Origin of the sequence: Paenalcaligenes hominis, from assembly GCF_041359055.1 — a bacterium.
Lineage (GTDB): Bacteria > Pseudomonadota > Gammaproteobacteria > Burkholderiales > Burkholderiaceae_B > Paenalcaligenes > Paenalcaligenes hominis_A.
This window is the reverse complement of the sequence record NZ_JBGJKZ010000004.1, coordinates 57672-173014: the sequence shown is the minus strand read 5'-3', so window position 1 is coordinate 173014 and position 115343 is coordinate 57672. Positions and strand designations below refer to the sequence as shown.

Annotated in this window: 110 protein-coding genes and 3 tRNA genes (2 of these 113 cut by a window edge); 60 read left to right on the top strand and 53 right to left on the bottom strand. The window is 46.5% G+C overall.

Features of this window, described 5'->3' with window-relative positions; translation table 11 throughout:
• Together ACBP46_RS10710 and ACBP46_RS10705 are read left to right on the top strand one after the other, a co-directional pair.
• Positions 1-264, top strand: the 3' portion of a protein-coding gene (locus ACBP46_RS10710; protein WP_371016733.1) for a sensor histidine kinase. It extends 783 nt beyond the left edge of the window; the window shows 264 of its 1047 coding nt (coding positions 784-1047); its start codon lies off the left edge, out of view; its stop codon occupies positions 262-264.
• A gap of 3 nt (positions 265-267) precedes the next feature.
• Complete coding sequence (locus ACBP46_RS10705) at positions 268-888, top strand: response regulator transcription factor (RefSeq protein WP_371016732.1); 621 nt, start codon at positions 268-270, stop codon at positions 886-888.
• Here ACBP46_RS10705 and ACBP46_RS10700 read toward each other — a convergent pair whose 3' ends face one another.
• Complete coding sequence (locus ACBP46_RS10700; RefSeq protein ID WP_371016731.1) at positions 889-1905, bottom strand: LLM class flavin-dependent oxidoreductase; 1017 nt, start codon at positions 1903-1905, stop codon at positions 889-891.
• A gap of 136 nt (positions 1906-2041) precedes the next feature.
• Between ACBP46_RS10700 and ACBP46_RS10695 the strand changes: the two genes are divergently transcribed.
• Positions 2042-2866 carry a mechanosensitive ion channel family protein gene (locus ACBP46_RS10695; protein ID WP_371016730.1) on the top strand — a complete coding sequence of 275 codons (825 nt, stop codon included), beginning with the start codon at positions 2042-2044 and terminating at the stop codon, positions 2864-2866.
• 80 nt (positions 2867-2946) lie between these two features.
• On the opposite strand, the gene ACBP46_RS10690 is transcribed toward ACBP46_RS10695, so the two are convergent.
• From ACBP46_RS10690 to ACBP46_RS10680, 3 genes are all read right to left on the bottom strand, one after another.
• Positions 2947-3711, bottom strand: coding sequence for an IclR family transcriptional regulator (locus tag ACBP46_RS10690; protein ID WP_371016729.1), 765 nt, complete (start codon positions 3709-3711; stop codon positions 2947-2949).
• A 5-nt stretch (positions 3712-3716) separates the two neighbouring features.
• Complete coding sequence (cysE, locus tag ACBP46_RS10685) at positions 3717-4577, bottom strand: serine O-acetyltransferase (protein WP_371016728.1); 861 nt, start codon at positions 4575-4577, stop codon at positions 3717-3719.
• Between the two features lie 67 nt (positions 4578-4644).
• Positions 4645-5436 (bottom strand): RNA methyltransferase, encoded by a 792-nt coding sequence (locus ACBP46_RS10680; RefSeq protein WP_371016727.1) that lies wholly within the window; start codon positions 5434-5436, stop codon positions 4645-4647.
• Between the two features lie 79 nt (positions 5437-5515).
• Here ACBP46_RS10680 and ACBP46_RS10675 point away from each other — a divergent pair, with 79 nt between their 5' ends.
• The 3 genes from ACBP46_RS10675 (at position 5516) to ACBP46_RS10665 (ending at position 8822) form a co-directional block, all read left to right on the top strand.
• Complete coding sequence (locus tag ACBP46_RS10675; protein ID WP_371016726.1) at positions 5516-6310, top strand: inositol monophosphatase family protein; 795 nt, start codon at positions 5516-5518, stop codon at positions 6308-6310.
• Positions 6311-6376: 66 nt separating this feature from the next.
• The gene (locus ACBP46_RS10670) at positions 6377-7966 is read left to right on the top strand and encodes a TerC family protein (RefSeq protein ID WP_371016725.1); all 1590 of its coding nucleotides are present in this window, start codon (positions 6377-6379) and stop codon (positions 7964-7966) included.
• Between the two features lies 1 nt (position 7967).
• Entirely contained in the window at positions 7968-8822 is an 855-nt protein-coding gene (locus ACBP46_RS10665) for an undecaprenyl-diphosphate phosphatase (protein ID WP_371016724.1), read from the top strand.
• On the opposite strand, the gene ACBP46_RS10660 is transcribed toward ACBP46_RS10665, so the two are convergent.
• The 4 genes from ACBP46_RS10660 to ACBP46_RS10645 all read right to left on the bottom strand — a co-directional run bounded on the left by ACBP46_RS10660 (position 8819) and on the right by ACBP46_RS10645 (position 12909).
• On the bottom strand, positions 8819-9874 hold the full coding sequence (locus ACBP46_RS10660; RefSeq protein WP_371016723.1) for an AbrB family transcriptional regulator: 1056 nt from the start codon (positions 9872-9874) through the stop codon (positions 8819-8821). The two genes, ACBP46_RS10665 and ACBP46_RS10660, sit on opposite strands and share 4 nt — an antisense overlap.
• Positions 9875-9886: 12 nt before the next feature.
• Positions 9887-11398, bottom strand: coding sequence for a tripartite tricarboxylate transporter permease (locus ACBP46_RS10655; RefSeq protein WP_371016722.1), 1512 nt, complete (start codon positions 11396-11398; stop codon positions 9887-9889).
• Positions 11399-11845: a tripartite tricarboxylate transporter TctB family protein gene (locus ACBP46_RS10650; protein ID WP_371016721.1), complete on the bottom strand. Its 447-nt coding sequence runs from the start codon at positions 11843-11845 to the stop codon at positions 11399-11401. It abuts the gene before it with no gap.
• 65 nt (positions 11846-11910) lie between these two features.
• Complete coding sequence (locus ACBP46_RS10645) at positions 11911-12909, bottom strand: tripartite tricarboxylate transporter substrate-binding protein (protein ID WP_371016720.1); 999 nt, start codon at positions 12907-12909, stop codon at positions 11911-11913.
• A gap of 177 nt (positions 12910-13086) precedes the next feature.
• On the opposite strand from ACBP46_RS10645, the gene ACBP46_RS10640 reads away from it, so the two are divergent.
• Together ACBP46_RS10640 and prpB are read left to right on the top strand one after the other, a co-directional pair.
• Positions 13087-13788 (top strand): GntR family transcriptional regulator, encoded by a 702-nt coding sequence (locus ACBP46_RS10640; RefSeq protein ID WP_371016719.1) that lies wholly within the window; start codon positions 13087-13089, stop codon positions 13786-13788.
• A 25-nt stretch (positions 13789-13813) separates the two neighbouring features.
• Complete coding sequence (gene prpB / locus ACBP46_RS10635; protein ID WP_371016718.1) at positions 13814-14740, top strand: methylisocitrate lyase; 927 nt, start codon at positions 13814-13816, stop codon at positions 14738-14740.
• On the opposite strand, the gene ACBP46_RS10630 is transcribed toward prpB, so the two are convergent.
• From ACBP46_RS10630 to ACBP46_RS10620, 3 genes are all read right to left on the bottom strand, one after another.
• On the bottom strand, positions 14737-15543 hold the full coding sequence (locus tag ACBP46_RS10630; protein ID WP_371016717.1) for a UDP-2,3-diacylglucosamine diphosphatase: 807 nt from the start codon (positions 15541-15543) through the stop codon (positions 14737-14739). The genes prpB and ACBP46_RS10630 overlap by 4 nt on opposite strands.
• Positions 15536-16045 carry a peptidylprolyl isomerase gene (locus ACBP46_RS10625; RefSeq protein WP_371016716.1) on the bottom strand — a complete coding sequence of 170 codons (510 nt, stop codon included), beginning with the start codon at positions 16043-16045 and terminating at the stop codon, positions 15536-15538. Before ACBP46_RS10625 ends, ACBP46_RS10630 begins: the two co-directional genes overlap by 8 nt.
• Before the next feature lie 151 nt (positions 16046-16196).
• A complete protein-coding gene (locus ACBP46_RS10620; RefSeq protein ID WP_371016715.1) occupies positions 16197-16826 on the bottom strand; it encodes a tetratricopeptide repeat protein in 630 nt (209 codons plus the stop codon).
• Positions 16827-16951: 125 nt separating this feature from the next.
• Here ACBP46_RS10620 and cysS point away from each other — a divergent pair, with 125 nt between their 5' ends.
• The 6 genes from cysS to ACBP46_RS10590 all read left to right on the top strand — a co-directional run bounded on the left by cysS (position 16952) and on the right by ACBP46_RS10590 (position 22529).
• Positions 16952-18400 (top strand): cysteine--tRNA ligase, encoded by a 1449-nt coding sequence (gene cysS, locus ACBP46_RS10615; protein WP_371016714.1) that lies wholly within the window; start codon positions 16952-16954, stop codon positions 18398-18400.
• A 4-nt stretch (positions 18401-18404) separates the two neighbouring features.
• Positions 18405-19037, top strand: a complete 633-nt coding sequence (locus tag ACBP46_RS10610) for a DNA-3-methyladenine glycosylase family protein (RefSeq protein WP_371016713.1) — start codon at positions 18405-18407, stop codon at positions 19035-19037.
• A gap of 17 nt (positions 19038-19054) precedes the next feature.
• On the top strand, positions 19055-20020 hold the full coding sequence (locus ACBP46_RS10605) for an acetyl-CoA carboxylase carboxyltransferase subunit alpha (protein ID WP_371016712.1): 966 nt from the start codon (positions 19055-19057) through the stop codon (positions 20018-20020).
• Positions 20013-21071: a tRNA lysidine(34) synthetase TilS gene (gene tilS / locus ACBP46_RS10600; protein WP_371016711.1), complete on the top strand. Its 1059-nt coding sequence runs from the start codon at positions 20013-20015 to the stop codon at positions 21069-21071. The genes ACBP46_RS10605 and tilS overlap by 8 nt, the downstream gene beginning before the upstream one ends.
• 53 nt (positions 21072-21124) lie before the next feature.
• Positions 21125-22381 (top strand): aspartate kinase, encoded by a 1257-nt coding sequence (locus ACBP46_RS10595; RefSeq protein WP_371016710.1) that lies wholly within the window; start codon positions 21125-21127, stop codon positions 22379-22381.
• A gap of 55 nt (positions 22382-22436) precedes the next feature.
• Positions 22437-22529 (top strand) — tRNA-Ser (locus tag ACBP46_RS10590).
• Between the two features lie 422 nt (positions 22530-22951).
• On the opposite strand, the gene ACBP46_RS10585 is transcribed toward ACBP46_RS10590, so the two are convergent.
• Positions 22952-23986 carry a Gfo/Idh/MocA family protein gene (locus ACBP46_RS10585; protein WP_371016709.1) on the bottom strand — a complete coding sequence of 345 codons (1035 nt, stop codon included), beginning with the start codon at positions 23984-23986 and terminating at the stop codon, positions 22952-22954.
• A gap of 167 nt (positions 23987-24153) precedes the next feature.
• Between ACBP46_RS10585 and ACBP46_RS10580 the strand changes: the two genes are divergently transcribed.
• Positions 24154-24915: an IclR family transcriptional regulator gene (locus ACBP46_RS10580; protein ID WP_371016708.1), complete on the top strand. Its 762-nt coding sequence runs from the start codon at positions 24154-24156 to the stop codon at positions 24913-24915.
• 40 nt (positions 24916-24955) lie between these two features.
• On the opposite strand, the gene ACBP46_RS10575 is transcribed toward ACBP46_RS10580, so the two are convergent.
• From ACBP46_RS10575 to ACBP46_RS10560, 4 genes are all read right to left on the bottom strand, one after another.
• The gene (locus ACBP46_RS10575; protein WP_371016707.1) at positions 24956-26446 is read right to left on the bottom strand and encodes a tripartite tricarboxylate transporter permease; all 1491 of its coding nucleotides are present in this window, start codon (positions 26444-26446) and stop codon (positions 24956-24958) included.
• Positions 26443-26934, bottom strand: coding sequence for a tripartite tricarboxylate transporter TctB family protein (locus ACBP46_RS10570; protein WP_371016706.1), 492 nt, complete (start codon positions 26932-26934; stop codon positions 26443-26445). The genes ACBP46_RS10575 and ACBP46_RS10570 overlap by 4 nt, the downstream gene beginning before the upstream one ends.
• Positions 26935-26991: 57 nt before the next feature.
• Positions 26992-28008: a Bug family tripartite tricarboxylate transporter substrate binding protein gene (locus ACBP46_RS10565; RefSeq protein WP_371016705.1), complete on the bottom strand. Its 1017-nt coding sequence runs from the start codon at positions 28006-28008 to the stop codon at positions 26992-26994.
• 156 nt (positions 28009-28164) lie between these two features.
• Positions 28165-28950, bottom strand: a complete 786-nt coding sequence (locus ACBP46_RS10560) for an IclR family transcriptional regulator domain-containing protein (RefSeq protein WP_371016704.1) — start codon at positions 28948-28950, stop codon at positions 28165-28167.
• 205 nt (positions 28951-29155) lie between these two features.
• Between ACBP46_RS10560 and ACBP46_RS10555 the strand changes: the two genes are divergently transcribed.
• The 9 genes from ACBP46_RS10555 (at position 29156) to ACBP46_RS10515 (ending at position 38709) form a co-directional block, all read left to right on the top strand.
• Positions 29156-29956, top strand: coding sequence for a shikimate dehydrogenase family protein (locus tag ACBP46_RS10555; protein ID WP_371016703.1), 801 nt, complete (start codon positions 29156-29158; stop codon positions 29954-29956).
• Positions 29957-30769 carry a sugar phosphate isomerase/epimerase family protein gene (locus ACBP46_RS10550; protein ID WP_371016702.1) on the top strand — a complete coding sequence of 271 codons (813 nt, stop codon included), beginning with the start codon at positions 29957-29959 and terminating at the stop codon, positions 30767-30769.
• 2 nt (positions 30770-30771) lie between these two features.
• A complete protein-coding gene (locus ACBP46_RS10545) occupies positions 30772-32514 on the top strand; it encodes an FAD-dependent oxidoreductase (protein WP_371016701.1) in 1743 nt (580 codons plus the stop codon).
• Positions 32511-34199, top strand: coding sequence for an FAD-dependent oxidoreductase (locus ACBP46_RS10540; RefSeq protein WP_371016700.1), 1689 nt, complete (start codon positions 32511-32513; stop codon positions 34197-34199). Before ACBP46_RS10545 ends, ACBP46_RS10540 begins: the two co-directional genes overlap by 4 nt.
• Before the next feature lie 13 nt (positions 34200-34212).
• A complete protein-coding gene (locus ACBP46_RS10535; protein WP_371016699.1) occupies positions 34213-34827 on the top strand; it encodes an NIPSNAP family protein in 615 nt (204 codons plus the stop codon).
• Positions 34828-35163: 336 nt separating this feature from the next.
• Entirely contained in the window at positions 35164-36159 is a 996-nt protein-coding gene (locus ACBP46_RS10530) for a glutathione S-transferase family protein (RefSeq protein WP_371016698.1), read from the top strand.
• A gap of 123 nt (positions 36160-36282) precedes the next feature.
• A complete protein-coding gene (locus ACBP46_RS10525; protein WP_371016697.1) occupies positions 36283-36486 on the top strand; it encodes a hypothetical protein in 204 nt (67 codons plus the stop codon).
• Between the two features lie 68 nt (positions 36487-36554).
• On the top strand, positions 36555-37964 hold the full coding sequence (gene rmuC / locus ACBP46_RS10520; protein WP_371016696.1) for a DNA recombination protein RmuC: 1410 nt from the start codon (positions 36555-36557) through the stop codon (positions 37962-37964).
• A 19-nt stretch (positions 37965-37983) separates the two neighbouring features.
• A complete protein-coding gene (locus ACBP46_RS10515) occupies positions 37984-38709 on the top strand; it encodes a type 1 glutamine amidotransferase (protein WP_371016695.1) in 726 nt (241 codons plus the stop codon).
• A gap of 8 nt (positions 38710-38717) precedes the next feature.
• Here ACBP46_RS10515 and ACBP46_RS10510 read toward each other — a convergent pair whose 3' ends face one another.
• Positions 38718-39128, bottom strand: a complete 411-nt coding sequence (locus ACBP46_RS10510; RefSeq protein WP_371016694.1) for a hypothetical protein — start codon at positions 39126-39128, stop codon at positions 38718-38720.
• A gap of 212 nt (positions 39129-39340) precedes the next feature.
• Entirely contained in the window at positions 39341-39718 is a 378-nt protein-coding gene (locus ACBP46_RS10505; RefSeq protein ID WP_371016693.1) for a hypothetical protein, read from the bottom strand.
• Positions 39719-39849: 131 nt separating this feature from the next.
• Between ACBP46_RS10505 and ACBP46_RS10500 the strand changes: the two genes are divergently transcribed.
• The gene (locus ACBP46_RS10500; RefSeq protein ID WP_371016692.1) at positions 39850-40449 is read left to right on the top strand and encodes a phenylacetic acid degradation protein PaaY; all 600 of its coding nucleotides are present in this window, start codon (positions 39850-39852) and stop codon (positions 40447-40449) included.
• Between the two features lie 62 nt (positions 40450-40511).
• Positions 40512-40646, top strand: coding sequence for a hypothetical protein (locus ACBP46_RS10495; RefSeq protein WP_371016691.1), 135 nt, complete (start codon positions 40512-40514; stop codon positions 40644-40646).
• 861 nt (positions 40647-41507) lie between these two features.
• Here the strand turns inward: ACBP46_RS10495 and ACBP46_RS10490 are convergent.
• Complete coding sequence (locus ACBP46_RS10490) at positions 41508-42167, bottom strand: hypothetical protein (RefSeq protein WP_371016690.1); 660 nt, start codon at positions 42165-42167, stop codon at positions 41508-41510.
• 249 nt (positions 42168-42416) lie between these two features.
• Between ACBP46_RS10490 and ACBP46_RS10485 the strand changes: the two genes are divergently transcribed.
• Entirely contained in the window at positions 42417-43553 is a 1137-nt protein-coding gene (locus ACBP46_RS10485) for a sigma-54 interaction domain-containing protein (protein WP_371016689.1), read from the top strand.
• 18 nt (positions 43554-43571) lie between these two features.
• Here ACBP46_RS10485 and ACBP46_RS10480 read toward each other — a convergent pair whose 3' ends face one another.
• Genes ACBP46_RS10480 through ACBP46_RS10470 form a run of 3 tightly spaced genes read right to left on the bottom strand, consistent with a single transcriptional unit; the run spans position 43572 to position 45713 of the window.
• A complete protein-coding gene (locus ACBP46_RS10480; RefSeq protein ID WP_371016688.1) occupies positions 43572-43847 on the bottom strand; it encodes a hypothetical protein in 276 nt (91 codons plus the stop codon).
• 19 nt (positions 43848-43866) lie between these two features.
• Entirely contained in the window at positions 43867-44622 is a 756-nt protein-coding gene (locus tag ACBP46_RS10475; protein WP_371016687.1) for an alpha/beta hydrolase family protein, read from the bottom strand.
• Positions 44619-45713, bottom strand: a complete 1095-nt coding sequence (locus ACBP46_RS10470; RefSeq protein WP_371016686.1) for a DUF3182 family protein — start codon at positions 45711-45713, stop codon at positions 44619-44621. Before ACBP46_RS10470 ends, ACBP46_RS10475 begins: the two co-directional genes overlap by 4 nt.
• Positions 45714-45840: 127 nt before the next feature.
• Here ACBP46_RS10470 and ACBP46_RS10465 point away from each other — a divergent pair, with 127 nt between their 5' ends.
• The gene (locus ACBP46_RS10465; protein ID WP_371016685.1) at positions 45841-46167 is read left to right on the top strand and encodes a BON domain-containing protein; all 327 of its coding nucleotides are present in this window, start codon (positions 45841-45843) and stop codon (positions 46165-46167) included.
• On the opposite strand, the gene otsB is transcribed toward ACBP46_RS10465, so the two are convergent.
• From otsB to ACBP46_RS10450, 3 genes are all read right to left on the bottom strand, one after another.
• Positions 46153-46893: a trehalose-phosphatase gene (otsB, locus tag ACBP46_RS10460; RefSeq protein ID WP_371016684.1), complete on the bottom strand. Its 741-nt coding sequence runs from the start codon at positions 46891-46893 to the stop codon at positions 46153-46155. The two genes, ACBP46_RS10465 and otsB, sit on opposite strands and share 15 nt — an antisense overlap.
• Positions 46893-47864, bottom strand: a complete 972-nt coding sequence (locus tag ACBP46_RS10455) for an SDR family oxidoreductase (protein WP_371016683.1) — start codon at positions 47862-47864, stop codon at positions 46893-46895. The genes otsB and ACBP46_RS10455 overlap by 1 nt, the downstream gene beginning before the upstream one ends.
• A 102-nt stretch (positions 47865-47966) precedes the next feature.
• Complete coding sequence (locus tag ACBP46_RS10450; RefSeq protein WP_371016682.1) at positions 47967-48269, bottom strand: KGG domain-containing protein; 303 nt, start codon at positions 48267-48269, stop codon at positions 47967-47969.
• 142 nt (positions 48270-48411) lie between these two features.
• Here ACBP46_RS10450 and ACBP46_RS10445 point away from each other — a divergent pair, with 142 nt between their 5' ends.
• On the top strand, positions 48412-49485 hold the full coding sequence (locus ACBP46_RS10445) for a mechanosensitive ion channel family protein (protein WP_371016681.1): 1074 nt from the start codon (positions 48412-48414) through the stop codon (positions 49483-49485).
• On the opposite strand, the gene ACBP46_RS10440 is transcribed toward ACBP46_RS10445, so the two are convergent.
• Both ACBP46_RS10440 and rpoN read right to left on the bottom strand, forming a co-directional pair.
• Entirely contained in the window at positions 49433-50833 is a 1401-nt protein-coding gene (locus ACBP46_RS10440; protein WP_371016680.1) for an alpha,alpha-trehalose-phosphate synthase (UDP-forming), read from the bottom strand. The genes ACBP46_RS10445 and ACBP46_RS10440 overlap by 53 nt on opposite strands.
• Positions 50834-50910: 77 nt before the next feature.
• Complete coding sequence (rpoN, locus tag ACBP46_RS10435) at positions 50911-52263, bottom strand: RNA polymerase factor sigma-54 (protein ID WP_371016679.1); 1353 nt, start codon at positions 52261-52263, stop codon at positions 50911-50913.
• Between the two features lie 331 nt (positions 52264-52594).
• Here rpoN and ACBP46_RS10430 point away from each other — a divergent pair, with 331 nt between their 5' ends.
• Complete coding sequence (locus ACBP46_RS10430) at positions 52595-53128, top strand: DUF4142 domain-containing protein (protein WP_371016678.1); 534 nt, start codon at positions 52595-52597, stop codon at positions 53126-53128.
• A 75-nt stretch (positions 53129-53203) separates the two neighbouring features.
• Here the strand turns inward: ACBP46_RS10430 and ACBP46_RS10425 are convergent, their stop codons facing one another.
• Together ACBP46_RS10425 and ACBP46_RS10420 are read right to left on the bottom strand one after the other, a co-directional pair.
• The gene (locus ACBP46_RS10425; RefSeq protein WP_371016677.1) at positions 53204-53713 is read right to left on the bottom strand and encodes a hypothetical protein; all 510 of its coding nucleotides are present in this window, start codon (positions 53711-53713) and stop codon (positions 53204-53206) included.
• Positions 53714-53983: 270 nt separating this feature from the next.
• Positions 53984-54060: transfer RNA gene (locus ACBP46_RS10420), tRNA-Arg, on the bottom strand.
• A 186-nt stretch (positions 54061-54246) separates the two neighbouring features.
• On the opposite strand from ACBP46_RS10420, the gene ACBP46_RS10415 reads away from it, so the two are divergent.
• A complete protein-coding gene (locus ACBP46_RS10415) occupies positions 54247-55407 on the top strand; it encodes an alpha-hydroxy acid oxidase (RefSeq protein ID WP_371016676.1) in 1161 nt (386 codons plus the stop codon).
• A gap of 95 nt (positions 55408-55502) precedes the next feature.
• Here ACBP46_RS10415 and wrbA read toward each other — a convergent pair whose 3' ends face one another.
• Together wrbA and ACBP46_RS10405 are read right to left on the bottom strand one after the other, a co-directional pair.
• Positions 55503-56102: an NAD(P)H:quinone oxidoreductase gene (wrbA, locus tag ACBP46_RS10410; protein WP_371016675.1), complete on the bottom strand. Its 600-nt coding sequence runs from the start codon at positions 56100-56102 to the stop codon at positions 55503-55505.
• A gap of 68 nt (positions 56103-56170) precedes the next feature.
• Positions 56171-56566 carry a DUF423 domain-containing protein gene (locus ACBP46_RS10405; protein WP_371016674.1) on the bottom strand — a complete coding sequence of 132 codons (396 nt, stop codon included), beginning with the start codon at positions 56564-56566 and terminating at the stop codon, positions 56171-56173.
• A 114-nt stretch (positions 56567-56680) separates the two neighbouring features.
• Between ACBP46_RS10405 and ACBP46_RS10400 the strand changes: the two genes are divergently transcribed.
• The 6 genes from ACBP46_RS10400 to ACBP46_RS10375 are packed head-to-tail and all read left to right on the top strand — an operon-like array spanning position 56681 to position 64000.
• Positions 56681-57361 carry a thermonuclease family protein gene (locus tag ACBP46_RS10400; RefSeq protein WP_371016673.1) on the top strand — a complete coding sequence of 227 codons (681 nt, stop codon included), beginning with the start codon at positions 56681-56683 and terminating at the stop codon, positions 57359-57361.
• On the top strand, positions 57334-59529 hold the full coding sequence (locus ACBP46_RS10395; protein ID WP_371016672.1) for an ABC transporter substrate-binding protein: 2196 nt from the start codon (positions 57334-57336) through the stop codon (positions 59527-59529). The genes ACBP46_RS10400 and ACBP46_RS10395 overlap by 28 nt, the downstream gene beginning before the upstream one ends.
• Positions 59529-60506 (top strand): ABC transporter permease, encoded by a 978-nt coding sequence (locus tag ACBP46_RS10390; RefSeq protein WP_371016671.1) that lies wholly within the window; start codon positions 59529-59531, stop codon positions 60504-60506. Before ACBP46_RS10395 ends, ACBP46_RS10390 begins: the two co-directional genes overlap by 1 nt.
• Positions 60507-60511: 5 nt before the next feature.
• Positions 60512-61894 carry an ABC transporter permease gene (locus tag ACBP46_RS10385; protein ID WP_371016670.1) on the top strand — a complete coding sequence of 461 codons (1383 nt, stop codon included), beginning with the start codon at positions 60512-60514 and terminating at the stop codon, positions 61892-61894.
• The gene (locus tag ACBP46_RS10380) at positions 61887-63521 is read left to right on the top strand and encodes an ABC transporter ATP-binding protein (RefSeq protein ID WP_371016669.1); all 1635 of its coding nucleotides are present in this window, start codon (positions 61887-61889) and stop codon (positions 63519-63521) included. The genes ACBP46_RS10385 and ACBP46_RS10380 overlap by 8 nt, the downstream gene beginning before the upstream one ends.
• 5 nt (positions 63522-63526) lie before the next feature.
• Positions 63527-64000, top strand: coding sequence for a DUF1178 family protein (locus ACBP46_RS10375; protein ID WP_371016668.1), 474 nt, complete (start codon positions 63527-63529; stop codon positions 63998-64000).
• A gap of 59 nt (positions 64001-64059) precedes the next feature.
• On the opposite strand, the gene efp is transcribed toward ACBP46_RS10375, so the two are convergent.
• The 7 genes from efp to ACBP46_RS10340 all read right to left on the bottom strand — a co-directional run bounded on the left by efp (position 64060) and on the right by ACBP46_RS10340 (position 72351).
• Positions 64060-64617: an elongation factor P gene (efp, locus tag ACBP46_RS10370; protein WP_371016667.1), complete on the bottom strand. Its 558-nt coding sequence runs from the start codon at positions 64615-64617 to the stop codon at positions 64060-64062.
• Between the two features lie 110 nt (positions 64618-64727).
• Complete coding sequence (gene earP, locus ACBP46_RS10365; RefSeq protein ID WP_371016666.1) at positions 64728-65777, bottom strand: elongation factor P maturation arginine rhamnosyltransferase EarP; 1050 nt, start codon at positions 65775-65777, stop codon at positions 64728-64730.
• A gap of 8 nt (positions 65778-65785) precedes the next feature.
• Positions 65786-66982 carry a DUF2863 family protein gene (locus tag ACBP46_RS10360; protein WP_371016665.1) on the bottom strand — a complete coding sequence of 399 codons (1197 nt, stop codon included), beginning with the start codon at positions 66980-66982 and terminating at the stop codon, positions 65786-65788.
• Positions 66983-67097: 115 nt separating this feature from the next.
• The gene (gene acnB / locus ACBP46_RS10355; protein WP_371016664.1) at positions 67098-69680 is read right to left on the bottom strand and encodes a bifunctional aconitate hydratase 2/2-methylisocitrate dehydratase; all 2583 of its coding nucleotides are present in this window, start codon (positions 69678-69680) and stop codon (positions 67098-67100) included.
• 113 nt (positions 69681-69793) lie between these two features.
• Entirely contained in the window at positions 69794-70072 is a 279-nt protein-coding gene (locus ACBP46_RS10350; protein WP_371016663.1) for a GNAT family N-acetyltransferase, read from the bottom strand.
• Between the two features lie 45 nt (positions 70073-70117).
• The gene (gene prpC, locus ACBP46_RS10345) at positions 70118-71266 is read right to left on the bottom strand and encodes a bifunctional 2-methylcitrate synthase/citrate synthase (RefSeq protein ID WP_371016662.1); all 1149 of its coding nucleotides are present in this window, start codon (positions 71264-71266) and stop codon (positions 70118-70120) included.
• 95 nt (positions 71267-71361) lie between these two features.
• A complete protein-coding gene (locus tag ACBP46_RS10340; RefSeq protein WP_371016661.1) occupies positions 71362-72351 on the bottom strand; it encodes a malate dehydrogenase in 990 nt (329 codons plus the stop codon).
• 223 nt (positions 72352-72574) lie between these two features.
• On the opposite strand from ACBP46_RS10340, the gene ACBP46_RS10335 reads away from it, so the two are divergent.
• From ACBP46_RS10335 to ACBP46_RS10305, 7 genes are all read left to right on the top strand, one after another.
• Positions 72575-73333, top strand: coding sequence for a GntR family transcriptional regulator (locus ACBP46_RS10335; protein ID WP_371016660.1), 759 nt, complete (start codon positions 72575-72577; stop codon positions 73331-73333).
• Positions 73334-73437: 104 nt separating this feature from the next.
• Complete coding sequence (gene sdhC, locus ACBP46_RS10330) at positions 73438-73851, top strand: succinate dehydrogenase, cytochrome b556 subunit (protein ID WP_371016659.1); 414 nt, start codon at positions 73438-73440, stop codon at positions 73849-73851.
• Positions 73851-74234 carry a succinate dehydrogenase, hydrophobic membrane anchor protein gene (gene sdhD / locus ACBP46_RS10325; protein ID WP_371016658.1) on the top strand — a complete coding sequence of 128 codons (384 nt, stop codon included), beginning with the start codon at positions 73851-73853 and terminating at the stop codon, positions 74232-74234. The genes sdhC and sdhD overlap by 1 nt, the downstream gene beginning before the upstream one ends.
• A gap of 2 nt (positions 74235-74236) precedes the next feature.
• Positions 74237-76018, top strand: coding sequence for a succinate dehydrogenase flavoprotein subunit (gene sdhA / locus ACBP46_RS10320; protein WP_371016657.1), 1782 nt, complete (start codon positions 74237-74239; stop codon positions 76016-76018).
• A 12-nt stretch (positions 76019-76030) separates the two neighbouring features.
• Entirely contained in the window at positions 76031-76744 is a 714-nt protein-coding gene (locus tag ACBP46_RS10315; protein WP_371016656.1) for a succinate dehydrogenase iron-sulfur subunit, read from the top strand.
• 9 nt (positions 76745-76753) lie between these two features.
• Complete coding sequence (locus ACBP46_RS10310; RefSeq protein WP_077734787.1) at positions 76754-77014, top strand: FAD assembly factor SdhE; 261 nt, start codon at positions 76754-76756, stop codon at positions 77012-77014.
• A 17-nt stretch (positions 77015-77031) separates the two neighbouring features.
• Positions 77032-78324, top strand: coding sequence for a citrate synthase (locus ACBP46_RS10305; protein WP_371016655.1), 1293 nt, complete (start codon positions 77032-77034; stop codon positions 78322-78324).
• A gap of 57 nt (positions 78325-78381) precedes the next feature.
• Here the strand turns inward: ACBP46_RS10305 and ACBP46_RS10300 are convergent, their stop codons facing one another.
• Positions 78382-80682: an NADP-dependent malic enzyme gene (locus tag ACBP46_RS10300; protein WP_371016654.1), complete on the bottom strand. Its 2301-nt coding sequence runs from the start codon at positions 80680-80682 to the stop codon at positions 78382-78384.
• A gap of 340 nt (positions 80683-81022) precedes the next feature.
• On the opposite strand from ACBP46_RS10300, the gene ACBP46_RS10295 reads away from it, so the two are divergent.
• The 5 genes from ACBP46_RS10295 (at position 81023) to ACBP46_RS10275 (ending at position 89096) form a co-directional block, all read left to right on the top strand.
• The gene (locus ACBP46_RS10295) at positions 81023-83893 is read left to right on the top strand and encodes a 2-oxoglutarate dehydrogenase E1 component (protein ID WP_371016653.1); all 2871 of its coding nucleotides are present in this window, start codon (positions 81023-81025) and stop codon (positions 83891-83893) included.
• A gap of 46 nt (positions 83894-83939) precedes the next feature.
• A complete protein-coding gene (odhB, locus tag ACBP46_RS10290) occupies positions 83940-85145 on the top strand; it encodes a 2-oxoglutarate dehydrogenase complex dihydrolipoyllysine-residue succinyltransferase (protein ID WP_371016652.1) in 1206 nt (401 codons plus the stop codon).
• 14 nt (positions 85146-85159) lie between these two features.
• Positions 85160-86584, top strand: coding sequence for a dihydrolipoyl dehydrogenase (lpdA, locus tag ACBP46_RS10285; RefSeq protein ID WP_371016651.1), 1425 nt, complete (start codon positions 85160-85162; stop codon positions 86582-86584).
• Between the two features lie 71 nt (positions 86585-86655).
• On the top strand, positions 86656-87747 hold the full coding sequence (gene zapE, locus ACBP46_RS10280; protein WP_371016650.1) for a cell division protein ZapE: 1092 nt from the start codon (positions 86656-86658) through the stop codon (positions 87745-87747).
• Positions 87748-87788: 41 nt separating this feature from the next.
• Positions 87789-89096, top strand: coding sequence for a tryptophan--tRNA ligase (locus ACBP46_RS10275; RefSeq protein ID WP_371016793.1), 1308 nt, complete (start codon positions 87789-87791; stop codon positions 89094-89096).
• A gap of 24 nt (positions 89097-89120) precedes the next feature.
• Here ACBP46_RS10275 and ACBP46_RS10270 read toward each other — a convergent pair whose 3' ends face one another.
• From ACBP46_RS10270 to ACBP46_RS10245, 6 genes are read right to left on the bottom strand one after another with little or no spacing between them, the layout of a single operon-like run.
• Positions 89121-90260, bottom strand: coding sequence for a M20 family metallopeptidase (locus ACBP46_RS10270; protein WP_371016649.1), 1140 nt, complete (start codon positions 90258-90260; stop codon positions 89121-89123).
• Between the two features lie 21 nt (positions 90261-90281).
• Positions 90282-91271 carry an ABC transporter ATP-binding protein gene (locus ACBP46_RS10265; protein WP_371016648.1) on the bottom strand — a complete coding sequence of 330 codons (990 nt, stop codon included), beginning with the start codon at positions 91269-91271 and terminating at the stop codon, positions 90282-90284.
• Positions 91268-92254 (bottom strand): ABC transporter ATP-binding protein, encoded by a 987-nt coding sequence (locus ACBP46_RS10260; RefSeq protein ID WP_371016647.1) that lies wholly within the window; start codon positions 92252-92254, stop codon positions 91268-91270. Before ACBP46_RS10260 ends, ACBP46_RS10265 begins: the two co-directional genes overlap by 4 nt.
• Positions 92254-93186, bottom strand: a complete 933-nt coding sequence (locus ACBP46_RS10255) for an ABC transporter permease (RefSeq protein ID WP_371016646.1) — start codon at positions 93184-93186, stop codon at positions 92254-92256. The genes ACBP46_RS10260 and ACBP46_RS10255 overlap by 1 nt, the downstream gene beginning before the upstream one ends.
• The gene (locus ACBP46_RS10250; RefSeq protein ID WP_371016645.1) at positions 93186-94163 is read right to left on the bottom strand and encodes an ABC transporter permease; all 978 of its coding nucleotides are present in this window, start codon (positions 94161-94163) and stop codon (positions 93186-93188) included. The genes ACBP46_RS10255 and ACBP46_RS10250 overlap by 1 nt, the downstream gene beginning before the upstream one ends.
• 35 nt (positions 94164-94198) lie before the next feature.
• A complete protein-coding gene (locus ACBP46_RS10245) occupies positions 94199-95812 on the bottom strand; it encodes an ABC transporter substrate-binding protein (RefSeq protein ID WP_371016644.1) in 1614 nt (537 codons plus the stop codon).
• Between the two features lie 181 nt (positions 95813-95993).
• Between ACBP46_RS10245 and ACBP46_RS10240 the strand changes: the two genes are divergently transcribed.
• Positions 95994-96905, top strand: a complete 912-nt coding sequence (locus ACBP46_RS10240; RefSeq protein ID WP_371016643.1) for a LysR family transcriptional regulator — start codon at positions 95994-95996, stop codon at positions 96903-96905.
• A 32-nt stretch (positions 96906-96937) separates the two neighbouring features.
• On the opposite strand, the gene ACBP46_RS10235 is transcribed toward ACBP46_RS10240, so the two are convergent.
• From ACBP46_RS10235 to ACBP46_RS10225, 3 genes are read right to left on the bottom strand one after another with little or no spacing between them, the layout of a single operon-like run.
• Positions 96938-97912: a Bug family tripartite tricarboxylate transporter substrate binding protein gene (locus tag ACBP46_RS10235; RefSeq protein ID WP_371016642.1), complete on the bottom strand. Its 975-nt coding sequence runs from the start codon at positions 97910-97912 to the stop codon at positions 96938-96940.
• Positions 97905-98771 (bottom strand): prephenate dehydrogenase, encoded by an 867-nt coding sequence (locus ACBP46_RS10230; RefSeq protein ID WP_371016641.1) that lies wholly within the window; start codon positions 98769-98771, stop codon positions 97905-97907. The genes ACBP46_RS10235 and ACBP46_RS10230 overlap by 8 nt, the downstream gene beginning before the upstream one ends.
• An 11-nt stretch (positions 98772-98782) precedes the next feature.
• Positions 98783-101125 (bottom strand): Tex family protein, encoded by a 2343-nt coding sequence (locus ACBP46_RS10225; RefSeq protein ID WP_371016640.1) that lies wholly within the window; start codon positions 101123-101125, stop codon positions 98783-98785.
• A 132-nt stretch (positions 101126-101257) separates the two neighbouring features.
• Between ACBP46_RS10225 and ACBP46_RS10220 the strand changes: the two genes are divergently transcribed.
• Complete coding sequence (locus ACBP46_RS10220; RefSeq protein ID WP_371016639.1) at positions 101258-103273, top strand: ATP-dependent DNA helicase; 2016 nt, start codon at positions 101258-101260, stop codon at positions 103271-103273.
• Positions 103274-103334: 61 nt separating this feature from the next.
• Here ACBP46_RS10220 and ACBP46_RS10215 read toward each other — a convergent pair whose 3' ends face one another.
• On the bottom strand, positions 103335-104114 hold the full coding sequence (locus ACBP46_RS10215) for an outer membrane protein assembly factor BamD (protein WP_371016792.1): 780 nt from the start codon (positions 104112-104114) through the stop codon (positions 103335-103337).
• Positions 104115-104341: 227 nt separating this feature from the next.
• On the opposite strand from ACBP46_RS10215, the gene ACBP46_RS10210 reads away from it, so the two are divergent.
• The 6 genes from ACBP46_RS10210 (at position 104342) to ACBP46_RS10185 (ending at position 109454) form a co-directional block, all read left to right on the top strand.
• Complete coding sequence (locus ACBP46_RS10210; protein WP_371016638.1) at positions 104342-105295, top strand: RluA family pseudouridine synthase; 954 nt, start codon at positions 104342-104344, stop codon at positions 105293-105295.
• Entirely contained in the window at positions 105283-106050 is a 768-nt protein-coding gene (gene pgeF / locus ACBP46_RS10205) for a peptidoglycan editing factor PgeF (protein WP_371016637.1), read from the top strand. The genes ACBP46_RS10210 and pgeF overlap by 13 nt, the downstream gene beginning before the upstream one ends.
• A gap of 97 nt (positions 106051-106147) precedes the next feature.
• A complete protein-coding gene (locus ACBP46_RS10200) occupies positions 106148-107782 on the top strand; it encodes a PHA/PHB synthase family protein (RefSeq protein WP_371016636.1) in 1635 nt (544 codons plus the stop codon).
• 81 nt (positions 107783-107863) lie between these two features.
• On the top strand, positions 107864-108601 hold the full coding sequence (locus tag ACBP46_RS10195) for a beta-ketoacyl-ACP reductase (protein WP_371016635.1): 738 nt from the start codon (positions 107864-107866) through the stop codon (positions 108599-108601).
• Positions 108602-108644: 43 nt separating this feature from the next.
• The gene (phaR, locus tag ACBP46_RS10190; protein ID WP_371016634.1) at positions 108645-109211 is read left to right on the top strand and encodes a polyhydroxyalkanoate synthesis repressor PhaR; all 567 of its coding nucleotides are present in this window, start codon (positions 108645-108647) and stop codon (positions 109209-109211) included.
• A gap of 15 nt (positions 109212-109226) precedes the next feature.
• Positions 109227-109454 carry a VF530 family DNA-binding protein gene (locus tag ACBP46_RS10185; protein WP_371016633.1) on the top strand — a complete coding sequence of 76 codons (228 nt, stop codon included), beginning with the start codon at positions 109227-109229 and terminating at the stop codon, positions 109452-109454.
• 405 nt (positions 109455-109859) lie between these two features.
• On the opposite strand, the gene ACBP46_RS10180 is transcribed toward ACBP46_RS10185, so the two are convergent.
• The 4 genes from ACBP46_RS10180 to ACBP46_RS10165 all read right to left on the bottom strand — a co-directional run bounded on the left by ACBP46_RS10180 (position 109860) and on the right by ACBP46_RS10165 (position 113176).
• Positions 109860-109936: transfer RNA gene (locus ACBP46_RS10180), tRNA-Met, on the bottom strand.
• A 209-nt stretch (positions 109937-110145) separates the two neighbouring features.
• The gene (dctM, locus tag ACBP46_RS10175; protein ID WP_371016632.1) at positions 110146-111426 is read right to left on the bottom strand and encodes a C4-dicarboxylate TRAP transporter large permease protein DctM; all 1281 of its coding nucleotides are present in this window, start codon (positions 111424-111426) and stop codon (positions 110146-110148) included.
• A gap of 9 nt (positions 111427-111435) precedes the next feature.
• A complete protein-coding gene (locus ACBP46_RS10170; protein ID WP_371016631.1) occupies positions 111436-112065 on the bottom strand; it encodes a TRAP transporter small permease in 630 nt (209 codons plus the stop codon).
• A 118-nt stretch (positions 112066-112183) separates the two neighbouring features.
• Positions 112184-113176: a TRAP transporter substrate-binding protein gene (locus tag ACBP46_RS10165; RefSeq protein WP_371016630.1), complete on the bottom strand. Its 993-nt coding sequence runs from the start codon at positions 113174-113176 to the stop codon at positions 112184-112186.
• Between the two features lie 294 nt (positions 113177-113470).
• On the opposite strand from ACBP46_RS10165, the gene ACBP46_RS10160 reads away from it, so the two are divergent.
• The 3 genes from ACBP46_RS10160 to ACBP46_RS10150 form a co-directional block, all read left to right on the top strand.
• Positions 113471-113743, top strand: coding sequence for an amidase family protein (locus ACBP46_RS10160; RefSeq protein ID WP_371016629.1), 273 nt, complete (start codon positions 113471-113473; stop codon positions 113741-113743).
• A 189-nt stretch (positions 113744-113932) separates the two neighbouring features.
• Entirely contained in the window at positions 113933-115222 is a 1290-nt protein-coding gene (locus tag ACBP46_RS10155; RefSeq protein ID WP_371016628.1) for an SLC13 family permease, read from the top strand.
• Positions 115222-115343, top strand: the 5' portion of a protein-coding gene (locus ACBP46_RS10150; RefSeq protein WP_371016627.1) for an amidohydrolase family protein. It continues 688 nt past the right edge of the window; 122 of the gene's 810 nt are visible here — the first part of the coding sequence; its start codon is at positions 115222-115224; the stop codon falls past the right edge of the window. The genes ACBP46_RS10155 and ACBP46_RS10150 overlap by 1 nt, the downstream gene beginning before the upstream one ends.

The following is a 115343-nucleotide window of genomic DNA, read 5'->3' as shown; positions in this document are numbered from 1 at the left end:
ATAAAAAAGCTAGTTTTGCGTACACGGGCACAAAAAAATGCGATTCAAGTAGAGATCTATGATACGGGGCCAGGAATCGATCAGCCTGAAGCCATTTTTGAAGCATTTTGGACCACTAAGGATCAAGGGGTAGGAGTTGGGCTCAGTATGAGTCGATCTATTGTAGAAAGTAATGGGGGCACTATTTGGGTGCATGATCCTGATCATAGTGGCGCGTGCGTGTGTTTTACCGTGCCCCAACTGCGTACTGAATCATTAAGGTGAAGGATGACACAAACACAATGGGTTTATGTGGTAGATGACGATGAATCAGTACGGCTAGCAATCGAGGATTTATTGGCCTCGGTAGGTTTAGCGGTGCAGGGGTTTGCCTCCGTTCACAGTTTTCTACAGCATTCGCGCCCGGCTGTTCCTAGCTGCTTATTGTTAGATGTACGTATGCCAGGTCAAAGTGGTATGGATTTTCATCGTCAAATGCAAGAGTTGGGTATAGCATTGCCTGTGATTTTTATGACGGGGCATGGCGATATAGAAATGGGTGTTCAAGCCATGAAACAGGGGGCCGTAGATTTTTTCACCAAACCATTTCGAGATCATGATGTGCTAGAGGCCATCTATCAGGCGCTTGAGCATGATGCCATTCGCTTAAAGCAAGAGCATGAGCGTGATCAGTTAGTGCAGCGTTGGCAAAGCCTAACAGTGGCCGAGCAGTATGTGTTGCGTCAAGTCGTTGCAGGCCTATTAAATAAGCAAATTGCTGCTGAATTAGGATTAAGTGAAATAACAGTCAAGGTGCGCCGAGCCAGTGCCATGCGTAAACTGAATTTAAACCATATAGTGGATTTAGTTCAGTTTATGCACGCTCTGGATAATGAAGCTAAGCCATAATTAAAAGGTTGGGTTAGCAGGTTTAAGATGAGGGTGAGCCTGCGCTATTAGTGCATAGGACTCGAGTCGGGCCGCATGGTCGTACATATTGCTGGTGATCATCAGTTCGTCTGCCCCCGTTTTATCAATAAATGCTTGAGTTTGCTTAGTGATAGTTTCTAGCGAACCAATAGCAGCGCAATTTAACGCATGATCCATAACAGCTTGTCCGAGCGGCCCACTACGTTCTATGTAGTTCGCTACAGGGGGTGGTAACTGAATGGGTTTGCCTTGGCGCAAACTAACAAATGATTGCTGCCAAGACGAAGCTAAGTACTGGGCTTTGCTATCGGTTTCGGCTGCAAATACATTAAAACCAAGCATCACATACGGTTTTTCTAAGTAGGAAGAAGGCTTGAAGTGGGCACGGTACACCGCAATGGCGTCCATCATCTGAGCCGGCGCAAAATGCGAGGCAAACGCATAGGGCAAGCCTAGCATTGCTGCTAATTGAGCCCCAAATAAACTGGATCCGAGAATCCATACTGGCACATTACTGCCGCGGCCTGGTACAGCAGGAATGGGTTGTTCTGGTTGGTCAGATAAGTAGTCAAGCAGCTCGAGTACATCGCGCGGGAATTCATTAGGGTCTGAGCTAAGGTTGCGACGTAGCGCCTGTGCTGTGCGTTGATCGGAACCGGGGGCACGACCTAAGCCTAAATCGATACGTTTAGGGAAAAGCGCCTCTAGTGTGCCAAATTGCTCTGCAATAACTAAGGGGGAGTGATTTGGTAGCATAATCCCCCCTGCACCGACGCGAATGCGTTGTGTGTGGTTAGCAAGGTGGGCAATCAACACAGAAGTCGCTGCGCTAGCAATACCCACCATGCCATGATGTTCGGCAAGCCAGTAGCGTGTGAATTGCGCCTGATCGGCTTGTTGAGCCAGGCTGACACTATTTTTAAATGACTCAGAGGCCGTGCTGCCTTGGGTAATTGGTGCTAAGTCCAAAACAGATAAGGGGTACAACGTAGACATAAAACGCATCCTTTGGCGAGTAGACGAAAAAAGGGATGGCCCTGTAATCAATTAAGGTTAACAAAAAAGGGGAAGGCTGCGAACTCTTTTTAAAATCGTTATTATGTGGGAGTTCATTTTAACTAGGAGAGAAAATATGGAAACCCAAACTGCTTTTGTGGCAGGCTTGCCGTGGCTGGAATCCATTGCATTAAACCTATTGTTAGCCATTACGATCTTAATTATTGGTTGGTGGTTCTCCAATTTTTTAGGTAATTGGATCCGAAAAATAGCGCAGCGCTCTCCCCACATTGATTTCACTGTGGTGCCAATGGCTCAAGCCGTGGTGGTGTGGACTATACGTATTTTCGTAGTGATTGCCGTATTGGCTCGTTTTGGTGTGCAAACGGCCAGTATTATTGCCGTGCTTGGGGCAGCCGGGGTGGCAATTGGTCTTGCATTGCAAAACACGCTACAAAATATTGCCTCAGGTATTATGCTTTTGGTGTTGCGTCCTATTCGTACTGGTGAGTTCGTATCTATTGTAGGCAAAGGGGATGGTACCGTCCTAGAGGTAGGCTTATTTATGAGCCAGTTCCAACAAGCGGATGGGGTGAAGTTTTGTTTACCCAACAACTTGATTTGGGGTAATCCAATTATTAATTACAGTCGCAATGAAACACGCCGTATGGATATTCCCTTAGGTGTACGTTATGGGGATGACCTAGATAAAGCCATTCAAGTGCTGACTCAACTTGTTGATGAACATCCCGCTGTGCTTAAAGATCCAGCGCCCTCAGTGTTTGTCAGCGACTACAAGGAAAGCACCGTAGTAGTCAATTTACGCGCTTGGACCAACAGTGCAGATTTTTGGGATTTACGATTTGAGTTAAACCGAGTGGCGTTGCAACGATTACAGCAGGCTGGGTTAAGTCACCCTGTACCTGTGCGGGCAATGTTGCCAGAAGAGAAGGTGGCTTAACGGGGTTTTTATGCAGCCACCCTCATACTGGGTGGCGCTTCACTAAGCCCGTCTGCTGCCCCAAGCCCTAAGACACTAGATTATATTTTTTCTGCTATTTGCTCGAGTGTTTGATGAATCAAGCGGGCAATTTCTTTTTGACGACGGGCAGGCATACGCTCGGTAATGGCGGTAACGCTTAAAGCAAATAATGGGTAGCCTTGGCTACTGCACAACGCACAGCCAACGCCTAATGCACCGCGAACTGCATAGTTGCCCACCACAGAATAGCCGCGTGTGCGTGTGTTATCGATTAGTTGGCGCATTTCGCGTTGTGTCATACCACCGTAATGGTCTAAGGCGTTGCTGTTGCTTTCAATGATTTGGCTTATGGTGTCGTCATCCAGTTGCGCCAATAACGCCATGCCAGCCGATCCTACGCCTAATGGCTGACGTTTATTCACGTATGTGCCTAATATTTGCACGGGATAAGGCCCAATTTCACGCCATAATGTTAGGGAATTGTTGTTCTCTCGAATAATAAGAAATACGGCATCACCCACTTTGAAAGCGAGTTCTCGCATAAAGGGTTTGGCGATTTCAACCAAATGGTGTTCGGTTTCGGTTGGGGCTAACACTTGTTTGGTGGCGGCATAACGCCGAGTTTTACCTACAGTCTGGACAAAATCGCATTCAGTTAAGGCTGCTAAAAGACGGTAAATGGTTGGACGCTGTAAACCGGTTAAGCGCGACAGCTCGGTCACACTAAGGCCATTTTCATCATGGGATTGGAGTGTTTGCAGTATATGCAACCCCCGTCTAAGGGTTCTAGGCCCAGCACTGTTATCGGTATTAGCGGTTGTCATTTGACTCACTCCATCATTTTATTGAGACGTTCTACATCCAGCGGTTGCTGGCCATTTTCAACTTTTTTACCTAAGTCTTCGAGCGCATGACAAAGCTGACTGATGCGTTGCTCTTGTTGAGCCGAGTGATTAATGAGCTCGTGTAAGACTTGAACTAAGGGATCGTTATTGGTGCTATCGACGGCGTAGGCACTAAATGCATCGGAGGCAGAAAAGGCGTCAGTGTTCGAGGCATTGCGGGAGCTACGCTCTAAGAGTTCCTTTAGGGGTTTGCCAGTCCATTCGGATTGACAGGGTGACGGAGGTAGAGGGGGAGTAGCTGCTTCATCGGCTTTTTTCTGGGCGCGGTCTTCGGCAGTGATAATACGGGCAGGGTTACCCACGGCTGTGGCATGAGCAGGCACGGGTTTAACCACTACGGCATTGGAGCCAATTTTTGCGTGAGCCCCCACGGTAAAGCCGCCTAAAATTTGCGCCCCAGCCCCAACTACGACACCATTTTCAAGAGTAGGGTGACGTTTTGTGCCCTTGTAGAGACTGGTGCCACCTAGTGTGACACCTTGATAAATCGTACAGTCATCCCCAATCACGGCGGTTTCGCCAATAACAATACCCAGACCGTGATCAAAAAAAACCCGTTTACCGATTTGTGCGCCAGGGTGAATTTCAATACCAGTAAAGATACGAGTGAGATGAGATGAAAAACGAGCTAGCCACAAAAAGCCTTTGTTCCAAAGTCGATGTGATAAGCGATGGAATAAAATAGCATGTAAGCCTGGGTAACAAGTGAGGATCTCCCATCGGCTGCGGGCAGCAGGATCTCGTTCGTAAATACAGGCGATATCTTCGCGTAATTGTTTAAGCATAATGCGTGATTAGAGATTGCTTTAAGGGCAAAAGGGTAACACCAGCCTGAAAATAAATAGGCCGTATCTAGGTTATTTTACGTGCAGTTTTAATCATTGCGGTGCATACCCCTCTAAGCATAGCGACTTCCGCTTGAGTTAACTGGCTGCGAGTAAAAAGTTGTTGCATACGCAATTGCAGTTTTTTTGGGTGTTGTGGATCTAAAAAATCGACTTCTATAAGCGCCTGCTCCCAGTGCTCAAGAAAAGCGTGAATATGGTCTTGGGTAGCAGGTAAATCCGCCTCTAATTGCTTGCCTGGTGTGCGCAGTTCGAGGTGCTGGTCTTGAAGCTCCAGTAACGCATAACGTAATTCCCACGCCGCAAGCTGTAGTGCTTGCGCTACATTTAGAGAGCTGTATTCGGGGTTGGCGGGGATATAACAAACATATTGGCATTGATTAATAGCACTATTTTCTAGTCCAGTACGCTCAGTACCTAATACAATAGCAATCTTTGTCGATGAATGTGTTTGTATGTGTTGGGCGCTTAAATGGGCGCTTTCACGTATGGTTTTTGCTGGCGGTCCGATATAGCGTGGTCTTGAGGTTAAAGCAAAAGCCAGACTGACAGGGGCTAATGCCTGATCTAGACGATCAAAAACACGTGTGTTTTCTAACACATCGGTAGCCCCACTGGCCATGGCAATGGCTTGCTCATGCGTTATGATGGTGGGCAATTTAGGATTAACCAGACAAAGTTGGTTAAATCCCATCGTTTTGATGGCTCTGGCGGCAGCACCAACGTTGCCTGGGTGGCTGGGTTCAACCATAATAAAACGAATTTGGTTGAATAAAGGCTCATTGTGGGTCGGAGTCATTTAAAATACTAAAACTGTTGTTAGCCTTGTAAATAAAGTGGTTTATTTTAGGGCTTATTTTTAAGAATTACGGAAATCTATGCACCCGATGCTATTTACCGCTATTAAAGCGGCTCGCCGAGCAGGCGACATTATTACCCGTGCTAGTCGTGATCTGGAGCGTGTTCAGATTGCGCGCAAAGGGCCAAATGACTATGTTACCGAAGTGGATCAGGCAGTAGAAGAAGCCATTATAGAAGTTTTATCCGAAGCCTACCCAGATCATGCGTTTTTGGGTGAAGAGCTTGGCGAACGTTTGCCCGAGGCAGATAAGGTCGGTAAAGACGGGGTAGAGTACCAATGGGTAATTGACCCACTCGATGGCACCACTAACTTTATTCATGGCTTTCCCCACTATGCGGTTTCTATCGCGGCATTACATCGTGGTCAAGCCGTTCACGCGGTTATTTTTGATCCTAGCAACAACGAGATTTTTGCCGCTAGCCGAGGCAGTGGTGCATTTTTAGATGATCGTCGCATTCGTGTGTCGGATCAGCGACGCTACCACGATGCTTTAATTGGTGCGCATGTGGCAGGCTCTGGCGGGGCGCTGACAACCACCTCGCCGTTTACAGCCTTGTTAACCGAGTGTGCGGCAGTACGTCGTACCGGTTCAACCGTGCTTGATTTGGCTTATGTGGCGTGTGGTCGCTTAGACGGGTTTTGCGCTGTGAACCTAAAGCCTTGGGATATGGCAGCGGGCGCGTTAATTGCCCAAGAGGCCGGAGCGTTAGTGGGCGACCTAGAGGGCGAGCAAAGCTGGTATAAAACAGGTCAGATTATGGCGGCTACGCCAAAGATATTCCCACAAATGATTATGCATTTACAAGATTAATAATGCATTTAAGCCACTGCTTGGGCGGTGGCTTTTTTTTCTTAATTGCTACATGGAGCCCCTTAAATGGAGTGGATGGCAGACCCGACGGCTTGGGCCGGGTTATTAACGCTGGTTATTCTTGAGATTGTTCTAGGTATAGACAACCTCATTTTTATCGCGATCTTGGTGGACAAGCTACCACCAAAAAGTCGTGATAGAGCACGTATTATTGGCTTGTCTTTGGCTTTACTGATGCGCTTGGGTTTATTAACGATTATGTCGTGGCTAATTACCCTAACAGCACCCTGGTTTAGCTTGTTTGGTCACGAATTTTCTGGCCGCGATGCCATCTTAATCGTCGGAGGTTTGTTTTTGCTCTTTAAGGGTACCTTAGAGTTGCATGAACGCTTAGACCCTCGTACTCAGCATGCTTCAGGCTCACGCATGTATGCCAGTTTTTGGGTCATTATTACCCAAATTGTGATTCTAGATGCTGTGTTTTCCATCGATGCTGTTATTACCGCAGTGGGTATGGTTGAGCACTTATCGGTCATGATGATTGCGGTGATTATTGCCATTGGCATTATGATTGTGGCCTCTAAGCCATTAACTCAGTTTGTAAACCAGCACCCGACTGTTGTTATTTTGTGTTTGGGCTTTTTGCTCATGATCGGGTTCTCTTTGTTGGCTGAAGGGTATGGCTTTCATGTACCTAAAGGGTATTTGTACGCTGCAATTAGCTTTTCTGTATTAATTGAGGTCTTTAACCAAATCGCTCGTCGTAATCAACGCAAAGCCGAAGCCAGACGTCCTATGCGCGAGCGTACAGCAGAAACGGTATTACGTATGCTTGGAAAGCGCCCTGTTGCCATCAGCGATAGTGGTGCCGAGATGGATACATATACGCCTCAGGATCCCGCACTGGTGTTTGGTGACGAGGAACGTAATATGGTGAGTGGGGTGTTAACTCTCTCCGAGCGTAATGTGCGCTCAATTATGACGCCCCGTAATAGCGTAGCGTGGATTGATTTAACAGATACACCCGACACCATCCGAGCCGAGCTAGAGTCAGAGCCACATAGTTATTTGCCAGTGTGTCGTGGCAGTTTAGATGAGGTGATTGGCTTAGGTCAGGCCAAAGAAATGATGGCTGATCTCATCACCACAGGCCAAGTCAACGTTAAAAAGTTGCGTGAGTCTTTAATCGTGCACGAATCCATCGGTATTTTGCAGCTCATGGATTTGTTCAAGGAAACGCGTGGTCAGTTAGCCCTGGTTACAGATGAATTTGGTGCTATCGAGGGTGTGGTCACCCCTATTGATATTTTTGAGGCTATTGCAGGTGAGTTTCCTGACGAGGACGAGCTGCCTGATATTGTGGCAGCCAGTGAAAATCAGTGGTTAGTAGACGGTGCGGCTGATCTCCATCATCTGGAACAAGTATTAGGGGTGGACGGGCTGGTTGATGAGGACGAGGAATACTCCACCTTGGCAGGCTATTTACTAGAACGTTTTGGTGCTTTGCCGCAACCCGCTGATCATTGCAGCTTGAAGTGGGGCAATGATGTATTTACTTTCACTGTCAATGAGCTAGATGGTCGTCGTATTGCACGGGTAGCCATTCGTAAAGAAACACAAGACCCACATCCTGAATTAAGCATAGAACACGATTAACATGGACTATTACTGGTATTTATTAAAAGCCCTTTTTCTTGGTGTGATAGAGGGGTTTACTGAGTTTATTCCTGTCTCAAGCACAGCCCATTTGTTGTTATTGGTCGAATGGATCTCCTTTCCCTCAGACGCTAATAAGGTCTTTGAGGTGGTGATTCAGTTTGGTTCAATTATGGCGGTTATTTGGCTTTTTAGAGCGCGTATTGTGCAGTTAGTAAAAGGAGTGATTAACGGTGATCGCACAGAGCGTGTGTTTATGCGTAATCTAGTGATTGCGTTTTTACCTGCTGCTGTGATTGGTGCTTTAACCATCAAATACATCAAAATGCTCTTTCATAGCCCCATGGTTTTTGTCTTTACCTTGATCGGGGGCGGGTTGGTAATGTTGTGGGTTGAGCGTAAGCCTGCCTATGCCAAACAACGTGATCAAAGCGCTGTTACTGCTACGACGGCACGGGCTACGGCACATCAGATAGAGCAAATTACATGGCGTCAAGCTTTGGTGGTGGGTTTTGCACAGTGTTTGGCTATGGTGCCAGGCACGTCACGATCGGGGGCGACCATTATTGGTGGCATGCTTTCGGGCATTGACCGCAAAGCAGCCACTGAGTTTTCATTCTTTTTGGCTATGCCTACTATGCTTGCAGCTACCGTCTACGATGTATACCGAAATGGGGCCGCTTTAAGCATAGAGCAAACGTGGGCGATAGTAGTGGGTTTTATTGCCGCATTTTTTAGTGCGCTTGTACTAGTAAAAGCCGTTTTGCATTTTGTATCCAAACATACGTATAGACCTTTTGCTTGGTACAGAATTGGTCTGGGGCTAGTGGTGCTTTTGTGGTTAAGCCTTGGCTAAGGCTTAGTAGGAAGGTAGCGGCTAAGCACCCAGCTGATGCCGCCTACTAAGGCTAATAAGCGCAGCATATGGTGGCTTGCCACCATAGCGGGGTCTATGTCTAATGCTAAGGCCATGACCCCAACCTCGGGAGCACCACCCGGTAGAAATACTAACAACAGCGGCGCGAAATCGAGGTCAAACACATAGCTTAAAATTAACGCTGCACTCATGGCTAACAAAGCAAGCAGTATGCCTATTATTATAGAGATCCAGCCATCATGAAAAATATCTCGCCATCTATACCCCACGAAACGAATGCCAATCGACGTGCCTAAAATAGTCTGCGCTATAGCGGCTACAACTAAGGGGACTTGGGTAGTGATAAGCCCTGAAGCATGAGCTAAAGCAGATAAAACAATCGGAAATAGCAATACGCCAGTAGGAAAACGGCATAGGTGCGCTAAAAACAAACCCGCTGCAGCACAAAAAATGAGGACTATATAACCTAGTAGTGACTCGCTATCTACTTCAATAGCAAAGCTAGGAATAGTGCTTTTAGGGATGTCGTGCTGCCCAATAAATTTAAGAATAACGGGCACTAAAATTAATAAAGCCACCAAGCGGGCCGAGTGGCTGAGAGCAATACGACGGGTATCTGCTTGATACATCTCTGAAATAGCGCTGACGATGGCTAAACCACCCGGCACAGCAGAAAACATAGCCGTTAAGCGGCTCATGTTCGACCAGCGCGACAAAATCTGATAGCTAACGAGCAAATAACACACCGTCATCAGCAACATAAAACCAATGCTAATGCTCCAGCTAGGTAGAGCATGTACCGTATCTACATCAAAACTTCCGCCTAAGATGGTCCCAATCGTAGCTAAAGCGCAGGAACGCCATAATGAGGGAATCTTTAATTGATAACCACATAATGACACAGCGGCACAAGCGCTCATGCTACCTAAAACCCAAGGCAAAGACATGCCAAGTGAAATAAAAATTAAGGCACCGCTCGCCCCTATAATCAGAGCGAGCAGGCCTTTAGAATACGGCGTAAGTGAGGACATGGGTGGTACTGTTTAGATAGGAGCTTGAGTTTTTTTCTCTTTTTGTTTGCGTAGTATGGGCATAACAATAGCAGATAGGATGAAAAGAGCGAGCAAAACAATAGCAATTGGCCGCTCTGCAAAATAGGTTAGAGGGTTGCCTGCTGAAATTTGTAATGTGCGCACCATTTCGCCCTCCGCCATTTTTCCTAACAACAAACCAATTACCGTTGCAGCCACAGGGTATGCATGGCGACGCATCAGCCAACCTAGACAGGCAAAAACCATGACCGTCACCGGGCCGGCTATTGTGCCTGTAATACCAAAACCACCCCATGCGCATAAAGCAAGAACGGAAGGCACCAAATAGGTAAGGGGAATGCGTACTACCAAACCTAAAATCGGTAAGATCATGAGCGCCACAAATGCGAGCAAGACCACTTGACCAAAGTTGCCGATAATTATGGAGTATACGAGATCACGCTGGTCACGAATAAAAGCAGGCCCACCGACTAGGTTATGAAAGGAAAAGGCTGCCAATAAAACCGCTGTGGCTGCACCGCCTGGAATACCTAAAGCCAAGAGTGCAGTCATTGAGCCACCCTCAGAGCTGGAGTTTGAGGATTCGGCGGCAATCAAGCCTTGGGGTGCGCCTTTACCAAACTCGTCTTGATTTTTAGCGCTGCGACGAATTTCGCCATAGGCTACTAGGTTGGCAACAGAGGAGCCCACCCCTGGTACAGCCCCAATCAACGCACCAATAAAGCTACCTTTAAGTAAAATTTTAGGGTATTTGAATACATCAAAAAAGCCAGAGAGAATTTTTTTAAAGGATATTTTACGTGAGGATTCTTCTTGGACTAAGAAGGCATTGCTGCGGATGCGTAATAATTCCGATGCGGCAAACAAACCAATCATGGCTGGTACAACGGCAATGCCATCAATCAAATACGGGTTACCAATAGTGGTGCGCATAACCCCAGTAGAGGACATGCCGATTTGGCTTAGTAGCAATCCAAGCACCCCAGCCAATAAACCTTTAGCTACAGTACTGTCATTGAGAGTGGCGATTAGGGCCAAGCCCCAAAGAACAATCATCACCATTTCGAGTGGACCTAAACGCAATACCATACCGGCCAACGGCTGAATAAGTAGCATTAGCAATAGGTAGCCAATAAACGTGCCTACTACGGATGCACCTAAGCCTAAGCCTAGAGCCTCATTGTGTTTACCCTTTTGTGCCATGGGGTAGCCATCAAATGCGGTTGCAACACTGGAGGAAGACCCGGGTATATTCATCAAAATAGCGGTTACGCCACCCCCATAAGCGCCGCCTGTAAAAATGGCTGTTAAAAACAGCATAGCTTGTAAAAAGTCCATCATCCAAGTGACGGGTAGAAATACAGCCATGGCCATGGAAATTTGCAGGCCTGGCACGGCACCAAAAATCAGACCGATTATTAAACCTGGTATGACGTATAACCAAGGTGATAGATCGGAAAAAAGGAGATTGATGGCTTGAGAGAAAGCGAAGGTATCAATCATTTAAAACACCAACAGAGGCATAGGAAAAGGAAATAAAGCACCAAAGCCTTTAATTAAAGCTAAGGTAAATATTGCAGAGAATAGGGGAGGTACGACCCAGTTTTTTTCACCGCCTAATAGAATGCCAAACCAAACAAATAAAAAAGTGGCAACATCAAAACCGATAGTGGTTAGGCAAAAGCAAAAGATGGCAAATAACGCTAATAAGGTTAAATCACCTATCAGGGCGCGTTGTTGTGATTTTTTTTGGTTCTCATCGTCTGTGCTTTGCTCTTTGCTTTTAATAAAAATAAAAGCAGCTAATGCCAGAACGAGAATGCCGCTGGGCACCATAATAATTAGATTAAAGAGCGTAGCGGATGCACGAACAGCGCTCCAGTTCAGATACAGAGCAGTGACGCTAATTAAAACTAAAAAAATAAGATGGCTGGTAGATATACGTCGCATGACGTGCTATTTCCTAGTAATTAAAACGTGCAAGACGGTAAAACCGTCTTGCTGTGTGAGACGAGTTAAATTTGGTCTTGGAAGCGTTCTAGGATTTTGTAGTTTTGCTCAATGATTGCAGTGGTTTTATCTGGACCTAGCCAGTCTGAACCAATCATTTGTTCTTTAAGCTGTTTCTTAAAGTCGGGATCACTCAACACTTTTTCATATGCGGTGGCGAATTTCTCAAAACGCTCTGGGTATTTTTCTTTAAACTCTGCATGTGCAGCTAGACCACGCATAGAGCCAACCAATGGAGTAACGGGCTCGGCACCACGCGCTGTAAGCACCTCATTTAATGTAGGGGTGTCCCATTCCTCTAGGCGCTCTTCAGAGGCTACCGCTAACGGGCGAATGAATTCTTTAATCGAGATACTGCCATCTGCGGCCAGAACCGTCATATCCACTTGACCGCCAGCGGCTGCAGTACGGGCAGCACCACCAGACTCATAGGTCACAATATTTACCGCATCTGGCTTCAGACCGTAAGCTTCAAGTAATAAAATGGTGTTGATGTGCCCAGTAGAGCCTGGTACTACGCTGACTCGGTATTTGCCTGGTTCTTTTGCAACGGCCTCCATGAATTCATCCAAGGTTTGGAAAGGAAGCTTGGCATTTAAAGCAAATAAATCTGAATCTGTCCACTGACCATTAATAAAAGCGAAATCGTCTAATTGGTAGGTGGCATCTTTACCTAAAATCGCACTACTAATGTAAGGGTGGATAGAGGTAAAGAGGAAAAAACTGCCGTCTTTGGGCATATTCATAAAGTAAGTATGTCCTACGTGACCGCCACCCCCTTGTTGGTTAATAGCACGAATGGGCACACCTAGCTCTTCTTGCATACGTTGTGCAACTAGACGTGCGGTACGATCTGCTGAACCACCGGGGCCAAGTGCAATAACAAAAGTTAGTTGTTTATTAGGCCAGTTGTCGGCGGCATGAGCCGTGGTGGCAGTGGCACCAATTAATGAGGCACCAAGTAAAAGACCTGCTGCCCAAGATTTAATTTTTAATAATGACATACGTACTCCTAAGACTTGTTGTGCCAGATTGTTAACATTCTGGTGTTTTACGTTCCTATTTGATAGGTATAACAGGTATGGCGGCAATAAGGGTTTACCCATGCTCATGGTTATTTTGTCAACAATAATGATATATTTCAGCCATAAGCTAGGTTTTATCCAGACAGAGGGACTAAATTGTTTACAAAGTATGATTCTCTAGAGCCAGAGCATGGTAGCTCGTCAGCGCAAATTGTTAACAATCTCTACGAGCGCATTATTTCAGGGCAAATGGAGTCAGGAACCAAGCTAATAGAAACCGTGTTAGCTGATTCATTTAAGGTCAGCCGAGGCCCTGTACGCGAGGCATTGCGTCATTTAGCCAGTTTGGGCTTGGTAACGTTTGCGCCTAATCGGGGTGCCAGTGTACGCGTCATCAGCCTTGCCGAGGCCAAGGCGCTTTATGAGTATCGGACTGCCCTAGAGGCAGAGGCTGCTTATTTAGCAGCTCAACGTATTCAAGCCGACGGAGAGCAGCAGCTGCGCTTACTTTTAGAGGACCATACCTCTTTGGTAGCAGCTAGCCCAGAAGGGGCGTATGTGGTGAAAAATCGTGATGGTGATTTTCATAGTTTGGTGGCCTTACTGAGCCGCAGTGACTACATTATTCAGGCTCTTACCAAAACGCTATATCCGCAACTGGTGCTTTTACGACGCCAGCACAAAAATGTGCAAGGACGCGGTCAGGTTGCTTTAAAAGAACATAAACGTATTGCAGAGGCTATACAGCAAGGTGATGCGCAGCTTGCTAGTTTGTTAATGCGACGCCATTTGCAATGCAGTTGGGTATCCCTAGAGGGCCAATTGCTAAATCAGGAAAAATGTAATCAAAGTCATTGACTACTGGACTTACAGGAGAAATTTGATGAATCAAGAGGAACGCATGGCCGTGTGGCTAGAGCAAGCTAGCCCTACCGGTTTGGGCGCGCAGCTTGCACAAAAGTGGGCGAATAAGGAGTTTGTATCCATTGCGGGGGCTTATGACCCGATTGGAGCCTTGTTGGCGCGTCAAGCGGGTTTTGACGCTTTGTATTTATCTGGGGGAGCCTTAACGGCCTCGCTAGGTTTGCCGGATTTGGGCTTGATTACGATGGAAGAGCTAGTAGATCGCGCTCGAGCCATTGTACGTGCTGCACGTGTGCCACTAGTGGTAGATGGTGATACCGGATTTGGTGAAGCTCTTAACGTTATGCGTCTGGTGCGAGAGCTAGAAGACGTTGGTGTGGCTGCAGTTCAACTAGAGGATCAGGTGCTTCCTAAAAAATGTGGTCATTTAAATGGCAAACAGCTTGTGACGCCCCAAGAAATGGCTTTGAAAATTGCTGCAGCGGCGCGAGCTCGTCGTGATTTGCGTATTATTGCACGTACTGATGCTGTAGCTACCGAAGGTCTAGAGGCGGCTATTGAGCGTGCCCGTTTATATGTAGAGGCTGGGGCCGATGCTATTTTCCCGGAAGCCTTAACGGATGCAGATCAGTTCCAAGCATTTGCTCAGGCTATTGATGTGCCATTATTAGCCAACATGACCGAATTTGGCCGTACCCCCCAAACATCTGCCCAGCAATTCGAGCAGATGGGTTATGCCATGGCAATTTGGCCTGTATCCAGCTTGCGTATTGCAGCCAAAGCCATGCAGTTGTTTTATGAAGAGTTAAAACAAACTGGCACAGCAGCAGGTCAGGTCAAAAACATGCAAACACGTGCTGACTTATACGAGTTGATTAATTACTTTGGCTACGAGTCGCTAGATGGCACTATTCAACGCACCGTAGTGCCTGAAGTATTGGATTAGTGCGGGGGTTTAAGCTTTAAACGCAGAGTAGGGTGGTGCAAACGGTGCAGTTCAATTGTGCCACCTTGCTCGAGTACAACCCAGCCTGCGCGGGTAGGGTCGGTATGGTCGAGCTCCCAATCAGGCAACACAATACGTGTAAGACTGGACCCTTCAGTACGCTCTAAACGATGAATGGCTGGTCTATGTGTGTGACCATGAATCAGTAACCACTGTCCATGCTGCTCTAAAAGGTCTATAGCGCTTTGCTCGTTAACATCACTGATATAGGGGGCGAGCTGCTGTTGTTGCTTATGGCTACGTTGTCGCAGTCCTCCGGCAATAGCCAAACGCCACCGCAAGGGTAGTTTTAAAAACCAATATTGTAGGTGCTTGTTGCGTACGCGCTGTCTAAAACGCTGATAGCTACTGTCGTCGGTACACAGCTCATCGCCGTGGCTGAGTATCAGCCGATGCAGATCTGTTTTGAGAATGATTTGATCATCTAGTAGTTGAGCCCCCACATAATGCGCAAAGCGCGCATCCAGTAGAAAGTCGCGATTGCCGCGCATGAAAAAAAGAGGGGTGTCTTGACTAAATTGGCGGAAATGATGAATAGCCTGAGCGAGCCAAGAGGGCGGCTCGATGGCAAGGTCTGCGCCTACCCATGCGTTGAATATATCGCCACATAAAATAAGCGCACTGGCCTCGCGTCGTGCTTTATGAAGAAACTCATAAAACGCTTGAGCAGTTTTGGGGCTGTTAGGCCCCAAGTGCATGTCTGCGGCTAACCAAACGTTGCCATGCAGTTGCAGCTTACTCAAGTACGGTGGCGCTTTCGATGATGACATCTTCAACGGGTACGTCTTGGTGGAAGCCTTTGCTGCCTGTTTTAACGCCTTTAATGGCATCAACCACATCGGTACCGTCAACGACTTTACCAAACACAGCATAGCCCCAACCGTTAGGTGTAGGGTTGGTGTGATTTAAAAAATCGTTGTTTTGTACGTTAATGAAAAACTGGGCTGTAGCGGAGTGTGGGTCGTTGGTGCGAGCCATAGCAATAGTGTAGACCTCGTTTTTGAGACCGTTGTTAGCTTCGTTCTCAATGGGGTTTTGCGTTTCTTTTTGCTTCATACCTACTTCGAAACCGCCACCCTGCACCATGAAATTGTTAATGACACGGTGGAAAATGGTGCCGTTGTAAAAGCCGTTGTTAACGTAGTTTAAGAAGTTTTCAGTGGTTTTAGGCGCTTTTTCAGCATCAAGCTCTAAAGTGATATCGCCTTTGTTCGTTTTAAGTAAAACCTTTGGGTTTGTGCTCATGGTAGTCCCTTTTGGTGTGGTTGTCGTTGTGGCTTGCGCTGTGCATAGTGCTGTCATCAGCGTCAGCCCAAGCAGGAAAATAGCCATACGTTGTAAACGTAAGACATGATTTATAGTGAAGTATTGCAGCATTGTAAAGAAATTCCCGTCTTTAGTTAGTTGGCAAAAGGTAATACGTGTCTTTGGATCTATCGGTATTTCGTGCCTTTTCAAATGAACGATGCGCTAACATAAGTTGAAGCTCGCCTTGGTTCTGCAAGGCAAGAGCATAGTTAGGATCGGCCAATAACGCCATATCAAGCGCTTCTTTGGCAAGGTCTAGCTGATCCAGCCGCATGTATTCAGTGGCTAAGTTATTCCAGGGCTCGGGCAGCTCGGGGAAAAACACAGTGAGTTGTTTGTAGGATTCGATGGCCTGAGGGTGCTGACCTAGCTGCGAATAGGCTCGGCCCTGCAGAAATAGCAGTTGTACATCGACCCCAATTTCAGCTTGGCTTTCACGTTGAAACAACCGTTTTTCAATTGCATCTAGGGCCTCTTGGTTTTGACCATTGTCCAGAAGCTGATTAATACGGTCGGTAATTTCTTTGGGAGTTAAGGCCAAAGAGGTATCGATTTTAGGGGTAAGCGCATCTAAAGCTCGCACAAGCGGCTTCCAACCACGTACCTCGGTATTGGTCTCGGGGAAAATAGACGTCTGGGCTTGGACGGGCACCGTAGCCCACACCATACAACCCAAGCAGGCAACCCACGAGTAATAAATAGGAAGTCGTTTAGACACGAGTTTATCCCTTGGAGTCAATAATAATCATAAGTAAACATATATAAGGCGACACGTTGCTGTGTAGGCTTGCTATACTTGAATGCCACCTATTTTAGCCTTTTATTTATAGACCATAACCCTTTATGTTGCGTATTTATAGTTCTCTGTCACGTACCAAAGAAATTTTTAAGCCAGTCGAGCCGGGTAAAGTTCGTATGTATGTATGCGGAATGACCGTATACGACTTTTGCCATTTAGGTCATGCTCGTATGCTTGTTAGCTTTGACGTGATTCAGCGCTGGCTACGCACGATGGGCTATCAGGTCAGTTATGTGCGTAATATAACGGATATTGACGATAAAATTATTCGGCGCGCTGTTGAACGCAATCAGCGTATGCACGAGGTCACCGAATTTTATATCAATGCTATGCACGCCGATGAAAAAGCCCTGAATGTGCAGTCCCCAGATTTTGAGCCTCGTGCTACTCAGCATGTAGGCGATATGCTTGGCATTATCAAACTGCTCGAGGACAAAGGGCTTGCCTATCAGGGTTCTGACGGCGATGTGAATTATGCTGTGCGCCAGTTTCCCGGCTATGGCAAGTTATCTGGCAAGTCCCTTGATGATTTGCGAGCCGGTGAACGAGTTGCGGTAGCAGATGGCAAGCGCGACCCGTTGGACTTTGTGCTTTGGAAAGCCGCTAAAGACAATGAACCTGCCGAGTCCAAATGGCAGTCTGTTTACGGCATGGGCCGGCCGGGGTGGCACATTGAATGCTCGGCCATGAGCCATGCACTCTTGGGTATGCCTTTAGATATCCATGGCGGGGGCCCAGACTTGAAATTCCCGCATCATGAAAATGAAATTGCTCAGTCTGAGGGCGCATTCGGAGGGCAAATGGCCAATGTATGGATGCATTGTGGCCCCCTTATGGTGGACTCAGACAAAATGTCCAAATCCCTAGGCAATTTTTTCACTATTCGTGAAACCATTTCCGCTCAGGCTCCCGAGGATCAAGCCCATTATTCAAGCAATCCACGTGAAGCTGAAATGTTGCGCTTCTTTATTGTGCGCAACCATTATCGCAGCACTCAAAACTATGCGCCCGATAACCTCTACGATGCGCAACAAGCCTTAGATCGTCTCTACCACACGCTAGCTAATGTCCCGCCTGTAGCCGAAGCCGGCATCAACTGGAACTCCAAGACAGCACAGCAGTTCCGCGAGGCCATGAACGACGACTTTAATACAGCTGGTGCAGTAGCGGTATTGTTTGATTTGGCTAATCAGGTCAACAGAGAAAAGTGTGCCCAGCTGAGTGCAGAGCTAAAAGCCCTGGGTGGTGTATTGGGCTTATTACAGCACGAGCCACACGTTTATTTACGCTCATCAACACGTTATTTGCGCGATGCAGCTACTGTGACCTCAACGTTAACTGATGCTGAAATTGATGCATTAGTGCTTGAGCGTAACGAGGCCAAAACAAATAAAGACTTTGCACGAGCGGATGAAATCCGGGCACAGTTGCGTACAGATGGCATTGAGCTCGAGGATAAAGCGGGTGGCTTGACGCAATGGCGTCGCGCTTAGTCTTATGAGCGGGCTGGGTTTACCGAGCTACTGGCGGTCAGCGCAAACACAGCTGATGAAAAGTGATCGGATTCTGCGTAGAATAATTCCTTTACATAGTGATCAGGGTTTGACCCAAACTGAGTCGCCATTTGTGACCATGGTTCGTGCCATTATGGCGCAACAAGCCAGTCGTCAGACGGCTCTTAATCAATGGCAGCGTTTTGCAGATACATATGGAAATCAGCCAAACCCTGAAAAAATCGCTATACTTTCGGCTGATTGCTTACGGCAAATTGGTTTGCCTAAGCGCAAAGCCGACTATATTATTGAGGTATCCACACATTTTGTGAATGGGCATATCAATATGGCCCACTTAGCTAACTTAGATAACGAGCAAGTTATTCAAACGCTATGCAAAATTCGTGGGGTAGGCCGTTGGACGGCCGAAATGTTTTTGATCTTTAATTTGCGTCGTGCCGACGTGTTGCCTCTAGATGATGCGGCTTTACTTAAAGCAATATCTAAACATTATTTTAGTGGTGAGCCGGTATCACGATTCGAGGCACGTGAGGTGGCACAAGCCTGGGCACCTTGGTGTACGGTAGCTACATGGCACCTATGGCGTAGTTTAAATGCCGTGGCTGTGCATTATTAACACAAACAAAGACTACAATGCGAAATACATTTTTAGAGTTCGAGCAACCTATTGCCGAACTCGAACAAAAAATTGACGAACTGCGATTTGTACAAGCGGACTCCGCTGTTGATATCTCCGAGGAAGTCACTCGTTTACAGCAAAAAAGTCAGGCATTAGCGCGCAGTATTTATGCGAAGCTAACGCCTTGGCAAACCGCTTTGGTGGCACGTCACCCCCAACGCCCTTATACATTAGATTATGTGCGTGAAATATTTACGGATTTTCACGAATTACATGGCGATCGTATGTATGCGGACGACAAGGCCATTGTAGGTGGGTTTGCTCGTTTTAATGGCACCCCATGTATGGTGATCGGTCATCAAAAAGGCCGCGATACCAAAGAGCGGGCGAAACGTAATTTTGGTATGCCACGTCCCGAGGGCTATCGCAAAGCGTTGCGCTTAATGCGGTTAGCAGAAAAGTTCAAACTACCCATTTTTACTTTTGTGGATACTCCAGGCGCTTATCCTGGCATTGGTGCTGAAGAGCGTGGGCAGTCTGAAGCCATTGGTTATAACTTATACGCCATGGCCGAACTCAATGTGCCCATCATTACTACTATTATTGGCGAAGGCGGTTCGGGTGGGGCTTTGGCCATTGCGGTGGGTGACGTCGTATTGATGCTGCAATACGCAACCTATGCGGTGATTTCACCCGAGGGCTGTGCTTCTATTCTTTGGCGCAGTGCAGATAAAGCTTCCACCGCAGCAGAGGCGCTAGCTATTACAGCAGATCGCCTAAAAGACTTCGAGCTGGTTGACCGTATTGTCAATGAGCCAGTAGGTGGCGCGCATCGCGATCCTACTCTTATGGCGCGTCAGCTTAGCCGTGCATTGGCTGACTCCTTGCGTCAGGTTTCAGGCTTAGATTCTCAACAACTTCGCGAGCGCCGTCTAGAACGCTTATTGTCCTACGGACGCTACCAAGAAACTCGTGCCTAACAGCGAACCATCTCATCCTGTCTCTACCGAGCTTTTGCAGCAGTTGGCTCATCCGCCTATTTTAAAGGCGATGCAGCAGCTCAGCCCAACAGGCTCGGCACAGCAACTTGCTGTGGCGTGTAGTGGTGGGGTGGATTCCGCCATGTTAGCGCTTCACGCGACTTTATGGGCACGTTTGCAGGGGCACACCCTGCATTTTTTTCATGTGCACCATGGGTTGCAACAGCGTGCCGAAGGGTGGGTGCAGCAGGTGCATGCTCTTGCTCAGCTTTTAGGGGTGGCCTGCCATACACAACGTGTGCAGGTAGACCTTACTCAAGGTGATGGCATGGAGTCGGCTGCGCGTACTGCGCGTTACCACGCTTTTTCTCAATTAGCAGCGTTAACAGGTGTTAGTCATATTTGGCTTGGTCATCATTTGGATGATCAGGCTGAGACCGTATTGTTACGTCTGCTGCGGGGGGCAGGTTTGGCGGGAATGGGGGCAATGAGCGCTCAAACCCAGCGTAATGGATTGGTCTATTTACGTCCTTTATTAACGGTACCTCGTTCTGCGCTGCTAGCGGTGGCAGAGCAATTTGCGGCGCACACAAATTGGCAGCCAGTCTGGGATCCAACCAACTTACAGGATGACTACACGCGAGGGGCTTTACGCGAGCGCTTGGTACCCCATTTAAATGAGCGTTGGCGAGGTTGGCAGCAGGTGCTTGCGCGTCATGCGCAACAAAGCCAGGAAACCGCGCACGTGTTAGACGAAGTGGCAGCAGCGGATTTTGCGCAATTAGACGTGGCAGCAGATTTGAGTTTTTGTTTAGTTCGCTGGCGTCAATTAACCCCTGCTCGTCAAGCGTTGGTGCTGCGCTACTGGCTGGCTCAACAAGACGTAAAAATGCCATCTCAAGCCCGTCTCAATGATATGCTCAAACAGTTACGACAACTGCATCAATTAGGCTTTGACCGACAGATGCGGGTCAAACATGGTCAAGTCTGGGTGTGCTGCACCAAAGGCCGTGTGTTTTTAGAGACCCCGCTTGGTCCAAGCATAAATTAAACTTATTCGTATTTTTTTCGTGGCGAGAGCCATTTTTTTAAGTTTGTAATATTATGTCCTTGATCGTTCAAAAATATGGCGGCACATCGATGGGCTCAGTGGAGCGAATCAAAAATGTAGCACGCCGAGTCGCCAAATGGCACAAAGCAGGACACCAAGTGGTGGTAGTGCCATCGGCTATGTCCGGTGAAACAAATCGCCTCTTGGGTTTAGCCAAAGACATTTCCGCTCACCCTAACTTACGCGAGCAAGATATGCTGGCGGCCACTGGTGAACAAGCAAGCAGCTCACTTTTGGCTATGGCATTAATCGAGCTAGGCGTACCTGCGCGTAGTTATGCCGGTTGGCAAGTCCCTGTAAAAACCGATTCTTCTTATAGCAAGGCTCGCATCAAGGATATTGATGGTTCGCGCGTGCAAGCTGATTTGGATGCGGGTCGGGTTGTGGTTGTAACGGGGTTCCAAGGCATAGACGATAAAGGGCATATTACAACCTTAGGTCGAGGTGGTTCAGACACTTCAGCGGTAGCCATTGCGGCAGCGCTCAAAGCGGATGAGTGTTTGATTTTTACTGATGTGGATGGGGTTTATACTACCGACCCACGTGTGGTTCCCGAAGCCCGGCGCATGCGTGTGATTTCTTTTGAGGAAATGCTAGAGCTAGCCTCATTAGGTTCTAAAATTTTACAAATTCGTTCTGTGGAATTTGCCGGAAAATATCGCGTGCCGGTGCGCGTTCTTTCATCTCTCACTGATCCTGAAATGCCCATCGAAGAGGAAGACTCCTCGGGCACGCTTATTACCTTCGAGGAAGATACAAAAATGGAAGCTGCTGTTGTTTCTGGTATTGCTTTTAGCCGCGATGAGGCCAAATTCACGTTACGCGCGGTGCCAGACACCCCAGGTGTTGCCTATTCAATTCTAGGGCCTATTGCAGAAGCTAATATCGATGTGGATATGATTTTGCAAAACCTATCCGTTCAAGGCACCACCGACTTTTCCTTTACTGTGAACCGTGCAGATGCTGAACGTACTCAAGAAATCTTAGAAAAAGATATTGGGCCTAAAATTGGTGCAGGCGAAATTGTTGGTGACTCCAAGGTATGTAAAGTATCCATTGTGGGAATCGGCATGCGTAGTCACGCCGGCGTAGCCAGTAAAATGTTCCGTGCTTTATCCGAAGAAGGCATCAATATTCAAATGATTAGCACTAGCGAAATCAAAACTTCAGTCATTATTGATGATAAATACATGGAACTTGCTGTACGTACTTTGCACCGTGTGTTCGAGCTCGATCAAGAAGCAAGTTAAAGGCATTTTGGGGCTAGCTTTTTTATATTAAGCTATGCTATAGTTATGTCTTTACGGAGATGTGGCCGAGAGGTTGAAGGTACTCCCCTGCTAAGGGAGCATGCGGCTTATACCCGCATCGAGGGTTCGAATCCCTCCATCTCCGCCAAAAAGCACAATCAAGCCCTTGTTAACACAAGGGCTTTTTTGTTTTCTTTTGTTTGGGGTTTTATCTGCACTGGGTATTGATTTATCTCTATAGGGATTATGTCCGGTCACCCACTGTGCATTGTGTGTCGTATGCCCAAGCGGTTTTATTCAGCAAGCTCAGACACGTTACTTAAAACGGCATGGTTAGGTTTTGTTAGCCCTGTTTGTATAGTAGGTGGTAGTCAGTCTTAATGGCTTGATGTCGCTGCGAGCTTTAATCTAGAGCACCTTAAACACCATGACTACCACAGTCACTCCACTATTACTACGGATGGCATTATTCCTGTGGAGCCCGAGTTGAATCTAGATGGCAAATATGATCAAGCAGGCTTATAAAAGCAATATCCAGTGGCTTTAAGCAAGTCACTGGATAGGTGGTTTTTAGATTCGGAATGCTTGGCTGGAATCAATGATGCGCAGAGTGGCAGCTAGGGTGCGGGTAGCATCAAGGGCGTCAATAATTGGTTTTTCTTCACCTCGGATTACTGCACCAAAGTGTCGCAATTGTTCCTCGTAAGAGCTGAATTCCTGTGGCAGCAAAGAGAGCTGTTGCTGTTGAATAGGCTCACTCCAACTGGCTTGATCGGCATAGTGCCAAAGAGTTAGGCTAGGTAAGGAAAAAGAGGCTTTGGTGCCTAAAAAATGGTGGCTGTTTTGTGAAACATGGGGAAACATATATGGGTTTTCATTAGAGGTGAGCTCCCACGACCAAGGGGAAACAGCGCTATCCGATAATAAAAGTGTAGCCAAGCAGCCATTTTCAAAACGCAATAATACGGCTGCGCTGTCTTCTACCTCATGTTGACGAGCTGTGTTGGCTGTCATGGCTTGGATGTCTACGATTTCTCCCAAAATAAAGCGCAGCATATCTATTTCATGAATTAAATTAATGAGAACAGGTCCTCCGCCCGCAACCACACGCCACTTTTGTTCAAAATAGCTTTCCGGCTTATAAAAACTGATTAAGCTATTTACGCCTACTAATTGGCCTAAACGGCCTTCTTGAATGACGTGACGAGCAGTACGAATAATGGGGTTGTGGCGGCGATGATGCGCCACAAGTAGGGGCGTTTGTTGTTGTTCTGAGAGCTGCGCAAGATGTAGACCTTGTGTGGTGGAGTCTGCGATAGGTTTCTCTAGTAGAACAGGAATCTTTTTTTGTAGAGCATAGCTTGCTACCTGCTCATGCAAGGAATTAGGCACGGCAATCACTACGCCCTCAGGTTTGCTGCTTTCAATTAGATCGGTGTAGTTAGCAAACCATTTTAAGCCGTAGCGTTGTGCTAGTTGTTTAGTCTCTGGACGTGGGTCAGCTAAGGCCATAAATTGGGTTTGAGTGGCTGCAATTGCACTTTCTAGATGGGTAGTAGCAATGGCACCAGCCCCTATGAGAGCGAGTTGAATTCTATGAGTCATTAAGTTCTCCTTTGATTATCTTTGTTTATGTTTTTCTGGAATAAATTATACACTGGAACTGTATTTCATTTGAGATTGAGGGTAATATAATACAAAGCATTGATTGATTAGTTTTACCCAGAATAGGAGGGAGGTTTAATGAACAATTTAAAAAAGGAAAAAACCATATGACTGCAATTCGTGATAGGGCTTTATCTATATTAGAGTTACTCGCAGCACACGTAGAAGGGCTCTCTTTATCTGATATAAGCGATAGGTTAAATATTCCGCGTAGCGCCACTCATCGGGTATTAAATGATTTAAGAGAAATGGGCTATGTAAAGCAAAATGAATCGACCTCTCATTATGCTCTTACCGTTAAATTGGCAGCGTTGGGTTTAAGTTATTTATCTGCTACTGGAATTAATGATATATCTCAGCCTATTCTTGATGAATTGGCAGAAAAATCAGCTGAACTAGTACGTTTGGCTATATTTGAAGAGAATCAATTAATCTGGATAGCCAAAGCGCAAGGAGCGAAGACAGGTCTACGTTATGATCCTGATGCTGGCATTGAGGTGTATTTTCCAGCTACTGCAACAGGAATGGCTTGGTTGGCAGCCCATAGCAAAGAGCAAGCGCTGGAGTTAACTATTCACCAAGGTTTTGAAAAAGCAAAACGTATGGGGCCGAATGCTCCTGTGACTATTGATGCTTTGTTAGGGGAAATAGAGAAAACCAAAGAACAAGGCTATGCTTGGATGGTAGATACCTATGTAGAGGGTACATCCAGTGTGGCTATGGTTATTGCGGACAAAAATGGTGGAAAACCGATGGGTGTATTAACGGTATCTGGCCCATCAGTACGTTTTAATGAGGAGGCAATGCGTAACGTTTTGCCTGATTTAAAACAGGCAGTATTTACTTTAAGTCAAGTTCGCAAGAATTAATAAAAAAGGGTTGATATTAAATCAACCCTTTTTTTATGATTTATTTAGATCGTAGTTTAGCCCACCATTGAGTTTGCATTAGTAAAGTTAAAGCTAAAGCAAACAATATTCCTAAAGATATATAGGACTGAAAGAAGCTCAATATAAAATCAATAGGGTTGTTATCTACTGAAATCATGGATTGTCTATAGGTTCTATCAATCATAGGCCCTAAAACCATTCCTAAAACAACCGGTCCAACTTCAAAGCGGTATATTTTTAAGAAATAGCCTAAGAGTCCGAAACCAAGCATCCAATAAACATCGCTTGGATTATTATTAATAGAATAAGCGCCTACAACTGAAATTATTAAAATAATAGGAAGTAAAATATTTTTTGGTATTTCCACTATTTTAGTAAAGGTACGAATTCCAGTCATGCCAAAAATCAAGAGGAAGAAATTGGCTAAGGTTAAGCTACCTACAGTGAACCAAAATAAGTGAGGCGTTTGAATCATCAACATAGGGCCTGGATTCAAACCGTGTATGTACAAAGCCCCGATAATAATAGCGGTTACGGCATCGCCAGGAATACCCAAAGTCAGCATAGGAATGTAGGCAGCAGGTACAGCTGAGTTATTGGCTGTTTCTGGAGCTACCACTCCTTCGTAAGCGCCTTTACCAAAAGGAACCTCGGGGTTTTTGACTGAGCGTTTAGCATTGTCATAAGCCATTAAGGCCGCAATATCCCCGCCTGCGCCTGGTAGAGCTCCTACCCCAACACCAATAAACGAGCTACGTACTGTTAAAGGTAGATGTTTGCGAATCATTTTAGCTGGAGGGAAAACACGTCCAATTTTTTGTTTCACCAAGGGCGCATTTAAGGTATGTAGCTGAGTCAGAATTTCTGCAATACCAAAGAAGCCGATCATGGCGGCGACATAGGACAGACCTGCTGAAAGGCTCATAGAGCCAAAAGTAAGACGAGGTTGTGAAGTGAGAGGGTCCAAACCGACTGTACTGATGAGAATGCCCAAGGCTCCGGCAAAAATTCCCTTAGAGAGTGACTCACCAGATAGGCTACCTACCAAAAGCAAACCCCAAACAGCGAGCAGTAAGTATTCACGAGGCCCGAAAGCTAAAGCATATTCAGCAATAGAAGGAGCGGCTAGAGCAAGGACTGCAATACTTATAAAGCCGCCAATGACTGAAACCAGAGTGGTTAAACCCATTAAGACACCCGCCTCACCGCGTTGAGCGATGGGATAGCCGTCTAATGAGGTAGCGATTTGAGCAGGGCCGCCTGGAATATTAAGTAAAATAGAGGCACGTGAGCCGCCATACACTCCGCCGAGATAAATGCCTGCAATGAGAACTAGGGCTTCGTTTACATGCCATCTAAACGTAAATGAGATCAGAATAGAAACGGCCATGGTGACCGATAGACCCGGTAAAGCACCGATGTAAATACCTACAAAGGTTCCGGCGGCTGCTAATCCTATTAGACCGGGGTCAGTCCAAGCCATAAAAAAGTAGTGTAAGGCTTCACTCATGAGAAAACTCCAGACCAAAGACTACCTTGCGGCAAAATAACGGAAAAAATGACTTGGAATATAAAGTGAATACAGCCTAGAAATAGGGCAGGGATAATAAAAAGTACTACTCTGTTTTTTACGCCAAGCATAAAGGATGAGAGTACGAGAAAAAGATAGGAGGCTAAATTAAACCCTAAGTATTCCAGAGTGAAAATAAAGGCCAAAATCAGGCCTACGATAATAATACTGGTATTAGGAAGTACTTTTTTTCGGAATTCTATAAAGGCAGAACCGTTGAAATCGGCCGGTGCACGAAGAGCTCGTAATAAATTAATTAGACTGCAAATAGACATTAGACTTGCAGCCACAAGAGGAAGAGACCCTGCTGAGGAAAGTGTCAGCTCATCATCTACTAAACTGGCTGCCCAAGTCATTGCTAGGCTAAAAACCAGTAAAAAAACGGAAAAAGCAATCTCGCCGACAGACCGGATTGGTGTGGTTTTCATAGTGAGTACTGTATTGAGCTACGCCAGCCCAAGAGGTGGCGTAGCTAATGAATTGAATTACTGTAAATAAGCAGGCTTAGGAATTCCTAAGGAGTCAGGGCTTACTTTAGATGCGCCGACCTCTTCGTAGAGCCATGCAGTGGTGGATTGCCAGTTGTCCATAAAGTCTTGGGCTGCTTGACCGGATAGGTTGAGTAGACGTCCTCCATTTTGCGTAATGAACGCACCGTATTCAGGGGTGGCTGCGGCGTTATGGAAGGCTTCAATCAATTTCTCTTTAATGGGTTCGGGTGTGTCTTTGCGTACAAAAACTCCAATCCAAGAACCCCAGGGTAAGTATTTTTCCAGCCCTGGCATGTCTGTGACCAAAGAAGGAATGTCACCGGCTGGCTGGGTGTTAATTACCCCTAGCGCTTTGACTCGTCCAGCTTTGATGTGATCGCTGGCACTATTTAAAGCCATCATCCCAATATCGATATGACCACCTTGGATAGCTGCTAATGCAGGGCCGTCGCCATCAAAAGGCACCATGGTTGTTTCAAAAGAGGTTTGAGTGGCTAGCATAGCGTTAGCAGAAAAGCCGGTGGTTCCTAAACCTGGACTGTATTGTTTAATTTTTCTTGGGTTTTCTGCCACGTACTTTGCGAGCTCTGCAAAATTATCAGCAGGAACTTTGTTGTTGGCTACTAGAACCACGGAATCTGAGGTCATCAAGATATTAATGGGAGTGAACTCATTAAAATCAAAAGCCGCTAGACCATTCAAGCGGAATAAGGATTGACTTTCAGAGGCAACTAAAAGGGTATAACCATTGGCAGGCTGTTGTAATACAAAATTGGCTCCCACTACGCCTGAGCCGCCGGTGCGGTTGGTAGCAATAATTTTACGGCCAAGTTCTTCCTCTACCAGAGGGGCGACGCGTCGAGTCACGATGTCGGTGAGACCGCCTGCGCCCCACTGGATAATGGCATTAATATCCCGGCTGGGGTAGTTGTCGGCAGCTAGACTAAGACCAGAAAACGTGCTGCTAATCGCCAATGCCCCTACCAATAGGCATCGTTTGAATGTTCGCATATAAGCTCCTGTGTAGATTCAATACATATTTGAATATAATGTTTCATTTGAAATGATATTCCAGATGTAGAGAATTGGTAAAAGCCCTAAGATGAGCTCAAAAGCGTATTGCGGGGTTCTTGAAACAGGGTAGAGCTAGGTAGAAATTAAAACGAGTTATAGAAAACTACGTATTTCTCGAGCCGTCTCTAGCATGGGCACGTGGTGGTGTTGTTTGAGTTGCTCTATGGTTAGATCGCTCACGTAGTCCACCACGTTCATGGCGGCTATGACGGTGCCTTGGGCATTACGAATAGGGATAGCGAAGGCGATAAAACTAATTTCATGCTCTTGAGAGGCCGTGCACCAGTCTTGTTGTCTGATGTCGTCCAAGTGTTTTTTAAACGAATCAAGATGCGTAATGGTTTGTGGGGTGACGCGGGTGAGCGGGTGACGTTGTAACCAGTGTTCTAACGCCGTTTCATCTAAAGAGGCTAAGAGCATTTTACCGTTAGAGGCGGTATGTGCAGGCAAGCGATTGCCATTACGAATACCAGAAGGTAAGACTCGTCGTTTGCTGGGGCTGGGGTAGTAGCTGCAGGCGATAGTAACTATTTCATGCTCATCTAATACGCCAATCGAGTAGTTGCCGCGCGTTCTTTCCGTGAGCCCATTGAGTAAGGGGGAGGCAATTTTACTTAATGGTGATGAGCTTAGATAGGCACCTGACAAACGCAGTATTCGGTGTGTTAACCAAAAAAAATACCCATCCGACTCTAGATAACCAATGCTTTCCAGAGTTTTTAAGTGGCGTCGTGCAGCGGTACGTGAAATGGTTGCTAGGCTGGCGACTTGAGTGACGCTAAGTTTTTGTTTATCCACAAAACATTCTAAAACCAGCATACCTCTGGCTAAGCCAGTGATCAGTTCTTCTTTTGGTGTAGGGCTGGGATCACGACGCATAGCAATTCACTTAAAGAGAAGAGTAAGGAACAGAAATAAGTCAAAGCATACCATTTTTTTCCATATCGTCCTTAAATCGGATAGTTTGTCCGCTTTTCGGACAATAGCGATTATGGCTGTCTAGTGAGTTAAGGCAAAGCTAGCTAGCCTAAGCATCAATCATTACAAAAAATCTAGGGTATGACTTTTGCGTCAGGAGATAAGTATGCGTAATCCCCTAAGCGGTTCGACTGCTGTGTATTACATTGTTGGTGATCCAATAGCCCAAGTGAAATCACCACAAGGTGTGACAGAGTCTTTGCAGAATCAAGGACTGAATGCTGTTTGTGTACCTGCCCATGTCAAAAGCGCAGATCTAAGTGCATTTATGCAAACCAGTAAGGCTGTACAGAATGTGAATGGAGTCATTATTACTGTGCCTCACAAAATTCCTGTTGCTGCGGATTGCGATCATATTTCGGAGCGCGCTCAGTTTTTAGGTGCTGTGAATGTGATTAGGCGTTCTGAGCAAGGTTGGTACGGTGACATGTGCGATGGAGAGGGCTATGTGAAAGCTCTACAAAGTAAAGGCACAGAATTAAAAGGAAAACGACTTTTGCTGGTGGGTGTGGGCGGAGCAGGTTCAGCCATAGCCTTATCTGTTTTGCAGGCCGGGGTGGAGGTGTTGGCTATTCATGAGGTGAATGAGCAACGTCGAGATCAACTTATCCATCGGTTACAAGAGTTGAATCTAGGCCAGGTCGTGGTAGGCACAGCAGATCCGGCGGGCTTCGATATTGTCCTTAATGCTACACCGGTGGGTATGAAAGCTACAGACCCTACGCCAGTTGATGTGTCGGCTTTGCGTTCTAATATGGTTGTTGGGGATGTGATTACCAGCCCTGTAACTACACCATTATTAGAGGCGGCTCAGCAATTAGGTTGCACCACAGTAAATGGTGTGGACATGTTTACCCAAGTGCGTGATTTGATGGTGCGCTTTTTATTACAAGGGCAAGGTAACTAAATGAAAAGAACTTTTTCTCTTTCTTTTTTGACCGTGGCTGATGTAGGGCCGGTTGAAGCGATACAAATCGCAGCCCATGCTGGGTACGATGCGATTGGCTTACGTTTATTGCCTGCTGCACCTGCTACTGAAGCGCCTTATCCATTGTTGACGGATACAGCACTCTTAACAGAAGTTCAGGCAGCGTTAAGAGATACGGGCATAACAGTCGCTGATGTGGAGATTGTACGTCTAGGCGAGCAGGTAGAGGTGCAAAGCTATTTGCCCTTCCTAGAGCGAGCACAGCAATTAGGGGCAAAACACATTCTAATTGCTGGTGACGATACGAATGAGGCTCGCTTAACAGAAAACTTCACCCGTTTTGCAGAACTAGCTCAGTCTTTTCAATTGACTTGTGATTTAGAGTTTATGCCTTGGACAGGGGTTAAAAATCTCACGGCTGCTCGTCGAGTTGTGGAAGGCTCTGGAGTCAGTAACGCTGGGATTTTGATTGATTCTTTGCATTTTTTCCGGACGGAGTCCAGCTTTGAGGCGCTACGTGAGCTGCCCCTAAATTTCATTAATTATGTGCAGCTATGTGATGCACCTGCTTTATATGATCCCTCTGATGAAGGGTTGATCTACGTTGCACGTAATGCGCGTTTGGTTCCTGGAGAAGGGCAGCTTGATTTAAAGCGTTTAATGCAATTTATCCCTTCCTCAAAACCTATAGGGATTGAGGTGCCAAATACCCGTTTGCTACAGACTATGAGCGCGCAAAAGCGTGCCACATATATGTTAGAGAGAACGATTGAGTTACTGCGTGAGTGCTAACGATGGCTGAAGAGACCTCTTTAAATACACAGAAGCTAGAGGATAGCCTTGAGTGTGATGTGTTGGTGGCGGGCTCGGGTGCAGGGGGCTTAGCCACTGCAGTAGTGGCTGCGCATTTGGGTTTATCCGTGATTGTGGCAGAAAAAGCAGCTGTTCTAGGTGGAACGACTGCGGTTTCAGGCGGGTGGTTGTGGATACCTAATGCGCCTCATGCGCAACGAGCAGGTCAAGCGGAAAGCGTAGAGCAGGTCAAACTCTACTTGCAATCTGTTTTAGGTAGTGATTACCAAGACTTGATGCTTGATAATTATTTGCGCATCGCCCCACAAATGATTGATTTTTTTGAGCAAAAAACACCTGTTCAATTTAATGCAGGTAGTGCTGTGCCTGATTTTTTTGGTGAGTTAGACGGGGCGCGCGAAGGGTGGCGCTCGGTGACAGCAGCGCCGTTTGACGGGCGTGAGCTAGGCGACAGTTTGCATTTGCTACGTAGAGCTATCCCTGAAACCACTGTAGCTGGTATGGGAATCGCCTCGGGTATGGATATGCGTCATTTTTTTGAGGCACGCTCATCATTGAAGTCAGCTTGGTATGTGATGAAACGTCTAAGTCGACATATATACGATCTATGTACATCGGGACGGTCTACACAATTGGTCAATGGTAATGCACTGGCGGCACGCTTAATAGCGGCTGCGCAGCAGGTGGGAGTGCGTTTTATAACCTCCGCTCCAGTGACTCAGCTAGAGCTGACAGAGCAAAGAGTGACTGGAGCACTGTTGCAAACACCTACAGGCTTAGTCCAAGTCAAAGCCAAGCAAGCGGTGGTACTCGCTGCTGGTGGGTTTCCCCATGATGCGGCACGACAGGCTCAGTTATTTACGCATGTGAAGCTGCACCATAGCCCTCATCACTCAGCAGCTCCTCGTAGTAATACGGGTGATGGTTTGCGCTTAGGGGAGTCGGTGGGAGGCGTGGTGGATACGAGTTTGAGCAGTGCAGGAGCATGGTCGCCTGTTTCACTTATTCCGCGTCAAGATGGACGCTTAGGACGCTTTCCACATTTGGTTGAGCGAGGCAAGCCAGGTATTTTAGCGGTGCGTGCCAATGGCAAGCGGTTTACTAGCGAGGCCAATCCGTACCATCGCTTCATCAATGATTTAATTGCTGCTACCCCTCAAGGGGAGCCCGTACGTTGTTGGTTGATTTGTGACCATCGCTTTATACGACGTTATGGTTTGGGGGCGGTAAAACCTGCGCCCTTTGCTTTGCGTTCTTGGATCAAAAAAGGCTATTTAAAACAAGCTAAGAATTGGGCGCAGTTAGCTCAGCAGTGCGGAATTGATGCGGCAACGTTGGAGCGCACGGTACAGAGCCATAACGCGTCTGCCAGCACAGGACAAGACCCTGAGTTTCATAAGGGGCACAACCTATATCAACGCGTAGCAGGGGATGCAAAAAACAAGCCGCATCCAAATTTGGCACCGTTGTTGCAAGCTCCTTTTTATGCGGTAGAGGTTGTTCCTGGCAGTTTGGGTACTTTTGCCGGTTTGATGACGAATGAGAAAGCTCAGGTCTTAGATCAACAAAGCCAACCTATACGCGGGTTATATGCGGTTGGTAATGACATGAATAGCATTATGAGGGGGCACTATCCTAGTGGTGGTATTACCTTAGGTCCGGCTATGGCCTTTGGGTATCAAGCAGCTCAACACATAGCAGAGCAAGCAAAGGAGGAGAGATGAATACAGTAGATGTGCTGGTGTTGGGAGGAGGGGCTGCTGGGTTGAGTACAGCTGCTTTTGCCAAACTCGAAGGCTTGGATGTCTTGGTTTGTGAAAAAACGGCCCAAGTAGGGGGAATCAGCTCTACCTCGGGAGGCACCATTTGGGCACCAGGAACGCATTTAAGTCATGAGGCGGGGGTGCCTGATACGGTAGAGGCTGCGCGTGAGTTTTTGTCTCATGTGGTGAAAAGTGAAAGAGGGCGTGCCCTAAGAGAAGCCTTTATTAGCTCAAGCCCGATGGCTATTAAAGATCTCACGACTAAAACCGCTGTGCGTTTGGTGGCCAGTAAAGCCCACCCTGATTACTTAGGCCCCTTCCCCGGTGAAGCATATGGGGGGCGTGCTTTAGCACCGCTACCGTTTGATGGTAGAAAATTAGGGCCTGACTTTAAACGTATTCGAGCACCTCGGCCAGAGTTTATGGGGCTGGGTGGCATGATGGTCAACCGCACAGAGGTTGATGCGTTGTTAAACCCATTCAGTTCCTGGGCTAATTTTAAAACCACGTTCAGCTTAGTCGGACGTTATGCGATGGATCGCCTGCGATATCATCGTGGCACGCGCTTAGTGATGGGTAATGCGCTAATTGCTCAACTGCTTTTTACTTTGAAGCAGCTGCAAGTGCCGGTGCAGTATAAAACCACTGTGCAAAAATTGCTGTACGAGAATGGAGCAGTGGTGGGGGCTGTGTTAGATGGGCCGACCGGTATTAGTCAGGTTGCAATACGTAAAGGAGTGGTCTTAGCCACCGGCGGTATGGGCTGGAATCCCCGTTTGCGCCAGCAGCTTTTACCTGAGGTCGTTTGGGCACGATCAATGGCTCCTGCTACTCATACGGGTGATGGTTTGACCCTAGGGCAAAGTGTAGGTGGGGCTTTGGCAAACGAAGCGCATCCAGCTTTATGGTTTCCATGTTCGGTATTAGCTAGACCCAATGCCGAGGAGTCGATTTGGCCTCATATTATTTTAGATAGAGCCAAGCCGGGTTTGATAGCAGTGAATGGGGCTGGGCAGCGTTTTGTCAACGAATCGGCTTCTTATCATGATTTTTGTGAAGCCCAGTTGGCTCAAGAGAAAAAAGGTATTGATTCCGTACCTGCTTATTTAATTTGTGACAGTGCGTTTGTAGCACTTTACGGTCTGGGTTTGCTTTTACCTGGGGCCAGCGTGAAGCGTAAAAAACAATTGGTACAACAAGGGTATCTGGTAGAAGCGTCTACCCTAAAAGAGCTAGCACAACGTTTGAACCTACCTGAGGAAGCGCTTGAAAAAACAGTGCAGCAGCATAATCACTATGCGCAAACGGGTGTGGATTTAGATTTTGGTAAAGGTACGAGTGCGATGAATCGCTTTAATGGGGATGCTGCCCATAAAGGACCTAACCCATGTTTAGGCGAGATCGCTAAAGGACCTTTTTATGCTTTGGCAGTGCGACCTGTGGATTTAGCCGCTAGTGTGGGTTTAAGCACAAATGAAAATGCTCAGGTGTTAGATCAAAACCAGCAGCCTATAGCAGGCTTATATGCATGTGGTAATGATTTGGCATCTATTTTTGATGGGACCTATCCTGGGCCAGGAACGACTTTAGGTCCAGGTTTGGTATTTGGCTGGCGTATTGCAAAACATGCGGCTGGCCGTTTATAGATGAGGAGCAACAATGCAGTATTTTGAATTAGCTTACCTAACTACAATGATGGGTAAAGCCGCTGATGTGGCGGCGGGGGTGAAACGCTTTTGCGAAGAGGCTGAGCAAGGTCAGTTGGCCGGAGTTTGGTTTAGCGATATTGGTAAGTTGAACCAAGTCATTGTTCTGCGTACATTTGACTCGGCGGCTGAGCTAGATCAAGAGCGTCAGCGTACCCTAGAGGCCGCTGATCCATTTTATGCCACAGAGTGGTTGATTGATTTGGATCTACAACGCTTTGCTGGATTCCCATTTTTACCTGAAGTAGAACTAGGTGCCGTTGGTCCTGCCTATGAGCTAAGAACCTATGAGATGAAGCACGGTGGCTTACCTCATGTATTACACGCTTGGGAGCAAGCTGTGCCTGAGCGTATCCAATACTCTAAATTAACTGCAGCCATGTATAGTTTGGATGGTGTGCCTCGTATTGTGAGTATTTGGCCTTATGCGTCTGTGGATCAGCGCACTCAGGTACGTCAACAAGTGGTACAAGAAGGTATTTGGCCTCCAAAGGGTGGTCCTCAGTGGTTAACCCACCAGATGGAGTCCATTATTATGTGGCCCACCGCGGTTTCCCCATTAAAATAATAACGTGTAGCTAGGGGTCTTTTAGGACGGGTTTTTTCCCGTCTTTTTTTATAGGATTTCTTTCATCATTTAAAAAGCCCTTTGTCTTTAATGACCTAGGGCTTTTTCGTTTTTCCTAAACAACGTGAATGGGGAAACTAACGGAGTGTTACGGACAGTTTGAATAATCCACGTCCAGGACTTGCCTGCAAAGTGTGATCACGCTCTTTTCTTTCTGTCAGCTTGTCTACGATGTCAAGTAATTGACTCTTCGTTACAGGCTTTAGGTTAATAAACGGTTAGGGCGCGTAATATGGTTAAGATACTACATGAAATCTTTTATACCAGAGGTGAATTATGGGATTGCTAGTGGATGGGCAATGGGTAGACGAATGGTATGATACGAAGTCAACTGGGGGCCGTTTTGTGCGCTCTGACTCGCAATTTAGAAATTGGATTACCGCAGATGGTCGTGCTGGCTCAAGTGGCGAGTCCGGCTTCAAAGCCGAGGTAGGGCGCTACCATTTATATGTTTCTTTGGCTTGCCCTTGGGCGCACCGCACATTAGTTTTTAGGGCATTAAAAGGCTTAGAGCCTTGCATTAGTGTGTCGGTTGTGAATCCGTATATGGGGGAACACGGCTGGAGCTTTAGCCCTGATACAGGTGTGGTTGCTGATCCTGTGCTAAATGCTGATTATTTGTATCAGTTGTATCAACACGCCCAGCCCAATTATACGGGGCGGGTTACCGTTCCGCTATTATGGGATCTCAAGCAAAACAAGCCCGTTAGTAATGAATCCTCAGAAATCCTGCGTATGTTTAACTGCGCTTTTGATGATGTAGGCGCAAAAGAGGGTAATTATTTTCCCGTTCAATACGGTGCGCAAATTGAGGAGATCAACTCATTTGTCTACCAACATATTAATAATGGTGTTTACAAGGTAGGTTTTGCTACAGAGCAGTCTGTTTATGAACAAGAAGTTGTAGCGCTGTTCGAGGCATTGGATGAGCTAGAGGCTCGCTTAGCTACGCAGCGCTATTTGATAGGCGCGCATATTACCGAGGCTGATTGGCGATTATTCACCACCTTAGTGCGCTTTGATGCGGTCTATTACAGTCACTTTAAATGCAATATACGACGTCTAGTCGATTATCCCAATTTATGGGCTTATACCCGAGAGCTTTATCAATGGCCGGGTATTGCTGCTACAGTTAATATGGAGCAAATCAAAAAGCATTATTTCACTAGCCACCCGACCATTAACCCCAATAAAATCATACCGCTTGGTCCAGTACTAGATTGGGACCAAGCTCATCAACGAACGCACTTAGATGCTGCTTTAGAACGGTAGGCAATATTTAAACGCTGCACTGGATATTTTAAACGGAACGAATTAAAACGAATTTCCACTGCGTTGTAGACTTGATTAAAATACGACTTTCATAAGTAGATGGTAATTACCAAGGAGCCAGTCATGGCGAAAAAAAATAAAGAGCAACTCGAACCCGAAGAAATTGAGTTAATTGAATGGTGTATAGAGGTAGAGGGGTTTTTGGTGGCCGCAGGGGCGTCTGAACAAGAGGCTCAAGACTACATAGAGGAAGAGGCCGAGTGGTTTACCGATTTGTTTTTTGAAGGGTATTCGCCTGAACAGGCTGCTCAAGAAGCCTTGGCTTAAAAACAAATGTAGCGGCTTTGTATAAGCCGCTTTTTTATATAACGGATACAAAATTAACTTTAGGCACGATGACGGAATTATATGAAGTAATGCCGCTTTTGGTGGCAATAGGGCTGGGTGCCATTGCAGCCACCGTATGGTGGCTGCGTAGCCTTGCTCAACACAAACAGAGGCTACATCAAGCTGAAGTTATTCAAGGTCGCCTCGAGGAGCAACTCGCCGCGGCTCAAGCGGAAAGTTTGCGACTACACAATGAAGCACAACAAAGCATGGCTCAGACTGAAGGGTTACGGCGTCAACTGGAGCTGTTACGCAATGAGCATACCGAGTTAAGCATTACGGCCACACAGCGTCAGAAACATTACCAAGATCAGATTCATGTACTAACGCAGGCACGTGAGCAGTTAACTAAAGAATTTGAAAATGTGGCGCACAAGATTTTTGAAGAGCGTAGCCAACAGTTTGCTAGTCATAGTCAAAGCGGTCTGGATCATTTGTTAAAACCATTCCGAGAGCAAATTGATGGCTTTCAAAAACGCATAAATGAAGTACATGATGCCACGCAGCGTAGTCAGGCTAGTCTGTATATAGAAATAAAAAACATGATGGATATTGGCTTAAAAATGAGTCAAGAGGCCACGAACTTAGCATCGGCATTAAAAGGTGACTCACAACAGCGCGGAGCCTGGGGCGAGGCGCAATTACAGCGCACTCTAGAAATGAGTGGTCTGATGGAAGACGCGCATTATGAAGCGCAAAAAAGCTTTAAAGACGAGCAAGGGCGTACTAAGCAAACTGACTATGTGGTGAAACTGCCAGATAATAAACACCTGATTATAGACAGTAAGGTGACTTTGAATGCTTATGATAGAGCCATGTCAGCAGACACGCCTGAAGCGTATGCTTTAGCGCTTAAAGAGCATGATTTGGCCGTACGCAAACACATTGATGACTTGGCTAGCAAAGACTATACCAATGTACTGGGCATGCGTAGCCCAAGCTTTGTGTTGATGTTTATGCCCATCGAGCCCGCTTATATTGAGGCTTTAAAACATAACAAAGATTTATTTGAATACGGCTACAAAAAAGGGGTGGTATTGGTTTCCCACACCACTCTTATCCCTATTTTACGTACTGTTGCTAATCTTTGGATGCTTGAGCGCAGTCAGGTTGAAGCCCGAGAAATAGGTGAGCGTGCTGGTGAGATCTACAACCAAGTCTGCGTAGTGGCCGAGCGTTTTTCACGCTTAGGGACCAGTTTAAAAACTGTTAGCAACCACTATAACCAAACGGTAACAGCGCTAGCAGGACAACAAGGCCTGTATGGCAAGGTAAGCCGATTTAACGAGCTATCTACCAAAGTGACGCGGAATTTGCCCGAGGTGGAACCAGCCTTAATTGATTTTGAGGCGGAGCGTTTGGATTTAATTGTGAAAAAAATTGAACCCAATGCCGCAGAAGCAAAAGAGCTATCCTAACCATAGAGGCACCGAGGCAATGCAAAAGAAACCTATTCTTATTCTTCAATCCACCTCGGTGGCACAACCTGGGGCTATTTTATCCGTGCTAAGGCGTTTAGGCATACCTTGGCATATAGTCAGCGCAGCAGATAGACACCAGCCTCCTGCCTGCATTAGGGATTGGAGTGGTCTGGTTTTGCTGGGTGGTGCCCTGAGTGCGAATGACGATACTCCGTGGGTAAATGCTGTGTTGCATTTAACACGGCAAGCTTTGGCCGCTGATGTGCCAGTGATGGGGCACTGTTTAGGGGCGCAGCTACTCTCTAAAGCAGCCGGTGCTGTGGTGACTAAAAGCCCTTATACAGAAATAGGTTGGCACGAGCTTAGCGTTGTAGATGCTTCTCGAAGTGCTGAATGGTTTGGAGTTCAGTCTGGCCCATTTTCAGTATTTCAATGGCATAGCGAGCAGTTCAGTTTGCCAAACGAGGCGCATTTATTGCTAAGTAGCGAAGCCTGTGCACATCAAGCTTATGTTTTAGCCGACACACACATAGCGATGCAGTTCCATCTGGAAATAACGCCAGAGATGATTATGGCTTTTATAAAAAACAGTGGGCACCGCATTGCAGAGGAACTAGGGCGCGGTAATGCTTTTATTCATACCGAAGAGCAAATCATGGCGGGAGTGCCACAGCATATTCCCGCTATGCAGACGATGGTAAGTGTGCTGTATGCGCGTTGGGCACGTTCATTGCAGTATTAGATGGGTGTTTAGGACGTTTTACGCTTAGCTAAAAAATCGCGTCGTTCGCGTTCTAACCTAAGAATCTTAAAATGAATTGCATTGCGTTCTACATCGGTAGGTGCTAGCTCTTTAGCAATACGCAAGGCTTTGAGGTCTTCGTTTAGCTTTATGAGCTCTGTAGTGACGTAATCTACTTTTTGCTCGTGTTGGACAGGTTGAGAAGCCGTGGGTGCCATAGTGTGTGAACTTTGGCTGTGAATAGGCATGGATTGGAGATCAGCTTTGGATGAGGTGTCTGCTGTATGAGTACCATATAAGATCTGGCCTGCCTTAAACGCCGTTTGATTGACTAATTTTGACGTGGCTGCAATCCGCTGAGCAAAGCTCTTGGCTTCTTTAAGCTCTAATAAGGCTTGGCGTAAATTCATTTTTTTCATCGTTAAGCCCTTATGTTAAAGGATAGTAGACGAGAGAATTTGGTGTGTTTTAGACAGAACGAGCAGGGTGCTCTAGCGTTAAATTTAATCCTACTTAGCAAGTCGATTAACCTAGAAAAACTAAAGATAATTAATTTTGTGTCAAGCGTTAATAAGTGTAGTGACTGTTAATTATTTAGGTTGTTTAGGACAAAAATAAGTAAATTGCAAACCTAAGAGCGAGGTACCTGAGTATTCGATTGATTAACGGTTTTGTGTAGATTTAGCCAAAGCTGTTGATGGCAATAGTGTTTAATTTGCTGGCTTTTTTCGTAGGTGATAGGCAGAAAGCCGCCAGCTTGTTCTTGTAATAAATGGACCTGCTCTTGATAGCAAGGTCGAGTTTTTTCGGCTAATTGGAGTGCGTTGATGCCACGTTTACACCAATTGGACCATTCTTGAATACGTTCGATGGAAACAGAGCGATGGGGGCTGACAATGCGGTGGTATTCCGTAAAGTGTGTTCCTATGCAGTTAGGTAAAACGTCGTCAGCAGTAACAGTTAAAGGGAGTGCTAATATGGCAACAAAACTAAAACCTACTAAGCGCACACCTTTCTCCTGTTCATGTTCTTTCTCATCGGGCAACCTAATAAAGTATAACCGAATTTAACAAAGGAGATGGAGCACTAAAATGGTTTACCATTAAAGTAACTACATACGAAATATCAAAGGAGAAAGTCGTGGAAAATATTTATTCAATTAATGGTCTTGTGCCCGTAGTGCATGAGACTGCCTATGTGCATCCAACGGCTGTGTTAATTGGTGATGTCATCATTGGGCCTGGGGTTTATATAGGGCCATTAGCGAGTCTACGGGGTGATTTTGGGCGCATTGTTATGAGAGAGGGGTCTAATATTCAAGACACTTGTGTTATCCACGGCACGCCTGAGCAGGATACCGTGGTAGAGGTAGACGGCCACATTGGACACGGGGCGGTACTTCATGGTTGCACGATTGGGCGCAATGTATTGGTGGGAATGAACGCCGTTGTCATGGATCAATGCGATGTGGGTGCAGACAGCATCATAGGCGCTATGGCCTTTGTTAAAAAAGGGATGGTCATTCCAGCACGCCATTTAGTGGCAGGCGCTCCGGCGAAAATTATCAAAGAGTTAAACGATGCAGAAATACAAAACAAAGTGCTAGGCACGCATATGTACCAGCGTTTAACACAACGGAGTCTGGAAACCATGCAACGAGTGCAGCCGCTGCGTGAGGTTGAAGCGAGTCGGGCACGTTTGCAACCCGAAGATATTTACCCTGCTTATTATTGCAAGTAAACTCACGACCACTGCTTATTAACAACGCGTACTAAATCAGTACGCGTGATGAGGATGAAACAATGCGAATTGCATTATTTATTTTGGGCGCTTTGGCTGCTGGCTATTTAATTATCAAAGGCTTTAAACAAATGGTCGAGGAAAGTCGACAATCTAAAGCTCAAGATGATAAAAGACTGCCCCATGACGAGGAGTAATTAGGCTCAGAGCGGAGCAAAAATAACTGCGTAATAAGATGTTAGCGTCTTGAGCTAAGGTAGATTACTACGAGTAAAAAGAAGCCGCCAAAAACGAATAAAAAGGGTAACAAATCATATAGAGCTTGTAGAGGCACATCCTTCTCCTAATTAAGTGGAACGGGTGTTGCTAGGTCTCTTTATTGCTTGCTTACAAGTTACTTCGATTCCCATGAAGTAAGAGGGGGTAGGCGAGTGGGTAAATTTTTGCAATAGACTTCTACAAACGATTCCATTTGTTAAATTATGACTCTAAACACTAGATAAAGATATAACCTAACGCTATATATCAAGCTATATTGACGGTAATTTACAATTACTAAGGCTTAACTCTATTGAATTAAGTATAAAAAACAAAAAAATTTGATGTTTAAAACTAAGTCTAAATGCGGGTTTGATATAAGTATTTGATTTTAACGGCGAAATTTGGCTTTTTTGGAATGGTGTTTGTTTTAAAGTGAATGTGCCACGGCGTAACAGAGAAAAGGTTGAGGCGTCAGGCGTAGTCCATTTAATGGACGACCTTATTGTTTTTATTAGCTTTATTTCAAGTAATGAGCTTTTTCCCCTAGTTACATTTATGAAATGAAACGAAATAGTTAAACGTTGGGGTACCCCTTGAGCCGTTCATGTACCCGTGCGATCTTAATAATGAGATTGGCTCTCGACCATACTACATAAGAAAAGAGGGTGTGTGACTTATTTCTTCCTACTGGTAAAAACTTGCTTTCTTTTGGGGTGCCTTCGAGTAGGCCAAAAGGTGTAGGGCTAAAGCCTGAAATTTCATTATAAAACTAGGCCGTTTAGCCTTTGCATATACCATTATTGTTTAGGTGTGGGCATGGTATATTTCTTTTGTAAGTCTAGTAAACACTGGTCTTGAGACTGGCCGACTAGTTCTTCACATTTGGCTTTATCACGCTTAAATTCGGCGCTGCTTTGGTTATGATGGACCGTACCCGTTTCGTTTGAGTCTGTAACCTTGCCATCATTTTTGGATGCGTCCGAGTTAGATTGGCTGCGATCAGTGGTAGTGCTTTGGTTGCCCTCTTTTACGCTTGAGCTGGTGTCAATCTTAGATGAGTCTGTCGTGTCTTGATTACGCTGATTCGTTGCATCTGTACTGGCGTCTGTGGCCGGCGCTCTGCTATCGGTTTTGGCCGAGTCAGAGTCCGGCTGAGTGCGGCCATTGGTGGTAGTACTATTGTTGGCACCCTTGGCAGTTTTATTACCATTGGCTTTAGAGGCCTCAGTCGTGTGTTGGGTGTTTTTACTCGTACCACTCTGGTTGGAATCAGGTTGACCTTTTGCCCCTTCGGCTTTGGGTTCATTTGATATCTCATCAGCAGTATGGGGCTGAGTTTGCTTGGTATCTAGTTCGGGCTGGTAGTCGTTGGATTTAGCCGCTTGCGTGGCGGAAACCCCTAGAAAACCAAGGAAAACGGTACTAAGCAAAAAACAGTGGGCTTTACGTGCGTTCATTATATAACTCCTAGATAATGGCTAGTTCGTCATCACTATCATCTAAATGACTGAACCCCGGCTTTAAATAAAACGTAAAGCCTTTATAAGTCTTTAGCAATTTTTGTGCCTAGTTTTAAAAAATACTTACATTTGCGATTTATTAACGATTTTGTTGCAAAGTATACGAATTGTCACACCAGAAATAGCAGTGCTAGTTAGTATAAAAAGGTAGTTTTCTTTACTCGTTCGTTTCTATAGGAAATAACCATGCCATACCTATTAGTGTTAGAGCAGGATCCAAAGGTGGCAAAAGAGATAGAAAAAATAGCTACACCTTTGGGATATGCGGTAAGTGTGGTCAATGAAATAAAACAGGTCTTATTAGTTTTGCAGCAGCGCACTGTGACGGCTCTAGTCGCAGATTTTGTCGTGTATGAAGCAGCCAAAGCACAAATTCACCAAGCGACTGCCCAGTTTTTACCTGTTATTACATTAAGTCGTCAGCCTTCTACAGCACTGAAAAAACGCGCTCAAGCTTTGGGTGTAGTAGCCTTAATCGACACAGCAACTATTGCATCTCAGCTTGCAGCGATTTTGTCATCATTAATAGAACGCTTTTATGAAGAGAAGTATCAGCTGGCGGCAAATCGCAATGGGCACGAGCTAAGCCATTTTATTGGTCGTTCTACTGTTATGCAGCAGTTATATTTTGAAATTGAGCGTGTGGCTAAAACGAATGTGCCCGTGTTGATTATTGGTGAAAGTGGAACGGGCAAAGAGTTAGTCGCTTTAGCCCTTCATGAACACAGCGCGCGTGTAGACGAAAATTTTCTACCTTTAAACTGTGGTGCTATCTCAAGCCAACTGATTGAAAGTGAATTGTTTGGTCATGAAAAAGGCAGCTTCACGGGGGCAGACAAAGCTCGCCAAGGTTTTTTTGAGTTAGCTCAAAAGGGCACGCTCTTTTTGGATGAAATTACTGAGATGCCTCCTGAAATGCAGGTGCGCTTGTTGCGGGTGCTAGAGACAGGACAATACATGCGCGTCGGAGGGACGAAGTTATTAACAACGGAAGCACGAATTATAGCGGCAACAAACCGTGATCCTATGCAGGCTGTTGAACAAGAAAAGTTACGTGAAGACTTGTTTTATAGGTTAAGTGTTTTTCCTATTCATGTGCCTCCGTTACGTGAACGCGATGAAGACATTGTGTTGTTGGCTGATCATTTTTTACAGCAAATGAATCAACAGCAAGATACAGAAAAGTATTTTACGTCTGAAGCAGAACAGGTGTTACGCGATCATCTGTGGCCAGGTAATGTCAGAGAGCTACGAAATGCAGTATGGCGTAGTTATATTTTGGCTGATCACGATAAGGTGAACTTATTGGTTGATATGTTTTAGTCTCTGGCTAAGGCAGCTTTAAGGTTCTAATTTTGTTTGAGCTTTAGAGGCAAAGCCCTGGGGGTTATCTGGGTGAAGGGCGACGTAAGCTAACCACTCTAGTCCGACTTCACTAATGCGTTTTGCTCCTTCTGCATCAATTAAAATATCAAGCTTAGAAAGAGCAAAGTGAATGATTTCATTGTGGTCTAGCAGAGCAGATCGTAACTGTTCAGGGTTGTCGACCAATCCCCCATATAAAGGGATATATTTTTTTAAGACGGTATAAAGAGTGCGCGGTGGGAAAATCGACATGAGTATCTCCATTTGGTTTTTACGTAGGCAGCAGCCCAGTACGAGCCCCCATGATCATTTCGTGAGCCCAATGGAACAATAAAGACGAGTAGGCCTGTTGTGCTGTTTTTTGAGTTAAGCCATGGTCGGCACCATATAAAATACGGTGTGTGATGGATTTGGCCTCAAGAAAAGCGTTGCGGTAGCTAAGAATTGTTTGCCTTGGGATAAAATTATCGTGTTCTGTTTCTAACAGTAAAACATCACCGCTAAATACAGCACAAGCTCGTAGGGCTTGATTATCACTTTTAGGGTGCAGTTTTTTTCTATAGGCGCTTAATAAGGTTTTATTCAGTTGGTCCTTGGGTTTGAACCATCCTTCGTCCTGATAGAGGGCCGGAGCCAAAAGACTTAACCAGCGCACAGGGCGTAATTGGCTAAGCAAAACGGCTAAATAAGCACCATAACTATGGCCGATTAGCGCAATAGCGTTAGGGTCCACCCAAGGGTGAGATAAAAGTCTATCGTAGGCGGCACAGACATCCTGCAGATTTTGCTCGCGAGTGACCTCGCAACGCTGAGCTTGAGAGGCATGGTGACCCGTCAAATCAAAGGTAAGACAAACACACCCTAAACCTGCTAAATGGTGGGCACGTTTTAAATCAAAGCGTTGATCGCCGCCCCAGCCATGAATGAATAGCACCCCAGGAATGGGCACACTAGGTGTTAGAAAGTGGGCTTCCAAGTCAAAATTGTCCTGCAACGGGATCCGTATAGGGGTAGTCTGAGCACTCACTTGATTAGACCTCCTGACTTAATTAAATAACCGTTTGTGTCCTCGGCAATACAGTAGATATCGTGGGTTTCAAGCTGTTGTTCTGGTTTGCGCGTGTAGCGCTCTTGGGTCCATGCTTGAACCGAAGGCAGCGAAGGGGTATCCAAAAAAGCACTAATAGCAAGTAACTCTGCCATAGAGGCTCCACCCATGCGCCACGATTGCTCTAAAACGCGGAGACGATCAGAGCCATCCCATGCCGTCCCATGAATCACATCATAATTACGCCGCGATGCATAAAAGTCGGGAAAAGCCGCCTGTATACAACGCTCATAATTTTGTCCAAGGGCTATGGCCTCTACTAATATAGGTGTATTTACCACTTTGCTTAGCTCCTCATACCCGCCTTGTACGGCTAAAAGATGCGTCCCGCCATAAGTAGGAAGTTGTTCATGATTTTGGGTTTGGCTTTGTTCCCCTATATAACTGATCAGCATTCCCGCCACTTCTGCTTGACCCACACTATAGGTTGTGGTGTCAGTGAGCTGTTCTTCAATAACCACCCCTTGCTCTAGTAGGGCTTCAAAGCGGTTTTGCAGTAATAAATCAGTGACTTCTTGATAGTGACTGCAAACAAACTGATCATGACTGGCTTTGGCGTGGGCAAATTTAATGCGGATCGGGCCATCATGAATTAGCCCTCGGGCTGTCCAAAAAGCATCTTGTACGGAAAACGCACTGTAGCCTTTTAAAGTATAAGGCAGCAGGGTTTGGCCTAAACCGTAGTGCCATCCGGCAGGTGCTGAATAAGAGGAATGAAAAAGAGGATGACTGAGTACTTTGGTTTTTACAAAGTCATACGGCACCACACCACCATATAGATCATGGATGGACTCGACCCCTAGGTTTTCAGCCTCGGTACTTAATAAGGTGTCGAGAGGTAAAAGATAGGGCTTAGTGGGAGAAGTAGGGGCTGCCTGCTTGGTAGCGTGTTGGAAAATATGGACTAGTTGCTGAGCTAGTTTCTGTTGAGTGATGGCATCAGCAGGCGAAGGTAAAGCCAGACCTTGGTAGGGTAAAACGGACCGGTTGCTAGGTGGTGTTAATGCCATAGTTATAGTCCCTAAAATGAACTTAGCTTATTTCTACAGCAATTAGTATTCCTAAAAAGGTGTTATAAAAAAAGGTGGGCATAAAAAGTGCTGATACAACTAAATCAACGGGAAAGGAGGTCATATTATGAAAAAACCACAAGAAAACTACCCTGGGCCACGCAATATAGCCGAAGAACCCTCTTTTATATCGGAATGGGAACAAGAACCAACTCGTGTGCAGCCCGAAGCCATGCAAGTAGATATTGGAGCAGATCGTGAACTTTATCGCCAAGTGCAGTCGGTGCTAGAACGACAACCTATGCCCATTACTAACTGTCAAATCGAAGTAAAAAATGGGCGTGTTAAGTTAAGCGGCGTCGGTACCGATTTAGAAAGTATTAAGCAAATTGAGTACGCCATTCGCGCCTTGCCAGACGTGTTGCAGCTCCAATGCGACTTACGTATTAGCTAGCTTTAACCAATGCGTTAACAAATGGCGTATCGCCTCGGGCGATGGCACTTTGTATTGTGCGCAGGTGATGGGCGAATTACCTACATGAATACTCAGCCCGCCTTGGGTGTTTGTCCACGCAAAAGCAGGCTCGTCCGTTGTATCGTCGCCAATCATAATGGGTAATCTATTTTGAAAGGGTGGGGTGAGTAATAGCTGAGCAATAGCTGTAGCTTTGTTAAAATAGGCCTGCCTAAGTTCCCATACCTCTTTGCCCCCTACCACCACGTATTCAGTATAGGTTTCTATTAATTGATTAAGAAACTGATAAATAGCCGTTTTTTGATGGGGTTGCGCTCGATAATGAATGGCTATGCTGTGTGATTTGGGTTCTACTCGCACCCCCTCTTTGTTGTGACACCACGCTGTGCAGGCGTAGCTAAGGTGTTGATGACGCTCGGTATCAATAGGCGCATCCCATTGCAGTGTGGGCTCTGGTAGCATCATGGTGGCACCATGGCATCCAATTAAAGGTAATTCAAGCCTTCCACAAAGGGTTTCTAAGCTTTGTTGGTCACGACCTGAAACTAAACAAAGCGCTTTACCTGTGGCCTCATAAAGCGCAGCAAGTAGATGGCTTAGCTCGTCATCAAAATACACCGCCTCGGGGGTGGGGGCTAAAGGAACCAGCGTGCCGTCCACATCTAACAAGAGGGCAGCATGAGCAAGAGAAATAGAAAAAAGCATTATTGTCCTGCTTGACCTGTAACAGGTAAAACTGCACCGGTTATGTAACTAGAGCACACGAGGCTAGCTAAAAACACATAGGCTGGGGCGAGTTCTTCAGGTTGAGCTGGGCGACCAAATAGAGTGTTTTTACCAAAGTCTTTGATTTCTTCCGCTGGTCGATCCGCTGGATTTAGAGGGGTCCACACGGGTCCAGGAGCCACGGCATTAACGCGTATGCCTTGAGGGGCTAAATTACTGGCTAATGAGTAGGTAAAGGAGTTAATTGCTCCTTTGGTGCTGGAGTAATCAATAAGTTCAGCGTTGCCAGCAAACGCAGTCACTGAGCTGGTATTAATAATGCAATCTCCTGCTTGCAAAAAGGGCAATACAGCCTGAGTCATGTTGAAGTAACCATAAATATTGGTTTTAAAGGTTTCATCCCAACGACTAGGGTTTATATCGAGCAAAGACGGTGCATGTTCTTGAAAAGCGGCATTGTTAACCAGCACATTAATTTTGCCAAAGTGATCTACAATTTGTGTCACCGCTTGACGACAAAATTCGTGATCCTTGACGTCGCCACTTAAAGCAAAACACGATTGTCCTTCGGCCTCGATGGCTTTCTGGGTTTTTAAAGCATCCTCATCTTCACACAAATAAATAATTGCCACATCCGCTCCTTCGCGTGCAAAAAGCACCGCGACCGCACGCCCAATACCTGAATCGCCACCGGTAATAAGGGCGACTTTGCCTTCTAGTTTTTGGCTGCCTTGATAGGCGTCAGCCTCATAATGAGGAGCAGGGGTTAATTTTTTTTCTGAGCCGGGTTTGGCTTGATGTTGAGGGGGCAAAGGCGGGGTAGGGTAGTCCGAGCCAGGTCGAGAAGGGCTATGCGTTACTGGTTCGGGCTGAGGGTTTTGTTGATCTTTTTGATCTTGCTGCTCTTGAATATGTCTTTGTTTCTGCACTGTTTTTTCAGAATTTGGCATGCTTAGCTCCAAAGAAAAAACCTGATGACCAGAAGGGAATGGGGAGGAGGGAGGCGGCCATCAGGCTATAGACGATGCGTTTATATCAAGGGGGGCCAAATCTTAACGGTTGTCATTGCGATGAGAAGCTTGCCCACCTTTGGATCCGGCTTCACGCGCCTCTTGCGAGTCAAACTCATGGGCAGTGCCTTTTTCATGGGCTGCTTTGCCACCCTTAGAGCCAGCTTCACGTGCTTCTTCCGACGTAAATTCATGCGCGGTACCCTTCTCATGAGCTGCCCGACCTCCTTCGGCAGCGATTTCACGTTGGCGTTCTGAATCCATGGATGCAAAGCCACGTTTGTCGGTGTGATCATGGTGGCGTTGATCCTGATTGCTGTGCTGTTTGTCATCTTTATTCGGCATGGTATTTCTCCAATAAAAAACAGAATAAAAAGTACTGCTTAGGTATGGAGTGGGTAGCAGATAGTGTGCCTAGTTTGAGCAGAAGTGATTATGCACATGGCTTGCTCTACATCTAGGGAACTCACTGTATTAGGAGGCTGTGGTGCATACTGTTTTCTTATTTTCGCTATTTGTTTTATTAGTTGGGGTGGTAGCCGTTTATGTGGGGCATACGGTAGGTGTGAAGTTGCTCAAACGGTTAGGGCGGCATCAACCCTTCTTTTCAGCTTTTGTTAGACAGGGTTTTCATGTCACGCGTTGGCTGCTTTGGTTTGTTTGGTTCAGGGTGTGGTTTGCCGGAATTGGGTTGACGGCGCATTGGGCAAAGGTGGTGGCTTTGATATTGATGGTAGGGGTAATTGTATTGGTAACACTTACTTTAATGGCGATGGTGGAGGCCGTTGCCACGGTGGTGGTGCAATCAAACCCCTTAACGGAAAAAAACAACCTTAAAGCGCGCCGTATTTATACCCAAACACGCGTTCTGGCGCGCAGCACTCATTTAATTCTAAGTTTGTTAGGACTTGCTTTTGTATTATTAATCTTACCCGGAGCCAAACAAATAGGAACAAGTTTATTGGCTTCTGCTGGAGTGGCTGGTTTAGTAGCGGGTATGGCTGCTAGGCCGGTAGTGGGAAACTTTATAGCGGGGTTGCAGCTTGCTTTTACTCAGCCCATACGTATTGATGATGTGGTGATTATTGAGGGCGAGTGGGGGCGCATCGAAGAAATTACCGCAACCTATGTGATAGTCAAAGTCTGGGATGAAAGACGATTAATTGTGCCGCTACAATGGTTTGTGGAAAATGTATTTCAGAATTGGACTCATCACACCGCTGAACTCATTGGCACCGTATTTTTATGGTTGGATTATCAAGCCGACTTGGAGTCACTGGAAACCGAGTTCAAGCGGTTATGTGCAAGCAACTCGTTGTGGGATCAGCGTGTAGCAGTGATGCAAATTACTGAAACCAATGAATGGGGCATGCAATTGCGTTTTTTAGTGAGTGCCAGCGATTCGGGGCAATTATTTGATCTGCGTTGCGCGGTAAGAGCGGGGTTGATTAGCTATTTAGCACAACATCAACCCCAAGTTTTTGTCCGTTTACGAACAGAAGCAGAGCCTAGTTTTGCAACGAAGGTGTCGTCTCAGCCCCCACCGTATTCAGATCATTAAGAAAGCATGCACACCAGCGTTCTAAGTTAAATTCCTCCAAGTGCGCCATTAAGGCTTGATGGCGCGCTTGGCGTTCCGCAAGTGACATACTCAGGGCGCGATAAAGAGCCTGAGCAGTGCCTTCTGTATCGTAAGGGTTGACGAGTAAAGCTCCTTCTTGGAGCTCACTTGCTGCCCCGGTGAATTCAGATAACACTAATACCCCTGGGTCAGCAGCATCTTGGGCTGCCACATATTCTTTAGCGACTAGGTTCATACCGTCACGCAGTGGAGCAATAAAACCTACATGGGATTTACGAAAAATACTCATCAATATAATGGGGGCTACTGCTCTATTTAAGTAAATCAGAGGGGCCCAATTAAAACTGGCATGTCTGCCATTAATTTGTCCGGCTAAGCTTTCTAATTCATTTTGCTGTTGTTGATAACTTTCAATGCCTTCGCGTGTAGAAGGCGCAATTTGTAAATAGTTCACGCTTTCTTTAAGTGTGGGATAGTGCTCAAGCAGCGTATTAAAACTTTCAAAACGTTTAGGAAGCCCTTTGCTATAGTCCAAACGATCTGCACTCACAATTAATTGACCGTCGCCCAGTAGTGGGTAATCTGACGATTCAGAGCCAAAGGGGGTGGGCATAGTAGCCATTGTTTGGATCAGTTTGGGCGCAATGCTGATCGGATAGGACTTAATCAGCGTTGTACGGTTTTTATGGGTGATTTTTCCTTCATCTGCGCTTAGTCCCAGCACCTTGGTCAGACTGGCTGATAGGTTGAGAAAGTCGGGTGTGGACTGTAAACCAACCACTTCGTAATCCAGTAAATAGGGCAGCCATGATTGGTGACGAGGGATAGTGGCTAACAAATCTGCGTTAGGAAAAGGGGTGTGCAAAAAGAAGCCAGTACGCTGCTCTAGGCCCAATTGACGACAATAGTGTGCCAAAGGAATGAGGTGGTAATCATGCACCCACACAATATCATCGGGTTGAAGTATAGCGTGTAAATAGTGCGCAATTTGCTCATTGACTGCTAAGTACTGTTGATACTCATGGCTATGAAAAGTCATAAGATCAATACGCTGATGAAAAGCAGGCCATAAACAATTGTTGGCATAACCACAATAAAATTGTTGGTGTTGTTCGGGGGTTAAGCTGAAGGTTATCGTTGAGTAGTGATCGCGGTCCTCAGTATGCAGTTTGGTGCATAGCTGAGCACTTTGCTCTCCACTCCAGCCTAACCAAACACCTTTTTGTTGATGTGCATTAAGCATGCACTCAATCGCTACAGCAAGGCCCCCTGTTGCTATGTTTTTTTGTTGTGCAACGCGGAGTGAAACAACAATAATTCTGCTCATGGCGCACTCTCTAGGTTAATGGAAAAAATACGGCTTTTATTATTTACCTAGACCATAAAGCAGGTACTGTGCCTAATTTATAGCATTGTTGGTTGACGGCGTTCTCTAGAACTTGGAATAGCTAATTGTTGGCGGTATTTAGTCACAGTACGTTTAGCAATATTAATTTCTTCGCGCGTCAGCCGTTGGTGAAGTTGCACATCAGATAAAGGAGCATGGCTCGGCTCTTCATCAATATATTGTTTTATTTTGGCTTTAACCATGCGGGTCGAGCAGCTGCCCCCAAAGCTCATACTCAAATCCCTAGAGAAAAAATGCCTGAAGCTAAATACTCCGTTTGGGGTGCTCATGTATTTATTTGAGGTCGCCCGCGAAATAGTGGACTCGTGTAAATTGAGCTCGGCGGCAATATCACTAATTAATAAGGGGCGAATAGCCTCATCCCCGTAGTCAAAAAATAGCCGTTGTCGCTCTAGGATAATGCGCGTGACTTCACAAACCGTATGGTGGCGCTTTTCTACACTTTCGACTAACCACTGAGCTTGTTGCCATTCTTGGTGCAGAGGATGGTCTTTGCTAGGTTTGCTATCTTTTAAAAGCTGTTCGTAATTTTTATTAATTTTTATTTTAGGAAAGGCATAAAAGTTGGGCACGATATGCCATTCGTTGTTTTGCTTATAAATAAAGACATCAGGCACCAAATGTTGGTGGTTGGTGGCACTAAATTGACGACCTGGTTTAGGATCTAACTGCCGCAAATAAGTGCAACAAGCTTTCAAGGTACTTTCGTCAATTTGTAACTGTTTTTGTAAGAGCTCATAGTGCCCTTCTGCTAGCAGCTCGAGTCCAGAATCAATCAGTCGGAGTAGTGGCGTATAAAGCGAAGTTAACGCATCTGCATTGGAATTGACTTGCAGCCGAAGACATTCTGCTAAATCGCGGGCTGCTACTCCAGTGGGCGCAATGCTCTGCACACGTTTTAGTGCCTCTTCCCACTCTGTTGCTGAAACGGGCTCATCAATATAGTCAGGTAATAACTCGGTAAAAGGTTTGCGTATATAGCCGTTCTCATCTAAGGCATCAACAATAAATATACATAAAGAGTATTGGCGTGCATCTGGACGAGCTGTAGCTAAAAGCTTTAAAAGATGCGCTTGAAGATCTTCACTTTGTTCAATATTCAGTAAAGGGTCAAGGTCTTCACGAATGGGCGCAGAAGGGTAGGACTCTGAATGAAAACGTTCACCCTCTTGAATATGAATTTCCTCTGTTTCTTCTTCGGCTTCATGCAAAAAAGGATTTTGATCTAAATGCGAACGAATTAAGTGTTGGAAGGCAGGGGCCGCTAATTGCAGAATTTGATTTGACTGTTGTAAGCGCGGCGACAACTGTTGTTGGGTTTGCAAGCGGTGTTGCAAGGTTAACGTCATGATGGCTCCTTAACGCATAAGTAAAATCAGAAGGCTTTAATTAATGAGGTATTCGGCTCATAGCGTAGTGGTGTGAAAAGAGTGGCTAAGCATACATAGATGGCTTAGGGGTTAATTCATAATAAGGCCAAAGCAGCTGTAACAGCAGTAAGTAAGGGTAATTAAGCTAGAGCAAAATGGTCTTCGTACCAAGATCATACGACTTTAATTCTTAGCAATTATTGAGCCTAAACAATCAGTGTTGTAGTGCCTTAGGTATGAAAATTGCTAAAAATGAAATTAAAGGGAGTTTTCTTACTGATGATGTGCTTTGAAAGCAAAAGGAGTGGCTATGTATTTACGAGGATTTGCTATTGCTGGCTTTGTTGGAGTCGCCTTATGCCTAATAACCATGAAAGCCAGTCAGGCTAATGAATTATCGATGAGTGATCGTAGTTTTTTAAAAAACGCGGCTCAAGCGGGACACTTTGAAATAGAGAGTGCTAACGAGGCCTTAGCACGTAGCCAAGACAAACAGGTACAAGACTTCGCACGCATGATGTTGCAAGAGCATGAGCGGATGGATAAAGAGTTAAGCGAGCTAGCTCTTGCTAAAGAGCAAGTCTTACCGACTTCAGCCAGTGTAATGCAGCAAGGGAAGGTGCTGCTATTAAAAGGCAAAGAAGGTCATGAGTTTGATCAGTATTATGCTGAGCATTTGGGTATTAAGGCCCACGAGGACACGATTGAACTTTTTGAAGACCAAGCCCAAAACGGGGATGACAAAGAGATAGCGGGTTTTGCGCAAGACGTATTGCCCATCTTAAAGCAACACCTTCAACATGCCCAGAGTTTAAAAAACCATGTAGACTCCACTAAACCTTGAGTGTAGTTCTTAAACATAAGTTTGGCATTAAAAAAGGGAGGCCTGGCCTCCCTAAATACATGAGCGCCCAAAGATTTAATCCAAACGTAATTGCTTAAAGAAGGCTTTGGTGGCGTTTATTTCTGAACCAGAGTTGGGATAGGCTACTAGCACCCATTTACCCTCTGCGACGGCCTGCTTGGCAGGTTCAATTACACCATTACGACTTGGTTTATAAGCGATAAAGCAACCTGCCAGTATTCCAATTAATAAAAATACACACACGGAACCGAGCAAAGCGGTGGGGGCTTCGTGTACAAAAACTGGCATACCCATGGCATAAAATACCCACCAAAATAAGGCACCGGCGGCAACACTGATTACAACAGACCAAAGATGGACAGCAATAGCGGCTTGACCCATGTATGAAAATTCGTCTTTTAGTTTGGATTCCACATGAGGGTCGTGAGGCTCGATAAGCGCTACACGTGTATTATCACCAGAAAAAAGGGCAGCAACATGTTGAAGTGCTTGTTCTGCTGCTTGAGCATTAGTAAAGATGCCCATTGTTTCGCGAGCAGAGCGTACATTTTTTCTTTTGTCCATGGAAAACTCCTAATAGCAGAGGTGATGCAAGTCTGGTTAGATTTGAGTCTACCAAGGACACATGCAAAGAAAATGCCAAAATGGCATTTGTTTGATGCAAAGCAAAATCGTGCTAATTAGGTGTAAATACTTGTTAAACGATTGATTTGAATCAGATCGTTATTTGTATTTCTATGGGAGATTGGGCGCAAGCTCTTAGTGTAGAGCAAGGCAAATTGAATATTTGAATATAAAAAAGCCCCATCCTAAGATGAGGCTTTTTTAAGTATATGGCGCGGCTGGCAGGATTCGAACCCACGACCCCTTGGTTCGTAGCCAAGTACTCTATCCAACTGAGCTACAGCCGCTGAAAGAAATAGAACTATAACATTGTTTTTAAATCATGTCAACTATTTTTTGAAATAACTTAAAAAGTTTTTGTTCTTATTGCGAAATGTTCGTGGTACAAGTCACAATATCTACGCGCAGTGTGCAGGTTTTTCCTGTGTGTTGCTGCGTAAAAAAACTAGTATAGCACCATTCTGGAGAAAAGGGTGAATAATTTAAAAAAAGTGACCCACATCGCTGACTTTCAACGTTTGGCACGACGCCGTGTGCCTAAAATGTTTTATGACTACGCCGATTCAGGCTCTTGGACTGAAAGTACCTATAGAGCAAATGAGTCCGATTTTCAGCGTTTACAATTTAAACAGCGTGTGGCTGTCAATATTGAGCATCGTTCGATTCAATCTCAAATGCTTGGCGTACCGGTATCCATGCCAATCGCTCTGGCACCCACTGGTTTAACTGGTATGCAGCATGCGGATGGGGAAATGTTGGCTGCGCAGGCGGCTAAAAATGTCGGAGTACCATTTACGCTTTCTACGATGAGTATTTGCTCTTTAGAGGATGTTGCTGCATATACGCGCGCTCCTTTTTGGTTTCAACTGTATGTGATGCGTGATCGCAGTTTCATGGAAGCACTTATTGATCGAGCTAAAGCTGCGAATTGTTCAGCCTTGGTGCTTACGTTGGATTTACAAGTCTTAGGTCAACGTCATAAAGACATTAAAAATGGTTTGACCACACCGCCCAAGCCTACTTTAAAAAACATACTGAATTTAGCGACTAAGCCTTATTGGTGTTCTCAAATGATTAAAACGCCGCGTCGTACCTTTGGCAATATTGTTGGGCATGCCAAGGGGGTAAGTGATGTGAGTTCTTTGTCAATTTGGACGGCCGAGCAATTTGATCCCACCCTTTGTTGGGATGATGTGGAGTGGATCAAGAAACGTTGGGGAGGAAAACTGATACTGAAAGGTATTATGGAGCCTGAAGATGCTCAGTTAGCCGTGGATGCAGGGGCTGACGCCATTGTGGTTTCTAACCATGGTGGACGTCAACTGGATGGGGCCCCGTCTTCTATCGCGGCTTTACCTGCGATTGTGGCCGCAGTCCAAGGCAAAACAGAAATTTATCTTGATGGTGGTGTGCGTGGTGGGCAAGATGTATTACGTGCATTAGCACTTGGGGCTCAGGGTGTGATGATTGGTCGTGCTTTTTTATATGCGTTAGGTGCGGCTGGACAGGCAGGTGTAGAGCGTTGTTTAGAAATTATGGCAAATGAGTTGAACGTCAGCATGGCGTTATGTGGCCGTCGTCATTTGGCCGAGGTAGACCGCACTGTGCTGCGTAATCCTGATATTTTTGATTAAGCTTTAAAAAAGCCCCACTCTGATTAAACTGATGCTAAGACGCTATTTACCTACCTAAGCGCTTGGGTCAGCGTAGATTCAAAGTGGGGTTTTTATTAGCCATGTAGTTTTTTTGCGGTTTGTGCAATGAGCTGTCCTTGGAAGCGGGCACCATCTAATTCTGTTTGACTTGGTTGGCGTGAGCCATCGCCGTCAGCAATGGTACTGGCCCCATACGGCGAGCCCCCGACGACCTCATCCATACGAGTTTGCCCCGCAAAACTGTAGGGTAGGCCTACAACCACCATGCCAAAATGAAATAGGTTGTGAATGATGCTCATTAAGGTCAGTTCTTGGCCGCCATGTTGAGTGGCGGTAGACGTAAATGCGCCTCCTACTTTTCCAACTAAAGCGCCTTGGGCCCAGAGCCCACCACATTGATCTAGGAAATTAGCCATTTGTGAGCTAATACGCCCAAATCGCGTGCCAGTACCTACAATAATGGCATCGTAATGTGTGAGGTCTTGGGTGGTAGCAATAGGAGCCGCCTGATCCAGTTTATAGCCCGAGCGCTGCGCGACTTCGGGTGGCACTAACTCAGGCACTCGTTTGATATCGACCTCTGCGCCCGCTGCACGGGCCCCCTCGGCCACAGCATGTGCCATGGTTTCAATGTGTCCGTAAGCGGAGTAATACAACACCAGTACTTTTGCCATGTTTGTCTCCAGTAGTGAGAAATAAACGGAACAGCTAAGAGTAGTGTGACACTAGACTATCGGTGGGTCTAGGGTTTTTTTGTGTGTTGTTTATACTGAGCTAAAGCAGCCAGTAGAACCAAACCCCATCCACCAAGCATTAATACCCCCCCAATAGGAGTAATCATTCCTAGCCAACGTTGCCCTGATAAAACCAATAAAAACAAGCTACCAGAAAACAAAAGTGTCCCAACTAAAAGCAAGCTAAAGGCGAGATGCTGTAAACGGGCTTGTAAATAAGCATGAGCACTTGCTAAAGCGAGCAAGGCTACCGCATGAAGCGATAAGTACTGCACTGCCGTTTGCCAAACGGCCAACATATTTAAATCCACACGGCCAGCTAAAGCATGAGAGCCAAATGCTCCGGTTGCTACACTGATTAACAATAAAAAAGCCGCCATAGCGATTTGTAAAGAAGCATGCATGATATAGAGCTCGAAAAGTAAAACAGAATAAGTATGTTAGCGCGTTTACACTAGAGATGAAAAACCTATAATCATGGCTAACTTGACTCATCTTTTTAATGATACAAACGAAATATGGCCAAAAAGAAACTCTCTATTAAAAAGAAAAACGGTAAATGGGTGATTCTCTGGGGTACTCAGACTATTTCATGGCAGCAAGCCTTGGTTGTAGGGGTTGTGTCGTTGGTACTGGTCGCGTTGGGCATAGGTACTACCTCAGATTATTTGGATCTCCCTGGGGTGAACGCCCCCTCAAATTCAACCACTACCGTCAAACGACCTAAAGGGGAGTTCGTGCTTGAGGGGAGGATCACGCACGTGGCAGATGGTGATACGATTAACATCCAAGTGGCAGGTGTTCGCGAACGGGTGCGTCTGGCTAATATCGACTCCCCAGAGACGACGGGGCGTGCAGATAGACCTGGGCAGCCGTATGCCAATGAGGCGCAACAAGCCTTAGAAAGAATGGTCCTGAATAAAAACTTACGTTTACGTTGCTTTGAACAAGATCATTATGGGCGTAACGTTTGCGATATTCCTTTGCCAAATGGCAAAACAGCAAATCAGCAAATGGTTGAACAAGGCTGGGCTTGGGCTTATACGGGTAGTAACGAGCGTTATTTGCGCGATAAAAGTCTAAAGGCAGTACAAGCGCGTGCTCAACAGCAACGCATTGGTTTATGGCAGGCTAAAAAATCTCCCATCGCACCCTGGGTGTGGCGTGTTCAATGTTGGCAACAAAAGAAATGCGATTAATTCAATTTTTACTAATTTCCGCAGTGCTGTTGCTTGCGGCTTGTAGTGACAACGCTGTAAATAGCCCCTATGCGCAGGGTCAAGCCGAGCAAAATACGTTATTTACGGCGTTCACTCAACGGTCGCCCAAATACCTGGATCCGGCTAGTTCCTACTCAACTGATGAAACGCCTTTTACGTATTCTATTTATGAGCCTTTGTATGGATACCATTACTTAAAGCGACCGTATGAGCTAGAGGGGCGCACAGCACAAGAGGTAGTGCATCCGTATTACCTCGATGCAAATGGTGAGCGCTTGTCTGACGATGCGCCTAGCGAGCAAATTGCTCAAAGTGTTTACGATATTAAGTTGAAACCGGGCATACTTTTTCAGCCTCATCCTGCTTTTGCGCAAGACGAGCAACAGCAGTACCGGTATTACCCCATGCCCGCTGCTGCATTAGAGCAGGCTTATGCCATTACAGACTTCAAGCACACGGGTACGCGCGAGCTGACTGCACATGATTATGTGTATGCGCTACGTCGTTTAGCTAGTCCACGGGTGATTTCTCCAATTTACGCGTTTTTTACTGATTATATTGTTGGCTATAAGGACTACGGTGATCAGCTACGAGAGATCGCGCAGACGTTGCCTGATGACACGTGGCTTGATTTACGTGATTATGCTTTTTCTGGGGTTGAAGCATTGGATGATCACACCTTACGTATCCGTATACAGGGTAAATATCCCCAATTTTCTTATTGGTTAGCCATGACCTTTACGGCACCTATTCCTTGGGAGGCCGATCGCTTTTACCATCAACCTCAGATGGATCAGCACGATCTATCACTGAACACTTGGCCCGTCGGTACGGGCCCGTACATGTTAACCGAGTCCATTCGTAACCGCCGTCATGTGTTAACACGTAACCCCAACTTTAGGGGCGAGCCTTACCCCTGCGAGGGCGAGCCAGACGACGAAGCGGTGGGTTTATTGGTTGATTGCGGTAAACCGACTCCTTTTATTGATCAGGTGGTGTTTACCTTAGAAAAGGAGTCTGTGCCGTTATTAGGCAAATTTTTGCAAGGGTACTACGATATTCCCCAAGTGGAGCGTGGTGACTATGGCGTAGCCATGACTGTGGCTGCGGAAGACTCGCCTGACAAGGCAGCGCTTTATAAAGAGCGTGGGTTAGATTTGCGCACACTGGCTGAGTCGCAGCTATATTATTTTGGTTTTAACTGGCTTGATCCTGTGGTGGGTGCGGGTGATACGCCCGAGCAGGCAGAAAAAAATCGCTATTTGCGTCAGGCCATTAGTATTGCCTTTGATTGGGAACAGTACGTAACCATTTTTCAAAATGACCAAGGGCTCGTCGCTCATAGCCCGTTGCCGCCCGGGGTACGTGGTTATGTTGCGCCTCCCGAGGGGCTAAACCCAGTGGTGTATGAGCTTAACCAAGGGTATGCACAGCGAAAAAGTATCAATCAGGCCCGCGAGCTATTAGCTAAGGCTGGCTACCCCGATGGGCGCGATGCCAAAACCGGCGCGCCGTTAATCTTATACTTTGATTCCGCTGGGGGGATGGGGGCGAGTGCTAGTCTAGATTGGATGCGTCGCCAGCTCGCCCAGCTTGGCGTGCAGCTCGAGGTCCGGGCAACAGACTACAACCGTTTTCAGGAAAAAATGCAGCGTGGGGTGGCCCAGCTGTTTATGTGGGGCTGGGTTGCGGATTATCCTGACGCCGAAAACTTTTTGTTCTTGCTCTATGGCCCTCATGCTCGTGCTCAAGGCGGAGGGGAAAATGCCACCAACTATAGCAGTGCTGAATACGATGCGTTGTTTGAAAAAATGCGCTTTTTAGACGATGGGCCAGAAAAAGACAGTGTTATTGCACAAATGGTTGCCGTGGTTCAGCGCGATGCGCCATGGATGTTTGGTTATATTCCCAATTCGGGTGGGGTGTATCAACAATGGGTGTACAACGCCAAGCCTTCGCAGATGGTACGCAATGCATTGCAGTATTTACGTATCGACCCGCAGCTGCGCGTTCAAAAACAAGCTATGTGGAATCAGCCAACTTGGTGGCCGTTGTGGGGGCTTTTATTCTTAGCGGCAGTGGGCTTAGGTTTGGTCTGGCGTACTGTTAAACAGCGCGATAAACAAACTATTCACAAGGAGCACTAATGCTGCAGTATATTTTGCGTCGCTTGGGCTATGGGGTGCTCATTTTACTTGGGGTGAATTTGTTGACCTTTGTGCTGTTTTTTACCGTGAATACCCCCGATGACATGGCTCGCTTGGCTATTGGGGGGCAACGTATTTCCACAGAGGCGATTGAGCAATGGAAAGAGCAACAGGGTTACAACAAGCCGCTGTTCATTAACCATAAGCAATCTGGCATAAAAGCCTTACAAGACACCATTTTTTATGAGCGCTCTGTGCCTTTGCTGCGTTTAGATTTTGGGTTTTCCGATAGTGGGCATGATATTGGTCATGAAATCAAAACCCGTATGGGGCCAAGTCTAGCTCTGGCTTTGCCTACTTTTATTTTAGGCTTGGCGGTATCGGTTGCTTTTGCATTGTTTTTGGTGTTTTTTAAGCACACGCGTATTGATTTTTATGGCGTAGTGCTTTGTGTGGTGCTGCTTTCTATTTCGGGGTTGTTTTATATTATTGCTGGTCAGTGGCTCTTTGCAAAAGTGCTTGCTTGGGTACCGTATTCAGGCTGGACAGCGGGTATGGACACCACACGATTCTTAATTTTGCCAGTGCTAATTGGGATTGTCTCGCGCGTAGGGGGCGAATCGCGGTTTTATCGTAGTTTGTTTTTAGAAGAGGCCAGTAAAGACTATATCCGTACTGCCCGCGCTAAAGGCTTGTCAGAGTATCAGGTGTTGTTCAAACACTTGTTGCGTAATGCCTTACTCCCTATTTTAACTGGTACTGTGACGGCAATTCCCCTGCTATTTATGGGTAGTTTGATAGCTGAATCTTTTTTTGGCATACCCGGTTTAGGTAGTTACACTATCGAGGCCATTAATGCTCAAGACTTATCCATAGTGCGTGCCATGGTGTTTCTAGGCTCTGTGTTGTATATCGTGGGGCTTATTTTGGCTGATATTTCTTATACCTTGGTTGATCCGCGGGTACGTTTTGAGTGAGTCCTATGCCTAAATTAGAAATAATGTGGACCGATGTGTTTGTCTGGTTAATGGTGGTAGTAGCCCTGATGTATGCCGTTCATGCAAGGCGTACCCCAGCGTTGCGTCAAGCATGGCGTAGCGTGTTTTATACTCCTTCGGCTATAGCATGTGCGGTGGTATTAGCTTTTTTTGTGGTGGTGGGGCTACTAGACTCTATTCACTATCGTCCAGTTTTACCAACCATAGAAGGGCAAACAGAGCAACGTTATTCACCCATTGCGCGTTCAGTATTAGACGATGTGTTGGATGTCGCACATATTGCTAAAAAAGAGCGAAGTTACTCTGCGCCATTGGCTACTCATTTGTTTTTTAAAGAAAGTGCCATTGTGGACGGGCAAGTCATACGTGATTTTCCGCCTTTAGAAAATGCTGCACACGATATTGCAAGCACTGCTGAGCATCATCGGCTGTTATGGCTGCTAGCTCTCTGGAGCCTAGTGGGCTGTGGGGTTGGGGCGTTAGTCTGGGCAATACTATGTCAGTGGGGCGCACGTCGTAGCCCAACCTTTCCTTGGCGAAGCGTGTGGTTCAGTTTAACGGCACTTACCAGTCTACTTATTATTATTGTGGTGTTTAGCCGCTTTTATTATGTGTTAGGTACAGATCGCTCGGGTAACGATGTGCTGTATTTAAGCTTTAAAAGTATTCGAACGGCGTTGGTCATAGGTACTTTAACGACCACAGCAATGTTACCACCCGCATTGGTTTTTGGCATTGCCGCTGGCTATTTCAAAGGGTGGGTGGATGATGTGATTCAGTATGTTTACACCACCTTAACCTCTATCCCAGGTGTGCTTTTGATTGCGGCGTGTGTATTAATGATGCAGGTTTATATTGATACCCATGCCGATTTGTTTGACACGGTTGCTTCTCGTGCCGACTTGCGTCTTTTGGTGCTTTGTTTAATTTTGGGGTTTACGGGGTGGTCGGGGTTATGCCGATTATTGCGTGCTGAAGTGCTTAAACTCAGAGAGCTCGAGTACGTCCAAGCCGCCAAAGCGTTTGGTGTAAGCCCTTGGGGCATTATGTGGCGTCATTTGTTGCCTAATGTGATGCATTTGGTGTTGATTACGATGGTGCTCGAGTTTTCTGGTTTAGTGTTGTATGAGGCTGTCTTGTCGTATTTAGGAATAGGGGTAGATCCTAGCATGCCTTCGTTTGGCACCATGATTGATGCAGCACGTTTAGAAATGTCTAGAGACCCAATGATTTGGTGGAACCTAGTTGGTGCTTTTTTCTTTTTACTCGCATTAGTGTTGGCGGCAAATTTGTTTGCCGATGCCGTGCAGCGAGCCTTTGATCCACGTATACGTCGTATTGAGACCAAAGGGGCGGCACATGCTTAAAGTGCTGGATTTATCACTTAAAATCGCAGGTACCAATCGTTATGCTGTGTGTGGCCTGAATTTACATCTAAAACGAGGCCAGACTTTTGCTTTGGTGGGAGAGTCGGGCAGCGGCAAAAGCATGACCGCATTAGCTATTATGCGTTTGCTGCCCGATGCGCTAGTGGTGCAGTCAGGTACAGTTGTGATGGATGGTACCGAGCTTTTTGCTTTAAGTGAAGCTCAAATGCGCTTGGTACGAGGCAATAAAATCGCCATGATTTTCCAAGAGCCTGCCACTTGTTTAAACCCTGTGTTGCGTATAGGCGATCAGCTAATGGAAAGCATGCGTTTGCATACGCAATACAACAAAGCAGAACGTCGGCAGCGCGCTATACATTGGCTAGAAAAAGTGGGTATTCCCGATCCGGCACGTCGCTTAAATGATTATCCTTTTCAGTTTTCAGGTGGGCAGCGTCAACGTATTATGATTGCGATGGCATTAGCTGTAGAGCCAGATATACTGATTGCAGATGAGCCAACCACAGCATTAGACGTAACAGTACAAGCCCAGATTCTTGATTTATTAAAAACTATGCAGCAAGACTTAGGCTTAACGGTTTTGCTCATTACCCATGATCTGGCCGTGGTGCAGCAAATGGCCGATGAGGTGGCGTTGTTGCGTCACGGAGAAATCGTATTACAAAGTACCGCATCGGCCTTTTTTAAGCAGCCTGAGCACCCTTATGCACGCCATTTGCTAGAGGTAATTCCTAGCTTTGCGCAACGTGAACATAAACACGGCTATAAATCAACAGAGCCAAGTGCATCTGCTGGTACTCCTATATTGAAAGTGCAGCACCTCGAGGTTAGTTACAAACCAAAGCGTCAGTTGTTTAAATCCAACTCAGGGGTGCCTATTGTTAAAGACCTAAGTTTTGATTTGTATTCGGGAGAGACCTTAGCTTTATTGGGTGCTTCGGGCTGTGGAAAAAGCACGGTAGCCAAAACGTTACTACGCATTATGGATGAGCAAATCCAAGTCAGTGGGCAAGCCCTACTAGATGGCACCGATTTATTAAATAGCCGTGGGACTCAGCTCGCTCAGCAACGCCGCAAGATTCAAATTGTGTTTCAGGACCCTTTCGCCTCATTAAATCCACGGATGATGGTGGGCGATATATTAGCTGAGGGCTTAAAAAGTCTGCAGCCTCATTGGTCTGAGGCGCAGCGGCAAAAACGCATTAAGGAACTTTTAGAACTAACAGCCATGCCTGCAGACAGTACTAAACGCTATGCGCATGAGTTCTCAGGTGGGCAGCGCCAGCGTATTGCTATTGCCAGAGCGCTTGCTGTAGCGCCCCAAGTATTAATTTGTGATGAGCCCACCTCAGCGTTAGATGTTTCCGTTCAGGCTCAGATACTAGACCTGCTTATTCAGCTGCAAAAAGAAACGGGGCTGGCCTATCTATTTATTACGCATAATTTTAGTGTTGTAGAGTATTTGGCCGATCGTGTTGCGGTGATGGATAAGGGTAAAATAGTTGAAATGGGTACGGCACAGCAGGTGTTATTGCAGCCGCAGCAAAGCGTAACACAGCTGCTATTGAATTCCGTTCCGCGTTTATCTCTTGAAGCGATGAAGTAATTACTATGGCATTAAAAGTGTTTGATTTGGCTTGTGCAGTGGGTCATGTGTTTGAGGGTTGGTTTCGTTCTCGTGACGATTACGAAAAGCAAGCGCAAGCGGGATGGGTGGAATGCCCCGTATGCGGCAGCACCGATATTCATAAACAGCTCTCTGCTCCACGTTTAAATTTACGACATGGCGTAGGAAGCAGAGCGCCTAGCGCAGCTGCGCCCAGCCATGCCTCTTCTGCTCCCGATTCAGCGCCCAGCTTAGACGCCATGCAAGCACAGCTATTTAAGCACATCAAACAAGCCATTCGTAATACTGACAATGTGGGCGATGAATTTGCTGAAGAGGTCAGAAAGATTCATGACGGCCAAGCCCCTGATCGTGCGATTAGAGGGTCTGCTACGCATGAAGAGTACGAGGCTTTGCGCGAAGATGGAATAGAAGTGATGCCTATTCCTGATTTCTTAGACGATGACAAACTGAATTAAAAAACCGCCTTAACCTCTGCGAAAGCAGGAGTTAGGCGGTTTGGATCGCGTTGCTAGAATTAGTTAGCGCGGCTGCGGTATTCGTTAGTGCGTGTGTCGATTTCGATGTTGTCACCGATTTCGCAGAACATAGGCACAGAAACAATATGACCTGTGGCTAAGCGTGCGGGCTTCATGACTTTACCTGAGGTATCGCCGCGAACCGCAGGTTCAGTGTATTCGATTTGGCGCACAATCACAGTAGGTAGCTCAACAGAAATAGCGCGACCATCGTAGAAAACCACTTCGGCTGTCATGCCGTCTTCGAGGTAGTTTAATGCATCGCCCATGTTGTCGGCTTCGATTTCGTATTGATTGTACTCTTCGTCCATGAAGACGTACATGGGGTCTGCAAAATACGAGTAGGAGCACTCTTTTTTCTCTAGCAGAACAATTTCAAATTTTTCGTCTGCTTTGTGGACCCCTTCACTAGCGCTACCAGATAGCAAGTTTTTGAATTTCAGTTTTACAACAGCGCTGTTACGGCCTGACTTATTGTATTCAGCACGTTGTACAACGAGTGGTTCACTGCCGATCATTACCACGTTACCAACGCGTAAATCCTGTGCGGTTTTCATAGATATGGAAACTCCGATGAAAGATGACTCCGCACGCAATAGGCACAATTATTGACTAACAAAAAAACCCATGCTTTTTTGTTTTTTTGCTAAAGCGGAGAGTAAAAAAGTTATTTTACCGTTTTCTGGCTTATTTGCGAACAAAAAGCGAGTAACTGTGTTGCTAAGTCGGTTTGTTGGGCCAAGGTGTGGGCGTATTGCACGCATTGCTGACGCCAGTCAGACAGATCTTTAAGTTCGGTATTGAGTTGGGCTGATGTAAGCTGACCACAATTCCAGTCCATTATTAACTTTTGGCGTGATGGGGAAAAAGGGGTAGTGCTAAGCCACGCCTGTAGTTTTTGTAAATGGTAATTGTCGTCTTGGCGATAGGGCTGCCAGATAAAGGGTTTTTGGGCCCATATGGCACGTACAAACGAGTCCTCGCCGCGTATTAGATTAAAATCCGCATAATCCAGTAACGCGTCAAACTGGGCTTGGGCTATAAAAGGCAGCCGGTGCACCGTAAGCGTAGCGGGCGGTGCAATGGGTTCTGGGGCAGAGGCCGCCAAAAGCACGCACCAGCTGTGGGGTTGGGCGGCCAAACAACGATACAGCAACTCTAAAGAGGCATGCTCATAACAAAATACAAATGCGACTCGATCTGTAGCCGGAGCTTGAATTAAACCCAAACTGTTCCAAAAGTCCTTATCAAGGAGTTCGGGGTTAGGGGTTGCGGTTGGGCGTAATAGTCCACCTGTTTTAGGCGTAAACCCGGGAAAAAAGAAATACTTCAGCACACTATTAGGCTGAGGCGAGGGTAAAGCATGGCTGCTTTCTACCCATGATTCGGCACTGAGGTATTCCAGATTAATCCAAAGGCGAGTTTGGTTTGGCATGGCCTGTTTATAGGCCAACGGTAGCTCACAAGCAAAGGCTTCAATAACAAGAGGGGCAGGCGTAGATATTTCTGCTTGCGACCAATGTAGTATATGGATTTGTTTTACGGTTTGTGAGTGACTTTGTGGATTGATCCTGGGTTCAATACGATGAAAAGCAGCGAGATCATCAACAAATAAACGTATAGAAATGCCTTGCTGTTGCAGTTGCTGAGCCAGACGCCAGCACACACCAATGTCGCCGTAGTTATCAACCACTTGGCAAAACAAATCCAGATTCATAACTTTAATCAATGCAAAGGAGCGGGAGCAAAATCTAGCTCTTCAGGCAAGTAAGGATGGTCAAGCTCGCCTTGAGCGGTAGGAAAAGAGGGGGCGCTACAATCGTCACAGAAGTCAGGATCGTACAGACCGGCTAAGAACAGAATGGATTCGACCCCAAGCTCCGTTAAGATATTTTGAATAAGCAAAGCGCTATCCTCAAAAAGCGGGCTAGAGCGGTCGATTTCATCTTTGCTGAAAATAGGCCATACGCAGCCATATAAAATTTCAGCGTTGTTTTCAACGGTAAGCCCAATACGAAACTCTTCGGTATCGGAAACACCACAACGTGCTACCACTGCTGAGATTTCACTAGGTTCTGATTGCGTCACCAAACCTAGCCAGTTAACAGCGGCTTTAATTGCTAAGGGGCGCATGAGCTTATCGCTAGCTCGGGTATTAAAATAATAGCCATCAGGTGGTAAAAACTGGGTTTGGCAGCCAGCAAACATGGCACTTAATAGCTGCTCGCATTGTTCTTGCCAATGGGTTTGGCTTTGTTGTAATGCCAGCAATGGGTTTTTATGCTGCTGCCAAGCAAAGGCGGCACTGCCTTGGGGCGTAGCAATTGCACAAACAATAAACTTGGTATCGGCTAACAACGTAATACCGTCTTCAAGATGGTCTAGCTCAATGGTTGTGGTTTGTGCTTCAAGCGCCAAGCGCCCTAGTTGTGCTGTGAACTCATGGGTTAGCGCAAAGCTTTTAGGTAATTGATCAAAGCTTAACAACTGGCCAAGTACAGCCACTTTGGCTTCTGCGCCCGCATACGATTTCACCAACCCCAGTAGTTTTTCATGAAGTTCGTGACTGAGCTGGCCTTCGGGTAATTGATAGCGTGTCCAGGCTGCAATAGGCGCTGTTACTAACAATACGTCATAACGTTGGCCTTGGTGGCTTAGGGTGGCTGACTCGGCAAGGCCTTCAATTAAGCTAACCAAGACGTCATATAGCTCAAACTGTTCTGAGCTAGAAAGGTAGTCTAAAAGCTGCTCAAGTAGGGTGCTGTCGGAGTCCACTAACAGCTCTTGAACGGATTCGGTTAATTTGGCCTCCCAAAACTGATCCTCTAAACGTGAGCCCGAGTGATTAAGCGCTTCGATTAGACTGAGCAAATCGTGCGCTTTGTGATGCAGTACGGTGTTGGAGACGGTGGAGTCACCCATAGACATTCCTATCTAACAGCAAAACGTACAGTGTACCTGTCATCTAACAGAATAGCGATAAAAAACCCCTTGAGGCCAATGACCTCAAGGGGTTGATGAGAGTTAGAGCAGAGTCTTAGCCGATGGTGTCTGCAATTTCTTTGAACTCTTCGATTTGATCAAAGTTCATATAGCGATAGATGTCATCGCTGTTATTTTGCAGTATGCCCATATCGGCTAGGTATTCTTCGCGGGTAGGGATGCGACCTAGACGTGAGCAAATGGCAGCCAGCTCGGCAGAGCCCAAGAACACATTTGTGTTCTTACCTAGGCGGTTCGGGAAGTTGCGAGTACTGGTAGACATTACAGTAGCGCCTTCGCGAACTTGAGCTTGGTTACCCATGCACAGTGAACACCCTGGCATTTCCATGCGGGCACCGGCTACACCTAATACGCCGTAGTGACCTTCTTCGGTAAGTTGAGCCTGATCCATTTTGGTAGGAGGCGCAACCCATAGACGCGTAGGAATATCACGTTTGCCTTCAAGAAGCTTAGAGGCGGCTCGGAAGTGACCAATGTTGGTCATACAGCTACCAATAAACACCTCATCAATAGGTGTGCCAGCTACGTCAGAAAGTGATTTCACATCGTCTGGGTCGTTCGGGCACGCTACGATTGGCTCGTGAATTTCAGCAAGGTCGATTTCGATCACAGCAGCGTATTCGGCGTCGGCATCTGGCTCAAGCAGTTGTGGGTCTTCTAGCCATTCTTCCATGGCTTTGATGCGACGCATGATGGTGCGCTCGTCTTCGTAGCCATTTGCAATCATCCATTTCAAGAGGGTGATGTTGCTGTTGAGGTATTCAATGATGGGCTCTTTGTCTAGACGCACCGTACATGCTGCAGCAGAACGTTCAGCTGAGGCATCAGACAATTCAAAAGCTTGCTCAATTTTGAGGTTAGGTAGACCTTCGATTTCGAGAATACGACCAGAGAAAATATTCACTTTGCCTGATTTTTCTACGGTGAGTAGGCCTTGTTTGATGGCGTAGAACGGAATGGCATTAACCAAGTCGCGTAATGTAACACCAGGCTGCATTTCACCTTTGAAGCGTACCAATACGGACTCAGGCATATCTAAAGGCATAACACCTGTCGCCGCGGCAAAAGCCACTAGACCTGAGCCGGCAGGAAAGCTGATGCCAATTGGGAAGCGAGTATGGGAGTCGCCCCCTGTACCTACGGTATCAGGCAACAACATGCGGTTGAGCCAAGAGTGAATAATGCCATCGCCTGGGCGTAAGGAAACACCACCACGTGTGCTGATGAAATCTGGTAACTCGTGGTGAGTTTTTACGTCAATAGGCTTAGGATAGGCGGCCGTGTGACAGAAGGACTGCATCACTAGATCGGAAGAGAAGCCCAAGCAAGCTAAGTCTTTCAATTCGTCACGTGTCATGGGGCCGGTGGTATCTTGGCTACCCACTGTGGTCATGCGTGGTTCGCAATAGGTGCCAGGACGTACACCTTGGCCCTCAGGTAAACCACAAGCGCGACCCACCATTTTTTGAGCTAGAGTAAAACCTTTGCCTGAATCTTCAGGGGTGCTAGGCAGACGGAATAAATCAGTAGGAGGTAAGCGTAGCGCTTCACGTGCACGCGTGGTTAAACCGCGACCGATGATTAATGGAATACGGCCGCCAGCACGGACTTCGTCAAAGAGCACATCGGATTTAACGCTAAACTCGGCAATAACTACGCCATCTTTTAGGGCTTTGCCTTCGTAAGGGCGAAGTTCGATTACATCGCCCATTTCCATTTGGGATACATCTAGCTCGATGGGCAAAGCACCTGCATCTTCCATGGTGTTATAGAAAATAGGTGCAATTTTGCTGCCCAAACAAATGCCGCCAAAACGTTTGTTTGGAACATAAGGAATGTCTTCGCCAGTAAACCACAACACAGAGTTTGTGGCAGATTTACGAGAGGAACCTGTACCAACTACATCACCTACATAGGCAACAATATTGCCTTTCTCTTTAAGCTCGTTGATGAGTTTAATGGGGCCAACTTTACCTGGCTCGTCTGGTTCGATACCTGAACGCGGGTTTTTCAACATAGCCAGCGCATGCAGGGGAATGTCAGGGCGGCTCCACGCATCAGGAGCAGGTGACAAGTCATCGGTGTTGGTTTCGCCAGTGACTTTGAAAACAGTAATGGTCAAGCTTTCGGGAACTTCTGGACGTGAAGTAAACCACTCGGCATCAGCCCAGCTTTGCAATACTTGTTGAGCGTACACGTTGCCTTGGTTGGCTTTTTCTTTGACATCGTAAAACGCGTCAAACATTAACAGCGTGTGTTTTAGGCCTTCGGCTGCCACAGGAGCAAGCTCGTCGTCGTCAAGTAACTGAATTAACGGGGCAATATTATAACCACCCAACATAGTACCGAGTAATTCGGTAGCGCGTTTTTTGTCAAACAGCGTATTGCTTTCGGTGCCTAGGGCAACCGCAGCTAAATAAGACGCTTTAACTTTGGCCGCATCATCCACACCAGCAGGAACGCGGTGAGTAATGAGGTCTAGCAAAAAATCTTCCTCGCCTGCGGGCGGGTTTTTAATGAGTTCGATGAGATCGGCGGTTTGTTGCGCAGATAAGGGAAGCGCAGGGATGCCTAACGCAGCGCGTTCGGCAACGTGTTGGCGATAAGTTTCCAGCATGTTGCGGCCTATTGAGGTTAGTGAGTTGAATCTAAGCTACGAGTAGCTGTGGTCTATATGTATTGTATGAGTAAGTGTGGTGCTAAGCAATGGTCTTATATAAGACATAAGACTTAGTGGACAGTCAGGTCATTAAATTCGGGATGACGTTGTAAATACGTTGCGGTATAACTACAAACTGCACGTACGCGCCATTGGTTATTTCGTGCTGTACGCAGGGCTGCTTGAGTTAAAGCGGCGGCAATGCCTTGACCGTTTAGCGCTTTAGGCACATACGTATGAACTATGGTCATCACCTCATCGTGCAAGTGATAGTCCACAAAACTAAGCAACCCTTGGTGCTCATACTCGAAACGGGATTTTTCGGTGTTGTGATGAATTGCTAAGGACATAAGCCACCTCGTTAAAAAAGCCACCTAAGTCGCTTTCAGGTAGAGTTAACGTGCATTAATTGAAACAAATTCGCGCGGTTCTGGGCCAACATAGTTAGCGGTAGGGCGAATGATCTTACCATCTTGGCGTTGTTCTATAACATGGGCAGCCCAACCCGCTGTGCGAGCAATCACAAATAACGGTGTAAACATCGAGGTAGGCACACCCATGCGGTGATAAGCCACAGCAGCATACCAGTCAAGATTAGGGAACATTTTTTTCTCATTCCACATTAACTGCTCAATGCGTTCAGCAATTTGGAAAAGCTCAGGGCTTTGAGCTTGATCCGATAGCTGGCGTGCTGTTTCTTTGATTACAGCATTACGTGGATCAGAGACTGTGTAAACAGGGTGACCAAAACCAATAATAACTTCTCGCTTTTGTATACGTTCGCGTATGTCGGCTTCAGCCTCGTCTGCTGAGTCATAACGCTGCTGTATTTCTAAAGCCACTTCATTGGCACCACCATGTTTTGGTCCTCGTAATGCGCCTATGGCTCCGCTGATGGCTGAATACATGTCTGAACCTGTGCCGGTAATAACTCGGCTGGTAAACGTCGAGGCATTGAACTCGTGCTCGGCGTACAGGTTCATTGACACATTCATTGCTTCTACCCATTCATGGCTGGGTTTTTTTTGATGCAGTAAATGCAAAAAATGCTCGGCGATACTGTTATCGTCGGTTTGCACATCAATGATTTCACCACGATGACTATAGTGATACCAGTACAACAAGGCGGAGCCAAGTGAAGCAATAAGCTGATCGGCAATATCACGAGCACCGGCTACAGGCTGTGATTCTTTTTCAGGCAATACGCAACCTAAAACGGAAACAGCTGTACGCAGCACATCCATGGGATGGCTAGAAGCGGGCAAACACTCTAAAACGCGTGTCAGATCGTTAGGTAGACCACGTAAGCTTGTGAGTTTTTGTTTGTAGTGGCTCAGTTGGCTAGGGGTAGGTAATTTGCCATAAATTAATAAGTAGGCAATTTCCTCAAAATCACAGACAGGCGCTAAATCTAAAATATCGTAACCGCGATAAAACAAGGCATTGCCACTGGCACCGACTGCACTCAGGGCAGTATTGCCTGCTACGATTCCAGATAGAGCCACTGATTTTTTAGGACGTGGACTTTGCTCGGTGGTTGTCATTGGTCTCCTCCTTATGAGAGTGAATTAGGCAGGCTTCAATAATGAGCCACACCTAACATAACAAAAAGCCCGAATAAATCGGGCTTCGTTTCGAGTTAGGGCAGTAAATCCTTCACACCTTCGCGCTCTTCGAGGAGTTCGTTTAGGGTGTGGTCCATGCGCTCGCGAGAAAACTCGTCAATGTCTAACCCTTCAACCAGTTTGTACTCACCGTTTTCAGTGGTGACAGGGAAGCCGTAGATAATGCCTTCAGGTATGCCGTAAGAACCATCGGAAGGAATACCCATCGTGACCCATTTGCCATTTGAGCCCAAGACCCAATCATGAATATGGTCAATCGCGGCATTAGCAGCAGAGGCTGCAGACGATAAACCGCGTGCTTCAATAATAGCTGCCCCGCGTTTACCTACCGTTGGAATGAACGTGTCTTTGTTCCACGCATCGTCATTGATTTTGTCTTTTAAGCTAGCACCGTTGACCGTAGCAAAGCGAATGTCGGGGTACATAGTAGGAGAGTGGTTACCCCAGACGACGAGCTTCTCAATATCAGCAACAGCCACATCTGCTTTGTCCGCTAGCTGAGACAAGGCACGATTGTGGTCTAGGCGCAGCATAGCTGTGAAGTTTTTAGCAGGTAAATCTGGAGCAGATTTCATTGCAATATACGCATTGGTATTAGCTGGGTTACCCACAACTAATACTTTTACATCGCGGCTAGCCACGTCATTGAGAGCTTTACCCTGTTCGGTAAAGATTTTTGCGTTAACAGCCAATAGGTCTTTGCGTTCCATGCCTGGACCACGCGGGCGAGCACCTACGAGTAAGGCGATGTCGGCGTCTTTGAATGCTTCACGCGGATCGCTGTGAGCAGTCATGCCTTGTAGCAATGGGAAAGCGCAATCGTCTAATTCCATCATCACGCCTTTTAAGGCTTGTTGTGCTTTTTCATCAGGAATTTCAAGCAGTTGCAAAATAACAGGCTGATCTTTTCCTAGCATTTCGCCAGAAGCAATACGAAATAACAGGGCGTAACCAATTTGACCAGCGGCACCAGTAACGGCGACGCGCATTGCGGGTTTGCTCATGAGAGTTGACTCCAATTGTTGGAAAACAAGGTACAGCTTTTGCTAGAGTTTAATGCTTTTTGTTGGCTTGACCAACTCGCTTTATACGCTATTTCTCTTGTATCTTATATAAGACACAAGAGTGTTAGACAGAAAGTCGTTTGCATGCCAAAATATGGCTTACTTCTTTTTTTCGTAGCCAATGACCTGCCTGCTAACGCATTGATTTGGTATTACATATATTATGTCTGAATCTAACTCAGTCTCACAATCTAATCCTGAGCGCAGCACGGCCTATAGTCCACTGTATCAACAGATTAAAGCCCTGCTCTTAAAAAGCTTAGACCAAGGCGAGTGGAAGCCAGGCGAGGCCATTCCTAGCGAATTAGACTTGGCGGCACGCTTTCAGGTCAGCCAGGGTACGGTGCGCAAAGCCATTGACGAGTTGGCCGCTGATAACTTGTTAATTCGTCGTCAAGGCAAAGGTACCTTTGTTTCTACTCACAACGAGGCCAAGGTTCGTTACCGTTTTCTACGTCTTACGCCCGACGATGGTCATCAGCCTACCACTAGCAGTGAAATTATTGGCTTTTCTCGTATTAAGGCACCCGCTCTTATTGCTAACCTACTAGCGTTACGCACCGTGGACACTGTAATTAACATCCAACGCGTTTTGTCGTTTGATAATAAACCTACCATTTTGGATAACATTTGGTTACCTGCGCATGTGTTTAAAGGGCTTAATTCCGAGGCGGTTAATCAAAACAGAGAGCCGCTTTATGCGTGGTTCGAGGGCGAGTTTGGCGTAAGCATGTTGCGTGCAGATGAAAGCGTGCGTGCGGTAGCTGCCGATCCCGACGCCGCAAGTCGACTCCAAGTTGCCGAAGGTACGCCTTTACTACAGGTCGAGCGGGTTGCTTATACGTATGGGGAACGCCCCATGGAGGTGCGTCAGGGGCTCTATATCACTGATCATTTTCACTACAGAAATAGTCTAAATTAAAATTATTGGACAGTTTATCTGCGTGATTTCCCTAAATGGGGGAAAATAAGACAGATCTGTTCGATTGGTATTTATTAGAAATTATTTTTTACTTCGAGGCCTTAATGTCTGATACCGCCCAAAAGCAGCGTCCGCAGTATCGCAATGTCAGCGTGCCGCAGATATTGTCATACCGCATGCCACTGGCTGCTAAAACATCGATCTTGCATCGAATCAGTGGTGCTTTGTTATTTCTTTCGTTGCCTGTGATTATTTTACCGCTGTTAGCCATGAGCCTTAGCTCAGCGTCTGGCTTTGCCGCACTAAGTGTAGTGTTTGGTAACCCAGCAGTGAAAATCGTTGTTTTGGCGTTGATCTGGGCTTACTTGCACCATTTCTGTGCGGGCATTCGTTACTTAGCCTTAGACCTAGGCAAAGGTAATGACAAGTACAGTGCGAACAAAAGCGCCGCTTCCGTTCTTATCGTAAGCCTAACTTTAACTTTTGTGTTTGCTCTTAAACTGTTCGGAGTATTCTAATGGCCCAGGAACGCATTGGTACAAAACGGCTGGTAGTTGGCGCACACTACGGCACAATGGACTTTATTGTGCAGCGCATTACGGCTGTGATCATGATCATTTATACCCTCGTGTTTCTTGTTGGGGTGCTTTTCACTCCCGAACTGAATTACGAAGGCTGGCGTAATCTTTTTGCTTTTAAAGCTTTTGGAGCCTTGCCAATTGGTCAGCTCTTAACGACTTTGTTTTTCATCTCATTGGCATGGCACGCTTGGATTGGCGTCCGTGATATCTGGATGGATTACGTAAAACCGACTGGCTTGCGTTTGGCTCTACAAGCACTAACGCTCTTGTGGCTAGCCGGCTGTATTATTTATTTTGCACAAATTATCTGGAGCCTGTAACCGTGGCTGCTATTAAAACTTCTTTACCACGCCGCCAGTTTGATGTGGTGGTAGTTGGAGCCGGCGGTGCCGGAATGCGCTGTTCCCTACAACTTGCCGAGGCAGGCTTATCTGTAGCGGTGCTCTCCAAAGTTTTCCCAACTCGTTCCCATACAGTGGCTGCCCAGGGTGGTGTTAGCGCTGCATTAGGAAACATGAGCGAAGACCATTGGTACTGGCATATGTACGATACCGTTAAAGGTTCAGACTGGCTAGGTGACCAAGACGCTATTGAGTTCATGTGTCGCGAAGCCCCCAATGCGGTGTACGAGCTAGAGCACTTTGGTATGCCTTTTGACCGTAATGCTGATGGCACCATTTATCAGCGTCCGTTTGGTGGACATACTGCTAATAACGGTGAAAAACCAGTACAGCGTGCCTGTGCAGTTGCGGATCGTACCGGACACGCCATGCTCCACACCTTGTATCAACGCAACGTAGCGGCTCGCACCAACTTCTTTGTTGAGTGGATGGCACTGGATTTATTACGTAACGAAGCCGGTGATGTGCTGGGTGTTACTGCTCTAGAAATGGAAACAGGGCAGATTTACATACTCGAAGGCAAACGCACTGTGTTGGCTACGGGTGGTGCTGGTCGCATTTGGGCCGCTTCCACTAATGCTTTTATCAACACCGGTGACGGTTTGGGTATGGCTGCACGTGCTGGTATTCCCCTTCAAGACATGGAGTTCTGGCAATTTCACCCTACAGGCGTAGCGGGTGCTGGTGTACTCATTACCGAAGGGGTGCGTGGCGAAGGCGGTATCTTGTTAAATAAAGACGGCGAGCGCTTTATGGAGCGTTATGCGCCTAACTTGAAAGACTTGGCACCACGCGACTTCGTATCGCGCTCTATGGACCAAGAAATTAAAGAAGGCCGTGGGTGTGGTCCTGATGGCAACTATGTGGTGTTAAAGCTAGACCATCTAGGTGCCGATACCATTTTAAAACGTTTGCCCTCCATTCGCGAAATTGCAATGAAGTTCGCTAACGTTGACCCCATTAAAGACCCCATTCCTGTTGTACCGACTATTCACTATCAAATGGGTGGTATTCCTACTAACTACTATGGTCAAGTCATGACCATGGATGCCCAAGGAAATAACCAGATAGTTAATAACTTATACGCTATTGGCGAGTGTGCAGCTACCAACGTTCACGGTGCGAACCGTCTTGGTACCAACTCGTTGCTTGACCTAATTGTATTTGGTCGCGCAGCGGGTAACCACATTGTGGAATCACACCCCGAGAAAGTTCATAGTCACGATGATATTCCCGACTGGTCTGTTGAGCAGTCTATGGATCGCGTTAATCGTCTAGAGTCCCGTACCTCTGGTCAACGTTCTCAAGAGGTTGCCGAGAAGATTCGTCAAACTATGCAAGCCCACTGTGGTGTGTTCCGCACCATGGATTTATTGCAAAAAGGCGAAGCGCTAATAGAAAGCTTAGCCCCCGAAGTCGAAGACATCTACTTCCAAGACAAATCCAAAGTGTTCAATACAGCACGTGTAGAGGCATTGGAAGTCGCCAATATGATTGAAGTGGCACGTGCAACGACTAAATCTGCTGCAAACCGTACCGAAAGTCGTGGTGCTCACGCACTCAACGATTACCCAGAGCGTAACGATGATGAGTGGTTGAAGCACTCTGTTTGGTTCTCAGAGGGCAGCACCTTGCGCTATAAACCTGTGCAAATGAAGCCTCTTTCCGCTGAGTCTATCGCTCCACAGCCACGCACTTTCTAAGTAGGTATTACGATGAGCAAACGCGTACTTAAATTTGAAATTTATCGCTACGACCCCGATAAGGACGAACGTCCTTATATGCAAAAGCTAGAGGTCGAGCTTGAGCCAACCGATAAAATGTTGTTGGATGCTTTGGTTCGCATCAAAAACAAGGTGGATGATAGCCTTTCTATTCGCCGCTCTTGCCGTGAGGGGGTTTGTGGCTCCGATGCCATGAACATCAATGGTAAAAACGGCTTGGCCTGTACCACTAACCTAAACGAGCTCAAGCAACCCATTGTGTTGCGTCCATTACCTGGTTTGCCGGTGGTGCGTGACCTGATCGTTGATATGACGCATTTCTTCGATCAGTACCATTCAGTGAAGCCGTATCTTATTAACGATACGCCTCCTCCTGAAAAAGAGCGTTTACAAACACCCGAGGCACGTGAAGAACTCGATGGTTTATACGAGTGTATTTTATGTGCATGTTGTTCAACATCATGTCCATCATTTTGGTGGAACCCTGATAAGTTCGTTGGTCCAGCAGGTTTGCTTCAAGCCTATCGCTTTATTGCAGATTCACGCGATCAAGCCACAGGTGAACGTTTGGATAATCTCGAAGATCCCTACCGCCTATTCCGCTGTCACACCATTATGAACTGTACCGATGTGTGTCCTAAAGGCTTAAATCCTTCGCATGCGATTGGCAAAATCAAGGAAATGTTGGTACGTAGAACCGTATAAGGGTAGGAAATGAGAACGTTAACTCAGTTAGAACGAGCCCGCTTACGTTGGCGTGCTCGCCGCGGATTACTTGAAAACGATTTGATCGTGACGCGGTTTTTGGATAAGTATGAAGCGGAACTAACTGATGTTGACGTTACCGCTTTGGATCGCTTGTTTTTGATGGGCGATTATGATCTTTTGGACGTGTTGTTAGCCCGTTCTGAACCTCAGGGCGAGTACGACAGCCCAGATATTCATCGTTTGGTCGCAATCATGCGATCGCTGTGATTTTTAAGGAAAGCAAAATGGAACTGTCAGACAAAAAAGCGACGCTGTCGTTTTCAGACGCTACCCCTGCAATAGAACTTCCTGTTTACAAAGGAACGATCGGTCCCGATGTCATCGACATACGCAAGCTCTACGGTCAAACAGATATGTTTACCTACGACCCAGGCTTTATGGCGACCGCTTCAACCGAGTCAGCGATTACCTATATTGATGGGGATAAGGGTCAGTTGTTGTATCGTGGTTACCCCATCGAGCAGCTTGCTAAAAACTGCGATTTCCTTGAGGTAAGCTATTTATTGCTAAATGGTGAATTACCAAACGCTGAGGAAAGACAAGCGTTTAATGAAACGGTAATGCAGCACACCATGGTCAAGCAGCAGATGCACAGCTTTATGCGTGGTTTCCGTGCTGATGCGCACCCAATGGCAATACTGACCGGTATGGTTGGCGCTATGTCTGCGTTCTATCATGACTCGACTGATATCACAAATCCAGAGCATCGCCGCATTTCTGCTATTCGCTTAATTGCCAAAATGCCAACCTTAGTGGCTTTGGCGTACAAGTTCGGGGTAGATCAGCCTTTCATGTACCCCAAAAATGATCTGTCTTATACAGGCAACTTTTTGCGCATGATGTTTGGTACACCTTGCGAAGACTACCAGGTCAACGAAGTGGTGGAGCGTGCTCTAGATCGTATCTTCATTCTTCATGCTGACCACGAACAAAATGCTTCGACGTCTACTGTTCGTTTATGTGGTTCCTCTGGCACAAACCCCTATGCCGCGATTTCTGCGGGTATTGCGTGTTTATGGGGTCCTGCTCACGGTGGTGCTAATGAAGCTTGTTTAAACATGCTCGAGCAAATTCAAGCCAATGGCGGTTTGGAAACCGTGGGTCAGTTCATGGAAAAAGTCAAAGACAAGTCTTCTGGCGTGCGTCTCATGGGCTTTGGTCATCGTGTATATAAAAACTACGATCCTCGCGCTAAGCTCATGCAAGAAACATGTAAAGAGGTGCTCGAGGCGCTTGGTTTAGAAAACGACCCATTGTTCAAGCTCGCTATGGAGCTAGAGCGTATAGCACTCGAAGACGACTACTTTGTTCAGCGTAAACTCTACCCCAACGTAGACTTCTACTCCGGTATTGTGCAACGTGCGATTGGTATTCCTACCGAGCTATTCACAGGTATTTTTGCTTTGGCACGTACTGTGGGTTGGATTGCCCAGTGGGATGAGATGATTTCAGATCCTAACTACAAAATTGGTCGTCCTCGTCAGCTTTACACTGGCTACGCGGCTCGCGATATATAATTATACATCGCATAAAAAAACGCTCCTTGTAGGAGCGTTTTTTATTGAACGTATGGCTTAGGCTTGTTCCTGTTGGGCCAGTTCGGTGGCTTCAAGAGCAGCAATAGCAGTCATATTAATAATACGACGTGTAGTTGTGCTCGTGGTAAGAATATGCACTGGACGTGCAGCACCTAATAAAATAGGGCCCATTGCAACACCGTTACTGCCTGCCATTTTTAAGATATTGTAAGTGATATTGCCCGCGTCTAGGTTTGGCGTAATAAGCAGGTTGGCTGGTGCCGTTAGGGTAGAGTCGGGGTGCGCTTTAAAACGAATGCGGTTAGACAGGGCAGAGTCAGCATGCATTTCACCGTCGATTTCCAAATCGGGCGCACGCTCAATGATTAATTGACGTGCTAAGGCCATTTTACGAGAAGACTCGGTAGAGCGACTGCCAAAGTTAGAGTGCGAAAGCAACGCTACACGGGGTACCAAGCCGAACTGTCGGACTTTTTCAGCAGCCATCAGGGTGATATCAGCGATTTCTTCGGCGCTAGGGTTTTCATTTACATGCGTATCACACACAAAAATATTTTGTGTGGGTAGCATTAGTGCATTCATAGCGGCGAAAACAGAAGCGTCGTCTTTACGACCAATGATTTCATCGACGTGAACTAGCTGATGATCAAAGCGAGTGGTAACACCACAAATCATGGCATCAGCATCGCCACGACGAATAAGCATAGCGCCAATTAAGGTGTTGTGCTTACGCACCAAGGCTTTGGCAATTTCAGGGGTAACGCCTTCGCGACCTTTGATTTGGTAGTAGGCTTGCCAGGTTTCATTAAAGCGGTAGTCGTCTTCAGGGTCTACAATTTCAAAGTTAACGCCAGCCTGCAAACGCAAACCATAGCGTTTGATACGCATTTCAATCACAGAAGGACGACCCACCAAGATAGGGTAGGCTAGTTTTTCGTCAACCACGGTCTGGGCTGCACGCAACACGCGCTCGTCTTCACCATCGGCGTAAATAACACGTTTTAGATCAGTAAGCTCTTTGGCTTGCTTGAACAAGGGGCGCATTAACGCACCAGAGCGATAGGTCATGGCGATGAGGCGCTGACGGTATGCCTCGAGGTCTTCGATAGGGCGGCTAGCTACTCCGGTTTCCATAGCGGCTTTAGCTACGGCAGGCGCAATACGTGCAATTAAGCGTGGATCGAAGGGTTTGGGGATAATGTATTCTGGACCAAAACCTAAGTCGGTGTCTGTGTCGCTATTGACGTCATCGTATTGTTCTTCGCGAGCAAGATGTGCAATGGCCTCAACACAAGCGCGCTTCATTTCTTCGTTAATTTCAGTGGCACCACAATCTAAAGCACCGCGGAAAATAAAGGGGAAACAAAGAACGTTATTGACTTGGTTTGGGTAGTCCGAACGTCCGGTAGCAATGACCACATCAGGACGAGTGGCTTTAGCAACTTCAGGACGGATTTCTGGGTCGGGGTTAGCCAAAGCCAAAACTAGAGGGCGCTCATTCATGGTGAGCAGCATTTCGGGGGTAAGCAAGCCGGGACCAGAGCAACCTAAGAAAATATCTGCACCATTGACTGCATCGGCCAGTGTACGGAACTCGGTGTCTTGCGCAAACTCAGCTTTATGGTGCTCCATATTGTCTTCGCGGCCTTTCCAGATAATACCGCGCGAATCGCTAACAAAAATATTTTCACGTGGTAGACCGAGATTCACGAGCAAATTTAAACATGCAATAGCTGCTGCACCCGCGCCAGAACAAACCAAACGAACTTCATTGATTTTCTTGTTGACGACTTCGAGGCCGTTAATAATAGCAGCTGAGGCAATAATAGCTGTACCGTGTTGGTCATCGTGGAAGACCGGGATCTTCATACGTTTGCGTAATTCGGTTTCTATGTAGAAACACTCAGGTGCTTTGATGTCTTCGAGGTTAATGCCGCCTAAAGTGGGTTCCATGGCAGCAATAATATCGACTAGTTTTTCTGGGTCGTTTTCTGCTAGTTCAATATCAAATACATCAATGCCAGCAAATTTTTTGAATAAGCAGCCTTTACCTTCCATTACCGGTTTGGAGGCCAAAGGACCGATATTGCCTAAACCAAGCACCGCTGTACCATTGCTGATGACACCCACAAGGTTAGCGCGAGACGTGTATTTGGCAGCGGCCTCGTCACCATCTTCGTGAATAGCCATACAAGCAAAAGCAACACCAGGAGAATATGCAAGCGATAAGTCGTCTGCATCGGCTAATGTTTTAGTGGGTACAACAGAAATTTTGCCTGGTGTAGGGTGGGCGTGGTAATCCAGCGCGCGTTGAGCTAGATCTGATTTGGCTTCCATGTTGGAATGCTCCTGAGTGATAAATCAAAACAATAAAACTAATTCTAACCTGTAGTATCTGCTACGTGTGTAGAGTCTCTTTATATACTGAAATCACAGCTTTTACATGCTGCGACGCACCATGTAATTTGTTCGTAAATGCCAACACTTATATAAGAGTTGAACATTTTCTCTTTGCTAAGATACAACTAGGCCTTTAGTGATATATACTGAATAGAATCGCTGTGAAAGGCGTTACGTGCCTTCTGCTCTGCTATCCGCTAACCGGTGAAGCCGTGTCGCGGAAGGTTTTCCTGCATCAAGATGGGTGAAGCATCCATATAGGTGAAGCGTTATAACTATGTCATCGCAAACTGAACTGCAATCTACCTCGTACCTTTTTGGTTCAAATGCGACTTATGTCGAAGAACTGTACGAGCTATATCTGGATAATCCATCCTCAGTTCCATCTGAGTGGCGAGATTATTTTGATCAACTCCAACATCTACCTGCAACGGACGGTAAAGAAGCTACGCGTGATCAAGCGCATAGCCCTATTATTCAATCCTTTGCAGAGCGCGCTAAAGCCAATGCCTTAGCTGTGCGTACAGGTGCTCCGGATCTTTCCGTAGCGACCAAACAAGTTTCTGTTCAATCTCTAATCGCGGCTTACCGCTCTTTAGGCGCGCGTCTAGCGGCTCTAGACCCCCTAAAACGAACCGAGCGAGCCGCCTATGCTGAACTCGATCCTGCTTTTTATGGCCTAACCGAGGCCGATCTCGATCAAGTCTACTCCGCTACCAACACCTACTTCACCAAATCAGACACCATGACGTTGCGCGATATGCTCAAAGCATTGCGTGACACCTATTGTCAAACTATTGGTGCAGAGTTCATGTATATGTCTGATCCAGTCGCAAAGCGCTGGATCCAAGAGCGTCTAGAGTCAGTCCATGGTCGTATGGATTTCAGCGCCGATCAAAAGCGCAACATCTTGCAGCAGCTCACCGAAGCCGAAGGCCTAGAGCGTTTCTTGCATACCAAATACGTAGGTCAAAAGCGTTTCTCCCTTGAAGGGGGCGAAAGCTTTATCGCATGTATGGACGAGGTGGTTAACCACGGTAGCGACCTAGGCGTCCAAGAAGTTATTGTCGGTATGGCTCACCGTGGCCGTTTAAACATGTTGGTTAATATCATGGGTAAAATGCCCGCCGACTTGTTTGCCGAATTCGAAGGAAAGCACGCTGAAAACCTTACCGATGGTGACGTAAAATACCACAACGGTTTCTCCAGCGACCTATCTGCACGTGGTGGCGCGGTTCATTTGTCACTAGCGTTTAACCCCTCCCACCTAGAAATCGTCAACCCTGTGGTCGAGGGCAGCACCCGTGCTCGCCAAGACCGTCGTGGCGATGCTGCAGGCGAACAGGTTTTACCTGTGCTTGTGCATGGTGATGCCGCGTTTGCAGGTCAGGGCGTGGTAATGGAAACCCTTAACCTAGCCCAAACTCGCGGTTACGGTACCGGCGGTACGCTACATATTGTTATCAATAACCAAATTGGTTTTACTACTTCCGACCCACGCGATACACGCTCCACGCTGTATTGTACGGACGTAGTAAAAATGATCGAAGCCCCTGTGTTCCACGTCAACGCGGATGATCCAGAGGCGGTAGCTTTTGTTACGCAGCTGGCGTTGGACTATCGCCAAACATTCCGTCATGACGTAGTGATCGATCTAGTTTGTTACCGCAAGCTCGGTCACAACGAACAAGACACCCCATCGCTCACCCAGCCTTTAATGTACAAAGCGGTTGCTCAGCACCCAGGTACACGCAAGCTCTATGCAGACAAACTTGTCGCTCAGGGCATTTTGGCTGAAAACGAGCCCGACGAAATGGTTAAAGCCTATCGTCAACTGATGGAAGACGGTCAGCGCACGGTCGAGCCCGTGCTTACTGATTACAAAAACAAGTACGCAACAGACTGGACTCCTTTCCTTAACGCCAAGTGGACAGACCACGCTGATACTGGCCTGCCTCTTGCCGAGTTAACGCGTATTGGTGAAAAAATCACTTCTGTGCCCGAGGGCTTTAATGTACACCCCCTAGTTAAACGTATGCTGAACGACCGCCGTGCTATGGTGCGTGGTGAGCAAAGCATCGACTGGGGTATGGGCGAGCACTTAGCTTTTGCTTCCCTAGTAGCCAATGGCTACACCGTACGTATTACAGGTCAGGATTCTGGCCGTGGTACCTTTGTACACCGTCATGCTGTATTGCACGACCAAAACCGTGAGCGTTGGGACGATGGTACCTACATTCCATTGCAAAACGTAGCCGAAAACCAAGCCAATTTCACTGTTATTGACTCGGTCTTGTCCGAGGAGGCCGTGTTGGCGTTTGAATACGGTTATGCCTCTGCCGAGCCCAATACACTCACTATTTGGGAAGCCCAGTTTGGTGACTTCGTAAATGGTGCTCAAGTCGTTATTGACCAGTTTATTGCCTCGGGTGAAGCCAAATGGGGTCGTCATTGTGGTTTAACCATGATGCTACCGCACGGCTACGAAGGCCAAGGCCCTGAGCACTCCTCAGCACGCCTAGAGCGCTTTTTGCAGTTATGCGCCGACAACAATATGCAAGTGGTTCAGCCCACAACGGGCGCACAGATTTTCCATGTGTTGCGTCGTCAAATGTTACGTCCTTTCCGCAAGCCTTTGGTATTGCTTACACCAAAATCCTTGTTACGTAATAAAGCCGCTACTTCACCACTTTCCGAGCTAGTCGAAGGCAACTTTAAGCCTGTTATCGGTGAAACTCAAGATCACATCAAAGCAGATAAAGTAAAACGTGTGTTGGTTTGTTCTGGCAAGGTCTATTACGATCTTATCAATGCCCGCACCGAACGCGAACGAGACGATGTGGCCGTGATTCGTATCGAGCAGTTATACCCGTTTGCGCACAAATCCTACCAAGAAGAGCTTCGTAAATACCCCAACGCAACAGAGCTGGTTTGGGTACAAGACGAACCTCAAAACCAAGGCGCTTGGTTCTACATTCAGCATCACCTAGTAGAAAACATGACAGCAAATCAAAAGCTCAGCTATGCGGGCCGTGCGGCGTCATCTTCTCCTGCTGTGGGCTATTTGGCCAAGCACAACGAACAGCAAAAAGCGCTGATTGATCAAGCATTTGCTGACAATATCAAAGGTTTTTCGCTCTCTAGATAGTGCGCTAATAACATAACGAAGACACATTTATTACACGGAAAATATTATGGCTATTATTGAAATTTTAGTACCGGAGTTATCCGAATCGGTATCCGAGGCAACCTTGCTCGAGTGGAAAAAACAACCGGGCGACGCTGTTGACCAAGATGAAATCTTAATCGACGTAGAAACCGATAAAGTCGTTCTAGAAGTCCCAGCTCCTTCTGCTGGTGTGCTCGTAGAGATCGTGAAAGGCGATGGCAGTACAGTGACATCTGGCGAAGTTCTAGCGCGTATTGATACCGAAGCTAAAGCAGCAGCTCCTGCTCAGGCTGCAGCCCCTGAAGAAACACCCGCTGCCGCATCCGCACCCGCTGCCGCTCCTGCAGCTAGCGTAACGGCTGCTTCACCTGCTGCCAGCAAAATCTTGGCAGAAAAAGGTGTAGAGGTTGCTGATGTTGCTGGTACAGGTCGTGATGGTCGCGTGACCAAAGCCGATGCCGTGGCTGCTCAAGCCGGTGCTCCTAAAGCGGCTGCCGCTCCTGCTGCACCCGCTACCTTGTCATTAGATGGCCGCCCTGAACAGCGTGTGCCCATGAGCCGTCTACGTGCTCGCGTGGCCGAGCGTTTATTGCAGTCCCAGCAAGAAAACGCCATTTTGACCACGTTTAACGAGGTCAACATGCAAGCCGTTATCGAGCTACGCAAACAGTACCGTGATACCTTTGAAAAAGAGCACGGTGTAAAACTGGGCTTTATGTCTTTCTTTGTAAAAGCCGCTGTAGCTGCTTTGAAAAAATACCCCATCTTGAATGCATCGGTAGATGGTAAAGACATTATCTACCACGGCTATTTTGATATTGGTATTGCTGTTAGCAGCCCACGTGGTTTGGTCGTGCCTATTTTGCGCAACGCCGATCAAATGTCTATTGCTGACATTGAAAAGCAAATTGCTGACTTTGGTCGTCGCGCCCAAGACGGCAAGCTTGCTCTAGAAGACTTAACCGGTGGTACCTTCTCCATCTCTAACGGTGGGGTGTTTGGTTCTATGCTTTCTACTCCAATTATCAACCCACCTCAGTCTGCTATCTTAGGTATTCATGCCACAAAAGACCGCGCTGTAGTTGAAAATGGTCAGGTGGTTATTCGCCCCATGAACTACTTAGCCATGTCTTATGATCACCGTATTATTGATGGTCGCGAAGCCGTACTTGGCTTGGTAGCAATGAAAGACGCCCTCGAAGACCCACAGCGTCTCTTGTTAGATATCTAAGGAATAACAGCATCATGGCAAAAAATTTTGATTTAGTTGTCATTGGTGCAGGTCCTGGCGGCTACATAGCCGCCATTCGAGCTGCCCAATTAGGTTTATCGGTTGCATGTGTAGATGCATGGTCTGACGCCAAAGGCAAACCAGCCCCTGGTGGTACATGTACTAACGTCGGATGTATTCCTTCTAAAGCGCTACTCCAGTCTTCCGAGCACTACGAGCAAGCCGACAAGCACTTCGCCGATCACGGTATCAAGGTAAAAGGTCTAGATCTAGATCTCAAAACCCTACTTGGTCGCAAAGATAAAGTCGTAGGCGAAAACAATCAAGGAATCTTGTTCTTGTTTAAAAAGAACAAAGTGACTTATTTCCACGGTACGGCTTCGTTTAATGCCAAAGTCGATGCAGGTTGGTCTATTAATGTGGCAGGCGACCAGCCCGAAGAGCTTATTGCTAAGCAAGTCGTGATTGCGACGGGCTCTTCTGCACGTGAATTACCTGGTTTACCCTTTGACGAAGAGCAAATTCTTTCTAACGATGGCGCTCTACGCTTAACTGATGTACCTAAAAAGCTAGGTGTAATCGGTGCGGGTGTAATTGGCTTAGAGCTGGGTAGTGTGTGGCGTCGTTTAGGGTCCGAGGTGACCGTTTTTGAGGGCTCTCCCGAGTTCTTAGCAGCGGCAGATCGCGATGTGGCCAAAGAAGCGCTAAAAGCCTTTAAAAAACAAGGTTTGGAAATTAACCTTGGCGTAAAAGTGGACTCTGTCGACGCAGGCAAGCACGTTAAAGTGAAGTACCAAGACGCGGATGGCAAAGAGCACAAAGCCGAGTTTGACAAACTAGTGGTGGCGATTGGCCGTGTACCTAACACTCAAGGGTTAGGGGCTGAGACCGTTGGTTTAAAACTAGACGAGCGTGGTTTTGTCGAGGTTGACGAGGACTGCCGTACTAACTTACCCAATGTTTGGGCAGTAGGCGATGTGGTGCGTGGTCCTATGTTGGCGCATAAAGCCGAAGAAGAAGGGGTTGCTGTAGCCGAGCGTATTGCTGGTCAACAGCCACATGTTAACTTCGACACCATCCCTTGGGTTATTTATACTTCTCCCGAAATTGCTTGGGTAGGTAAAAACGAGCAAGAGTTGAAAAAAGAAGGGCGTGAGTACCGTGCTGGTCAATTCCCCTTCATGGCAAACGGTCGTGCTCGTGCATTAGGCGATACCACAGGCTTTGTAAAAGTATTGGCCGATGCGAAAACCGACGAGGTTTTGGGTATCCATATCGTAGGCCCAACCGCCTCCGAACTTATTGCCGAAGGCGTAGTCATTATGGAATTCCGTGGTGCTGCGGAAGACATTGCACGCATTTGTCATGCCCACCCAACACTATCTGAAGCCATGAAAGAGGCTGCGTTAGCTGTTGATAAACGAGCATTAAACTTCTAAGATGATTTAATGTGGTTTAGGAAAGGGGCCGACATTGTCAGCCCCTTTTTTCTGTTTAAATAAGTATTCACATGGATGTCATTCATTATTACCAAAATGCCTTAGCCCAACAAGGCTATCAGGCCGATGCAGCCCAAGAGCAAGCCATTCAGCGTCTACAGCGCTTATTTGACGAATTTCTAGAATATCGTCACAACCAAAAATCCATTCTAAAGCGTTGGCTCAATAAAGCGCAGGCACCACAGGGTGTGTATTTATGGGGCGGGGTAGGGCGTGGTAAAAGCTTTTTAATGGACGCTTTCTACGAATGCTTACCGGTAAAACGCAAAGCGCGCTTGCATTTCCATGAGTTTATGCGAGGGGTGCATCAGCAGTTAAAACAATTGCGTAGTCAACCAGACCCCCTTGAAGTCGTCGCAAAAACCATAGCGCAGCGTTACGAAATCATTTGTTTTGATGAGTTTCATGTATCCGATATTGCGGATGCTATGATCCTCTATAAGTTATTAGATGAGCTGTTTAGTCATGGTGTTAGTTTTGTTATGACATCAAACTATCAGCCAGACTTGCTGTATACCGATGGTTTGCATCGCGATCGTATTTTGCCAGCGATTGCGCTGATTAAACAGCGTATGGACATCATAAATGTGGACACCGGAGTGGATTACCGCCGCCGCACTCTAGAACAAGTACGTTTGTATTTAACGCCTTTAACAGAGCAAACCCAGCACGAGCTGGCACAGGTCTTTGAGACACTTAGTGGTATGGTGCCGCAGGCAGGCTCCATTGAAGTAGAGCAGCGTCAGTTGCCTGTGGTGGCATGTCATAACGAGGTGGTGTGGTTTGACTTTGAAACCCTTTGTGTAGGGCCACGGTCTCAAAATGATTACTTAGACTTAGCAAGCCGTTTTGAGAGTGTTATTGTATCGGATATCCCTAAAATGACGGCCCAAGATGCTTCTGCAGCGCGACGCTTTACGTGGCTAGTAGACGTATTGTATGACCACAAAGTAAAGCTTATTCTTTCCGCCGAGGTCGAGGCGGCTCAGCTCTATACCTCAGGTCCAATGTCTAGCGAATTCCATCGCACGGAGTCTAGGTTAATGGAAATGCAATCCAAAGAATACTTACAAGCAGAGCGCAGACAAAGTGCAGTGCTTTAATAAATGAAGAAAAATTAATCCTCAATAGTTTAGGTTTTATGATGACACAACGAGTCCTGACCGGTATTACCCCTTCCGGCACCCCCCATCTAGGTAATTATGCAGGAGCAATTCGCCCTGCGGTACGAGCCAGCACACAGCCCGATACTGATGCGTTTTTCTTTTTGGCGGATTATCATGCGCTAGTAAAATGCGAAGACCCTCGCCGTGTGGCGCGCTCTAGGCTAGAGATTGCGGCCACGTGGATTGCAGCAGGTTTGGATCCAAACAAAGTCACGTTTTACCGTCAGTCAGATATCCCTGAAATTCCAGAGTTTTGTTGGATGCTAACCTGCGTCACCAACAAAGGTTTAATGAATCGTGCTCATGCGTACAAGGGAGCGGTAGATCAAAACATAGCCAAAGGGATAGAGCCAGACGATGGCATTAATATGGGGTTATTTTCTTATCCTATTTTAATGGCTGCCGATATCTTATTATTTAGTGCGCACTTGGTGCCGGTTGGTCGTGACCAAATTCAGCATTTAGAAATGGCGCGTGATATTGCCCATCGTTTTAACTATCTCTATGGTCAAGGTCAAACCTTATTGACTCCACCCTACGAGTTAATTGATGACTCAGTGGCTACCTTGCCTGGCTTGGATGGTAGAAAAATGTCAAAGAGCTATGACAATACCATTCCGTTATTTGAGGGTGGGGAAAAGTTGTTGCGTTCGGCTATTAATAGCATTGTGACTGATTCTAAGCTACCCGGGGAAGCCAAGGAAACGGAAGGATCCCATTTGTTTGAGCTGTATAAAGCCTTTGCTTCTACCGAGCAAACAGCACAGTTTGAGCACGAGTTACACGATGGCTTGGGCTGGGGAGAGGCCAAGAAAAAGTTGTTCGATTTGGTCAATGAAGAGCTCAGCCCCATGCGTGAGATCTATAACGACTTAATGGCTAATCCCCAGCGTCTTGAGGATATGCTCCTAGAAGGTGCCGTTAAGGCGCGTCGTATTGCTACGCCTATGATTCAAGAGTTACGAGCAGCGGTAGGGTTACGCTCGCCACAACAAATGCACTCTGCTCAGCCCGCAGCACACAAAGAAAAGGCCAAGGCGGCGCGCGTGGTTAGCTTCCGTGGCGATGATGGTTTTCAGTTCCGTTTGTTTGATGCTGAGGACCACGAAGTGTTTTTGTCGGTCCCGTTTTCCGACCCAAAACAAGCAGGCCAACTAAGCAAAAAACTGCAGGCTGGTGAGTACAGTCTTGAGTCAGAGGCAGGTAGCTACCAGTTAGTGGTGGATAATATTTTAGTGGCGCAGCTTACCCAAGACCAACAAGACCGCTTAAAAGCGGCCTTGTAGTAAAGTAAGCTAGCCAGTAGAGCCTTAGTCCAGCTGGGCTAAGGTATGCAGCCAGAATTGACGGCGTTCAGCCAAAGTGGATACTAAAATGTGTTCACGCAGAGTATGTGCGCTGTTGCCGTCAGCGCCTAGACCATCCAAGGTAGGGATACCTAAGGCGGCGGTAAAGTTTGCATCACTAGCGCCCCCTGTCATGGGGGCTTCTTTTAGTTCGAAACCAGCCTGTTGAGCAAAGGCTTGACAGCGTTCTAAAAGCGCAACTGTGGCGTCGGTGCGCGCCATAGCCGGTCGATTTAACGTGAACTCAACATCGAGAGTAATATCGGGGTTAACTGCTTTGATGTCTTGAATTTGAGACTCCAAACGTTCCGCCATTTCTGCATTGGGTACACGGAAGTCAGCCACAATTTGGCACCAGGCAGGTACTACGTTGGAGGTTGTGCCGCCTTTGATTGTCCCTACACTAACCGTAATACCACGCTCATAATCCGTCAGCTTTTCTAGAGCTAAAACATGATGAGCGATTTCTTCGATTGCATTCCGGCCTTTCTCATGCTGTACCCCAGCATGAGCGGGGCGGCCATGAGCGGTAATGACGATATTTCCTGTGCCTTTACGTGCGGTTACGCAGCGACCTTCTTCGGCACGAGCTGGCTCGCACACTAATGTATAGGCTGATGTTTGTGCAAACCGTTCGATCTGCTCGCGTGAGTAATGGCTACCGGTTTCCTCATCAGGCACCAAGACCATATCAATAGGCAAACGCGTTGCATTTGGGCTGGCTAATTCTTTTAGCGCTGACAGCGCCAGCACAATACCCGACTTCATGTCGTAAATACCAGGGCCATAAAGTTTGTCGCCTTCTTGGCGACATGGGTTTTTTTCCAGTGTGCCACGTGGGTGTACGGTGTCGTAATGACCCAGTACCAAGATACCGGGACGGGTATCGTCTACGGCACGATTATGGATATGTAATAAAGGCCCCGTTTCTGGACCTAAGTCTATTTGCTCCACATTTAAGGGGCTGTCGGTTAATTCGCTTAGAATAAGGTCAGCCATACAGCGTAGGTCTTCAGCTTCGTGTGAAGGGGACTCCAGTTCGACCCAACGAATGATTTGTTGGCGCAAGCTATCGGATAGTTCCTGCATGGATTCGGGATTCATAAAAAATGTCCTATGCAATGATTAAATCAAATGACAAGCCGCTTCGTGCCCAGGAGCGATGGTTTTAAGTTCAGGTACAGTTAGCTTACAAGCCTCTGTAGCTAAGGGGCAGCGAGGATGGAAAGTACAGCCACTCGGTGGATTTAGTGGAGAGGGTATCTCTCCTTTAATAGGCGTAAAGTTTCGCCCTTTTTTAGCCACGTCTGGCATTTCTGCTAAGAGCGCTTGAGTATAAGGGTGCGCAGCACGACTAAATATAGACGCACTATCTGCAATTTCTACAATACGACCCAAATACATAATTGCGACGCGATCTGAAATGTGGCGCACCACGCCTAAATCATGACTGATGAATAAATAGGTCAGCTCGTGTTTATCGCGCAAGTCCATAAACAGGTTAATGACTTGGGCTTGGATAGAGACATCTAAGGCAGCAACCGGCTCGTCACAGACCAAAAACGTAGGCTCAACCATCAAGGCGCGAGCAATACCAATACGTTGGCGTTGCCCCCCTGAAATTTGATGGGGCAGGCGGTTTTTGTAATCAACGTCTAGTCCCACCTCAGCCAATGCATGATGAATGCGGTGTGTGATTTGGTCTTTAGGGGCTAGCTTATGCACGAGGAGGGCTTCACTAATGATGTCGCCCAGCTGGTGTTTAGGGTTGAGTGAGGCCAGAGGGTCTTGAAAAATCAGCTGAACACCAAGGGTGTAAGCCAGCTTGTCTTTAGCTGTCAGGCGTTGTGTATTTTGACCTTTATATAATACCTGTCCTGAACTGGGCTTAATTAGACCTGCCACCATGCGGCCCAAGGTGGATTTACCGCAGCCCGATTCGCCCACCAACCCCACGACCTCTCCTTTGCGTATTGAAAGGTTAACGCCGTTTACTGCATGAACCGTAGGTACAGGTTCAGCTTTACCTAGCGTTTGCAACAGGCGGTGCGCTAAGTCGGGCGATTTGCTGAATTGTTTATTCAGGTTTTGAATTTCAATAATAGGAGCGCTCATGATGCGACCTCGGTATGCAGAGGAAAATAACAGCGGTATTGGCGTCCCGCTAAATGCGTTTCAGGGGGTGGAGCGTCTGCACAGGAGGGATGAGCCTGAGCACAACGTGGCCTAAAGGTACACCCTTGTTCACGTCCTGTTAGGGTAGGAGCCATCCCATCAATTTGTTGCAGTCGAGTACCAGGCTGGCTGGTACCGGGCATGGAGTTTAATAGGCCTTGGGTATAAGGATGAATAGGTTGGCTTAATACCTCGTCCACTGCGCCGTATTCCACGATGCGCCCAGCGTACATAACGGCTACGTTATCGGCTAATTCGGCTACCACCCCCAAATCGTGCGTGATCCATATCAATGCGGTATTTTGCTCTTTACACAGCTTTTGCACTTCGTATAGGATTTGCGCTTGAATGGTCACGTCTAGTGCTGTGGTAGGTTCATCAGCAATAATTAAATCCGGTTTGTTTAGCATCGCAATAGCAATGGCGACGCGTTGACGCATACCACCAGAGAACTCATGTGGGTAGTTGTCAAGACGTGACTCGGGCGCAGGAATACCTACCTGAGCCAAGGCCTCGCAGCAGTGTTGTCTGGCTTCGGCTTTGCTTGTTTTAGGATAGTGCGTGAAGATCGCTTCCATCATTTGCTCTCCCACTTTTAATACCGGATTCAAGGTCATCAGTGGGTCTTGGAAAATCATTGCAATGCGGTCGCCGCGCAATTGGCGCAGTTGCTCCTCGCTGCTTTGGCGTAAATCTTGGCCGTTAAAAATAACCTCGCCACCTATGACTTCACCTGGGGGATCTATGAGGCCTAGCAAGGAAAAGCCAGTAACAGATTTACCAGAACCCGACTCTCCTACTAAACCTAAAATTTCACCTCGTTTGACCTGAAGGTTTACACCATCAACAGCCAGCCACGCACCGGCTTCGGTGTGGAAGGCCGTTTGTAAATTATTTACAGTTAATAAATCAGTTTGGTTCATTAGCGTCGTGGGTCCAAGCTTTCACGTAGGCGATCGCCCACAATATTGATCGATAAAATAAGCAGTAACAACGCCACGCCGGGGAAGATACTGATCCAATAGTCGCCAGAGAGTAAGAACTCAAAGCCACTAGAAATAAGTAAACCCAATGATGGCTCAGTGACTGGTACTCCGACCCCTAAGAATGAAAGGGTGGCCTCTAGCACAATAGCGGTAGCAATTTGGATAGTGGCAAACACCATAATAGGGCCAAAACAATTTGGCATGAGGTGCTTGAACATGATGCGCCACGAAGAGAAGCCCAAGTTGGTTGCGGCTTCAATGTATTCTTTGCGTCGTTCTTGTAAGGCGCGGCCACGCATAATACGTGCGTAATTGGCCCATTGCACGATTACGAGGGCGATGATGACTTTGTCTATGCCTTTGCCCAGCACCGATAGCAGCACCAAAGCAACTAAAATGGTAGGAAAGCCAAGAATAAAATCCACCGCACGCATGATAAGACTATCGACCCAGCCCCCATGAAAGGCGGCTATTAGACCCATAATCATGCCAATAATGGCAGAGATAATTACTGCGCCTAAGCCGACGAACAAGCTGATGCGTAAGCCATATAAAATGGCGCTTAGCATGTCACGCCCTTGAGAGTCGGTACCCAACCAATAGGTTTGTCCTGAAAAACTTTCTGACCCCGGAGGTAGGCGTCCATCCATGATGTCTAAAGCTAATAGGTCGTAAGGGTTTTGAGGTGCAAAATAGGGGGCAATGAGCACCACCGCAATTAATAAAAACAAAGCAATTAAGCAGCGTTTGGTAGAAGGTCGGCTACGTAAGCTTTTTACTATTTTTTGGCGCTGCGGTGTGTTTTGTACAGGTTGAACTGTAGGAATAGCCGCCGGTTGCGCAGAAGACACTAGTTTATCGGTTTTCATTAGGCGCTAGGCTCCAAGAGTTGAACACGGGGGTCAAGCAGGGCGTACAAAATATCCACCACAAGATTAATCACGACAAAAAGCATGGTAACTAGCATTACATACGCAACGACTACAGGGCGATCAAGCTGGTAGACGCTATCAATTAATAGCTTACCCATGCCGGGCCATGAGAAAACCGTTTCGGTAATAGTGGAATAAGCGATTAAAGAGCCAAATTCCATGCCGATTACAGTGACAACAGGGATCATAATATTGCGTAAGATATGACGGCGTACAATACGTCCCGGCTTAACGCCTTTAGCTCTAGCAAAACGTACATAGTCTTGGCTTTGTGCTTCGCTAACACCGGAGGCGGTCATACGTAGCACTAGAGCAATATTTGCAATAGCTAAGTTCACGGCAGGCAAAGCAATATGACGCCACCCTTCAGCACTAAAAATACTGAGGCGCATGCCTAAGAACTCCACTGTTGGGCCTCGGCCTGAGGCAGGCAACCAACCCAGCCATACAGCAAAAAGTAGAATAAAAACCATCCCTTGCCAGAAATTTGGCAAAGAAAAGCCCAACACGGAGGTGTTCATAATACTTTTGCCGATAAGGTTGTCGCGGTGTAAACCGGCGATTAAACCTAGAGGAATGCCCAAAATACAGGTCAAGCTGATAGCCACCACGACTAGCTCAAGCGTAGCGGGGAAGCGCTGTAAAATTAATTCAACAGCTGGCATGCCATGGACAAATGAGTTACCCAAATCGCCATGCAGTGCACGCCATAAAAAGTGCAAGTATTGTTGCCAGATAGGTAGATCTAACCCAAGACGGGCGATCAGCGCATCGCGCTGATCTTGTCCCACGTCAGGGCTGACTAATAGTTCGATGGGATCGCCCACGGCGTATACTGCAAAAAACACCACCACAGAAACTGCTAATAACACCATTAGGCTTTGCAGTAGTCTGCGAACAATAAAAACGGCCAAAATAAACTCCTTAGTCAGCCTAAAACATCTATTTTTTATTTAGCCAATGTTGCATTGGTGGCTATAGTACGTTGATCAGCACGACCGACGTAATCGATACCTTTGCGATAGGCCCAGACACCACTTTCAAAGTGCAAAGGAATATGTCCCATGTCATCGATAGACAGCTTCACCGCATCTTGAAGCAACTGGTTACGTTTGGTGTCGTCAAGTGTGCGAGTGGCTTCTAGATAGAGCTTATCGAGTTCAGGATTGGAATACGCGCCGTAGTTACTGCTGCCTACCCCTAGGTCTTTGTTAGTGGTAGTAACCCAGTACTGTAAGAAATTGCTGGCTTCACCTGTTTCAGAACCCCAACCGCCTAAAGAGGCACTAAATTCGCGTTTGGCACGTTTAGGGAAATACACAGATCGTGTCATGGTATCAACGCTAGTTTTGATGCCAATGCGAGTGAGGTATTGAGCAACGGCTTGAGTTAATTGTGCGTCGTTAATATAACGGTCATTAGTAGCCGATAAAGTGAGCTCAAAGCCATCGGGATAACCGGCTTCAGTCAAAAGCTCTTTGGCTTTTTTAGGATCGTAAGGAAGATCTGGAGCATCTGCGATAGAGCCAAACATGCCCACTGGGATGTATTGATTAGCAGGGGTAGCGACTCCGTCCATGATGCGTTCGATAATTGCTTTGCGATCAATTGCTAAAGACATGGCTTGACGAACCTTAGCATTTTGTAGTGGATTGTCACCTTTAGGAGACTTCACTAGAGGACTTTGCTCACGACCGGTATCAAGCTGAAAGAACATAACCCGTACAGAAGGTTTGATGGTGTACTCGAAACCGCTTTCGCTAATGCGTTTTAAATCGCGAGCCGCTGGGTTTTCAATTAAATCAAAGTCACCCGCTAATAAACCGGTTAAACGAGGACCATCGCTAGGCACAGAGGTTAAACGTACTGTTTCCCAGTCGGGTTTTGTGCCCCAGTAATTGTCATTACGGCTGAGCTCAATGGTTGAGCCTTTTACGTAGGTTTTTAACGTATAAGGGCCGGTGCCAATTACAGCTGTGCCTTGATTAAAGGAGTTCACTTCGGGCCAAGGGCCTGTTACGCCACAGCCTTCTTTAGGGGCATAGCTGAGCTCACCGTGTTCAGCTATACCATTCCAAATCATTGGGATTCGTGCCAGTTCGTTAGGCAGAACGGGATAGGGATTTTCAGTGATGAGTTTAACAGTGTAGGCATCAGGAGCTTCGATAGCTTTGATACGGTTGGCCGTGTTAACAAAACCACCTGCGATTCCTGTTTCATTGTTATGGATTCTACAGAAACTAAAAATTACATCGTCGGCAGTAAATGGCTCTCCATTTGAAAACTTAGCGTTTTTATCGAGCTTGAAAGTCCAAGTATGCTCATCCGTTGCTTCCCAGGTTTCCGCTAAAGCAGGCTGCAACTCCATGTCGGGACTCATGCGTACTAAAGGCTCAAAAATGTGAGCAATTAACGCTTCGTTAGGTGTGGTTTGATGGTAGTGCGGGTCTATAGCAGTAGGCTCAGAAGCTAAACCAATCTTTAAGGTTTGAGCGGATGCCATTGAGGCCAAAGCGCACGCTATGCTGATAGATACAGCCTTAGCAGTAAAACGTAGATTCATAGTGTCTCCAAGGAATCAACGATTATTAACAAATTAAGTTTGCAGTATATAGAGCGCCACCTTTCTATACAATAATAAGAATGAGAGATGGCTTTGCTTTTTTTAGAAAGAGTATTTAGGGATAACCCGAGTCTTAGATAAGACTAAATTCTCCAACTTAGATGAGGGAAACAGTAATTAGATGCAATCATTAGCGTTTAAATATTTCTACGAAGTGGCGCAACGGGGTAGCTTGAGTGGCGCTGCTGAATCGTTAGATGTGGCAATTTCTGCGGTTAGCCGCCAAGTGAATCAATTAGAAAAACGCGTCGGTGCGGCATTGTTCGAGCGCAGTTCAAGAGGTATGCAATTAACCGCGGCCGGGCAAATGCTTTTAAAGCATGTGCGACGGGTTAATTTAGAAACCGAGGCCACTTTTTATGCCATAGCAGAATTAAACGATGCGGCTAAACAGCCAATCCGCGTGGCCTGCACTCAGGGTGTGGCCCATGATTTGGCTCCTTATCTCATGGCGCGTTTTACTCAACGCCATCCTGAAACACGATTTAGTATTTTTGTTAGTAGCGCTAAGGTGGCTACTGAGCGAGTCGCCACAGGCGAGTCCGATATTGCTATTACTTTTAGTACTACTCCCAGTGAAGCTGTAGAGGTTCGCTACGCGTGCAGTGCGTCAGCGTTGGCGGTAATGAGCAAGCACCATCCTTTAGCTAAACGTAAACGTTTACAATTAGACGAGATTCAACGATTTCCACTTGCTTTAACTGACCAAGACACTTCTACCTACAAGCTTTATCAGCTTGCTTGTAACCGCACCGGAAAATGGGTGGAACCGCATGTGCTCAGCAACCACGCTGAAGCCTTGCACGCCTATGTGAAGCATAGCCAAGCAATTTTGTTTGCTAGTTATACCTCTGTAGCTGGACTTTTACATGATTATGAGCTGGTGGCTATACCTCTGCGTAATACAGAAATGCACGCTCGAGTATTGCAGGTACAAGTGATGCGGGGGCGTCGATTACCGGATGCTATGGATGAGTTTATTGAGCTAGTAGTGCAGCGTTTAAAGCAGCTAATGGCACAAGCCCCTCATTAGAGGGGCTTGTAAGACCGGCTAGTTCGTGACAGTTAATCCACTCTGGCACCAGCGTCTTCAACAATTTGCTTGTAACGAGTACGTTCTTCACGCATGAAGTCATCAAACTCCTCGGGGGTGCTAGGAGTAGGAGTAACAAGTAAATTGGCAAAACGCTCTTGAGCTTGCTCAGACTTCATGGCTGCACTAAAGGCGGCATTGAGCTTATCAATTTCTTCTTTTGGTGTGTCTGCCGGTGCAACTAAGCCCCACCACGTGGAAACGGAAAAGTTTTCTAGGCCACTTTCTTTAACGGTAGGAACATCAGGCAGCACGTCGGAGCGTTCGTCGGTGGTAACGGCTAATGCTTTTAGCTTGCCAGCGTTAATATTAGGTGCAGCGGTAGCAAGGTTGTCAAAAGTAAAATCGACTTCAGCGGAGAGCAAAGCCAATTGAGCCGGGGCACCGCCATTGTAGGGGATATGCATAATGTCGATATCCGCTTGCTTTTTAAAGAGCTCGCCAGCTAAGTGCCCGCCACTACCATTACCGCCTGAGCCGTAGTTAAGTTTGTTTGGGTTCGCTTTAGCGTAGGCAATTAACTCTTCTACGGAGTTGATGCCTAGTTTCTCTGCATGCAAAGCGTTCATGACAAGTACGTTAGGCACATTGACCATCATGGTCACTGCGGCAAAGTCTTGGTCTGCATCGTAAGGAATCTGAGAGTAGATCCACGGATTCACTGCATGCGAAGCAAGGGTAGCAATACCAATGGTTTTGCCATCCGGTTTGGCTTTGGCTACGTAGTCTGAACCAATGTTACCGCCTGCACCGGGCTTGTTTTCAATAATGACTGTACCAAGCTCGTCTTTAACACCCTCAGCCAAAACACGAGCCGTGACATCAATAGGGCCTCCAGCAGAAAACGGGACGATGATGCGAGTCACGTTTTGCTGGGCAAGGGCTGCACCGGACAGACAGAGTGCTGCCACAGCCACAACGGTACGTCGTAATGTAGGTTTAAACATTGTTGTTCTCCTTTTTCCAATGAATTCGTGCTTGACTGGCTCGTTGCAAGACCGGTTCCAGCACATCAGGTTGGGATTGTGTAATAAGTAATTCGAGGTGATCTAGGGATTGGCGTACAGCATTTAAAAGCGGCAAAACCTCATCCTGATTATCAATTAAAATATCACGCCAAATGCTGGCCTCACAGCCTGCAATACGTGAAAAGTCCCTAAATCCAGGGCCGCCTAAATCCAATAGTTCGGTGTGATCGGGTTGGTTTAGCAAAGCATCCATATAGGCAAAAGCTAGCAAATGAGGCAGGTGACTTACAGCCGCTAAGCCTCTGTCGTGCGCTGCGACATCAAGCTCTTTAGTCTGGGCACCACAATGTTGCCAAAGCTGATGTGCTAGAGCCAACGCTTGTGAATCCGTTTCTGCATCGGGACAAAGTACAACTGTTTTGTTCTGGTACAGAGTGGTTTGTGGCTCGGCATGTCCGGCTTGTTCTTTGCCAGCAATAGGGTGAGTGGGCACAAAAAAGCGGGCATGAGCACCTAATGCCTTTTTGGCGGCTTGGTGTACGCTGCGTTTAGTGCTGCCTACATCCATGACCAAGCAATGCGGCAACAGAGCAGAAGCGATTTGCTGCAGTACTGCTGGAATGGCAGCCACTGGGGTGGCAATCAATACCACATCCGCACTTTGTACTGCTTCAGCAGCATCGAATGCCAAATGCTGAATAATGCCCTGTTTTAAAAAATGTTCTGCAGAGTGTTGCGGCACAGAGTAGCCCGTTACACTAGAAATCATGCCAGAGGCCTGAGCGGCTAAGGCAAAAGAGCCGCCCATGAGCCCACACCCAAGTAATGCCAGATGCATGCGTAATCCTTTTAGCGCTTTAACTTGGCAAACGCGGCTGCCATTGCATTATTGGCAGCATCTGGCGCTTTACGCTCAGTACGTTCAGGACGTTGTGGACGAGATGCTTTGGTGCTGGAACTGGTGTTTTTTCTTGTAGGTGTTGCCTCATCGTCTAAACGCATGGTTAAGCTAATACGTTTGCGCGCCTCATCCACTTCAAGCACTTTGACTTGTACTGTCTGGCCCACACGCACCACTTCACGAGGATCAGAAACAAACTTATTTGCTAGCGCAGAAATATGAACCAAACCATCTTGATGTACGCCAATGTCCACAAATGCACCAAAGTTGGCTACGTTGCTAACGACGCCCTCAAGCACCATACCTACGCGTAGGTCTTTGATCTCGGTAACACCCTCCAGGAACTGTACAGTTTTAAATTCGGGACGAGGGTCGCGACCCGGCCGCTCTAACTCAGTGAAAATATCTTGTACAGTAGGTAGGCCAAACTGTTCATTGATAAAGTCTTTGGGCGACAAACCTTTTAAGGCGTCGGCTTTGCCAATCACCTCTGCGGCTGATGCGGCGGCTTTTTGTAAAATTTGCTGAGCTATTGGGTAGGCTTCAGGGTGTACAGCAGAAGCATCTAATGGGTTTGCACCATTTAGTACCCGCAGAAAACCTGCCGCTTGCTCAAAAGTTTTGGGGCCAAAACGCTTAACTTTAAGCAGGGTATGACGATCAGGAAAGGCACCAAACTCGTCGCGCCATTCCACAATATTTTCTGCTAGTGTTTTATTAAGCCCTGAAACTCGAGCTAACAACGCGGAAGACGCCGTGTTTACATCTACCCCTACTGCGTTGACACAATCCTCGACCACAGCATCTAATGAACGCTCGAGTTCTCTTTGATTTACATCATGTTGGTATTGACCTACCCCAATGGCTTTAGGATCAATTTTGACTAATTCTGCCAGAGGGTCCTGCAGACGACGAGCTATAGAAACAGCACCGCGTAAACTAACATCTAGCTCAGGGAATTCCTGACTGGCAAGCTCGGAGGCGGAGTAGACGGATGCTCCTGCTTCGGACACCACAATATGTTGTACTTTAGATAAATCAGACTGCGAAGCCAATAGCTCTTTAACTAGTTGCTCGGTTTCGCGTGATGCGGTGCCGTTACCAATGGCGATAAGTTCTAATTGGTGTTGGCGGATTAAGTGCGCGAGTGTGTGCTGCGTGCCATGTACGTCCTTACGGCCCCCAAAGGGATAGACGGTATCTGTAGCGATCACTTTGCCTGTTTCATCTATAGCGGCGACTTTAACCCCGGTGCGAATACCTGGGTCTAAGCCTAAAACGCGTTTGTTCCCAGCAGGAGCGCTTAAAAGCAAGTCTCGTAAATTCGCAGCAAAAACGCGGGTAGCTTCGGCCTCGGCCTCTTCGCGCAACCGTCCGATCAGCTCGGTTTCAAATGCCGTAAGCAGCTTGACACGCCATGCAATACGACTGACTTCGGCTAACCATTTGCGTTGCGGACTAGCCTCTGGGCTGAAGTCAGCAGGAATAGCAACTAATTTAACTAAACGCTCTATACATGGATGGGGCTGTAGCGCCTCCATTTCTGGGCTTAAGCCTAGTCGCAAACTTAAAATGCCTTGTTGGCGGCCTCGGAGCAGAGCTAAAACACGGTGCGAGGGCAAGGTTTGAAGTCGTTCGGAAAAATCGAACCAATCTCTGAATTTGTCGCCTTCTAGTTCTTTACCTTCCATGACCGAGGCGTATAGCAGGCCATGTTGCCAGAGATAACTACGCAGATTCTCTAACACGTCAGCATTTTCAGCAAAACGTTGTGCCAAAATTTCACGGGCTCCATCTAACGCTTTTTTGGCATCGTCAAAGCCGGCATCTGCGTTTACATACTGTTCGGCTAGAAGCAAAGGGTCGCATTGAGAGTCATCTAAAATAGCGCTGACTAAGGCATCTAAGCCTGCCTCAAGGGCAATTTGGGCGCGAGTACGACGCTTAGGCTTATAAGGCGCATACAAATCCTCAAGGCGCTGCTTAGTGTTGGCTTCAAGAATTTCTGCCTGTAATTCAGGTGTTAATTTATCTTGCGATTGAATGCTTTCTAAAATTGCAAGACGGCGACTTTCTAAATCACGTAAATACAGTAAACGGACCTCTAGATCACGTAACACTGCGTCGTCCAAACCGCCTGTGGCCTCTTTGCGGTAACGGGCAATAAAAGGCACAGTAGCGCCATCGTCGAGTAAGTCAACCGCGGCAGAGGCTTGGGCTGGGCGAATAGCAAGTTCTTCAGCAAGCTGGTGAAGTAAACGGGCAGAGTCGATGGTAGAGGTATTTGTCATGGTATTTTGAAAATAAAGCGAGAAAGAAACAGGCGCTTCCTATGCAACACAAGTGTAGCAGTGTAGTATGATTCCAAAGCCACGATAAGCCTTTTATCGATTCTTTATTCTTAATCAGATTCTCTCCCCACCATGCTTTTGCAGGAACTCGACCAAGTCTTTGCTAATGACGGTCCTCTAGCCGCATCCGTTTCTCACTATTTTTTACGCCAACAGCAACTCGAACTGGCGCGTTCTATTCAAGAAGCAGTAGAAACACCGTCTGTGTTGGTCGCCGAGGCCGGTACTGGCACAGGTAAAACCTGGGCGTACTTGGTTCCTTTATTTTTAAGTGGGCGCAAAGCACTTGTTTCAACAGGCACGCGTACTTTACAAGACCAGCTCTTTAAACGGGACTTACCTCATTTACGTAAAGCGCTTGCCATGTCTCTAAATGTGGCATTACTAAAGGGGCGCGGTAATTACGCATGCCATTATTATTTTGAAAAATACGAAAATGATGAGCGTGGCTTTGGCTCTAAACAAGAAGTAGAACAGATCCGCATTATTCAACAGTTTATAGAGCGCAGTAAAACAGGCGATAAAAGTGATTTGGCTGACATTCCCGAAGACGCACCCATCTGGCATCGTGTCACCTCAACCCGGGAAAACTGCTTAGGCCAAGACTGTCCGTATATTAACGAGTGTTTTGTGCTCAAAGCACGCCGCAAAGCCCAAGAAGCCGACATTGTGGTTGTAAATCATGCGCTTTTTATGGCGGATTTGGCTTTGCGCGAAGAAGGCATTACCGATTTATTGCCCGAAGTAGATGTGGTGGTGTTTGACGAAGCCCATCAATTACCAGATGTTGCTACACGGTTTTTAGGCACGACGGTTTCCATGCATCAGGTAAACGATTTGGCTCATTTGGTCGAGGCCGCAGGTTTGGCGCATGCCAAAGGCACAGCCGACTGGAGCGCGGTAGCAGGCACATTACGACAGTGTGTACACGATCTGCGCTTGCAGGCCGCGCCTATTCAACAGCTTTCAGGGCAAAAAAGCACATTTCATGATTTACCTAATGCGGCAGCTTTTGATGAGTCTCTAGAGGCGCTTTTAGACCGTTTAGATAAACTCATTAAACTCTTGGATTTATTAAAAGAGCATCATCCCGACTTAGCTGCTGCTTATAAAACGGCTTTGCAATTACGAGCTCAGTTGTTTGTGTGGACCCAGCCTGATCGTCAAGGTAAAAATGCGACCTTGCCCGATGCCGACACAGCAACTATTCAGCAATTAGAGCAAGAGTCGGTGCGTTGGGTCGAGCATGGCACTACATATCTGCGATTACATCGAGCTCCTTTATCGGTGGCGCAAATTTTTTCGCGTTACAAAGGCGAGGACCAAAGCTGGATTTTCACTTCAGCTACGTTATCCGTGCACGGCAATTTTAATCATTTTGTGCACCAATTAGGCTTATGGGAGGCTCGGGTCGAGGTTTGGCCTTCGCCTTTTAATTACCCAGAACAAGCCCTGCTGTATGTGCCACAACAGCTCCCTATTAGCTCTAGCGCTGATTTTTACCCTAAGTTTATCGAGCAGCTCATTCCGTTTATTGAAAATGCTCAAGGCGGTGTTTTAGTACTCAGCACCACCTTGCGTGGTGTGGACTTGATGGCAGACCTGATCGAGGAGCAAGTAAAACGCTTGGGCTTAAAGCGGTTAGTCATGCGCCAAGGCGAGCGTTCACGTCAAGTGCTTTTGCATGATTTTCGCTCAAAAGAGAATGCTATTTTGGTGGGCAGCGCCAGTTTTTGGGAAGGCATTGATGTGCCAGGCGAGGCCTTGACCGTGGTCGCTATCGATAAATTACCTTTTGCCCCGCCCGATGACCCTGTGCTAGAGGCGCGCATTAAAGCCTGCAGAGACCGAGGCGGCAATCCATTTATTGAGTATCAATTGCCCGAGGCAGCTATTGCGTTAAAACAGGGGGCGGGGCGCTTGATCCGCACAGAGAAAGACTGGGGGGTACTTGTTATGGGCGATGCCCGTCTTGTGGAAAAGCCGTATGGCAAGGTATTGTGGCGTGGTTTACCGCCTTTTACCCGTACGCGCAATGCACAGCAGGCGTTGCAGTTTTATCAAAATAAAAAGCACGACCATTCATAGCAATCTTAGTTCACAAAAAAAGCTCACCGTTTTACAAGGTGAGCTTTTTTATAGGATACATCTAGAACCAGTTAATTGGATTCCACATGTTTTTCTTGTCTTTTAAGCCGTTTTTATAATAGCTGGAATCAGGAAAGTTTTGGTCTAACACCCGTTTGGTGTCATCACGTAATTCGGTCTGACCCAGTTTGTCGTAAGACAAGTACATGATGTAGAGGGCGCGTTCTGCAATAGGCACACCTTCAAAGTCCGTAATGACGCGCTGGGCACGATTAATGGCTGCAACATAGGCGTTACGAGAATAATAGTATTCGGCTACGTGGACCTCGTTTTCGGCAATGGTGTTAACAAGCCAGCTAGCACGTAGTCGAGCATCGTTTGCATAACGGCTTTCGGGGTATTGCTCGATAAGCTGGGTGAAGGCTTGGTAAGACTCGGTTAAGCCTTTGGGGTCACGTTCGCTGGGGTCTTGGCGGGTAAAACGCATAAGCGCAGCGCTGGGTGGTGTAAATGAAATTAACCCTTTCAAATACAGCATGTAGTCGCTACCAGGATGGTTAGGGTATTGTTTTTGAAAGCGATCAATGGCAGCAAGCGCTTTTTCTGGTTCTTCATCCTTCCAGTTGATATAGGCTTGGTCAATGAGTGACTGTTGGGCATACACACCAAAAGGGTAGCGCGCTTCGATGGATTCAAGTCGAGTGCGTGCCGCAGACCAGTTACGAGCACTAATTTCTTGACGAGCGTCTTGGTAGAGGCGCTCGGCAGTCCAGCCAGAAGTCGGGTCTACAGTGTTTTTGACTGAGCCACATGCTGCTAAAACTAGGCAAGCACATGCTATGGAAAGAGTACGTACTAGACGTTGAGTAGCAGGAAGTTGAGTCAAAATGGAAGATAAGCGCGTCACAAGAACATCCTTTGCGGTTTGCAAACGGTTAAGTCTAATTGAATAAAACAATAGCACTAAGAATAGCGCATTTTAAATGCCTATTGGTAATCTAAGCTAGTCATTCTGTACAGCGCGCCCTAAGCTATGCCAAAATTTAACCTCATCTTTAAGGTTTTATCATGAATTCAGCCCCACATAATACAGAAAACTCGGCGGAACTGGAGTTTAGAGTTCCCCTAAGCGCATTACCTGAGCGCTTAGATAAAACGGTCGCTCAGTTACTGCCCGATCATTCTCGTAGTCGTATTCAAGCATGGATCGAAGACGGCCACGTTTTAGTCAATGGGCAGTCTGCTCGTACACGTCATCTGGTGATGCCAGGTGATGTATTACTTGTAAGACCCCAAGCCCGCCCCGAAGAGCTGGCTTACGAGGCCGAAGATATCCCCCTGCATATAGTGGCTCAGTCTACGCAATGGGTCATTATTAACAAGCCTGCAGGCTTGGTAACGCACCCCGGGGCAGGCAATTGGACAGGGACATTATTAAATGGGTTGTTACACCATTTTCCTCAGCTCACTCAAGTCGCTCGAGCCGGTATTGTGCATCGTCTAGATAAAGATACATCAGGCCTGATGGTAGTGGCTTTAACTGAACAGGCTCAAACCCATCTGGTGCGTCAGCTACAAGAGCGCTCAGTATTACGCGAATACATTGCCTTATGTCATGGTTTTTTATATGGCTCAGGTACCATAGATTTAGCCGTAGGACGTGATGCCCGTGTGCCGGTGCGTATGGCTACACAAAATGCTATTGCGCCACGCCATGCCAAAACACATTATGAAGTCTTGAACCAAGGTTTGTTCGACAGGGGTATTGCTGTCAGTTATGTGCAGTGTCGCCTAGAGACAGGTCGCACTCATCAAATCCGCGTTCACCTAAGCAGTCAAAACCATCCATTATTAGGTGATGAAATCTATGGTGGCAAGCCTCTGGCTGGTGCAGCACGACAAATGCTTCACGCACGTGCTTTGCAGTTTATTGATCCAGCCACCGGGTCGCCTGTGCGTTTTGATGCAGAAGCCCCCGCTGATTTTCAAGCCGTCTACGAGCAAATTGAATGGAAAACATAGCAACCATAACGGGGCCTGTTTGGACCGGTGTGCAGTATTTCACGACACAGATTGCAGGCGGTCATAGTCAGGGGCCGTGGCGTGGTCTAAATCTGGGTGAGCATTGTGGCGATGACCCTGCCCATGTAGCGCAAAACCGAGCTTTGCTTAGGCAGCATTTGCCCAATGACCCGCATTGGATTCAGCAAGTACATGGTACTGAACTGTATTATGCCTCTGGGGCTGGGGCGCAACACTGCGCTTGGCGTGACGCACCCCAAGCGGATGCTATGTGGACAAACCAAAAAAACACGGTTTTGGCTATTTTGACTGCAGACTGTTTGCCTGTTGTGATAGCGGATCAAGATGGGCAAGTGGTAGGAGTGGCTCATGCGGGATGGCGTGGCTTGGCAGCAGGGGTGTTGCAACGCTTATTTAATCAGCTCCAAACTCAATGTGATGCCAATACACAGTGGCAGGCTTGGGTTGGCCCTGCCATTAGTCAAGCGCATTTTGAAGTGGGGCCAGAAGTATACGATGCGTTTATACAAATGCATGCTGATCTGGCACAGTATTTTATTTATGACAAGTCCACACAGCACTATTGGGCAGACTTGCCTCAAATAGCGCGTCATGTATTAAGTCAATGCCATCCAAAGATTAACGTGTATTTGAGCCAAGCGTGTACGTATGCAGAAACACAAAACTATTATTCATATAGGCGTCACAATCCAACAGGTAGAATAGCGACAATAGCGTGGCTATTAGAAAAGTAAAATTAATTGCCACTGGCACTCTGACTGAAAAATGATTACATTAAGTAATAACAAAAAAGGTACAGCTTTTGATTTACTTAATCTGATTGGGTGCCGCATGCATAGTAATACAACAAATGAATGGCCGGGTTTCTCTTTTATTAATCAAACTATTTTAAAAGAGATTCAGGCTGACTTTTTAGAAAGTTGGCACGAGTTACATCGTCAGGCTCAACAGGGGACATTGGGGCCTGCACCTCACCGACGCTTTAAGCATCAGGCTTGGCAAGAAAACCAAGCTGCGTTAATAAATGCGCATTTATGGCATTTATATACTGAAACACTGAATCGCATGGTAGGGGCTCTGAAAGCGCACCCACAGGCTCAAGAGCGATTGGCTTTTGCGTTAATGCAATGGGCCGAGGCTTTGAATCCGGCCAATTACCTTTTTTCCAACCCAGAAGCCTTAAATGAAGCAATTCAAACCAAAGGCCAAAGTCTACTTCAAGGTGCCCAGCATTTTTTACGTGACATGCAAAAAGGGCGCATGTTACAAACAGATGAAACCAAATTTGCATTGGGCGAAAATATAGCCGTTACGCCCGGCGCAGTCGTGTATGAAAATGAACTATTACAATTAATTCAATACGCGCCTTTAACCGAAAAAACTTACAGCATTCCTTTATTTATTGTTCCACCTAATATTAATAAATATTACATACTGGACTTACAACCTGAAAACTCGTTTGTACGATATGCTCTCGAGCAAGGCATGCAAGTGTATTTAATTTCCTGGAGAAATCCACTTAAAGACGATACGGACGGTATTTTAGAGGCCAGTTGGGGCGATTATTTACAGCATGGTATTTTGTCAGCATTGCAGGTAGCGCAAACTATTAGTGGTCAAAAGCAGCTGAATACCCTCGGCTTTTGCGTAGGGGGCACGATGTTGGCATCAGCCCTAAGCCTAGCTCAAGCAAAAGGGCAGTCTCCTGCCGCCAGCATGACCTTATTAACCGCCATGCTGGATTTTCACGATGTTGGTGTATTGGGTGTGTTCGTTGATGAAACCCTAGCCTTATTACGCGAATACCAGCTTGCGGCTACCCGTTTAATGCCAGGTAGCGACTTAGCCACCACCTTTTCTTTTTTACGCCCCTCCGAGCTGGTTTGGAACTACGTGTCTAGCAATTACCTCCAAGGTAAAACCCCGCCCCCATTTGATATTTTGTTTTGGAATGCTGATAGTACCAACTTGCCTGGGCCTTTTTTCACTTGGTATTTCCGAAACACCTACTTAGAAAACAACTTACGTTTGCATGGTAAGGTGCAAGTAGATGGTACTCCTATAGATCTAAGTCGTTTAGAGGTGCCGGTGTATGTGTTTGCTTCCGAAGACGATCATATTGTGCCTTGGCGTACAGCGTATGCCAGCACACAGCTGCTACCCAAAGTCGAACGTTTTGTATTAGGGGCTTCAGGCCATATCGCAGGGGTTATTAACCCTCCGGCTCAGAACCGTCGTTACTATTGGGCCTACGGCCCAGATACGCCTACTGTATTTCCAGGTTTAGCTAATCGATGGCAGGAAAATGCAGAGCAACATATAGGAAGCTGGTGGCCCGATTGGATGCAATGGCTCAGTGCTAAAGCAGGTAAATCAATTGCTGCACCCAAGCAACTTGGGAATAGTCTCTATCCAGAACTTGAGCCTGCCCCAGGTCGTTATGTCAAAGTTAAAGCGGTAGCCTAGACGTTAATTTGGAATGCTTTATTTCTAATTATCGGTTCTAGTCAGTACTAAGTCATATCAAACCATTGAAAGGAGAATCATATGTCCGTAAAAATTGCTTACGTTACAGGCGGGATGGGGGGAATTGGTACAGCGATTTGTCAGCGTCTTGCAGACGAAGGCTATACTGTGGTGGCAGGTTGTAGCCCCTCACGCGATCCAGCGCCATGGCTTAACCAACAGTCCGAACAAGGTTATCAGTTTCATGCATCAGCCATTGATGTCACTGACTGGGACTCCAGTGTTGCTGCCTTTCAGCGAGTACGCGATCAACTGGGGGAAGTCGATATTCTGGTAAACAATGCGGGCATCACACGAGATCGTCAATTTAGTCGTATGTCCGCCGAAGAGTGGCGAGACGTGATAGACACGAACCTAAATAGTTTGTTTAATGTAACTAAACAGGTTGTTGACGGCATGGCTCAGAAAGGGTGGGGGCGTATTATTAATATTGGTTCGGTCAATGGTCAAAAAGGCCAATTTGGTCAAACGAATTACGCCACTGCCAAAGCAGGCATGCATGGTTTTACTAAAGCGCTTGCCCAAGAGTTCGCAACAAAGGGCATCACAGTAAATACCGTGTCTCCTGGCTATATTGGGACTGACATGGTAAGAGCCATTCGTGAAGACGTGCTCGAAAAAATTATCGCTACCATTCCGGTGCGACGTCTGGGCGAGCCCAATGAGATTGCTTCTATGGTAGCTTGGCTAGCATCTGACCAAGCCGCTTTTGCTACAGGAGCCGATTTTTCATTGAATGGTGGTTTGCACATGAGCTAACCCTCTCTTCGCCGCTGATTTAAATCACTACTGATTTTTAATTATGACAAATACAAACAACACACCCGACTCTGCGCGACTAATTAAAAAATACCCCAATCGGCGCTTATATGATACGCAAACGAGCGCTTACATTACATTGGCCGATGTAAAGCAGTTGATACTCGGTCATGAAGTCGTTCAGGTGGTGGATGCAAAATCTAACGAAGACATTACCCGAAGTGTATTGCTACAGATTATTCTCGAAGAAGAGGCTGGGGATGTACCCATGTTTTCAGCCGATGCTCTGGCGCATATTATCCGTTTTTATGGCAGTACTATGCAGGGTTTGATGGGTAGTTATATAGAAAAAAACATCCAGGCTTTTATTGAAATTCAAGAGACTATGGCAGAGCAATCTAAAGGGTTGTATGATGCGCAGCTTGGTCCAGAGGCATGGACACAATTCATGGCTGGTCAAGCCCCTGTACTGCAAAATGTGATGAATAATTACATAGAGCAAAGCAAACATTTATTTGTGCAAATGCAAGACCAAATGCAAGATCAGACTTTTTCCATGTTTAATGCGTTTCCTTTTGCGATGCCTACCCCTCCAAAGAAAAAAAAATAAACTAGCGCTGATCTTATGTCTACCCAACCGAACAATCCCTTGCATGGGCTTACCCTAAACCAGCTGCTTAATGCTTTGCTCGAACATTACGGATGGGAAGGGCTAGCGCAACACATTTCTATTAATTGTTTTAAATACGAGCCTTCCATTAAATCGTCTCTGCATTTTTTGCGTCGCACGCCTTGGGCACGCACCCAAGTTGAGCAGTTATATCTGCGCACTTTTTGTTCTTCCCAAAAATAAAAATTACTGAGCCAAATCTAACGGTTTTTAGGCTCGATAATACAGAACATTTGCAGCAAACGCAGCGTATGACTAGTTTGTTTAAATGCTCTACTTATGAGATGGATCCGGTAGGCCTCGACCTCTATTTCGAGCGGCAGTGCATTGTATTAAGATTGGTTTTAGCGAAGACGCGGTTTGTAATGCGGCGTATTAATGGGGGTTAGCTGTATGAAAACACCATTTATGCGTGGCGTTTAGAGTTTGGTGTGTATCCCAAGATACAGCAGTTAAATTCAACTGCTGTATTAGAAGAGACGGCCACGATTTCTGTGAGCTAAAACGTTATCGCTTTTTACTAGATATACAACGGTAGATGTAGCAGACAAAAAAAGCCCCAAACAAATGTTTGGGGCTTTTTAAATTTGGTTGCGGGAGCCAGATTTGAACTGACGACCTTCGGGTTATGAGCCCGACGAGCTACCATGCTGCTCCATCCCGCGTCAGAAATATAAGTATAGGTTAAGTAAATAAAAAAAGCAACTATTTATTTGGGGTAGTCTAAATAAACGGGTTGCTGGCTCAAAGACAGGCTCCGGTATCGCTTATTTAATAGCATTAATGTTTATATATTAAGAAAAAAGCCCCAAGCACAATGGCTTGAGGCTTTGCTGTGTGACGTAGCCGTTAAGAGCTGCGCAAGACGAAGCATTTACATACCGAGTAGGTTGGGCAGACCCAATGAAACGACTGGTACATAAGTGACAATCACCAAGAACAATAACAGCAGACTGAGCCACGGTAGAGCAGCACGAATCACTTGGCCTATAGACATGCCCGTAATGGCTGAGGTCACAAATAGGTTTAAGCCAACTGGTGGTGTGATCAAGCCAATTTCCATGTTGACCACCATAATAATACCAAAGTGGATAGGATCAATACCTAGCTCCATGGCAATGGGGAATAAAATGGGGGCCAAGATTAGAATAATTGCAGAAGGTTCCATAAAGGCACCCGCTACAAGTAAAACTAAGTTCACTACAATTAAGAACATCCAAGGCTGTAGACCGGCCTCGGTCACCCAAGCGGTAATTTGTTGTGGGATTTGCTCGGTAGTGAGTACGTGTGCGAACAGCATAGCGTTAGCAATAATAAACATCAGCATAATGCTGAGTTTTGCTGACTCTAAAATAACTTTAGGTGCTTCGCGAATGGTCATGTCTTTGTAGACAAACAACGCAATAAACGCAGAATACACCGCAGCTACTGCAGCCGCTTCGGTTGGGGTAAACATTCCTGAGTAAATACCGCCCAGGATGATAAAAATAAGCAATAAACCCCAAACAGCGCGTCGCGCTGCCGCAAGCCACTCTCGTAAACTAACACGAGGCATAGCAGGCAGATTGCGTTTAACGGCAATAATATAAATTACCACCATTAAGATCAATCCGAGCAAGAGGCCGGGCACTACCCCTGCCATGAAAAGATTGCCCAAAGAGGTCTCTGTGGCAGCAGCGTATACCACCATTACCACGGAGGGCGGAATAAGAATACCTAGCGTACCCGCGTTTGTGACAATCCCTGCAGCAAATGCTTGGGGGTAGCCAGAGCGTACCATTCCAGCAATAGCAATAGAGCCCACCGCAGCTACCGTAGCTGGGCTAGAACCAGATAGCGCAGCAAAGAGCATACAAGCTAATACTGAGCCAATAGCTAAACCACCACGAATATGACCCACACACGCATTGGCAAAGTCAATAAGACGGCGTGCGACCCCGCCAGTTGTCATAAACGAACCGGCAAGCAGGAAGAAGGGGATGGCTAATAAAGTGTAATGCTCGCTTGTTTCGAAGAGCTTAATAGCTAGTGAACGCACTGTGTCTGGGCTAAAGAGCATGATTGTGGTGGAACCAGCTAAGCCTAGAGAAATGGCCACGGGAATTCCCATGAACATTAGAATAAACAGCGAGACGAATAAAAATAAAATAGTCATGTCGAGGCCTTAGTCGTTTGCTGTAAGTTTGGCGGCATCTGCAGCCTCATCCATTAGGCCTAGACCGAGCTGCTCTTTAAAGACAATACGGTATAAGATTTCCAGGTAACGAATAAACACCAGTGCAAAACCAAATGGAACAATCATTGCAATGTGCCATTGTTTGACGCCGTATTGACCGAGATCGTCAGCGCCAATATTGGCTAGCATGAGAGTATGAAACCACTCATAGCTACCGTAAGCGAGTAGGCCGGCATAACCTAGGCATGCCAAGCAGGCAAGTAGCCCAATTACACGCTGCGTTTTGCTGCTTGTAATCTTGACGAGGGCGTCAACGCCAATGTGGCCACCTATACGTACCCCGTAGGCAATACCAAAGAAGATCAACCAAGCAAAAGTAGCTTTGGTGATGGCGTTGCTCCAGGTCATGGCTTGAGCCATATCGAGTAGTTGATCGCCGATGGAGTAAAAGAAATCAGAGACAGTTGCACTGCTCTCGAATAAGCCACCAAAATAATAAAAGACAGCGTAAAAGTTATTTAATAGCACATATACAAATGTGACTAAGGTCATTACCGTTAAGAGAAAAACGATAAAGCCTTCCTCGAAGCGATTCCAGAGTGTTTCGAGCATCTTCATGATGTGGCTCCAGGTGCTTTCGGTGACAGAGGGAAAAACATAAGAAGTAGGTAATAAACCCAACGCAGCCAGAGCTGCGTTGAGTTAAGTTGGTTAAGAAAAAATAAGCTGTGAAGAATTATTGTTTGTTAACCGCTTCGGCGGCTTTAATGCGCTCGGCACCAATTTCATCTTCAAATTTTTTCCAAACTGGGCGCATGGCATCACGCCATTGTTCACGTTGCTCTGGAGTGAGGTAGAGCACTTCAGTACTACCGGAATCGATAATGGACTGTTTGTCACGCTCGTTTAGCTCAGCAGCGTGTTTGTTTACTTCGACGGTGACTTCGTCCATGACCTCGGACAGGGTGCCACGTATATCGTCAGGTAAACCATTCCAGAACTTGGTGTTGGTAATAACCATGTAATCTAAAACGCCATGGTTAGATTCGGTGATGTATTTTTGTACCTCGTTCATCTTTTGTGAGTAGATGTTGGAGTAGGGGTTTTCAGCGCCGTTAACTACGCCTGTTTGCAAACCTTGGTACACCTCGGAAAAGCTCATTTTGCGGGGAATAGCACGCAAGGCTTTAAATTGTTCGTCCAGTACGGCCGATGCTTGTACACGGAATTTTAAACCGCGAGCATCTTTAGGCTCAATTAGTTTTTTGTTAGCTGAAAGTTGTTTTAAACCGTTGTGCCAGTAGCCTAGACCGGTAATGCCTTTGTCTTCCATGGAGGTCAGTAGCTCTTGACCGACTTCACCTTTTTGGAAACGATCGACCGCTGCCATATCGTCAAACAAGAAAGGCAAGTCATAAATTTGGATAGGCTTGGAGTAGTGTTCAAACTTAGCTAAGGATGGCGCAATAATTTGCACATCACCTAAAAGCAAAGCTTCCATTTCTTTACCGTCACCAAATAAAGAAGAGTTTGGGTACACCTCTACTTTAACTTTGCCAGGCAAACGCTCTTCGGCTAGTTTTTTAAATAGCAGTGCGCCTTGCCCTTTAGGGGTATGCTCGGCCACAACGTGTGAAAATTTAATAGTAATGGGATTGTCTGCGTGAGCTAGACCCGCAATACCAAAGGTTAAGGCTACTACCATTGCCTTAGCTGTAAGCTTAATCATGAGGGATCTCCTTTTGGGTTTGGGTGCCTTAATAAAATTGGTACTTTAAGGCTCTCTTATGTGTAGCGCTAATATTGTAGCGATAAATTTACAAATCACAGTAGTTTAAAATAGCTTGGCTTGAGTTGAGTCAAAGCTACAACTAAAGTCGTAGAGCAAATACTTTCTATTTTGAAGCAAATAGAATCAAGAAGAAATAAGTAGATATGCCTAGAACCTTATGGTTTACCTTTAATGGTTGAAGGTAAAATGTTGAATCGACAAAATTTTTATCAATAGATTAAAACGGTTAGTTTGGTTTTTGCCGCTATACGGCGTCAAGCGCAACTAACCCAACAGTTCAACCAGTTATTTGACCAAATAGACGTGTTGGTTACGCCTACGGTGGGTTTTGCTACACAGCCCATAAGTGTAGACAGCATTACATTGAGTGCGGATCAACACGATCTATTTACGGCGATTACCCACAACTGCGCGCCTTTTAATTTAACTGGTCACCCCTCTCTTTCTATACCGTGTGGAGTGGTAGAGCACAACCTACCTGTAGGCCTGCATTTTAGGGCGTGAATATGCCAGTTGGATTTTATTACCTAAGTCTAACCGTATTTGTAGTGGTTATTTATTTGAAGGACTAAAGCGCGTCTGGTTGCTGCCCACCTAGTCATGTTCAGTGCTCTAGGGTTTTCCCTCATCTTAATCATCTAAACATATATATGTTTAGATGATAGTATGTAGATATTCTCTGAAGGACTGACTATGACTCTAATTATTATCATTGCCATATTATTAGCAATTGCCATTGGGTATAAAACCAAAATAAACATTGGCTTGTTTGCTATCGTGTTTGCCTACCTAATCGGCAGTTTTGGCCTTGATTTATCCGCCTCGCAAGTGGTGGGTTTTTGGCCTATACGCATATTTTTCATTATTTTTGCAGTTACCTTGTTCTACAACGTAGCCATGGTGAATGGTGCTTTAGAAAAGCTAGCCAATCATTTGCTGTATGCTTGTAGAAATTTTCCTGTTTTATTGCCCTTGGCCATTTTTGCTTCGGCCACCATTATTGCGGCATTGGGTGCTGGTTTTTATACTGTTCTGGCTTTTATGGCACCTATGACTTTGTTGTTATGTCAGAAAACGGGTATGAGCAAAATCATAGGGGGCATGGCTGTTAACTATGGGGCTTTGGCTGGAGCCAACTTCATGACCTCCCAAAGCGGGGTTATATTTAGAGGCATTATGGAAGGGGTAGGCGTTAGTCCAGAACAGGCTTTTACTAATTCCACCGCCATTTTTGTGGCTACTTTTGTGATTCCCATAGTGGTGATTGGGGGCTATTTGCTGTTTAATCACAAAAATCTAAATATTCAAATTACCGCTGAAAAACCAGCCCCTTTTGAAGCCAAACAAAAGCAGTCCATTATCTTGATTATTATTTTGATGGCTGTAGTGCTGGTTATACCCATTCTTAATCTTATTTTTCCCGATAATCACACTATTAGTTTTGTGAACTCCAAAGTAGATATAGGTTTTATGGCAATTATTTTTGCTGTAATTAGTCTACTTTTAAAGCTGGCTGACGAGAAAAAAGTTATAGCTTTGGTGCCTTGGGGGACACTCATTATGATTTGTGGGGTAGGGATGTTGATCGAGGTGGCGATTAAGGCTGGCGTGATCAATGTATTGTCTGATTGGGTATCTACCACCATCCCATTTTGGATTATCCCTTTAGCTATGTGTGTAATAGGCGCTTTTATGTCGCTGTTTGCCAGTACTTTAGGGGTGGTCACTCCTGCTTTGTTCCCCATAGTGCCTGCTATAGCCTTGGCAACAGGTTACAACCCTGTGGTTCTGTTTGTTTGTATAGTGGTAGGAGCCCAAGCTTCGGCCATTTCACCTTTTTCTTCGGGTGGTAGTCTTATCTTAGGTTCTACACCTCAGGGCATAGATCAGTCCAGCTTATTTAACGATTTACTTTTCCGGGCCGTACCTATTGGCTTTGTAGCTGCTTTACTGGCTACGTTGGTGGTACAAGGAGTTTTGTGATGAAATACGTTGATACACATGCCCATATTTTTAATGCAGATATTCCAGTAGTAGCAGGTGCGCGCTATAGTCCTCATCAAAGCGCATTGGTAGAAAGCTATATTAGCCATTTAGATCACTA

What these genes read in the sequence shown, in the direction of transcription:
- ACBP46_RS10705 (WP_371016732.1), top strand. Translation starts at nt 268, where the DNA reads ATGACACAAACACAATGGGTTTATGTGGTAGATGACGATGAATCAGTA.
- ACBP46_RS10700 (WP_371016731.1), bottom strand. Translation starts at nt 1,905, where the DNA reads ATGTCTACGTTGTACCCCTTATCTGTTTTGGACTTAGCACCAATTACC.
- ACBP46_RS10695 (WP_371016730.1), top strand. Translation starts at nt 2,042, where the DNA reads ATGGAAACCCAAACTGCTTTTGTGGCAGGCTTGCCGTGGCTGGAATCC.
- ACBP46_RS10690 (WP_371016729.1), bottom strand. Translation starts at nt 3,711, where the DNA reads ATGACAACCGCTAATACCGATAACAGTGCTGGGCCTAGAACCCTTAGA.
- cysE (WP_371016728.1), bottom strand. Translation starts at nt 4,577, where the DNA reads ATGCTTAAACAATTACGCGAAGATATCGCCTGTATTTACGAACGAGAT.
- ACBP46_RS10680 (WP_371016727.1), bottom strand. Translation starts at nt 5,436, where the DNA reads ATGACTCCGACCCACAATGAGCCTTTATTCAACCAAATTCGTTTTATT.
- ACBP46_RS10675 (WP_371016726.1), top strand. Translation starts at nt 5,516, where the DNA reads ATGCACCCGATGCTATTTACCGCTATTAAAGCGGCTCGCCGAGCAGGC.
- ACBP46_RS10670 (WP_371016725.1), top strand. Translation starts at nt 6,377, where the DNA reads ATGGAGTGGATGGCAGACCCGACGGCTTGGGCCGGGTTATTAACGCTG.
- ACBP46_RS10665 (WP_371016724.1), top strand. Translation starts at nt 7,968, where the DNA reads ATGGACTATTACTGGTATTTATTAAAAGCCCTTTTTCTTGGTGTGATA.
- ACBP46_RS10660 (WP_371016723.1), bottom strand. Translation starts at nt 9,874, where the DNA reads ATGTCCTCACTTACGCCGTATTCTAAAGGCCTGCTCGCTCTGATTATA.
- ACBP46_RS10655 (WP_371016722.1), bottom strand. Translation starts at nt 11,398, where the DNA reads ATGATTGATACCTTCGCTTTCTCTCAAGCCATCAATCTCCTTTTTTCC.
- ACBP46_RS10650 (WP_371016721.1), bottom strand. Translation starts at nt 11,845, where the DNA reads ATGCGACGTATATCTACCAGCCATCTTATTTTTTTAGTTTTAATTAGC.
- ACBP46_RS10645 (WP_371016720.1), bottom strand. Translation starts at nt 12,909, where the DNA reads ATGTCATTATTAAAAATTAAATCTTGGGCAGCAGGTCTTTTACTTGGT.
- prpB (WP_371016718.1), top strand. Translation starts at nt 13,814, where the DNA reads ATGAATCAAGAGGAACGCATGGCCGTGTGGCTAGAGCAAGCTAGCCCT.
- ACBP46_RS10625 (WP_371016716.1), bottom strand. Translation starts at nt 16,045, where the DNA reads ATGAGCACAAACCCAAAGGTTTTACTTAAAACGAACAAAGGCGATATC.
- cysS (WP_371016714.1), top strand. Translation starts at nt 16,952, where the DNA reads ATGTTGCGTATTTATAGTTCTCTGTCACGTACCAAAGAAATTTTTAAG.
- ACBP46_RS10610 (WP_371016713.1), top strand. Translation starts at nt 18,405, where the DNA reads ATGAGCGGGCTGGGTTTACCGAGCTACTGGCGGTCAGCGCAAACACAG.
- ACBP46_RS10605 (WP_371016712.1), top strand. Translation starts at nt 19,055, where the DNA reads ATGCGAAATACATTTTTAGAGTTCGAGCAACCTATTGCCGAACTCGAA.
- ACBP46_RS10595 (WP_371016710.1), top strand. Translation starts at nt 21,125, where the DNA reads ATGTCCTTGATCGTTCAAAAATATGGCGGCACATCGATGGGCTCAGTG.
- ACBP46_RS10585 (WP_371016709.1), bottom strand. Translation starts at nt 23,986, where the DNA reads ATGACTCATAGAATTCAACTCGCTCTCATAGGGGCTGGTGCCATTGCT.
- ACBP46_RS10580 (WP_371016708.1), top strand. Translation starts at nt 24,154, where the DNA reads ATGACTGCAATTCGTGATAGGGCTTTATCTATATTAGAGTTACTCGCA.
- ACBP46_RS10575 (WP_371016707.1), bottom strand. Translation starts at nt 26,446, where the DNA reads ATGAGTGAAGCCTTACACTACTTTTTTATGGCTTGGACTGACCCCGGT.
- ACBP46_RS10570 (WP_371016706.1), bottom strand. Translation starts at nt 26,934, where the DNA reads ATGAAAACCACACCAATCCGGTCTGTCGGCGAGATTGCTTTTTCCGTT.
- ACBP46_RS10565 (WP_371016705.1), bottom strand. Translation starts at nt 28,008, where the DNA reads ATGCGAACATTCAAACGATGCCTATTGGTAGGGGCATTGGCGATTAGC.
- ACBP46_RS10560 (WP_371016704.1), bottom strand. Translation starts at nt 28,950, where the DNA reads ATGCGTCGTGATCCCAGCCCTACACCAAAAGAAGAACTGATCACTGGC.
- ACBP46_RS10555 (WP_371016703.1), top strand. Translation starts at nt 29,156, where the DNA reads ATGCGTAATCCCCTAAGCGGTTCGACTGCTGTGTATTACATTGTTGGT.
- ACBP46_RS10550 (WP_371016702.1), top strand. Translation starts at nt 29,957, where the DNA reads ATGAAAAGAACTTTTTCTCTTTCTTTTTTGACCGTGGCTGATGTAGGG.
- ACBP46_RS10545 (WP_371016701.1), top strand. Translation starts at nt 30,772, where the DNA reads ATGGCTGAAGAGACCTCTTTAAATACACAGAAGCTAGAGGATAGCCTT.
- ACBP46_RS10540 (WP_371016700.1), top strand. Translation starts at nt 32,511, where the DNA reads ATGAATACAGTAGATGTGCTGGTGTTGGGAGGAGGGGCTGCTGGGTTG.
- ACBP46_RS10535 (WP_371016699.1), top strand. Translation starts at nt 34,213, where the DNA reads ATGCAGTATTTTGAATTAGCTTACCTAACTACAATGATGGGTAAAGCC.
- ACBP46_RS10530 (WP_371016698.1), top strand. Translation starts at nt 35,164, where the DNA reads ATGGGATTGCTAGTGGATGGGCAATGGGTAGACGAATGGTATGATACG.
- ACBP46_RS10525 (WP_371016697.1), top strand. Translation starts at nt 36,283, where the DNA reads ATGGCGAAAAAAAATAAAGAGCAACTCGAACCCGAAGAAATTGAGTTA.
- rmuC (WP_371016696.1), top strand. Translation starts at nt 36,555, where the DNA reads ATGACGGAATTATATGAAGTAATGCCGCTTTTGGTGGCAATAGGGCTG.
- ACBP46_RS10515 (WP_371016695.1), top strand. Translation starts at nt 37,984, where the DNA reads ATGCAAAAGAAACCTATTCTTATTCTTCAATCCACCTCGGTGGCACAA.
- ACBP46_RS10510 (WP_371016694.1), bottom strand. Translation starts at nt 39,128, where the DNA reads ATGAAAAAAATGAATTTACGCCAAGCCTTATTAGAGCTTAAAGAAGCC.
- ACBP46_RS10495 (WP_371016691.1), top strand. Translation starts at nt 40,512, where the DNA reads ATGCGAATTGCATTATTTATTTTGGGCGCTTTGGCTGCTGGCTATTTA.
- ACBP46_RS10490 (WP_371016690.1), bottom strand. Translation starts at nt 42,167, where the DNA reads ATGAACGCACGTAAAGCCCACTGTTTTTTGCTTAGTACCGTTTTCCTT.
- ACBP46_RS10485 (WP_371016689.1), top strand. Translation starts at nt 42,417, where the DNA reads ATGCCATACCTATTAGTGTTAGAGCAGGATCCAAAGGTGGCAAAAGAG.
- ACBP46_RS10480 (WP_371016688.1), bottom strand. Translation starts at nt 43,847, where the DNA reads ATGTCGATTTTCCCACCGCGCACTCTTTATACCGTCTTAAAAAAATAT.
- ACBP46_RS10470 (WP_371016686.1), bottom strand. Translation starts at nt 45,713, where the DNA reads ATGGCATTAACACCACCTAGCAACCGGTCCGTTTTACCCTACCAAGGT.
- ACBP46_RS10465 (WP_371016685.1), top strand. Translation starts at nt 45,841, where the DNA reads ATGAAAAAACCACAAGAAAACTACCCTGGGCCACGCAATATAGCCGAA.
- otsB (WP_371016684.1), bottom strand. Translation starts at nt 46,893, where the DNA reads ATGCTTTTTTCTATTTCTCTTGCTCATGCTGCCCTCTTGTTAGATGTG.
- ACBP46_RS10455 (WP_371016683.1), bottom strand. Translation starts at nt 47,864, where the DNA reads ATGCCAAATTCTGAAAAAACAGTGCAGAAACAAAGACATATTCAAGAG.
- ACBP46_RS10450 (WP_371016682.1), bottom strand. Translation starts at nt 48,269, where the DNA reads ATGCCGAATAAAGATGACAAACAGCACAGCAATCAGGATCAACGCCAC.
- ACBP46_RS10440 (WP_371016680.1), bottom strand. Translation starts at nt 50,833, where the DNA reads ATGAGCAGAATTATTGTTGTTTCACTCCGCGTTGCACAACAAAAAAAC.
- rpoN (WP_371016679.1), bottom strand. Translation starts at nt 52,263, where the DNA reads ATGACGTTAACCTTGCAACACCGCTTGCAAACCCAACAACAGTTGTCG.
- ACBP46_RS10430 (WP_371016678.1), top strand. Translation starts at nt 52,595, where the DNA reads ATGTATTTACGAGGATTTGCTATTGCTGGCTTTGTTGGAGTCGCCTTA.
- ACBP46_RS10425 (WP_371016677.1), bottom strand. Translation starts at nt 53,713, where the DNA reads ATGGACAAAAGAAAAAATGTACGCTCTGCTCGCGAAACAATGGGCATC.
- wrbA (WP_371016675.1), bottom strand. Translation starts at nt 56,102, where the DNA reads ATGGCAAAAGTACTGGTGTTGTATTACTCCGCTTACGGACACATTGAA.
- ACBP46_RS10405 (WP_371016674.1), bottom strand. Translation starts at nt 56,566, where the DNA reads ATGCATGCTTCTTTACAAATCGCTATGGCGGCTTTTTTATTGTTAATC.
- ACBP46_RS10400 (WP_371016673.1), top strand. Translation starts at nt 56,681, where the DNA reads ATGGCCAAAAAGAAACTCTCTATTAAAAAGAAAAACGGTAAATGGGTG.
- ACBP46_RS10395 (WP_371016672.1), top strand. Translation starts at nt 57,334, where the DNA reads ATGTTGGCAACAAAAGAAATGCGATTAATTCAATTTTTACTAATTTCC.
- ACBP46_RS10390 (WP_371016671.1), top strand. Translation starts at nt 59,529, where the DNA reads ATGCTGCAGTATATTTTGCGTCGCTTGGGCTATGGGGTGCTCATTTTA.
- ACBP46_RS10385 (WP_371016670.1), top strand. Translation starts at nt 60,512, where the DNA reads ATGCCTAAATTAGAAATAATGTGGACCGATGTGTTTGTCTGGTTAATG.
- ACBP46_RS10380 (WP_371016669.1), top strand. Translation starts at nt 61,887, where the DNA reads ATGCTTAAAGTGCTGGATTTATCACTTAAAATCGCAGGTACCAATCGT.
- ACBP46_RS10375 (WP_371016668.1), top strand. Translation starts at nt 63,527, where the DNA reads ATGGCATTAAAAGTGTTTGATTTGGCTTGTGCAGTGGGTCATGTGTTT.
- efp (WP_371016667.1), bottom strand. Translation starts at nt 64,617, where the DNA reads ATGAAAACCGCACAGGATTTACGCGTTGGTAACGTGGTAATGATCGGC.
- earP (WP_371016666.1), bottom strand. Translation starts at nt 65,777, where the DNA reads ATGAATCTGGATTTGTTTTGCCAAGTGGTTGATAACTACGGCGACATT.
- ACBP46_RS10360 (WP_371016665.1), bottom strand. Translation starts at nt 66,982, where the DNA reads ATGGGTGACTCCACCGTCTCCAACACCGTACTGCATCACAAAGCGCAC.
- acnB (WP_371016664.1), bottom strand. Translation starts at nt 69,680, where the DNA reads ATGCTGGAAACTTATCGCCAACACGTTGCCGAACGCGCTGCGTTAGGC.
- ACBP46_RS10350 (WP_371016663.1), bottom strand. Translation starts at nt 70,072, where the DNA reads ATGTCCTTAGCAATTCATCACAACACCGAAAAATCCCGTTTCGAGTAT.
- prpC (WP_371016662.1), bottom strand. Translation starts at nt 71,266, where the DNA reads ATGACAACCACCGAGCAAAGTCCACGTCCTAAAAAATCAGTGGCTCTA.
- ACBP46_RS10340 (WP_371016661.1), bottom strand. Translation starts at nt 72,351, where the DNA reads ATGAGCAAACCCGCAATGCGCGTCGCCGTTACTGGTGCCGCTGGTCAA.
- ACBP46_RS10335 (WP_371016660.1), top strand. Translation starts at nt 72,575, where the DNA reads ATGTCTGAATCTAACTCAGTCTCACAATCTAATCCTGAGCGCAGCACG.
- sdhC (WP_371016659.1), top strand. Translation starts at nt 73,438, where the DNA reads ATGTCTGATACCGCCCAAAAGCAGCGTCCGCAGTATCGCAATGTCAGC.
- sdhD (WP_371016658.1), top strand. Translation starts at nt 73,851, where the DNA reads ATGGCCCAGGAACGCATTGGTACAAAACGGCTGGTAGTTGGCGCACAC.
- ACBP46_RS10315 (WP_371016656.1), top strand. Translation starts at nt 76,031, where the DNA reads ATGAGCAAACGCGTACTTAAATTTGAAATTTATCGCTACGACCCCGAT.
- ACBP46_RS10310 (WP_077734787.1), top strand. Translation starts at nt 76,754, where the DNA reads ATGAGAACGTTAACTCAGTTAGAACGAGCCCGCTTACGTTGGCGTGCT.
- ACBP46_RS10305 (WP_371016655.1), top strand. Translation starts at nt 77,032, where the DNA reads ATGGAACTGTCAGACAAAAAAGCGACGCTGTCGTTTTCAGACGCTACC.
- ACBP46_RS10300 (WP_371016654.1), bottom strand. Translation starts at nt 80,682, where the DNA reads ATGGAAGCCAAATCAGATCTAGCTCAACGCGCGCTGGATTACCACGCC.
- ACBP46_RS10295 (WP_371016653.1), top strand. Translation starts at nt 81,023, where the DNA reads ATGTCATCGCAAACTGAACTGCAATCTACCTCGTACCTTTTTGGTTCA.
- odhB (WP_371016652.1), top strand. Translation starts at nt 83,940, where the DNA reads ATGGCTATTATTGAAATTTTAGTACCGGAGTTATCCGAATCGGTATCC.
- lpdA (WP_371016651.1), top strand. Translation starts at nt 85,160, where the DNA reads ATGGCAAAAAATTTTGATTTAGTTGTCATTGGTGCAGGTCCTGGCGGC.
- zapE (WP_371016650.1), top strand. Translation starts at nt 86,656, where the DNA reads ATGGATGTCATTCATTATTACCAAAATGCCTTAGCCCAACAAGGCTAT.
- ACBP46_RS10275 (WP_371016793.1), top strand. Translation starts at nt 87,789, where the DNA reads ATGACACAACGAGTCCTGACCGGTATTACCCCTTCCGGCACCCCCCAT.
- ACBP46_RS10270 (WP_371016649.1), bottom strand. Translation starts at nt 90,260, where the DNA reads ATGAATCCCGAATCCATGCAGGAACTATCCGATAGCTTGCGCCAACAA.
- ACBP46_RS10265 (WP_371016648.1), bottom strand. Translation starts at nt 91,271, where the DNA reads ATGAGCGCTCCTATTATTGAAATTCAAAACCTGAATAAACAATTCAGC.
- ACBP46_RS10260 (WP_371016647.1), bottom strand. Translation starts at nt 92,254, where the DNA reads ATGAACCAAACTGATTTATTAACTGTAAATAATTTACAAACGGCCTTC.
- ACBP46_RS10255 (WP_371016646.1), bottom strand. Translation starts at nt 93,186, where the DNA reads ATGAAAACCGATAAACTAGTGTCTTCTGCGCAACCGGCGGCTATTCCT.
- ACBP46_RS10245 (WP_371016644.1), bottom strand. Translation starts at nt 95,812, where the DNA reads ATGAATCTACGTTTTACTGCTAAGGCTGTATCTATCAGCATAGCGTGC.
- ACBP46_RS10240 (WP_371016643.1), top strand. Translation starts at nt 95,994, where the DNA reads ATGCAATCATTAGCGTTTAAATATTTCTACGAAGTGGCGCAACGGGGT.
- ACBP46_RS10235 (WP_371016642.1), bottom strand. Translation starts at nt 97,912, where the DNA reads ATGTTTAAACCTACATTACGACGTACCGTTGTGGCTGTGGCAGCACTC.
- ACBP46_RS10230 (WP_371016641.1), bottom strand. Translation starts at nt 98,771, where the DNA reads ATGCATCTGGCATTACTTGGGTGTGGGCTCATGGGCGGCTCTTTTGCC.
- ACBP46_RS10225 (WP_371016640.1), bottom strand. Translation starts at nt 101,125, where the DNA reads ATGACAAATACCTCTACCATCGACTCTGCCCGTTTACTTCACCAGCTT.
- ACBP46_RS10220 (WP_371016639.1), top strand. Translation starts at nt 101,258, where the DNA reads ATGCTTTTGCAGGAACTCGACCAAGTCTTTGCTAATGACGGTCCTCTA.
- ACBP46_RS10210 (WP_371016638.1), top strand. Translation starts at nt 104,342, where the DNA reads ATGAATTCAGCCCCACATAATACAGAAAACTCGGCGGAACTGGAGTTT.
- pgeF (WP_371016637.1), top strand. Translation starts at nt 105,283, where the DNA reads ATGGAAAACATAGCAACCATAACGGGGCCTGTTTGGACCGGTGTGCAG.
- ACBP46_RS10200 (WP_371016636.1), top strand. Translation starts at nt 106,148, where the DNA reads ATGCATAGTAATACAACAAATGAATGGCCGGGTTTCTCTTTTATTAAT.
- ACBP46_RS10195 (WP_371016635.1), top strand. Translation starts at nt 107,864, where the DNA reads ATGTCCGTAAAAATTGCTTACGTTACAGGCGGGATGGGGGGAATTGGT.
- phaR (WP_371016634.1), top strand. Translation starts at nt 108,645, where the DNA reads ATGACAAATACAAACAACACACCCGACTCTGCGCGACTAATTAAAAAA.
- ACBP46_RS10185 (WP_371016633.1), top strand. Translation starts at nt 109,227, where the DNA reads ATGTCTACCCAACCGAACAATCCCTTGCATGGGCTTACCCTAAACCAG.
- dctM (WP_371016632.1), bottom strand. Translation starts at nt 111,426, where the DNA reads ATGACTATTTTATTTTTATTCGTCTCGCTGTTTATTCTAATGTTCATG.
- ACBP46_RS10170 (WP_371016631.1), bottom strand. Translation starts at nt 112,065, where the DNA reads ATGAAGATGCTCGAAACACTCTGGAATCGCTTCGAGGAAGGCTTTATC.
- ACBP46_RS10165 (WP_371016630.1), bottom strand. Translation starts at nt 113,176, where the DNA reads ATGATTAAGCTTACAGCTAAGGCAATGGTAGTAGCCTTAACCTTTGGT.
- ACBP46_RS10155 (WP_371016628.1), top strand. Translation starts at nt 113,933, where the DNA reads ATGACTCTAATTATTATCATTGCCATATTATTAGCAATTGCCATTGGG.